The following is a 115,343-nucleotide window of genomic DNA, read 5'->3' as shown; positions in this document are numbered from 1 at the left end:
GGAGGCTTCGGGATGGTTCGAGGCGCCGCGCGCCACGGGCGGCGCGGGCCACGGCGACGGAAACGCGCCCGGCAGCGGCCGGGGCTGACTGGGGAGGGCACGAAGGGCCCGTGTCTCAGGAGGTCATGGCCGCGAGCCTGCCAACCCCGGTGTGATCCGCGCAACAGGTTTTCCGGGCCCGCCCCCGCGGTTCCCCGCCCGGACGGCCCCCGGCCCCGGAAGGTTCACCCGAACGGCGGGAACAAACACTCCATGAGTTCCGGTTGCCCCACTGGAACCCATGGTCGACCAGGAGGGCACCCCTTCCCGTGAGCAACATCCCCACCGTGACCCTGAACGACGGCACGCGGATCCCGCAGCTCGGCTTCGGCGTGTGGCAGGTCCCGGACGCGGAGGCCACCCCGGCCGTCCGCGCCGCCATCGAGGCGGGCTACCGCTCGATCGACACCGCGGCGATCTACGAGAACGAGACGGGCACCGGCCAGGCCGTCACCGAGGCGCTGGCCGGCGGCGTGGCCCGCGAGGACCTCTACATCACCACGAAGCTGTGGAACTCCGGCACCCGCGACTGGTCCGGCGCGCAGGGCCGGGACGCGGTCCTGCGCGAGTTCGACGCCTCGCTGGCCAAGCTCGGCCTGGAGTACGTCGACCTCTACCTGATCCACTGGCCGCGCCCGATGCACGGCACCTACCCGAACGTCTGGAAGGCGCTGGAGCAGCTCAAGGCCGACGGCCGGGCCCGCTCCATCGGCGTCTCGAACTTCGGCCCCGAGCAGCTGACCCGCCTGGTCGACGAGGCCTCGGTCGTCCCGGCGCTCAACCAGGTCGAGCTGCACCCGTACTTCCCGCAGACGGAGCTGCGCGCCTTCCACGCCGAGCACGGCATCGCCACGGAGGCGTGGAGCCCGCTGGGCCAGGGCAAGGACCTGCTCGCCGAGCCGGCGCTGGTGAAGATCGCCGAGAAGCACGGCCGCACGGTCGCCCAGGTCGTGCTCCGCTGGCACCTGCAGAGCGGCATCATCGCGATCCCGAAGTCGGTCACCCCCTCCCGCATCCGGGAGAACCTGGACGTGGCCGGCTTCGAGCTGGACGCGGAGGACCTCGCCGCGATCGCCGGCGTCGCCACCGGCGAGCGCATCGGCCCGGACCCGCAGGGCTTCGACTGGAACTGAGCCCCGCCCGGCCGCGAGGCCGGGACGCCGGGCACCCGTAGCCAGGCGTCCCTGACCGGGAACCCGTAGCCACCGGACCAGCGGTCATATCGAAAGACCGCCCACCCCGTTGAGGAGTGGGCGGTCTTCGACATGCCCGGAAGGGACTCGTGCCGCAAATATGTGAGCACACAAGCACACGATCACTACGACACGAGCCCGAAACCCTCCCCGACCCACCCCCGTCCGACCCGACCCCTGACCCGGGATCGTCCGTACGTTGGCGAATCGTTTTGGCTGGAGCTCAAAAGGGCGGAGGCTAGAGCCTGGCGGCCTTGCCGATCAGCGCGAGCGCCGGAGCGTGCTCGTGCTCGTCCAGCGGCGCCAGCAGCAGCTGCTGGACCTTGGCGACGCCGGCCGCCGAGCGGTGCAGCAGGTCCTGTCCCGCCGGCGAGAGCGAGAGCAGGTTGCGCCGCCCGTCCGAGGGGTCGCGGCGGCGCTGCACCAGACCGCGGCGGACGAGACGGCTCACCATCTCGGCCATCGTGGCCTTGTCCAGCGAGGCCAGCTCGCCGACCGTGCGCTGGTCCGCGCCCGGTTCCAGCTCCAGCGCGTCGAGCACCGCGTACTGCGGAGCGGTGAGCTCCGCACCGACGTGCTCCGACCAGAGCTTGGTGTGCACCTGCTGGCTCACCCTGATCAGGTAACCGATCGCCCGCTGGGCGTCCAGTATCGGCCGCGCGTCGCTATACACGACCGCCGCGGGCTCCAGCCTGGCTATCTTGGCCATCACCCGGACGATCTCGACCTGCTCGTCCGCGCCGAGCGGCTCGAACAGGGTGCGCTGCACGCGGACCACGCCTCCGGTGGCCTCGCGCACCGCCTGGGCCCCGCTCTGCGACAGAGCGAGGAGTTTGCGCCGGCCGTCGGCCGGGTCGCGCCTTCTCAGCACCAAGCCGCGGCGGACCAGCCGCGCGACCATCTCCGCCATCGTGGCCTTGTCGAGCGAGGCACGCTCGCCGACCGTCCTCTGGTCCGCGCCCGGTTCCAGCGCGAGGACCAGCAGGACGGCGAACTGCGGAGCCGTGAGATCGGCTCCGACGTGTTCGGACCACAGTCGCGTGTGGACCTGCTGTGCAACGCGGATGAGGTGTCCGGGCGACTGCTGCAGTCGCGCAGACACGCGGGTCGTCGGGATCTCCCCCAGCACCATGTATCCGTCCCGATGTCACACCCGGTGTGTGTGGGACACCCGGGTGGGGCAGTAACGGCGAGTGGGCGTCCCGCTATGAGGGAGGGCGCTCCAGCCGTGCAGCCGGTGGCTGCTGGCGGACACTATACAAACGGCTGGCCCTCGCTGGCAGGCAGGGGCGGATAGTAGACGCAGGTTCGGCAACATTGGCATATTTACGCGCCGCCACGCCTTCTCGGTAACCCGTTCTCAGCAGAAAGCCGACCGGTCGGTCCTTACCCACCGTCACCTGCGCGTCTCCGCTCTGGCCGCCCTTCCTACTCGCCGGTAGGGTGTGGCCAGCGTCACCCGGGGACGCCCTTCCCTGGGAAAATCCTGAGAGAGACGAGAGCGAGCATGACCGAGCAGAGCACCCCCCGGGTCGCCGTCGTCACCGGCGCCGGACGCGGCCTGGGCGCCGCCACCGCCCTCCGACTGGCCGCCGACGGCTACGCGGTCGCCGTCCTCGACCTGGACGAGGCGGCCGGCAAGGACACCGTCGACCGGATCACCGCCGCGGGCGGCCGGGCCCTCGCGGTCGGCGCCGACGTCTCGGACGCCGGGCAGGTCCAGGCCGCCGTGGACCGCGTGGTGGCCGAGCTCGGCGCCCCCGTCGTCCTGGTCAACAACGCCGGAGTGCTCCGCGACAACCTGCTCTTCAAGATGTCCGAGTCCGACTGGGACACGGTCATGAACGTCCACCTGCGCGGCGCCTTCCTGATGACCCGCGCGGTGCAGAAGCACATGGTGGACGCGGGTTTCGGCCGCATCGTCAACCTGTCCTCCTCGTCCGCCCAGGGCAACCGCGGCCAGGCCAACTACTCGGCCGCCAAAGCGGGCCTGCAGGGCTTCACCAAGACTTTGGCCATCGAGCTCGGCAAGTTCGGCGTCACCGCCAACGCCGTGGCCCCGGGCTTCATCGCCACGGACATGACCGCGGCCACCGCAGCCCGGGTCGGCATGGACTTCGAAGACTTCAAGCGGGCCGCAGCCTCTCAGATCCCGGTCCAGCGGGTCGGTCTGCCTGAGGATGTGGCCCACACCATCTCCTTCCTCGCGAGCGAGGGCGCCGGCTTCGTCTCCGGTCAGGTGATCTACGTCGCGGGCGGCCCCCTCGACTGACCCCTCTGCTGGGCACGGAACCTACACAGGGTGACCATGGGGCGGGCGGCCGGGCGGACCGGCCGGCCGCCCCGTTCTTTTTACCGAGCCTTTTGAAGGATGATTCGAACACCACACGGACTTTCGATCGGGGATTAGCCGAAATCACTCCCCGGACCATCCCCTGCCGACCGGATTGTCGATTTCCCGGGGAAATGACAATTACCCCCGAAATGGCACCGGACGGATGGGTAGGGTCACCCCCGTGCAAGCCCCGAGTGCCTCCCGGCAATTCCCGAAGCAGGGCCCGGAGAACACCTCCCGCCGCCCCGGCCGGCCGTCCCCGGGGCGGCCCGTGCGCCCGGCCCCGGACGGCCGCGCGCCGCTCGGCCCGGCCACCGCCGAGCCCGGCTGGCCCCCGATGAGCCGCCGCCGCGCGCTCCTGCTCCTCGCCACCTGCGCCTGCTACCTGCTGGTACTCGCCGGTGTACTCCTCAACACCGCCCTCGTCGACCTCGACTGGTCGGTCCGCCTGCTGCGCCCCTACGAGCGCTGGCCCGGCCTGGAGCCGCTGCTCGGCACCTGGGTGGTGGCCGGCCAGCGCGGCCCCTCCGCGATCGCCGCCTTCGCCTGGCTCGCCTGGCGCGCCCACCGGCTCGGCCGGCTGCGCCCGCTCCTGGTGATGGGCGTCGCCCTGCTGCTGCTCAACGTCACCGTCGGCGCCGTCAAGATCGTCACCGGCCGGCTCGGCCCGCACTACGCCCAGTACGTCGGCTCCCCCGAGCTCTTCTCCGGCGGCACGATCTTCCCGTCCGGCCACACCGCCAACGCCGTCGTCACCTGGGGTGTGCTGGCCTACCTCGCCGTCCGCTGGCGCCGCACCGGCGCGCTGATCGCCGCCGCCACCGCCTGCTCGATCGGCCTGACCACCGTCTACCTGGGCACCCACTGGGTCACCGACGTCCTGGCCGGCTGGGCCGCCGGACTGCTGGTGCTGCTCTCGCTGCCGCTGCTGGAGCCGCTCGTCACCACGGCCGAGGAGTGGATCACCAGCCACAGGCGCCGGAGCCGAAACCGAAGCGGGAGCCGGAGCCGCCGGGACGTCCGGAACCGATGAACGACGGCCGGGTCAACGGCCCGGTACGGCGCCTCACCCCTCCCAGCTACGCTCCACCACGCCGTCGCGCACCGCGAGGTTGAGCCGCCCCTCCCGGTACTCCATGGTGATCGTCGCGTCCGGCTCCAGCACCCGGACCGAGGCCCACCCGTGCCGCCGGGCCAGTTCCCGCGCCCGCTCGATCCGCAGTCCCGCGTAGCCCTCGGCGTCCCCCTCCGGCCCGTCCCAGGCGTGGCCCGCGCCCCCCTGATCGCCGCCGCCGGCCCCCGGTCGTTCCCCGCCCGATCCCGTCATCGCCCCTCCCCGGCCCGTCCCTCGGACGTACGCTGGAATCGTAGCCCGCACCCGTGCGGCCGGGAGGTGAACGGGCATGCGCACCACGACCCCGCGGCGCTGGCGCAGCGGCACCGAGCCCTCGACCGCCCGCAGCGACCTCAAGCTCCGCTACCTGCTGTCGCTCACCTTCACCCCGCTGTTCGCGATCGCGACGGTGGCCTTCGCGGTCTGGGCGGCCAACTCCCCGTCGTACGGGGCCCCGAGCAGCGGCACCCTCACCGGCTTCGCGGTCGTGATGGGCCTGCTCACCCTGTTCGCCGCCGTCGATCTCGTCGTGGTCATCCGGCGCCGCCGGACCGAGCTCTGACGCGGTGTCTCCCCCGGAGCGGGAAGTCGGCCGGGCCGACTTCCCGCTCCTTGCGGCAACGGCCGTCAGCGGTTGCCGACCGCCTGCTTCACCAGCGTCCGCCCGAAGTCCCACATCAGCCCGCTCCCCCGGTGTGCGTCGTCCATGACGTCGGTGAACGCCGTGACGAACCGGTCGACGTCCCGCTCGGTGATGATCAGCGGCGGGATCAGCTTGATCACCTCCAGGTGGTCCCCGGACACCTGGGTCAGGATCCGGTGGCGCTGGAGCAGCGGCACGACCACCATCTGGGCGAACAGCCCCTTGCGGGCCGCCTGGAGCGCGGTCCACCCGGTGCGCAGCTTGAGCGACCTGGGCCGGCCGAACTCGATGCCGATCATCAGCCCCTTGCCGCGCACCTCGGCCAGCAGCTCGTACCTGTCGACGAGCGCGGCGAGCCGCTCCCGGAAGTGGTCGCCGACCTGCCGGGCGTTCTCGACCACCTTCTCGTCGCGCATGACCTCCAGGGTCGCGAGCCCGGCGGCCATCGCCTGGGCGTTGGAGCCGAAGCTGGCCGAGTGGACGAGCACGCGGTCCATCGAGGAGTACACCTTCTCGAAGATCCAGCCCTTGCCGAGCGTCGCCCCGACCGGCACGTACCCGCCGGAGAGCGCCTTGGCCGCGCAGACCAGGTCGGGCAGCACGCCCTCCTCGTACTGGTAGGCGAAGAACTCCCCGGTGCGGCCGATCCCGGTCTGCACCTCGTCGCAGATCAGCAGCGCCTTGTGCTCGTGCAGCAGGTCCTGGGCCGCCCGCAGCCAGCCGGGCGGCGGCGCGAGGACGCCCTTGCCCTGGATCGGCTCGACGATCAGCGCCGCGACGTCGCCGCGCTTCAGCTCCTTGGCCAGCGCGCCGAGGTCGCCGAGCGGGATGGCGGTGTCGGGCAGCAGCGGGTCGAAGCCCTTGCGGAACCCGTTCTCCCCGTTGACGGAGAGCGAGCCGACGGTCAGCCCGTGGAAGGCGTGGTCGGCGTAGAGGATCCGCTTGCGGCCGGTGGCGTAGCGGGCGAACTTGAGCGCGGTCTCGACCGCCTCGGTGCCGCTGTTGCCGAAGAACACCCGGTCCAGCCCCGGCGCGTACGAGAGCAGCCGCTCGGCCAGCAGCCCGGGCAGCGGCGAGCAGTCGAAGCGCACGAGGTCGGGCAGGTCGAGGTCCATGACCTGCTGGACCGCCGAGCGCACCACGGGGTGGTGGCGCCCGAGCGCGAAGATGCCGAAGCCGGCCAGCATGTCGAGGTACTCGTTGCCCTCGGCGTCGTAGAAGTACGGGCCCTGTGCGCGCTCGTAGTACTTGTCGAAGCCGATGGTGTGGAGCATCCGCGGCAGCTGCGGGTTGAGGTAGCGGCCGTGCAGCTCGTACCGCTCGCCGCCGCGCTCGGCGATCAGGGCGGCGAGGTCGAAGGCGGTGCGGTCGGGGTCAGCCGGCATGGCGCGGGTTCGCTCCTCTGGTCGGTAGCAGGTTCTTGGCGAAGACGGCGGTCTGGGCCGCGACCCCGGTGCCGGTCAGCCCGGCCTCCTCCAGGACCTCGCCGCGGGCCGCGTGGCCGAGGAACTCCTGGGGCAGGCCGAGCACCCGCACCGGGACGTCGACGTCGGCGTCGCGCAGCGCCTGGGCGACGGCGGCGCCCACGCCCCCGGTGCGCCCGTTGTCCTCGACGGTGACCACGAGCCGGTGGGCGGCGGCGAGTGCGGGCAGCGCCGGGTCGACGGGCTTGACCCACCGCGGGTCGACGACGGTCGCGGCGAAGCCCTCGGCGATCAGCAGCCGGGCGGCGTCCAGGCAGGCCGGCGCGGTGGTGCCGACGGCGACCAGGAGGATCTCGGGCAGGTCGCCGGTGCGCAGCAGCACGTCCACGCCGCCGACGCGTTCGACGGCCGGGACGGCGGGCCCGATGGTCGCCTTGGGGAAGCGCACGACGGTGGGGGCGTCGGCCACGTCGACGGCCTCGCGCAGCTGGGCGCGCAGCTGGTCGGCGTCGCGCGGGGCGGCGAGCCGCAGGCCCGGCACGACCTGGAGGATCGACATGTCCCACATCCCGTTGTGCGAGGCGCCGTCGGGCCCGGTCACCCCGGAGCGGTCGAGGACGAAGGTGACGCCGAGCCGGTGCAGGGCGACGTCCATCAGGACCTGGTCGAAGGCGCGGTTGAGGAAGGTCGCGTAGACGGCGACGACGGGGTGCAGCCCGCCGGTGGCGAGCCCGGCGGCGCTGGTGACGGCGTGCTGCTCGGCGATGCCGACGTCGAAGGTGCGTTCGGGATGGGCCTTGGCGAACCGTTCCAGCCCGACCGGTTGGAGCATCGCCGCGGTGATCGCCACGACGTCGGGCCGCTCGGCGCCGAGCGCGACCATCTCCTCGCCGAACACCGAGGTCCACGAGACGCCGCCGCTGGGCGAGATCGGCAGGCAGGTGTAGGGGTCGATCGGGTTGACGGCGTGGAAGCGGTCGGCCTCGTCCTGTTCGGCGGGGCGGTAGCCGCGTCCCTTGACGGTCAGGCAGTGCACGATGACCGGGCCGCCGAAGCCCCGGGCCTGGCGCAGCGCCTGTTCGACGGCGCCGAGGTCGTGGCCGTCGATCGGGCCGAGGTACTTGAGCCCGAGGTCCTCGAACATGCCCTGTGGGGCGAACGCGTCCTTGAAGCCCTTCTTGGCGCCGTGCAGCGCGTCGAAGATCGGCTGGCCGACCAGCGGGGTTCGTTGCAGCGCGCCCTTGCCGAGGGCGAGGAAGCGCTCGTAGCCCTGGGTGGTGCGCAGGGTGGCGAGGTGGTGGGCGAGGCCGCCGATCGTCTTCGCGTAGGAGCGCTCGTTGTCGTTGACGACGATGACGAGCGGCCGGTCCTTCGCGTCGGCGATGTTGTTGAGCGCCTCCCAGGCGAGCCCGCCGGTGAGCGCGCCGTCGCCGATGACGGCGACGGTGTGCCGGTCGTGCTGGCCGAGCAGCTGGGCGGCCTTGGCGAGGCCGTCGGCGTAGGAGAGGGCGGTGGAGGCGTGCGAGTTCTCGACGAGGTCGTGCTCGGACTCGGCGCGCGACGGGTAGCCGGACAGGCCGCCCTTCATCCGCAGCCGGCTGAAGTCCTGGCGCCCGGTGAGGAGCTTGTGGACGTAGCTCTGGTGTCCGGTGTCGAAGACGATCCGGTCGTACGGGGAGTCGAAGACCCGGTGCAGGGCGATGGTCAGCTCCACCACGCCGAGGTTCGGGCCGAGGTGCCCGCCGGTCCGGGTGACGGCGTCGATCAGGAAGTCGCGGATCTCGTCGGCGAGCAGCGGCAGTTCGGCGGCGGGGAGCTTTCGCAGGTCGGCCGGGGACGTGACGCTGGAGAGCAGTGACATGGGTACACCTCACGACTCGAGTGGTGCGGTGGTGCCTTCGCCCCCGAGGGGCGGGCCGGCCCGGGCACGGCGCCCGGGCCGGTCTGGAGCGACCGGGTCCGCCGGAGCGGCTCCGGTCAGCGGCCGCGGTTGGCGCTGACGGTCTCGGTGATCGCGCGCAGCGATTCCTTGAGCGAGCCCATGGTGGCGAGCACCGCCGTCGGCTCGTAGCCGCAGTGGGCCATGCAGTTCTCGCAGCGGGGGTCCTTGCCGCGGCCGTACTTGCTCCAGTCGGTCTTCTCGACCAGCTCGCGGTAGGTGGGCACGTACCCGTCGGCCATCAGGTAGCAGGGCCGCTGCCAGCCGAAGAGCGAGTAGTTGGGGATGCCCCACGGCGTGCACTCGAAGTCCTTCTTGCCCTCCAGGAAGTCCAGGAAGAGCGGACTGTGGTTGAGGCGCCAGCGCTGCCGGTTGCCGCCGGCGAAGGCCTTGCGGAACAGCTCGCGGGTCTGGGTGACGCCGAGGAAGTGCTCCTGGTCGGGGGCCTTCTCGTAGGCGTAGGCCGGGGAGATCATCATCTCGTCGACCTTGAGCTCGTCGTTGAGGTAGTCCAGCACCTCGATGACGGTCTGCGGGGTGTCGGTGTTGAAGAAGGTGCTGTTGGTGGTGACCCGGAAGCCGCGCCGCTTGGCCTCCTTGATGGCCGCCACCGCCTCGTCGAAGGTGCCCTCCTTGGCCACCGACTCGTCGTGCCGCTCGCGCATGCCGTCGATGTGCACGGCGAAGGTGAAGTAGGGCGAGGGCCGGAACTTGTCGATCTTCTTGCGCAGCAGCAGCGCGTTGGTGCACAGGAACACGTACTTGCGGCGCTCCACCAGCTGCCGGACGATCTCGTCGATCTGCGGGTGCATCAGCGGTTCGCCGCCGGCGATCGAGACCATCGGCGCGCCGGACTCCAGCACCGCGCCGACCGCCTGGGCGACCGGCATCCGCTGCTTCAGCACGCCCGCCGGGTGCTGGATCTTGCCGCAGCCCTCGCACGCGAGGTTGCACGCGAACAGCGGTTCCAGCTCGACGATCAGGGGGAACTTGTCCCGCCGTTTGAGCAGCTTCTGCTGCATGAGGTAGGTGCCGACCCGCACGGTCTGGCGCAACGGCATGGCCATGGCTAGCTCGCCTCCTGGGGGAGCGTCGAGGATGTGGGGTGGTGCGGTTCCCTGCGGTCCGGGAGATCCTGCCGGTACCAGTCGACGAGGGCGGGAACGGTCGCGCGGAGGGTCCGCCAGGCGCGCACCCCCGCGGGGAGCGTCCCGGGCCGCAGCAGCTCCCGCTCGGGGGTGTCCACGACCACCCGCAGGACGGCCGCGGGCAGCGCGGGCCGCAGCTCGTGCAGCGCGGCGAGGACGGCGGCGGCCTCCATGTCGACGGCGAGCGCGCCCTGGAGGTACAGGGCCCGCCGTTCGAGGCCGCGGACGACGTGGTCGGCGGTGTGGTGCACCCCGGTGTGCACGGCCAGCCCGCGCTCCTTGAGCGCCCGGGCGAGGTCGGCGGCCGAGCGGACGGCGAACAGGTTGCCCTCCGCGTTGCGCACGCCGTCGGCGACGACGACGTCCCCCGGGGCGATCCCGGGGCCGACGGCCGCGCCGAAGCCGGCCACCACGACCGCGCCGTAGCCACCCGGGGCGGAGCCGAGCACCCGGCGCACCGCGTGGCCGGCCCGCCGCCGGCCCACCCCGGTGCGCAGCAGTACCGGCGGCCCGCCCGCCGAGCCGCGCCAGTCCCCGCCGCGCAGGGCCCAGACCTCGGGGCCGAGCGCGCAGAGCACCAGCAGGGGCGGGGTGGTCACCGGGACGCCCCGATCACCGGGCCGGCGCCCTCCCGCAGGACCGCCGGACCGCCGCCCAGGTAGCGGCCGAGGGCGGTGACGGGGAAGACCAGCCGGTACAGGTGGTAGTTGATGGAGAAGTCCCACGGGAAGCCGGTCCCGGTGAACTGCGGCTCGTCCCACGTGCCTTCGGGCAGCTGGGTTTGCACCAGCCAGTCGACCCCGCGCTCCACCGCCGGGTTGGCCCGGCGCTCGGGGCCCTCGCCGGCCGCGAGCAGCGCCATCAGCGCCCACGCGGTCTGCGAGGCGGTCGAGTCGCCGCGCCCGGCCCAGCGCGCCGGGTCGTCGTAGGAGCGCATGTCCTCGCCCCAGCCGCCGTCGGCGTTCTGGCGGTCCTCCAGCCAGCGGACGGCCTGGCGGATCGCCGGGTGCTCGTCCGGCACACCGGCCGCGACGAGGGCGGGCAGCACCGAGCCGGTGCCGTAGATGTAGTTGGTGCCCCAGCGGCCGAACCAGGAGCCGTCGGCCTCCTGGTTGCGCAGCAGCCACTCCACGCCGCGCCGGGTGCGCGGGTCCCGCGCCTGCCCGACCTCGGCGAGCATCTCGACGACGTGCGCGGTGACGTCGGCGGACGGCGGGTCGACGACCTCGCCGAAGTCGCAGAACGGCAGCTTGTTCGGCAGGGTGCTGGTGTTGTCGACGTCGAAGGCGCCCCAGGCCCCGTTCTTGGACTGCATGCCGAGGTTCCAGCGCACTCCCCGGTCCACCGCCCCGTCGACCTTCGCCGGATCGGGGTGGGCGACCCGGCGCAGCGCGAGCACCACCTCGGCGGTGTCGTCGATGTCGGGGTAGGTGTCGTTCTCGAACTCGAACGCCCAGCCGCCCGCCTCCAGCGAGGGCCGCCGCACGCTCCAGTCGCCGCGCTTGCGGATCTCCTCGCCGAGCATCCAGTCGACGGCGCTCACCAGCGCCGGGTGGTCGGCCGGCAGTCCGGCGTCGACCAGGGCGATGGTGGCCAGGCAGGTGTCCCAGACCGGGGACTGGCAGGCTTCCAGCCAGCGCATGCCGTCCTCGGTGTGCACGGTGAAGCGGTCGAAGGCGGTGAGCCCGGCCTGCATCACCGGGTGCTCCAGCTCGTAGCCCTCCAGGTGCAGGGCGATCAGCGAGTAGACGGCGGGCGGCTGGATGCCTCCCCAGCAGCCGTCGGCCTCCTGCCGCTCGACGATCCAGCGGCAGGCCTGGGCGATGGCGTGCTTGCGCAGCGGGCGCAACGCGCGGTGGTGGTAGGCGTGCAGGACCTTGTCGAGGCGCTCGAAGAGGCCGTCCCAGCTGGTGGCGGGGGCGAGCGGCCGGTCGGGGAAGGGGTCACCGGGGTCGGTGTGCAGCTCGGTGAGCGCGAAGGGCGCCGGGCGGACCGGGCGGTGGGCCGAGACGACGGTCAGCGGGACGATGGTCTGGCGGGCCCAGCAGCCGAAGGCGTAGATGTTCAGCGGCAGCCAGCGGGGCAGGAAGATGATCTCGGGCGGCATCTCGGGCAGCCGCTCCCAGGGCCACCAGCCGAAGAGCGCGAGCCAGATCCGGGTGAAGACCCGGGCGGCGGCGATGCCCCCGGCGGAGCGGACGTAGCGCGCGGCGGCAAGCATGTGCGGCGCGTCCGGGTCGTCGCCGGCGAGTTTGAGGGCGACGTACGCCTCGACGGTCGTGGACAGTTCGGGCGGCCCGCCGTGGAAGGTGGCCCAGGTGCCGTCCTCCCCCTGCTGGGAGCGGATCCAGTCGGCGGTGGCCGCGGTCTGTTCCTCGGTGCGGATCCCGAGGAACTGCCGGAGCAGTAAGTCCTCGGCGTCCATGGTGACGTTGGTCTCCAGATCGCCCTTCCACCAGCCGTCCGGACTCTGCAGCGAGAGCAGGTGGGCGGTGGCCCGGGCCAGCGCGTCCCGGGCGTCGGCCGGACCCGGGGCCGCTTCCCCGCCCGGTGGGGGCGGGGCGGGGTCCTCGGGCCGCCACAGTCCGGTGCCCAGCAGGGCCGGGGGGCGGTCGCCCACCGCGACCGGCTCGGGATCGTACTCAGGGTCGAGCCGGCCGTCCGCGGTTGCTGTCAACGTAACGTCACCTCTCTCGTACCACCACGAATTCGGCGAGTGCGACGAAGTGCTCGCGCACCGGGTCGGACATGGGCACCTCGTCGAGAGCGGCGAGGGCGGTCGTGTGCTGGCGGCGGGCCTCCTCCTGGGTCCAGGCGCGGCCGCCGGCCTGCTCGATCAGCGCGGCCCGGGCGGCGAGCTCGGGCTCACTCTCCTCCCCGCGGCCCGAGGGGTCGGCCAGCTGCTCGGCCAGGCGGCGCGACGCGGCGCCGCCCTCGGCGAGGGCGGCGGCGACCGGCAGGGACTTCTTGCGCTGGCGCAGGTCGCCCCAGTGCGGCTTGCCGGTGACCTCGGTGGCGCCCCAGATGCCGAGCAGGTCGTCCACCGCCTGGAAGGCCAGGCCCAGGTGGTGGCCGTAGCGCTGGAGCGAGCCGGAGACCTCGTCGTCGGCCCCGGCCAGCACGGCGCCGATCGCCGAGGCGGCAGCGAGCAGGGCGGCGGTCTTGCCGCCCTCCATCTCCAGGCACTCGGCGACGGTGACGCTGTCGCGCTGCTCGAAGGCGACGTCCATCGCCTGCCCGTCGATGAGCCGGCGGGTGGCGGTGGTGAGCAGCCGGACGGCGCGCGCGGCGTCGGCGGCGCTCGCCGGACCGGCCGCGCCGGCGTCGAGCAGCACCTCCGTCCCGAGCGTCGCCAGGGCGTCGCCGACCAGGATCGCCTGGGCCGGGCCGAAGACCGTCCAGGCGGTCGCCCGGTGGCGCCGGGTCTCGTCACCGTCCATCAGATCATCATGGAGCAGGGAGAAGTTGTGTACCAGTTCAACGGCGACCCCGCCGGGCACCCCCACCTCGGCGGACGCACCCGCCGCCTGGGCGGACAGCAGGGCCAGCGCCGGGCGCACGGCCTTGCCGCCGTCGCCCTTCACGGCCGTGCCGTCCCGGTCGATCCAGCCGAAGTGGTACGCCGCGACGGTGTCCATCGGTGCGGCCAAACGGGCGACGGCGGCGCGCAGCGGCGGGGTGCAGAGCGTGCGGCTGCGCGCCAGCAGCTCCGGCACCGAGACCGGTTCGGCGTGCGCCGTGCCTCCAGCGGCGGTGCCGGTGCGTGACTCCACGTGCGTTCCCTCTCCCTGGTGGTGCCGGACCGCGCGGGCCGGCCGGATGCTTGCGGTGTCGGCGCGCCCGGGGTGCCCGGCGCGTCCGGGGGGACGGGCGCCGGCTCTCGCGGGGTCGCCGGCGACGGGGCCGCTGGTCACCTCGGCCACCTCCCGTCGCCCCGGTCCACCGGGCGGCGGGCGCCCGAGGCGGCGAGCGCCGCGTCGGCCGCGGCGTGGCCGCTGCGCACGGCCCCCTCCATCGTCGCGGGCCAGCCCGTGGCCGTCCACGAACCGGCCAGCAGCAGGCCGGGCACGCGGGTGCCCGCCGAGGGGCGCAGCGCCGCGGTGCCGGGGGCCGGGTCGAACGTGGCGGTGCGCTCGCGGGTGACGAAGAAGTCCAGCACCTCGGCGCCCGCCGCGGCGGGCAGCAGCCGGGCGAGCTCCGGGAGGTACCGCTCGCGCAGCTCGGCGACGGGCAGGTCGATCTCGTCCCGCACGGCGGACTGGGAGAGCGCCAGGTACTGGGCGCCGGGGTGCTCGCGGCCGAGCGGCGCGGCGGCCAGTCCGGAGTGGTCGGTGCGGTCGAAGACCCACTGGACCGGGGAGTCGAGCGCCGCGAAGAAGGGGCGGCGCAGGACCTTGCGGTCGTAGACGACGTGGACGTTGAGGATCGGCGAGGTGCCGAAGCCGGCCAGGCGCTCCTGTGCGGGGATCGCGTCCGGCGGCAGCAGGGCGGCCGCGCTGTCCTGGGCGCCGGCCAGGACGACGGTCTCGGCGGTGAGCAGCTCGCCGCCCTCCAGGCGTACGGCGTGCTGCTGCGCGCCGGGCTTGAGCTCCGCCGCGCGGGCGCGCAGCAGCACCGTCACGCCCGCGCGCTCCAGCTCGGCGAGCGCCCGGTCGTGGTGGATGGTGCCGAGCGGGACGGCGGCGACGCCGATGTCGGAGGCGCCCGGGTCGGAGAGCAGGCCGGTCTTGAACACCATGGCCGCGAGGGCCAGCGACACGTCGTCCGCGTAGGCGTTCAGGGTGGCGACGCCGACCAGGTCCCACAGGGCGGCGAGGGTCCGCTCGTTCTGCCCGTGGCGGCGCAGCCACGCGCCGAAGGAGGTGCCGTCCAGCGCCGGGTCCGCCAGGTCGAGGCGCTGGAGGGCGAGCGCGCCGCGGACCACCCGGGCGCGGTCGGCCGGGCCGAGGTGCGGGTAGCGGGCGAGGCTGCCGGCCAGGTGCAGCGGGACCGGCAGGCCGGCCCGGCGCAGCCGGCCGAGGGTGCGCACGGGCGCCTCGGCCGGGCCGGTGACGGAGAGCACCGGGACGTCGAGCCGCTCCTGGAGGTGGGTGAGGCGGGTGGCGCCGAGCCGGTCGAGCAGGCCGCGGTAGGCGGTGCAGCAGCGCAGGTAGACGTGCTGGCCGTTGTCGACGGTCAGCTCGCCGCGCCGGAAGGAGAAGGCGAGGCCGCCGAGCCGGGGCCGCCCCTCCACCAGGGTGACCCGCTGCCCGGCCTCGGCCAGGCGCAGCGCGGCGGTGATCCCGGCCAGGCCGCCGCCGACCACGACGGCGGCCGGGCGCGCGGCATCGGCTCGCCCGGTCATCGGCCCTCCCCCTCGCGATCGCTGGACCGCCCGGCGGCGGCTGCCGTGGTCGGCTCGGTCGTGGACAACGCGGCTCTACCCATGCGTGATTCCCCGCTGACACAGCGTGACAGAACTGCGGCGAGAATCAAGAACGCCCCCCGGCGAGCCCGGAAAGCGCCACGTACGCCTTCTCCCAGCCCGGCAGCGAGACCCGGCCGCGCAGCACCGACTCGGGGTCGGCCGCGATCCGGCCGAGCAGCCGGTGGTAGATGCCGGCCATCGCGGCCGTGCAGGCCCGGCTGCGGCGGTCGAGCATCGGCAGCAGCCGCAGGCCCTCCTCGAACGCGGCCTGCGCCCGGGCGGCCTCGAAGGCGACCAGGCCGGTGAAGTCCGCGCCGGCCGGCGGCCTCGGCTGGGCGAAGCCCTCCTGGCAGCCGAACCGGACCAGGTCCTCGGTGGGCAGGTAGGTGCGGCCGTTCAGGGCGTCCTCGCGCAGGTCGCGCAGGATGTTGGTGAGCTGGAGCGCGAGCCCGAGGGTGTCGGCGTAGTGCGCCCCGCGCTCGGGGTCGTCGCAGCCGTACACGCCGAGCGACAGCCGGCCGATCGCGCCGGCCACGCAGCGGCAGTAGACCTTGAGCTCCTCGTACGTCTGGTACTCGGCGCCCTTGAGGTCCATCTCGACGCCGTCGATCAGTTCGTCGAAGCCGCCGATCGGGATCGGGAAGCGACGGGCCGCGTCCGCGAGGGCGACCTTGATCGGGTCGGTGTCGTCCTCGGCGACCTTGCCGGCGCGGACGTCGTCCAGCAGTTCGCGGGTGCGCAGCAGTGCCTCGGCCTTGCGGTCGGCCGGCAGGTCGCCGTCGCCGATGTCGTCCACCCGGCGGGCCAGGGCGTACAGGGCCGACATGGCCAGCCGCTTGGGCTCCGGCAGCAGCCGGATGCCGTAGCTGAAGTTGCGCGCCTGGAGTCCGGTGACTGCCTCGCAGTACCGGTAGGCCGCCATGACCTGGGCCGACGCCAGTGGTGATGCCGCCACTCGGGCGTTCACCTTCCCTTCGCGAAGATGGCCGCCGCCTTCGCTGCGAGGCGGCGCTTGTCCGGCTTCGCCTGCTGGGCGAGCACGTCGTACCCGGCGTCCTCGACGGCCGCCAGGGCCGCGTAACCACCTGCGGTGAATCCCGCCAGGAGCAGTCGAAGCCTCCCCCGAACCGTACCTACCAGCGGCGCGCCGCGGTCGAGCAGGGTGCGGGCCCGCTCGGCCTCGAAGGCGATCAGCTCGCGGACCGGGCCGTCGGCGCTCGGCGCGGCCAGGTCGGCCTCGGTGACGCCGAAGCGCTCCAGGTCCTCGGCGGGCAGGTAGATCCGGCCGCGGGCGAGGTCCTCGGCGACGTCCTGGAGGTGTTCGACCACTTGGAGGGCGGTGCAGATCGCGTCGGAGAGCCCGACCCGCTCGGGCGTGGAGACGCCGGCGATGGCGAGCACCAGTCGGCCCACCGGGTCGGCGGAGAGCGTGCAGTAGCCGACGAGGTCGTCCCAGGTGGCGTAGCGGGCGGTGGTCTGGTCGACCCGGTTGGCATCGATCAGGCGGCGGAAGGGCTCGGGGGTCAGTCCGTGCCGGTCGACGACCGGGACGAGGGCGCGCATCAGCGGGTGCCGGGGCCGGTCGGCGCCGCCCGGGCGCAGCGCCGTCTCGAACACCCGGTCGAGGTCGCGGTCCAGTCCGTCGAGCAGGGCGAGCCGGAAGGCGACCTCGTCGGGAGCGGGCGGGCCGCACTGGGCCGAAGGGGTGGTGGCGGACGCCGGGAAGGGGGTGTCGACGCCGAGGAGGCGGGCGGCGCCGGCCGGGTCGGCGAGGTCGCCGTCGCCCGCGTCGTCGACCAGCCGGGCGAAGCCGTAGACCGCCATCAGGTCACCGCGCCAGGCGGCGGGCAGGAAGAAGGGGGCGACCGGGAAGTTCTCCGCGCTCGCCTTCTCCAGGGTCGCCCCCGCGGTCTGGTCCACGGGCTCGTTGCTGGGCTGGGCCGAAGCCGACACTGCTGTCACTCCCCCGTTCTACACCGATGGGCATCACCGGCCCGACTCGGACACGCGTCCGAGCACGGGCGTCACGTCCGGCACACGCCCCCCGCGCATACAGCCTGACACCACGGGCCGCGCCGCAGAAGAGCGCCCCGCCCGGCGCACGGGGCGCTCACCCCGCCGGGGGCGGGCCACCCGGACTACCGGCGCCGGGCACACGGCGGGGGGCCGGTCCCGGGACTTCCCGGAACCGGCCCCCCGCGCGGCTCGGGTGCTACGGGCGCTCGCCGCGCTCGTAGCGGCCGACGACCTCGTCGGTCGGGCCGTCCATGACCAGCTCGCCGTGCTCGATCCAGATGGTCCGCTCGCAGACCTCGCGGATCGAGCTGTTGTCGTGGCTGACCAGGAAGACCGTACCGGCCGACTGGCGCAGCTCCTCGATCCGCTTCTTGCTGCGCTGCTGGAAGGCCTGGTCGCCGGTGGCCAGCGCCTCGTCGATCAGCAGCACGTCGTGGGTCTTCGCCGCGGCGATGGAGAACCGCAGGCGGGCGCCCATGCCGGAGGAGTACGTGCGCATCGGCAGGGAGATGAAGTCCCCCTTCTCGTTGATGCCCGAGAACTCGACGATGTCCTGGTAGCGGCGCCGGACCTCGGCCGGCGGCATGCCCATCGCGAGGCAGCCGAGGACGACGTTGCGCTCACCGGTGAGCTCGTTCATCAGGGCCGCGTTCACGCCCAGCAGCGAGGGCTGGCCGTTGGTGTAGATGCCGCCCTTCTCGGTCGGCAGCAGGCCCGCGATGGCGGCCAGCATGGTCGACTTGCCGGAGCCGTTCGAGCCGATCAGGCCGACCGCCTCGCCCTTGTAGGCGGTGAAGCTGATGCCGCGCACGGCGTGCACCTCGCGCACGCCGGCCGAGCGCTTGCGGCTGACGATGCGGCTGAGCGCCGAGGTGGCGCTGCCCTTGCCGGAGCCGGCGCCGTGCACGCGGTAGACGATGTGCACGTCGTCGACGACGACGGTGGGCTCGCGGGCGACGTCGGTGTCCCGGACGGTGTTCTTGTTCAGGTCTGCGTCAGCCACGGCCGTACTCCTCCTCGGCCTTCCAGAAGAAGACGTATCCGACGATGAACATCCCCACGCCCCAGGCGATGCCGTACGTCCACTGGTGCGGCGGGATCGTCTGGTGGGCGGGCTGGTGGTGGTTGTAGATGATCGGCGCGAAGGCGTGCCGCAGCAGGTCCATGTAGACCGAGGCCGGGTTGACGGCCATGATCGTCTGGATGTAGTGGGGCCAGGTGCTGACCTTGTCCTGGATGCTGAACATCACGCCGGACAGGAACATCCAGGCGCGCATCACGAACGGGATCAGCTGGGAGATGTCACTGGTCTTGGCGCCGATCCGGGCGAAGATCAGGGAGACGCCGGTGTTGAACATCGTCTGCAGGAGCAGCGCCGGGATGATCAGCAGCCAGGTGCGGCCCGGCGTGATGCCGGCCGCCAGGACGGTGGCGACCAGGACCACCATCGAGATCAGCAGCTGCTGCAGCTGGATCACCGTGAAGGCGATCGGCAGGCAGGCGCGCGGGAAGTGCAGCGCGCGGATCAGCCCGAGGCTGTCGGAGATCGCCCGGGTGCCGGACTGCACCGCGTTCTGGGTGAACTGGAAGACGAAGACGCCGATGCACAGCCACGCGATGTAGGTGTTCGGCGGGAAGTTGTCCTTGCTCTTCAGGATCACGCCGAAGACCAGGTAGAACACCGCGCAGTTCAGCAGCGGGGTCACGACCTGCCACAGCTGGCCGAGCTTGGCATCGGTGTACTGCGCCACCAGTCGGGCGGTGGCGAAGGCCCAGATGAAGTGGCGCCGGGCCCAGAGCTGCTTGGTGTAGGCGAAGAGGCCGGGCCGCCGGCCGCTCACGGCCAGGCCGTACTTGTCCGCAAGCTGCTTGGGGGTCAGGCCCGCGTCCGCCCCCCTGGGGGCTGAGAGGCTGACGGGTTCACTCACTGTCGACACATTCGTCCTTCACGCGGGATCGGTCGGGGCGGCCGGTCGGCGGGGGTCCGCCGGCCTTGCGCCGATGGGGATCCACTGGGATCACGGGGGAGTCCGGCCGGTGTGTGGCACCGGCCGCAGCGATCGATCATTCGATCAAATGAGATCAGATGACCGGTGGGCGGCCCAGCCTGGTCAATCGCCAAACGGTACGCCATCGCATCGGGCGACGCGGACCGCAAGGTTCGCGCCAGCCCGCCCGGAACCCGCCCCACCAGGCCTTCAGCGCCTCCGGGGAGGGGCGGCGGGCAAGGGTCAGCAGGAACCAGGTTCCCAGATAGAGAGGCACGAACAGGGCCGGAAGGTTCCGTCGCGCGAGCCAAACCCTGTTCCGCGCCACGTTGTGGAAATACGTGGCGTGCCGGGCCGGCGAGGTCGTCGGGTGGTGCAGGACCACGTCCGCCCGGTAGTCGATGGCCCAGCCGACGTCCAGCGCGCGCCACGCGAGGTCGGTCTCCTCGTGCGCGTAGAAGAACTCGGCGGGCAGCTGCCCGGCCTGCTCGAACACCGTGCAGCGCACGGCGCTCGCGCCGCCCAGGAACGTCGTCACCCGGGAGGAGCGCAGCGGGTCGCTCGCGCGCAGCCGGGGCACGTGCCGGCGCGCGGTGACACCGGTGTCGGGGTCGGCGATCCGGAACGAGACGATGCCCAGCTCCGGGTCGGCGGTGAAGGCCTCGCGCAGGAGGCGGGCGGAGTCGGTGCGCGGCAGGTGGCCGTCGTCGTCCAGGAACAGGACGGCGTCGACGTCCCGCCCGTCCCGGCCGAACAGCTCGATGCCGACGTTGCGCCCGCCGGGGATGCCGAGGTTCTCCGGCAGCTCGACGCTGCGCACGCCCTCCGGCAGCGGGGGCAGCGGCGCGCCGTTGGCCACCACGGCCAGCTCGACCGCTGGGCCCTCCTGGGCGCGGACGGACTCGATCAGGGAGTTCAGCTCGGCCGGGCGGTTGCCCATCGTGATGATCACGGCGCCGAGGCGGAAGCCGTCGGCGCCTGGACCGGCGGCGGCGTTCGCGTAGGTGTTCATAGAGGTGTTCGTGGAGGTGTTCGTGGAGGTGTTCGCGGAAGTGTTCATCGGAGCCTGCTCGAAAGGACGATGCTCAGCAGGTGCAGGACGGTCTGCAGCATGGCGATCGCGGCCAGCACGACCACGGCGAGCCGGGTGAAGAACAGACCGCCGTGGACGGCGTCGGCGACGCCGGCGGCCAGGATGAACAGCGAGGCCTCGACCGCGCCCACCAGGCGGTGGAACTTCAGGAGCGAGGCCGCGCGGCGGGCCTTGGCCACGGCCGCGGAGCGCGGCACCGAGGCGCTGTCCTCGACCGCCGTCAGGCCGCTGCGGGCGCGGGCCACGTCCACCAGGTCCGTCTCGGACTTGATCAGGATCGCGCCGAGCGCGGCCAGCGTGCCGAGGAAGGCCCACTCCCAGTGCGCCGCCGGGCCCTGCCGGTGGAAGAGGTCGCAGCCGCGCAGGCCGAGGCCGGTCAGCAGCGCGGCCTCGGACATGTAGTGGCCGACCCGGTCCAGGTAGACGCCGGTGAGCGAGGTCTGCCGGCGCCAGCGCGCCACCTCGCCGTCCACGCAGTCCAGCAGCAGGTACAGCTGGATCAGCAGGGCGCCCAGGACGGCGCCGGTCAGGCCCGGCACCACCAGCGCGGCACCGGCCAGGACGCCGGTGACCATCATCAGGTAGGTGAGGCCGTTGGGGGTGATCGCCGTGACGGTCGAGAGCACCCGCGTGACCCGCAGCGAGATGCTCCGCATGTACAGGCGCCCGGCCCAGTGCTCGGCGCTGCGGCGCTGGAGCATGCCCTCCGGGTGGATCACCGCGCGCAGCTCCTCGATCGAGGGCCGGCGGGTCAGGTCCACCGGGGGCCGCTCGGCGCCCGCGGTGGAGGGGTCAGCTGTTGACGGCTTGGACATAGTCGGCGTACGCGTCCCTGATTGCTGAGGGGGAGAGGTCGAGGTGCTCGAGGATGGTGAAGCGGCCCGGCCGGGTGTTCGGAGCGTAGTGCACCGCCTCGGTGAACTCCGCCTCGGTGAAGCCGATCTGAGCGGCGGTCACCGGCAGGCCGTGGCGCGCCAGGCGCTCCACGATCAGACCGGTCAGCTCGCGCTCGCCCCGCAGGAAGCTGGCGAACGCCGCGCCGAGGCCGACCTGTTCGCCGTGCTGGGCGGACCGCTTGGGATACAGCACGTCCAGGGCATGCGAGATCTCGTGGCAGGCGCCCGACGAGGGCCGGGTGCTGCCCGCGATGTTCATCGCGATGCCGGACAGTACCAGGGCTTCCGCGAGCGCCGTCAGGAGGTCCTGGTCCGCCAGGTTCCCGGGGTGGCGCAGCAGGTTCTCGCCCGCCGAACGGGCCATCGCCACGGCCAGCCCGTCCACCGGCTCGCCGGTGACCGCGTGCGACAGCTCCCAGTCCGCGCAGGCGGAGATGTTGGAGACGACGTCGCCGATGCCGGCCGCCACGAAGCGCGGCGGGGCCTGGCGGATCACGTCCAGGTCGACGACGATGCCGATCGGGCTGGGCACCCCGTAGGAGCCCCGGCCGGCGTCGTTGTCGAGCGTGGAGACCGGCGAGCAGATGCCGTCGTGCGCGAGGTTGGTGGCCACCGCGACCAGCGGCAGGCCGACCCGGGCCGCGGCGTACTTGGCGGCGTCGATGATCTTGCCGCCGCCCAGGCCCACGACCGCGTCGTAGTGGCCGCCGCGCATCGCCTCGGCGAAGCGCACCGCGCTGTCCAGGCTGCCGTCGTCCACGCTGAACCAGTCGGCACCGGGCAGGGCCGGCTCCAGCCGCTCGCGCATCGCGGCACCCGAGCCGTTGCTGATCGCCACCGCGATCCGGCCCGAGGCCGACAGCCGCTGGTCCGCGAGGATCCCGCCGAGCGCGTCCAGCGCGCCCGGGCGGACCTCGACGAACAGCGGCGAGGGGACCAGTCGGGTCAGTACCGGCACGCGATCTCCCGCGCCTTCGCCAGGTCGTCGTGGTTGTCGACCTCGACCCAGGAGACCTCGCCGATCGGCTGCACGTCGATCCGCAGGCCGCGGTCGACCATCTCCTGGTAGCCGTCCTCGTAGTACAGCTGCGGGTCGCGCTCGTAGGTGGCGCGCAGCGCGTCGGTGAGGTCCGCGGCGGCCGAGGGGTTGATCACGGTCACGCCGATGTACTCGCCGCTCGCCTCGACCGGGTCCATCAGCTTGGTGATGCGGCGCATGCCGGCGGCCGGGTCGACGACGACCTTCATCTCCTCGTCGGCGAGCTTCTTCACCGTGTCGAGGGCCAGCAGGATGCCGGGGGCCTCGCCGGCCTCGGTCAGGCGGCGGTTGCCCTCCAGCATGGTGCGCTGGACGGAGGCCGGGTGGACGGTGTCGCCGTTGGCGAGCAGCAGGCCCTCGGCGAAGAGGTCGCGGGCGCACCACAGGGAGTAGGCGTTGTTCCACTCCTCGGCCTTGTCGTTCTCGACCAGGTGGAGCTTGACGCCGTACTTGCTCTCCAGGGCGTCCTTGCGGTCGTACACCGCCTCCTTGCGGTAGCCGACGACGATCGCGGCCTCGCGCAGCCCGACCTCCGCGAAGTTGCCGAGGGTGAGGTCCAGGACGGTCCGCTCCCCGTCGACCGGCACCAGCGCCTTGGGCAGGGTGTCGGTGTACGGGCGCAACCGGCGGCCGGCGCCGGCTGCCAGAACGAGGCCGATCATGCGGGGGTCTCCTGATCCGTCGTGCTGTGCGCGGGTGCGCCGGGGCACCGGAACGAGTCGCCCGGGCCGCGCAATCGGCGCGCCGGTGCCGGCGCAGATGCGGGCACCTTGTCCTTAGTGATGGTAGGCGACCGGGGCGACCGGCCCGAACGCGGCCGGGGACCTGGGAGGTGCCTGAACGGTGGCTGGGAACGACGGCCGGAGCGGCGCACCGGAGCGGGCGCGAGCGGGGCCGGCGCGCCTCCTGGCGCGCCCGAACGGGCCTCGAACGACTCCGAACCCTTTTGCTAACTCCATGACCCTTCCGGGGCCCTCTGACGTCCTTCTCCGTCCGGAAAAGTCCCCCTGAGGGTCATGATCCGCCAGGTTGTGCGTGGGACCCGTGCCGACCGCCACCCATACGGCAGACTGGAGCCCGACGCCGGCGCCGGTGCCCCCGCTGCGTCCGATGCACCCGCTGCACCGGACGCAACCCGATGCTTCCGTTGCTCCCGCTCCCCGAAAGAGGCCACCCCATGCCCCAGAGTCCGCCGACCAGCCCGACGCACTTCACCTCCGAGATCGACACCGGTCTCGACGTGGAGACCGACGTGACGGCCGACCCCGGGGGCACCGCCGGGAGCACCGGCCCGGAGATCCTGCTGGAACTCGTCGACGACGAGGGCACCACCATCGGCACGGCCGAGAAGCACTGGGCCCACCAGCAGCCGGGGCGCCTGCACCGGGCCTTCTCGGTGTTCCTCTTCGACCGCCAGGGCCGGCTGCTGCTCCAGCGCCGCGCGCTCGGCAAGTACCACTCCCCCGGCGTCTGGTCGAACACCTGCTGCGGCCACCCCTACCCGGACGAGCCGCCGTTCGTCGCCGCCGCCCGCCGCACCTCGGAGGAGCTGGGCGTCGCGCCGGCACTGCTGTGCGAGGCCGGGACGGTGCGCTACGACCTGCCGGACGAGGCCTCCGGGCTGATCGAGCGCGAGTGGAACCACCTGTTCGTGGGCCTGGTCACGGCGCCGGTCGTCCCCGATCCGGACGAGGTGGACGACTACGCCTTCGTCACCGCGCAGGAGCTGCGCGAGCTGCGGACCGAGCGGCCGTTCTCGGTGTGGTTCGAGACCGTCTTCGAGGCGGCGCTGCCGGGGATCCGGGAGATCGCCGGACGGGACTGGTAGTCCGATGGTCCGGTAGTCCGGCTAGTCCGCGCGGGACTGGTGGCGGGGGCAGGACTGGTGGCGAGGACGGGACTGGCGGCGAGGACGGGACTGGCGGCGAGGACGGGACTGGCGGCGGGGGCGGTGACCGCCGGGATGGTCGGGATCGTCCGGATGGTCACGGACAGTCGTCGTGCCGCGGAGGGAGCGGAGGGATGGGCAGCGAGGCCCAGATGACCTTGCCGCCCTCCCCCGTCCGCTCCACGTCGCACACGCCCCCGGCCTGCAGGGTCACGCTCTTGACCAGCAGCAGGCCGCGCCCCCCGGTGCGGCCGGTGTCGCTCTCCAGCGCCTTCGGGCGGTACGGGTCGCCGTCCTCGACCGAGACCCGCACCCACCCGTCGCGCACCGCCAGCTCGGTGGTCACCTCGGGCGAGAGCTCGGCGGCGTGCGTCACGGCGTTGCTGACCAGCTCGGAGACGATCAGCAGCACGTCGTCCACCAGCTCCTGGTGGCGCACCCCGGTCATGCCCTGGGCCAGCAGGCGGTCGCGCACCGCGTGCCGGGTGCGCGGCACCGAGGACTCCGTGGCGGGCACCGGGAAGCGCCAGACGCCCTCGGCCGGCTCCGGCGCCGGGCGGGCGGGTCCCCGCAGGGCCCGGTCGCGTCTCGGCTCGGCCTTCGCCGCCCCGCTGATCTGCTCCACGTCCAGCCGCCCTTCGTCCGCGACCCGGGAATCAGGCGTTCCGCTGGCGCCCTCGGTCCACAGAGGCTAGGAGAGCCGCCACGGGGACCGCGGCACCGTCGAGAAGTTGCCCGTGTCGGATCGGTGTCGACCGGTCCCGATCGGCGGGACGGCGCAATCGGACCGTTTCCTTCGCCCTCGCCACCGCTTCGGCCGGCGATCGGGTGGCCCGGCGAGGCTTCGCCGTCCGGCGGTGGTCGGGCCGTCGTCGGGGTGTCCCCCGTCGGTCGTCGTCGAGCCGGGGTCCTCGCCGGGGAAACGCAGGTGAGAAGCACTCCAGAACCCTGGTAATGTTCTCTCTGTCGCCGAGGGGGCGAGAAAAACCCCGAAGCACACACCCCGTCCGGGTGGCGGAATGGCAGACGCGCTAGCTTGAGGTGCTAGTGCCCTTTATCGGGCGTGGGGGTTCAAGTCCCCCCTCGGACACCATCGAATTCCCCGTGGATCCACAAGGATTCCACGGGGAATTTTTTGTTTTTCGTCCGCCGCCGTGGCCGGGCCCGGGCCCGGCAGGCCCGCTGGGACCGGCCACAGCGGCGTTCCGAGGGAGTCGGAGCCCCGGAGACCGGACACGAGATGGCAACGATCGGACGGTTTGAGCTTCCCCTGAGGTAAACGCCCTTTTTCGCCCCATAGGCTGCTGGGCGTTTGTGTCCGGAATACCGACTCATGACCGTAAAAACCACGACACCACCCGTCGACCCCGAGCGAGAGGACCGATACGTTGAGTGAGCCCGAGCCGTCAGCGGCATCGCACCAGAACCACTACCGACGCTCGCTCGGCACCATCAGCCTCACCGCCGTCGGGCTGGGCTCGATCATCGGCTCCGGGTGGCTGTTCGGCGCCGAGCGGGCCGCCAAGCTCGCCGGCCCCGCCTCGATCCTCGCCTGGGTGATCGGCGCCGCCGTGGCCCTGACCATCGCCCTCACCTACAGCGAGCTCGGGTCGATGTTCCCCAAGGCCGGCGGCATGGTCCGCTACGGCCAGTACTCGCACGGCTCGCTGGCCGGCTACCTCGCCGCCTGGGCCAACTGGATCGCCATCGTCTCCGTCATCCCCGGCGAGGCCACGGCGTCCGTCCAGTACATGAGCTCCTGGCACTTCGGCTGGGCCAAGGGGCTGTACAACGGGCAGGAACTGACCATCAGCGGCGTCGCCCTCGCGAGCGTGCTGCTGCTCGTCTACTTCGCCCTCAACTGGTTCGCGATCACGCTGTTCGCCAAGACCAACACCGCGATCACCGTCTTCAAGGTCATCGTCCCGACCCTGACCGCCGGCGCGCTGCTCCTCGCGCACTTCGACACCGCGCACTTCACCGACCACGGCGGCTTCGCGCCGAACGGCTGGAGCGCGGTGTTCACCGCCGTCGCCGTCTCCGGCATCGTCTGGGCCTTCAACGGCTTCCAGTCGCCGCTCAACCTGGCCGGCGAGGCCCGCGACCCCGGCAAGTCGCTGCCCAAGGCCGTCATCGGGTCCATCCTGATCGCCCTGGTGATCTACGTCGCGCTGCAGATCGCCTTCCTCGGCGCCATCCCGGCCGCCGACCTGTCGCAGGGCTGGAGCGGCCTCGGCTACACCTCGCCGCTCGCCGACCTCGCCATCGCCTGGGGCATCAACTGGCTCGCGATCCTGCTGTACGCGGACGCGTTCATCTCGCCCTCCGGCACCGGCATGATCTACGCCGCCACCACCTCGCGCATGATCCACGGCGTCCAGGAGAACGGCCACCTGCCGAAGCTCTTCGGCAAGGTCGACCCCAAGACCGGCATCCCGCGCCCCGCGCTGCTGCTCAACCTCGGCGTCGCGTTCCTGTTCCTGGCCGTCTTCCGCGGCTGGGGTTCGCTCGCCGAGATCGTCTCGGTCGCGACCGTCATCTCGTACATCACCGGCCCGGTCGCCGTCATGGCGCTGCGCCGCCTCGCCCCGGACCTGCCGCGCCCGGTGCGGCTGCGCGCGATGCCGGTCATCGCGCCGGTCGCGATGGTCTTCGGCTCGCTGGTCCTGTACTGGGCCCGCTGGCCGCTGACCGGCAAGGTCATCCTGCTGATGGCCGCCGGCCTGCCGATCTGGGCCTGGTACGAGCTGCGCAAGCCGTGGGCCGTGCTGCGTCCGCACCTGATCGCGGGCGCCTGGATGGTCGCGTACCTGTTCGTGATGGCCGGCGTCTCGTGGGCGGGCAGCTCCGACTTCGGCGGGCACGGCTACCTGCCCGAGGGCTGGGACCTGCTGATCGTCGCCGCGATCGGTCTCGCGTTCTACCGCTGGGGCGTCGCGAGCGCCTGGGCGAACCCGTCCCTGGCGGAGGTCCGCCGTGAGCTGAGCGAGGCCGAGGGCGCGTCCGGCGCGCAGGACGCCGCGTCGGGCCCGGGGCCGGAGTCGGCGTCGGAGTCGGCGTCGCCGGAGCCGTCGCGGGCGTGACGGCCTGAGGCTGGGAGCCGAACACGGGAGTGCCGGTCGAGCTTGGCTCGGCCGGCACTCGCGCGTTCCGGGGGCGGGCGAGCGGGGGGAGGGCGGACGGCGGACGGATTTCAGCGAACAGATTTCAAAATCTGTTCGCTGAAATCTGTTATCTGTTATCTGTTACTTGTCAGCTGACAGCTGTCGGCCGCCGCCCGTCCTCAGCCCCGGCGGGCGCGGCGGATCGCCGAGGTGACCACCGGGGGGAGCAGGTCGCGGGCGGCGCGCTTGGCGACGTTGACCGGGCGGCGCTGCTCGGCGGCCCGGGCACGGCGGGCGGCGAGGTCGCGGGCGGCCTCCTCCTGCGACTCCAGGAGCGCCCGACGGGAGTCGTCGGCGGCCTGGTCGGCCTGGTGGCGGGCGTTCAGCGCGACGAGCCGCTTGTGGTGGCGGGACGGCCGGAACGGCTCGATGCCCTCCGAGGTACCGGTCATGCGCAGCATCTGCCGGCCGTTGAGGGTCTCGGCGCTCAGCTCACAGCCCTCGGCGAGGTCCACCCGGTCGAGCAGGTCCCGCTGGAAGGACTCCGGGTCCCCCCAGGTGCCGTAGAACTTGCACTCGGTGAGCAGGACCGGCTTGAGCCCGTGGTTGAACACGGCCTCCCAGGTGGCGGCGGCGACACCCGGGGTGTGCTGGGAGCGGTAGTCGTCGAGCACCACGACGCCCTGGTCCTGCAGCGCGACGCGGGCCACCTGGAGGTCGCCGACCACGTGCTCGTACAGGTGCGAGGCGTCGATGTGGATGAACCGGAACGCGCCCGCCGCTATCCGTCCGCCCGCCAGCGTCGAGGTCGGCGCCTGGATGATCTCCGGCAGCTCGCCGTGGAACGACAGGTAGTTCGACTCGAAGGCCGTTCGGCTCAGCGTCTTGCGGTAGGACATGTTCATTTCAGCGGCATTCTCGTCGTCCGGCGCGTCCGAGTCGAAGAGGTCACAGACGGTGAATGACTCGCCGGGCTGGAGGTGCTCCCCGATGACGATGGCGCTGCGCCCCAGGTATGCGCCCATTTCCAGCAGGTCGCCCGTGACGCCGGCCTTCTCCTGGCGCCCCAGGAACCACTCGAAGGAATGCCGGTCGTGGTCCCAGAACCACCCCGGCACGTCGTCCAGCGAGGCCGGCTCGGCGGGCCGGGGCTGCTCGGCGGTGAACGCGGCGTCGGTCACGGGGAAGCTCCTTTTGCGGTACGGATGACCTGCGGATTCGAGCCAGACCTCAGAGCGGTGGCGCCCTCCCGCCCACCGCGGGGGCGCACGACGTGCCGACGGTGTGCACACGTCTTGCACCCGCCGCCAACCGTAGCCCCCCACCCCTGAGTTCGCTGCAATCTACAGCGCCGTCCGCGCGATTGAGGAGCCTTTCGGACGCAGAATTTGTGGACCGTCGCATCGGGCCGGGAGTGGGCACGGCCGCACCGATCACGTACGTCCATTGTGCCCTCTCCGCTCCACAGAGTCACCATTCCTTGGAATGATCTTCGTTGCTTTTCGGCCGCCTACGGTGGGACACCGTCGGCCCCCACTGCGGTGGGCCGGGAATGGGGAACGGAGCGACATGACGAAGACCGAGCGAGATCTCACCGCGCTGGCCGGGGAATTGACGGCGATGATGACCGAGGACGCCGCCGCCGTGCGGCTCGCCAACAGCACCGACCTCGCCGAGCAGGCCGCCTGGCGGCGGCTCACCACCGGGCACGGGGACCGGCTGGCCGCGATCATGGCCGAGCACGGCTGGCCCACCGAGGCACTGGTCGGAGCCGACGCGGCGAAGGCCGCCTGGCTGGTCGCCCAGCACGCCGACCGCCAACTGGACGTCCAGCGCCGGGCCGTGGAGCTGATGGCCGTGGCCGTCGCGGACGGCGCCGCGAGCGCGCGCGACCTGGCGTTCCTTCAGGACCGGCTCGCCGTCAACGAGGGGCACGAGCAGCGGTACGGCACGCAGATCGGCGCGGTCACGGACGGCCGCCCGGTGCCGTGGCCCTGCGAGGACCCGGAGCGGCTGGACGAGCGGCGGGCCGACGTGGGGATCGAGCCGTTCGCCGAGTACACCTCGCGGTTCGCGCCGCGCTGACCGTCGGGTCCGCCGGAGCGGATTGGCTCTTGCGCGCGGCCGCCCCGGCCGCCTTGACTGGGCCTTTGGACCAGCGCTGGGTTGAGCGCGGTCAAACGCGGTGGAGCGCGGTCGGAAGGCCAGGCGGACGAGAGGACCATCGGTGCAGCACGACGCGGAGCAGGACGCGCGGAACGACGGGTCGGGCGGGGACGAGCAGGGCGGCCGGTGGTTCGGGGACCACGCGGACCAGTACGTCGACGGCGCCTGGCGCCCCTCCGGGGACACCGGGTCGATCGAGGTGCTGAACCCCGCGACCGAACGGGTGATCGCCACCGTGCCGGCCGGCGGCGCGGCCGACGTGGACGCCGCGGTGGGCGCGGCCCGCCGGGCGGCGCGGGCCTGGGGCACGACCACCCGTGAGGAGCGGCTCGCACTGCTCACCCGGCTCCGGGACGGCATCGCCGGGGCGCAGGACGAGATCACCGCGACGGTGGTCACCGAACTGGGCGCCCCGGTGGGCTTCGCGGCCGCCGTCCACGCCGGACTGCCGCTGACCGTCGCGTCCTCCTACCTGGCGCTGCTCGCCGAGCACCCCTTCGAGGAGCGGATCGGCAACTCGCTGGTGCTGGCCGAGCCGGCCGGCGTGGTCGCGGCGATCACACCGTGGAACTACCCGCTGCACCAGATCGTGGCCAAGGTCGTCCCGGCGCTGGCGGCCGGCTGCCCGGTGGTCCTCAAGCCGGCCGAGGACACGCCACTGGTGGCACGGCTGTTCGCCCGGCTGGTCCACGAAGCGGGCTTCCCCGCGGGCGTGTTCAACCTGGTGACCGGCACCGGTGCGGTGGCCGGTGCGGCGCTCGCCGCCCACCGGGACGTGGACGTCGTGTCGTTCACCGGGTCGACCGCCGTCGGCCGCGCGGTCGCCGAGACGGCCGGGCGCGGCCTGAAGCGGGTCGCCCTGGAACTGGGCGGCAAGTCCGCCAACGTGGTGCTGCCCGGCGCCGACCTGACCCGCGCGGTCAACGTCAACGTGGCCAACGTGTTCGCCAACTCGGGCCAGACCTGCAGCGCGTGGACGAGGCTGCTGGTGCACCGGGACCACTACGAGGAGGCCGTCTCCATAGCGGCGAAGGCCGCCGAGAAGTACGTCCCCGGCGATCCGGCCGATGCGCGGACCCGGATCGGTCCGGTGGTCAACGCCAAGCAGCAGGCGCGGGTGCGCAGTTACCTGGAGGGAGCGATCACCGAGGGCGCCCGGGTGGTCGCCGGGGGTCCCGAGCCGATCGCCGACCTTCCCGTCGGCTTCTACGTCCGTCCGACCGTACTCGCCGACGTCACACCGGACATGACGGTGGCTCAGGAGGAGGTCTTCGGCCCGGTGCTGGTGGTCCTCCCCTACCGCGACGAGGACCACGCCGCCGAGCTCGCCAACGGCACCGAGTACGGCCTGGCCGGCGGCGTCTGGGCGGCCGACACCGACACCGCCGCCGCCTTCGCCCGCCGCCTCGACGCCGGCCAGGTCGACCTCAACGGCGGCCGCTTCAACCCCCTGGCCCCGTTCGGCGGTTACAAGAGCTCGGGCCTCGGCCGCGAGCTCGGCCGCCACGGCCTGGAGGAGTTCCTGCAGTACAAGTCGCTGCAGTACTGACCACGGCGCGAGCCGTCGGACTTGGGGGTGGGACGCGTCAACGCGTCCCGCCCCCAAGGACTTCGGCGGTCAGACCAGGTCGACGCCCGGGTAGAGCGGGAAGGGCGCGAGCAGGTCGGCGGCGCGCTTGGCGATGCCGTCGCGGACGGCGGCGTCCAGGACGTACTGGGCCTTCGACGGGGCGCCGTTCGCGGTCGTGGTGGGGGTCGTGGCGCGCAGCACGGTGTCGATGAGGCCCGCGATCTCGTCCATCTCGGCGGCGCCGAGGCCGCGGGTGGTGAGCGCGGGGGTGCCGAGGCGGACGCCGGAGGTGTACCAGGCGCCGTTCGGGTCCTGCGGCACGGAGTTGCGGTTGGTGACGACGCCCGCGTCCAGGAGCGCCGCCTCGGCCTGGCGGCCGGTCAGGCCGTGGCCGGAGACGTCGGCGAGGACCAGGTGGTTGTCCGTGCCGCCGGTGACGAGCGTGCCGCCGCGGCGCAGCAGGCCCTCGGCGAGCGCCTGCGCGTTGTCGACGACGGCCTGGGCGTAGGCCCGGAACTCGGGGCGGCGGGCCTCGGCGAACGCGACCGCCTTGGCGGCCATGACGTGCGAGAGCGGGCCGCCGAGGACCAGCGGGCAGCCGCGGTCGACGTGTTCGGCGAGCTCGGCGGTGGACAGCACCATGCCGCCGCGCGGGCCGCGCAGCGACTTGTGGGTGGTCGTGGTGACGATGTGGGCGTGCGGCACCGGGTCGAAGTCGCCGGTGAACACCTTGCCCGCGACGAGGCCCGCGAAGTGCGCCATGTCGACCATGAGCGTCGCGCCGACCTCGTCCGCGATCTCGCGCATCCGGCGGAAGTCCACGCGCCGCGGGTAGGCGGAGTACCCGGCCACCAGGATGAGCGGGCGGAACTCGCGGGCCGTCTCGCGCAGCGCGTCGTAGTCGATCAGGCCGGTCGCCGGATCGGTGCCGTAGCTGCGCTGCTCGAACATCTTGCCCGAGATGTTGGGCCGGAAGCCGTGGGTGAGGTGGCCGCCGGTGTCCAGGGACATGCCGAGCATCCGCTGGTTGCCGAGCTCGTGGCGCAGCCGCGCCCAGTCCTGCTCGGTGAGGTCGTTGACGTTGCGCACCTCGGCGCGCTCCAGGGCCGGGCTCTCGACGCGCTGGGAGAGGACGGCCCAGAAGGCGGTCAGGTTGGCGTCGATGCCGGAGTGCGGCTGGACGTAGGCGTGGTCGGCGCCGAACAGGGCGCGGGCGTGCTCGGCGGCGACGGTCTCGACGGTGTCGACGTTGCGGCAGCCGGCGTAGAAGCGGCGCCCGGCGGTGCCCTCGGCGTACTTGTCGCTGAGCCAGTTGCCCATGGCGAGCAGGACGGCCGGGGAGGCGTAGTTCTCGCTGGCGATCAGCTTGAGGGAGGCGCGCTGGTCCTCGATCTCCCGGCCGATGGCGGCGGCGATGCGCGGTTCGACGCCCGCGACGACGTCGAGGGCGCTGCGGAAGGCGGTGTTCGCGGCGGCGTCGGCGGCGGTGTGGGGCTGCGGAAGGGGCTGGGGCTCGGGCTGGTGCCGGGACTCGGGCTGAAGCTCGGGCTGGGGCTGGGCGGCCATGGCGGTCTCCTGGTGGGGATGCGGACGGCCCAGGCGCTCGGCAACTGCACGTGACAGGGCACGGGGCCGCTTCCCGATGGTTGATTCCATCCCTACGCGCCAGTCGCGGCCCACCCGGATCGTACCAATACCCGCAGGGGTGTGGCGCAGATCTCAGAATGCGGGACGGGGAGGATGCTTTGGGGGCTTTTGCCCGTTCTCCTGCGACGAGCGTGTTGCGGCGCCGTGAAGCCGTCGCACCGGCCGAAACAATGCGCAACACATCGGCTCGAAGTGATTTGCCCGAGGTCCATCGCATCCGATCTGATGGCATTGCGCCGGCCGCCGGGAAACCCCCGGAGGCGGCTCGGAAATGCACGTCATCGCACCCTCACCCCAAAGGGCGGCGGAGAATTCGGGAGTACGCCTCGCATGGCCATCGTCGAAACAGTCCCGGCACCTGATTCCGCCGTCCGGCCGGCCCCGGACGGTGCGGTCCGCCGGATCCTGCGCGACCGGGTCGGCGCCACCGCCCTCGCCGTCGTCCTGCTGTTCCTGCTCCTCGCCCTCGCCGCCCCGCTGATCGCCGCCCTGTACGGGAAGAACCCGACCGAGCACTACGGCCAGAACGCTCCGGGCCTGCTCAGCGACGGCGGACTGCCCGTGCTGGCGAACGGCGGCATCTCCGGCGACTTCTGGTTCGGCCTGGAGCCGGGCCTCGGCCGGGACGTGTTCACCCAGCTGCTGTACGGCATCCGCACCTCGCTGCTGATCGCCTTCGCGTCCGCCGCCGTGACGACCGCGCTCGGCGTGCTGGCCGGTGTCGCGGTCGGCTACCTCGGCGGAATCGCGGACCGCCTGTTCGGTTTCCTCGCGAACGTGCTGCTCGCCTTTCCGACCCTGCTCCTGCTGCTCGCGCTCAGCCCGGTCATCCAGTCGAGACTGGTCGATCCGGGCGCCGCGGAACCGGAATGGATGCAGTTCCTGGTGCTGATCCTGGTATTCGCCGCGTTCGGCTGGATTCCGCTCGCGCTTTCCCTCCGGGCCACCGTGCGCTCGCTACGGGAACGGGATTTCGTGCAATCCGCCCGCGCCCAGGGGGCGAGCGGTTTCCACGTCGTCGTCCGGGAATTGCTGCCGAACGTCCGCTCGCAACTGCTGGTGCACGTGACGATGGCGGTGCCGGCGATCGTCGCCTCGGAGGCGGTGCTGTCGTTCCTCGGGGTCGGGATCACCGAGCCCGTCCCGGACTGGGGCCGGATGATCGCCCGCGGCGCCGAGGTGTTCCGGGCCGACCCGACGTACATGGTCTTCCCCGGCGTGGCACTGCTGCTCTTCGTCCTCGCCTTCAACCTGCTCGGCGACGCCGTCCGGGACTCCCTGGACCCGCGGTCGGGCCGGCGCTGATCCGGCGATTCGCCGCCCGGACCTCGCCCCGTTTTCCCCGTTCGTTCGTCTGATGACCCCGCATGTCGGGGCAAGGAGAGATTCGCCATGCGCTGGACCCGCAGGACCGGTCCGTCCCTCGCCGTCGTCGCCACCGCCCTCCTCGCGACCTCCTGCTCGGCCGGCGCGGGCGCGGGTTCCACCGCGAACCCGGCCGCCGCCAAGGAGACCTCCCCGCTGACCGCCGCGCTCGGCGGCGAGCAGGAGAGCGCCGGCCCCGCCCCGGCCGTGCCCGGCGCCCGCAAGGGCGGGACGGTCAACGTGTACAACAGCGTCGAGTTCCGCCACCTCGACCCGCAGAAGGTGTACGCGGGCGCCGCGTACAACGCCTCGCTGCTCTGGGGGCGTCAACTGACGCAGTATCAGGTCGTCGACGGAAAGGCCAAGCTGGTCGGCGACCTCGCCACCGACACCGGCACCTCCGCCGACGGCGGCCGCACCTGGACCTACCGCCTCAAGGACGGCGTCGCCTGGGAGGACGGCAAGCCGATCACCGCCCAGGACGTCAAGTACGGCATCGAGCGCACCTTCGGCAAGGGCTACGAGGTCGGCCCGCCGTACTGGCCCCAGTGGCTCACCGGCGAGGCGAGCTACGAGGACGCGCGCAAGAAGTACGCCGGCCCCCAGGACGGCGACCTCGCCGCCATCGAGACGCCCGACGAGCGCACCGTCGTCTTCCACTTCCCGCAGCCGCAGGCCGACGTGCCGTACATGGCCGCGCAGTCCTCGTCCGCGCCGGTGCGCCGCGACAAGGACACCGGCACCGACTACGACCGGCTGCCGTTCTCCACCGGCCCCTACCGGATCGCCGAACACGTCCAGAACACCCGCATGGTGCTGGAGCGCAACCCGTACTGGAAGGCCGAGACCGACCCCGTCCGCAGCCAGTACCCGGACCGGTTCGTCTTCACCTACGGCAAGGAGGCGCTCAACATCAACCAGGAGATCCTCTCCGGCCGCGACGGCGGCGCCGACGCCACCACCGCCTCCGACGAGCTCTCCCCCGAGCTGTACCGGACCGCCGACACCGACCCCGAGGCCAAGGACCTCGTCGTCTCCGGCCGTCAGGGCGCCTTCGTCACCCAGCTCGTGATCAACAACGAGCGCGTGCCGGACGTCGAGGTCCGCAAGGCCCTGCACCTCGCCTACCCGCGCCAGCAGGCCCGCCAGGTCCAGGGCGGCTCCCGCATCGGCGAACTCGCCACCACGCTCAGCTCGCCCGCCCTGATCGACTGGCAGAAGTACGACCTCTACCCGGCCCGGCCCGAGGGCGACCCGGACGCCGCCAAGGCCCAACTCGCCAAGGCCAAGCAGCCGCCCGCGAGCCTCACCTACGGCTACAAGAACACGCCGGACGGCCAGCGCGTCGCGCAGGTGCTCGTCGACGGCTTCGCCAGGGCCGGGATCACCGTCGTGCCCAAGCCGATCGACCCCAAGGCCTTCCTCGACGAGGTGCACCGCGCCGACTCCCCGTACGACCTGTACGAGGAGACCTCGTCCGTCGACTGGCCGACCCCGTCCACGCTCGTCCCCTTCGCCTTCGACGGCCGCGCCGGTAACGACCTCAACACCGCGCGCTACCGCAACCCGGCGGTCGACAAGGAGATCGACCGGATCAACGGGATCGGCGAGCCGCGCGCCAAGGCGAAGGAGCTGTACGCGCTGGAGCAGACCGTCATGAAGGACGTGCCGGTGCTGCCGTTCGCCTACCCGACCGCCAACCAGCTGCGCGGCGGCAACGTCGGCGGGGCGTTCATCCACCCGATCTACGGGACGGTCGGGCTCGCCTGGCTGTACCTGAAGTCCTGATCCGGCCAGGCCCGGTCCGGTCCGGTTCGGTTCGGCCTTGTTCAGTCCGGTCCGGTTTGGTTCGGTTCGGTTTGATTCGGACAGATCGGGCCGGGCCGGCAGTTCGAGGCTCACTTCGAGGTTTCAAGGTTCCGACGATGTTCTCCTTCGCCCTGCGGCGGGCCCTCCAGGCCCTCGCCGTGCTCGCCGCGGTCTCCGCCGCCGCCTTCGCCCTGTTCTACGCCGCACCCGCCGACCCGGCCCGCGCCGCCTGCGGACCGCGCTGCGACGGCGCCCAGGTGGCGGCGGTCCGCGCGAGCATGGGCCTGGACCGGCCGCTGCTCACCCAGTACACCGACTACCTGACCGGGATCGTCGCCGGGCGGGACGTCGGCGACGTCGACGGCTCGGTCATCCGCTGCTCCGCGCCCTGCCTCGGCTACTCCTACCGGCTGCACCAGCCCGTCACCGAGGCCCTCGCCGACCACCTGCCCGTCACCCTCTCGCTCACCGCCGGCGCGCTCGCCGTGCTCGTGGTGCTCGGGCTCGGCACCGGGTTCGTCTCCGCGCTGCGGCACGGGACGCGCACGGACCGGCTGCTCTCCGGGTTCACGCTCGTCGGCGCCAGCGTGCAGATCTACTTCCTCGGGTACGTGGCGCAGTGGGCGCTCGTCTACTCGACCGGCCTGCTCCCGCTGCCGTCGTACACCCCGCCGGCCACCGACCCCGCCGCCTGGGCGGGCGGGATGCTGCTGCCCTGGCTCGTCCTCGGCTTCGTCAACTCGGCCGTCTTCGCCCGGCTCTCGCGCTCGCAGCTGCTGGAGACGATGGGCGAGGAGTACGTCCGCACCGCGCGCGCCAAGGGCCTCGGCCGGCTGCGCGCCCACCTCAAGTACACGTCGCGCGGCGCGGCCGGACCGCTCGTGCAGTTGCTCGGGCTGGAGACCGGGGCGCTGCTTGGCGGGGCGGTCATCACCGAGACGGTGTTCGGGCTCAACGGCGTCGGGCGGTTCGCGGCGGAGGCGGTGGAGGGGCAGGACCTGCCCGCCGTCGTCGGGGCGGTCCTGCTCGCCGCGTGCTTCGTCGTCCTGTTCGTCGCGCTGGCCGACGTGGTGGTGGCCTGGCTCGATCCGCGCGTCCGGCTGGCTTGAGGCCCGCCCGCTGCCCACCGTCTGCCGTCCGCCGTCCGCCGTCCGCCGTCCGAAGGGAGTTGTTGTTCAATGTCGTCCGGAGTCAATGTGTCGTCCACGGAACCCGTGCTGAGCGTCCGCGACCTGTCCGTCACCTTCGCCGATCCGCGCGGCGGCCCGCCGGTCGCCGCAGTCCGGGGGCTCTCGTTCGACCTCGCCCGGGGTGAAGTCCTCGGCCTGGTCGGCGAGTCGGGCTCCGGCAAGTCCGCGACCGGGCTCGCCGTGCTCGGCCTGCACGATCCGCGGACCACCACCGTCACCGGCTCGATCCGGCTGGACGGCCGGGAGTTGGTGGGCGCCGACGAGTCGGTCCTGCGCGGGGTGCGCGGCGGCCGGATCGCGCTGGTCTTCCAGGACGCGCTCACCTCACTGAGCCCGTTCCACGGCGTCGGCGCCCAACTCGCCGAGATGTACCGGCTGCACCACCCCGGCACCGGTCGCGCCGAGGCCCGGCGACGGGCGGTCGCGATGCTCGACCGGGTCGGCATCCCGGCCGGCCGGGCCCGCGACCACCCGCACCGGTTCTCGGGCGGCATGCGCCAGCGGGTGATGATCGCCATGGCGCTGATGAACGACCCCGAGGTGCTCATCGCCGACGAGCCGACCACCGCCCTCGACGCCCGCGTCCAACAGCAAGTGCTCGACCTCCTGGGCGACTTGCAGCGCGAGCACGGCACGGCCGTGCTCCTGGTCAGCCACGACCTCGGCGTCGTCGCCGGGACGACGGACCGCACCCTCGTCCTGCGCGGGGGCCTCCCGGTCGAGTCCGCACCCACCGCCCGACTGCTGGCCGATCCACAAGAGCCCTACACCCGCGCACTGGTGGGAGCGGCGCTCACGCTGGACTCCGTACCAGGCTCACCACTTCCGACTGTTGACGATCCGTCACCTACCAGGACGTTCGGGGCGCGGGTGACGGACCGGCTGCGCGATCCGGCGCGCTGGCTCGTCGAAGTGGACGACCTCGCCGTCCACTTCCCCGGACGCCGCCGCTTCCCCGGTGGGCGCACCGAGACCGTCAAGGCCGTCGACGGCGTCGGGCTGCGCATCGCCCCCGGGGAGACCGTCGGCCTCGTCGGCGAGTCCGGCTCCGGCAAGTCCACCACCTCGCGCGTCCTCGCCGGGCTCCAGCGACCCACCGGCGGACGCGTCGCCTACGACGGCCGGGTGATCCACGACGACTCCGGCGCCGCCCGGCCCGACCACGCGCTGCGGCGCCGGCTCAGCCGCGAGGTCCAGCTCGTCTTCCAGGACCCGTACGCCTCGCTCAACCCGCGCCGCACCGTCGCCCGGACCCTCGACACCCCGCTGCGCCTGCACACCGCGCTCACGGCCGCCGGGCGGCGCGAACGCTCCGCCGAACTGCTCGAACAGGTCGGCCTGTCCGGCGACCACCTCGACCGCTACCCGCACGAGTTCTCCGGCGGGCAGCGCCAGCGGATCGGCATCGCGCGGGCGCTCGCCCCGCAGCCGCGGCTGATCATCGCGGACGAACCGGTCTCCGCGCTCGACGTGTCCGTCCAGGCACAGGTGCTCAACCTGCTGATGGAGCTGCGCGAACGGCTCGGCGTCGCCTTCCTGTTCGTCTCGCACGACCTCGCCGTCGTCCGGCACCTCTGCGACCGGGTCGCCGTGATGCACCGGGGACGGCTGGTCGAGTCCGCCGACCGCGACCGGCTGTTCGCCGCGCCGCACACGGACTACACGCGCGAGCTGCTGGCCGCCGTGCCCGGGACGAACGCGCGTGCGGCGTCCGGGGCGGATGCGCGCACGGCGTCCGTTGCGGGTACGCGTACGGCGTCCGGAGGGGCCGCCGTGGGCGGCTGAAGCTCCAGGTCGGCCGCGAGGAGGGCGTACAGCTCCATGTCGCGGCGCTCGCCGGCGATCGTCCGGTGGGCGCGGAGCAGGCCCTCGCGCCGGAAGCCGGCCCGCTCGGCCGCCCGCAGCGAGCCGGTGTTCCACGGCTCGATGTGCAGCTCCAGCCGGGCCAGCCCGGCCTCGCGCAGCGCCCAGTCCGCGACCGTGCGCAGGGCGTGGCCGGCCACGCCCAGGCCGCGGGCCGAGGCCGCCGTCCAGTAGCCGATCGTGGCCCGGCCGTCGCCCTGCGGGAACAGCCCGACGAAGCCGACGGCCCGCTCGTCGACGCGGCGCGCGACGGCGAACGGGTAGGCACCGCCGGCCGCCGCCTTGGCCCACTGCCGCTCGACGAAGGCCCGCGCGGCGTCCGCGTCGTAGCGGGCCGGGACGGTCGTCACCAGCGGGATGTACGGGTCCGCGGCGGCCTCGCGGAGTACGTCGGCGTCGCTGAGCCGCCACGGGCGCAGGTCGAACGGGCCGGCGGAGAGCGTTGGCACGGACAGGGGGCTGCGGTCCATGCTCGAAGCCTGTCACGAACGACCCGGGAGACCCACCCAATATGTCCGCCGCCGAGCCCCCGTCCCTGTCTTCGTCCCCGTCCTCGTTGTCCGCCGCGCACCGGGAGCTCGTCGACGCCGCCGAGGACGTCGCCCGCCGCTTCGCCCGCGCGGACAACCACACCGTCGCCGCGGCCGCCCGCAACGCCGACGGGCGGATCGTCACGGCCCTGAACGCTTACCACTTCACCGGCGGGCCCTGCGCCGAGCTGGCCCTCATCGGCTCGGCGGCCGGCCAGGGCGCGTACGACCTCACCGCGATCGTCGCGGTCGGCGACGAGGGGCGGGGCGTCATCCCGCCCTGCGGCCGGTGCCGCCAGGTGCTGCTCGACTACTTCCCCGGCATCGAGGTGCTCGTCGGCCGCGGGCCGGCCCTGCGGGCCGTCCGGGTTCGCGACCTCCTCCCCGACGCGTACGTCTCGGCCGGCCACCAGGACTGAGCGGGCGCCTTTCGGCGTCCTCGCGCCCCCGCCGTTCGGGCCGGATGCGGCTGCGAGGCCTCCGTCCGGGGGCTGACGCCCGTGGTCCGTCCGCCCTGGGAGAGTTCACCGACCCCGTTGGGCGCGGACCCGTGCGGGAGCAGGCTCTGGGCGGACGGGGGCATCGATGGGCGGACGACCCGCAGTGCGGTGGCCGCAGGTGGGGGTGTGCCTGGCCGCGATGGCGCTCGCGGGCGGGGCGGCGGGGAGCTGGCAGCTGTTCCAGCGGGACCTGCCCTGCCAGGGTGACGGGCCGCCCTGGCTGGTCCCGGCGCTCGGGGCGGTCGGGCTGGGGCTCCTCGGGGCCGTCGCGGCGGCGCTTTCGTGGGTGGCCGGCTGGTGGCGGTACTCCCGGCGGGCCCGGGCCGCGCTGTGGTCGCTCGCGGTGGTCGCGGTGCTGTGCGGGATCGGGATGGTGCTGCTGGGGCGCACGTGGCCGTCGTCGTGGTCGTGCGAGTGAGCCGGGGGCGTGCGGACGGGCTGTCGTGGTGCGTGTGAGCAGTCGTCGTGCGAATGCGCTGTCGTCGTGCGAATGAGCCGGGGAAGTGCGCGCGGGTCGGTGACGGCGCGCGGTCGGCGCTGTGGAGCGGTCGGGCCACCGTTCGACTGCGTCGCCGTGGCCGGAAGCGCTGGCGTGCTGGCGTCGTGCTCCGGCAAGATCTGCGGCACGCCCGGCAGACGTCATCAACCGGGTCCGTCAACCGGGGTCCATCAAGCGGACTCCACCGGCAGGGATCGCCAACCGAGGGGACACATGTCCGACGATCTGCTCATCGCGAAGATCAATCACGGGTTCCGGTACCTCGACGCCGACGGCGACGGGCTGATCACCGAGCGGGACCACGTCCTCATGGGCCACTCGGTCGCCCGTTCGCTCGGCCACCAGGAGGGTTCGGAGGCGGAGGCGGTCATCGTCCGCGCCTACCTGACGATCTGGCACGACCTCCACCTCGCCCATCTCCCGGCCGACACCGAGTCGATCACCAGGGAGCAGTTCGTCCGCTCGACGGGCGCCCTGGCCGACGACCCGGAGGCCGCCCGCACCAGCCTCGGGGCGCTCGCCGAGGCCTTCCTCGCCGTGGCCGACGCCGACCGCAGCGGCACGGTCGACGCGGGCGAGTTCTTCGTCTTCCAGCGCGGCCACTTCGTCGGCCTCTCGCGCGACGACGCCGACGAGGCCTTCCGGCGGCTCGACCGCGACGGCGACGGCACGCTCTCCGCCGAGGAGTTCACCACCGCCATCATCGAGTTCTGGACCAGCCGCGACCCCGAGGCCCCCGGCAACTGGTGGACGGGCACCCCGCCGCACGCGCTCTGACCCCGACTCCCCCGCCGGGACGTCGCGTTCGGCCCGTCAGGCCTCCGGAACGGTCCGCTCGACGAGGGTGTCGACCAGCGCCTCCTCAGGCCGTCGGAGCCCAACGCCTCGGGCAGCGCCGCGCCTTGTCGTCGACTCGGACCGGCGACGTCGTCCTCACTGACGAGCGGGCTTCCGACTGGCGCTCACCACCAGGCACACGCCCGCCACCACGATCGCCCCGCCCGCGAGGGTCGGGCCCGTCAGCGGCTCGGACAGGATCAGCCAGCCGAGGAGCACGGCGACGACCGGGTTCACGTAGGCGTACGTCGAGACCAGCGTCAGCGGCGCGTTCCGCAGCAGCCACGCGTACGCGGTGAAGGCGAGCAGCGAACCGAACAGCACCAGGTACGCGAGCGCGAACCAGGACCGGCCGGAGACCGCGGCGACGTCCAGCCCGTGCGCCTCGCCGCGCACGAGGCCGACCAGCAGGTCGCCGAGGCCGCCCGCCAGCATCTGGTAGGCGCTCGCGGCGAGCACGTTGCCCGGCATCGGCAGGCGCTTGCTGACGAACGAACCGCCCGCCCAGGTCAGCGTGGCGCAGATGATCACGATCACGCCGAGCGGCGCGATGTCCCCGCCGAACGCCGGGGCGGACAGCACTCCGAGACCGACGAGGCCGAGCAGCACGCCGGCCAGCTCGGCGGGCCGGGGCCGCTCGCCGCCGAACGCCGTCAGCAGCACCATCCAGAGCGGGACGGCCGCGACCAGCAGGGCGGCCAGACCGGACGGGACCGAGCGCTCGCCCAGCACGACGAGGCCGTTGCCGCCGGTCAGCAGGAGCACGCCCACCAGCGCCGAGGAGGCCAGCCGACGCGCACTCACCCGCAGGCCGGCCGGGCCGCTCCGGACCAGCAGGAACCCGGCGAGCAGCAGGCCCGCGGTCAGGAACCGGGCGGCGGCGGAGAGGAAGGACGGCATCGTCTCGACCGAGATCCGGATCGCCAGGTAGGTGGAGCCCCAGACGACGTAGACGACGCCGAGCGCCAGCCACACCGCACCACTGAGCCGGGCCGGGCGGGGAGGAGCAGCGGGATCCGGGGAGGCGGGGCCCGTGGAGGCCGAGTCCGGGGCGGCCGAGTCCGGGGCGGCCGAGTCCGGGGCGGCGACCGGCGCCGGTGAGGCCGGGCCTGGAGAGGCTTCGCCGTCGGTGTCCTCGGCGGAGGCTTCGGGCGATGGGGAGGAGGCGGGCGCTGTCACGGGTGTCCCCCTTGGACGGTGCTGGCAGAACATCCGATATGACACCGCATCGGCGGGCCCGCACGCCAGTGGGTATCACCAGTCGGGCACGAGGACGTACGGTGGGCGCCCCCGGACGAGAGGTCGAACCCGTGTCTGATCAGCGCCCGTCCGACGAGTCGCTTCCGTTCTTCGTCTACGGCACCCTGCGCAGCGACGGCCACAACCACGCCGTACACCTGGCGGGCCGCTGCGCCGACATCCGGCCGGCGGTCCTGGAGGGCGCCGCCCTCCACGACGGTCCCGGGTTCCCGTGGGCGGTGCCGGACCCGACGCCCGGGCGCCGGATCGTGGGTGAGCTCGTCACCGTCCGCCCTGGCGCGTACGCGGGCGCGCTCGCGGACCTGGACCGACTGGAGGAGTGCCGGGCCGACGGAGCGGGACTGTACGTACGGCAACGGCGGACGGTGCGGACGGCGTCGGGCGAGACGCGAGAGGCGTGGGTGTACTTGGCCGGGCCGACGGCGGCGGCGGAACTGCGGGCGCGGCCGGCGCTGATCGCCTCGGGGGACTGGGCGGAGCGGTGACGGGGCGAGGGGCGGCTGATTCGGGGCGGGGGGGCTCGGGCGCCGCGAACAACTTTCAGCGAACAGATGACAGATAACAGATTTCGAAATCTGTTATCTGTTCGCTGAAAGTCGTCCCCCGTCCGTCGTCACCCGTCGCCCGCCCTGATCCTCCGCCAAACCGCCAGGTAGGCTGCCCCGGCTACGTCCGTTTCCCCCTCCCGCCTCACGGCCCACCGAACGACGAGGAGCCACCCGGTGCCCGAGCTGCCACCCCCGATCACCGTCGTCGGGATCGGGGCCGACGGCTGGCCCGGCCTCGCCGCCACCTCCCGCGCCGCCCTCCACGCGGCCGAGGTCGTCATCGGCGGCCCCCGGCAGCTGGACCTCCTCCCCCACGACGAGGTGCCCGCCGACCGCGTCCCCTGGCCGTCCCCGCTGCGCCCCGCCGTCCCCGGGCTGCTCGCCGCCCACACCGGCCGCCGCATCGCCGTCCTCGCCAGCGGCGACCCGATGTTCTACGGCATCGGCCGCACCCTCGCCGAGACGGTCGGCGCCGAACGCCTCCGCGTCCTGCCCCACCCCTCCTCCGTCTCCCACGCGTGCGCCCGCCTCGGCTGGCCCCTGGAGGCCACCGAGGTGGTCAGCCTCGTCGGCCGCCCGCTGGACACCCTCGCCCTGGCCCTCCATCCCGGCCGCCGCCTGCTCGTGCTCAGCGCCGACGCCGCCACCCCGGCGGCCGTCGCCGCGCTGCTCACCGCCCGCGGTTACGGCGCCGCCCGCCTCCGGGTGCTCGAACAGCTCGGCTCCCCCGCCGAACGGCACCTCGACGGCCCGGCGGACGGCTGGCCGCACCCGCCCGGCGACCCGCTGAACGTCATCGCGGTCGACCTCGGCGCCGGCCCCCGCACCTCCCTCGTCCCCGGCCTGCCCGACGCCGCGTACGAGAGCGACGGCCAGCTCACCAAGCGCCACGTCCGCGCCGCGACCCTCGCCGCCCTCGCGCCCGCCCCCGGCGAGCTGCTCTGGGACGTCGGCGGCGGCTCCGGCTCGATCGCCATCGAGTGGCTGCGCGCCCACCGCGACTGCCGGGCCGTCACCGTCGAGCGCGACCCCGTCCGGGCCGGGCGCATCACCCGCAACGCCGCCGCGCTGGGCGTCCCCCGGCTGCGCGTCGTCACCGGCCGGGCTCCTGCCGCACTCGCGGAACTCCCCACCCCCGACGCCGTGTTCATCGGCGGCGGCCTCACCGCGCCCGGCCTGCTGGAGAGTTGCTGGGCCGCCCTGGCGCCCGGCGGCCGGCTGGTCGCCAACACGGTGACACTGGAATCCGAGGCGCTGCTCACCGACTGGTACCGGCGCCACGGCGGCGAGCTCGTCCAGCTCGCCGTCGCCCACGCCGTCCCGGTCGGCGGGTTCACCGGATGGCGGCAGGCCATGCCGGTCACCCAGTGGTCCGCCGTCAAGCCCAACACCCCCCAGGAGGACGCCTCGTGACCGTCTACTTCATCGGAGCCGGCCCGGGCGCCGCCGACCTGATCACCCTGCGCGGCCAGCGGATCCTCGCCCGCGCCGAGGTCTGCCTCTACGCCGGCAGCCTGGTGCCGCGCGAGCTCCTCGACGAGTGCCCGGCCGGTGCCCGGCTGATCGACACCGCCCGGCTCAACCTCGACCAGATCGTCACCGAGCTGGTCCGCGCCCACGAGGCCGGGCAGGACGTGGCCCGCCTGCACTCCGGCGACCCGTCCGTCTTCTCCGCGGTCGCCGAGCAGATGCGGCGCCTCGACGCGGCCGGCGTCCCGTACGAGGTGGTCCCGGGCGTGCCGGCCTTCGCGGCCGCGGCGGCCGCGCTGAAGCGGGAGCTGACCGTGCCGACGGTCGGCCAGACCGTCATCCTCACCCGGATCGCCAAGCGCGCCACGCCCATGCCGGAGGGCGAGGACCTGGCGACCCTCGGGCGCAGCGGCGCCCTGCTGGTGCTGCACCTGGCCGCCGGCTACATAGACGACGTCGTCGAGCAGCTGCTTCCGCACTACGGCGCCGAATGCCCCGCCGCCGTCGTCGCGATGGCCAGCCGCCCGGACGAACTGGTGCTGCGCGGCACGCTCGCCGACATCGCGGAGCAGGTGAAGGCGGCCGGCGTGGTCCGCACCGCGGTGATCATCGTCGGACGGACCCTCGCCGCCGAGCAGTTCCGCGACAGCCACCTCTACTCGGCGGACCGCGAGCGCCCGCACGAGCCCTGCGGGGCGTGACCCGGTGGTCCGCCACGTCCTGATCCTCGGCGGCACGACCGAGGGCCGGTCCCTCGCCGCCGTACTCGCCGGGGACCCGCACCTGCGCGTGACCAGTTCGCTGGCCGGCCGGGTGGCTCAACCCCGGCTCCCCGTGGGGGAGGTGAGGATCGGCGGCTTCGGCGGTCCGGACGGCCTGGCGGCCTGGCTGCGCGCCGAGCGCGTGGCCGCCGTGGTGGACGCCACCCACCCGTTCGCCGCCGGCATGTCCCGCAACGCCGCCCTCGCGGCCGCCGCCACCGGCGTGCCGCTACTGGCGCTGCGACGGCCCGGCTGGTCACCGGCCGACGGCGACCGCTGGCACCCCGTCCCCTCGCTCGCCGCGGCGGCCGAGGCCTTGCCCGCCCTCGGGCGGCGGGTGTTCCTCACCACCGGGCGGCAGGGCATCGGCGCCTTCGCGCACCTCGACGGACTGCACTTCGTGGCCCGCTCGGTCGACCCGCCCGAGCCGCCGTTGCCGCCCTCGCTCGAAGTCCTGCTGGACCGGGGCCCGTTCACGCTGGACGGCGAACGCGCGCTGCTGCGCGAGCACCGGATCGACGTCCTCGTCACCAAGGACAGCGGCGGCGCGGCCACCGCCCCCAAGCTCACCGCCGCGCGCGAACTCGGCCTGCCCGTGGTCGTCGTGGAGCGCCCGCCGCTGCCCGACGGCGTCCCGGTCGTGCCGGACGTCCCCGGCGCGGTCCGCTGGCTGGCCACGACGGCCGGATCCTTGGGCGAACTCGCCTAGTCTGCTGGCATGTCCGGTCGGCCTGCTCGGGAACTCGCGTGCGCCGCAGCATCGTTGGACACCCCGGGCCGCTGTGGCGGAGAGGTCCGCCCACTTCGCCGGATCCCCGTCCCCATTGATCGACGAGCGCCGCCCGCCGAACGGGAAGGACCACGGAACCACGCATGCGGACCCGCCAGAAGGAGCGCGACACCCCGGGCCCCTCGGCCCCCTGGAACGAGATCATGCCCGGGCTCTGGATGGGCGGGCACTACTGGACCCCACCCGGCGGTGATCTCGAACTCGCCATCGTGGGATACGAGTTCGACGTCGTCGTCAGCTTGTTCACGCTGCCGGGACACGGGCCCGCCCCGCACGTGGAGCACGTCGTCCGGGCGGTGCCGGACGACGTGCTCTCCGCCGCCCAGATCCGGGCCGTCCAGGACGCGGTCGCGCTCACCGCGCAGGCCGTCCGCCGGGGCCGCCGGACCCTCGTGCGCTGCCACTCCGGCTACAACCGCTCCGGCCTCGTGGTGGCGGGCGCCCTCGCGCTCCTCGGGCACGACACCGACCGGGCCATCGGACTGGTCCGGGAACGGCGTTCGCCCTGGGCACTGAACAACCCGGTGTTCGTGGAGTACCTGAACACCGGGTTGGACGTGGCCCTGCTGCTGTCCGGCCTCGACGGGGCGATCCCCTGACGGACGGTCAGGGGATCGACGCCGGCCGTCAGATGTCGCGGAAGGTCTCGATCTGCGCGCCGATCGAGTTGAGGCGCTCGGCGAGGTCCTCGTAACCGCGGTTGATGACGTAGACGTTGCGCAGCACGGAGGTGCCCTGCGCGGCGAGCATCGCGAGGAGGATGACCACCGCGGGCCGCAGCGCGGGCGGGCACATCATCTCGGCGGCGCGCCAGCGGGTCGGGCCCTGGACGAGGACGCGGTGCGGGTCGAGGAGCTTGACGTCCGCGCCGAGCCTGGTCAGCTCGGTGAGGTAGATCGCGCGGTTGTCGTAGACCCAGTCGTGGATCATCGTCGTGCCGTGCGCCGCCGCGGCGATCGCGGCGAAGAACGGCACGTTGTCGATGTTGATGCCCGGGAACGGCATCGGGTGGATGGTGTCGATCGGCGCGGTCAGCTTGGACGGGCGCACGGTGAGGTCGACCAGCCGGGTGTGACCGTTGTGGGCCCGGTACTCCGGGGTCCGGTCGTAGTCCAGGCCCATGCCCTCCAGCACGGCGAGCTCGATCTCCAGGAACTCGATCGGCACCCGGCGGATCGTCAGCTCGGAGGAGGTGACGACGGCGGCGGCGAGCAGGCTCATCGCCTCCACCGGGTCCTCGGCCGGGGTGTAGTCGACGTCGCAGGTGATCTCCGGGACGCCGTGCACGGTGAGGGTGGTGGTACCGATGCCCTCGATCTTCACGCCGAGCTTCTCCAGGAAGAAGCACAGGTCCTGGACCATGTAGTTGGGCGAGGCGTTGCGGATGACGCTCACGCCGTCGTGGCGGGCCGCGGCCAGCAGCGCGTTCTCGGTGACGGTGTCCCCGCGCTCGGTCAGCACGATCGGACGGTCCAGCGGGACGCCCGGCTCGACCGAGGCGTGGTAGGCGCCGCCGGTGGTGGCGACCTCCAGGCCGAAGCGGCGCAGCGCGGTCAGGTGCGGCTGGACGGTGCGGGTGCCGAGGTCGCAGCCGCCCGCGTACGGGATGGCGAAGTGCTCGGCGCGGTGCATCAGCGGGCCGAGGAACATCAGCACGCTGCGGGTGCGGCGGGCGGCCTCGACGTCCATCGCGGCGAGGTCGAGCTCGGCCGGCGGGGTGAGTTCGAGGTCGCGGCCCTCGTTGATCCAGCGGCTCTTGACGCCGATGCTGGTGAGGACCTCGAGGATGCGGTAGACCTCCTCGATCCGGGCGACGCTGCGGATCGTGGTGCGGCCGGTGGTGAGGAGCGAGGCGCAGAGGATCGCGACGCAGGCGTTCTTGCTGCTGCGGACGTCGATCGCGCCGGAGAGGCGGGTGCCGCCGGCGACGCGCAGGTGCATCGGGCCGGAGTAGCCGAGGGAGACGATCTCGCTGTCGAGGGCTTCGCCGATGCGGGCGATCATCTCAAGGCTGACGTTCTGCTTGCCCTGTTCGATGCGGTTGACCGCGCTCTGGCTGGTGCCGAGGGCCTCGCCGAGCTGCGCCTGGGACCAGCCGCGGTGCTGGCGCGCGGTACGGATGAGGGTGCCGATACGGGTGAGGTAGTCGCCTGTCACCCGGCAGACCATATCTCACGCTTGAGATGGCGACAGAATCAGGGGGCGAATCCTTGCTCCATTTGTCCGTTTCTCGCCCCGTATGGGCGTCAGATCTTCACATCACCATGAGATATTGCTGAGCTTTCCACGCATTCCCGGGAGTTCACCCGACTGAACCCGTGGGGCCCGGGAAGTACGGCCGCCGCGCCTCACGGCCCGAGCGGTTCCGCCCGTCCGACGATGGTGCCCGCGCGGTCGATGCAGATGACGTCCACCGCCACCGGGGAGCCGACGAGCACGCCGAGCGCCGTCGCCCGGGCCGCCTCGGCGACCAGGTCCCCCAGCGGCACGCCCGCCGCCCGGCACAACTGCACCGCCTCCAGGCCGGTGTTGGCGGCGGCCACCGCCGCGGCCAGGGCCTCGTCCGCGCCGCCGCGCCGGGCCAGGTCCGCGAGGTATCCCTTGTCCACCTGGGAGCGCGCCGAGTGCAGGTCGAGGTGACCGGCCGCGAGCTTGGACAGTTTGGCGAAGCCGCCCGCGATGGTCAGCCTCGGCACCGGGTGGCGCTTGAGGTACTTGAGGACGGCGCCGGCGAAGTCGCCCATGTCGAGCAGCGCGTCCTCGGGCAGTCCGTGCACGGCGACGGCGACCTTCTCCGACGTCGAGCCGGTGCACCCCGCCACGTGCGTGCGGCCCGCCGCGCGCGCCACGTCCACGCCGCGGCGGATCGAGTCGATCCAGGCCGAGCAGGAGTAGGGGACGACGATGCCGGTCGTGCCCAGGATGGACAAGCCGCCGAGGATCCCCAGGCGGGGGTTCCAGGTGGAGCGGGCGATCTCCTCGCCGTGGTCGACGGAGACCTCGACGACGACGTCCCCCGTCCCACCGTGCTCGGCGGCCACCTCGGCGACGGCGTCGCGGATCATCTGCCTCGGCACCGGGTTGATGGCGGGCTCGCCGACGGGCAGCGGCAGACCGGCCTTGGTGACCGTCCCGACCCCGGGACCGGCCCGGAACACCACCCCGGCGCCGGGCTCGCCGGCCCGCACCGTCGCACGGATGAGGGCGCCGTGCGTCACATCGGGGTCGTCGCCGGCGTCCTTGACCACGCCGGCCATGGCGCTCGGACCGTCCGGACCGTCCGGGGAGCCCGGGTGCCGGCCGGGGGCGGCCGAGCCGCTCGCCGGCCCGAGCTCCTCCGCGGCCAGGGCGAACGCGGGCTGCTGCCCCTTGGGGAGGGTGATGGTCACCGGGTCCGGGAACTCGCCGGTGAGCAGCGCCGTGTACGCGGCCTTGGCGGCGGCGGTGGCGCAGGCGCCCGTCGTCCAGCCGTGCCGCAGGCCGCTGCTCTTCAGCTGCCCGGCCCGGCCTCCCGGTTCGGCCACGTCCGCCTCGCTCCCTGTCTCGGTCGCCGTCGTGGCCGCTGCTCCCGTCGCCGCACCGATTGCTGCACGGACCGCCGTCCCCGGCCGCGCCACCGGTCATCACTCCGGCCGCCGCCCCGGGACGGCCGCAACGGCCTCCGGTGCCGATTTTCCCCCATGGACCCGGCCGGACGGTGACCGGGGCCCTCGGCCGACGTGGGTGAGGGTACGGGCGGACGTGCGGGCAGGGATGCGGGCAGGGATGCGGGCAGGGATGCGGGCGGGCATGCGGGCGGGGGCCGGTGGGAGCGGCGGGAATGGCCGCCTCTCGTTACCGAGAAGTTCTCTGCACGGGTCTCGAAACCGCCGCCTACCAGTGAGTAATCTGTCGCTCCGCCAGATGCGGGTTCATGACACGAGGCCCGGGACCGGTGCGACCGGCCGGGTCATCAGAATGCGGGGTTTTCGTGGCAGGGATGAGTCGGCGTACGTTCGTGACGGGTACGTCGGTGGCCGCCGCCTGGGCGGCCCTTTCGCTGGGCGGCGCGCAGTTCGCGTCGGCGGCGGCGCGCGACCGGGCGCTGGCGGCCACCGCCGCGAGAGCCGTCCGGGTGACCGGGACCACGCTCGACCAGGTGGCGACGCCGGTCGGCAACGGCTCTTACAAGCGGCTGACGGCCGGGCCGGGCTGGCCGCTGGTCGTCCGCGGGGACATCGCGGCCCCGGGCAGCGGGCGCGACGACCGCCGCACCGGGCTGGCCAGCTTCGTCCAGTTCTCCGACCTGCACCTGGTCGACACCGAGTCGCCGTTCCGCTTCGAGTACCTCGCCAAGTTCCTCGGCGCGGCGCACCGGCCGCACGAGACCCTGAACGCCCGCGGTGTCTCGGCCCTCGTCGAGCGCGTCAACTCGCTCGCCGGCGGCCCCTACACCGGGATGCCGTTCAGCCTGGTGATGGCCACCGGCGACAACACCGACAACCACGAGCACGCCGAACTCGACTGGTACCTCACGGTGATGGGCGGCGGACGCCTCGCCCAGAACACCGGTGACCCGAACCGCTACGAGGGCGTGCAGAACTCCGGCAGCTCCGCCTACTGGAACCCCGAACTGTCCTTCCAGGACGGCTACAAGGCGAAGGGCTTCCCGCAGATACCCGGCTTCCTGTCGGCCGCCGGCCGCCCCTTCGACGCCCCCGGCCTGCGCACGCCCTGGTACACGACGGTCGGCAACCACGATGACAGCCTTGAGGGTTCGCTCCCGGACCTCGGCCTGCTGAACGACCTCTACACCGGCCGGTACAAGCTGGAGGGCTGCGACGACGCCGAGGCCGGCCGCCTGACGGAGGCCCTGCGGCACGACCCGGCGAGCGCCGCGCTGCTGCTCGGCAAGCTGCTGGCGACCGGCGACGCGGTGCGCGAGATCACCCCCGACGAGCGCCGACGGCCGTTCACCCTCAAGGAGTTCGCGAAGGCCCACCTCGACCCGGCAGTCACCGGCGCGGGCCCGCACGGGCACGGCTTCACCTCGGACATGGTGAACAGCGGCAAGCTCTTCTACACCTTCCGCATCTCGGAGAAGGTCCTCGGCATCAGCCTGGACACCACCAACCAGGCCGGATTCGCGGACGGTTCGATCGGCACCGCCCAACTGCGCTGGCTGGAGCAGCAGCTGAAGGCGCACAGCGGGCACTGGTACGACGGCAACGGGCGCAAGGTGACGGGCGGCAGCGCCGACGACCTGATCCTGATCTTCAGCCACCACACCAGCGGCACCATGGGCAACCTGCTGCCCGACCCGCGCAACATCTTCGAGAAGCGGCACGACGGGAACGAGCTGGTGGCGCTGCTCCAGCGCTACCCCAACGTCGTCGCGTGGGTGAACGGGCACACCCACAGGAACCAGATCACGGCGCACGGGCACGCGGTGCCGGAGCGCGCGTTCTGGGAGATCAACACCGCCTCCCACATCGACTACCCGCAGCACGGCCGGATCATCGAGATCGCGGACAACGGGGACGGCACGCTCTCCCTGTTCACGACGCTGATCGAGTCCGACGCCCCGTACGGGACGGACTTCGGCAGCACGTCGGACGCGAACCTGGCCGCGCTCTACCGCGAGCTGTCCTACAACGACCCGTACGGGCGGCCGGCCGCGCTGCTCGGCGCGGGGCAGGACCACAACACGGAGCTGCTGATCACCAAGCCGACTCGGTGACTGGGGCGGCCGGCGGTCTGCGGTCTACGGTCAGCGGCTGACGGCTGACGGCTGACGGCTGACGAGTAACAGATAACAGCTGACAGATAACGAAAACTGTCAGCTGTTATCTGTCAGCTGTTCTCCGTTATTCCGGGTACCGCCGCGGCGTCCAGACGACCTCGACGCCGGCCCCGCGCTCGACGGCCCGCGTCTGCGAGGAGCCGATCAGCAGGATCGTCCGCATGTCGACGAGCGCCGGGTCCAGCTCGCCGAGCCGCACGATCCGGACCCGCTCGGTCGGGCCGCCGACATCGCGCGCCATCACGACGGGCGTCTCCGGCGCGCGGTACTCCAGGAGGAGGTCCCGGGCCAGGCCGACCTGCGTCGTCCGCGACTTGGACCCCGGGTTGTACAGCGCGAGCACCAGGTCCGCCTCCGCCGCCGCGCGCAGGCGGCGGGCCACCGCGTCCCACGGCTTGAGCCGGTCCGACAGCGAGACGACCGCGTAGTCGTGCCCCAGGGGGGCACCCGCCCGGGACGCGGCCGCGTGCGCCGCGGTCATGCCGGGCAGGACCCGCACCGGCACGTCCCGGTAGGCCTCCTCGCAGGCGACCTCCAGCACCGCCGTCGCCATCGCGAAGACGCCCGGGTCGCCCGAGGACACCACGCAGACCCGCCGTCCGCGCCGGGCCAGGTCGAGGGCGAACTCGGCGCGCTCGGACTCCACCTTGTTGTCCGAGCCGTGCCGCACCTGCCCCGGCCGCTCCGGCACCCGGGCCAGGTAGGTGGTGTAGCCGACCAGGTCGGTGGCCTCGGCCAGCGCGCCGCGCGCCTCCGGGGTGAGCCACAGCGGCCCGGCCGGCCCGGTGCCGACGACGGTCACGCTGCCGGCCCCCTCCGCCGTCCGCACGACCGGCTCCAGCGGGGCGACCTTGCTCGGCAGGACCGCCACCGAGAAGTACGGCACCGTCTCCCCGTCGATCTCGGCGAGGGGCGCGATCCGCTCCCCCTCCATGAACGCGCGCTCGACGTACTGCGCGTCCTCCAGCCGGCCCGCCCGCTCCAGCGCGCGACGGACGGCCGGGAAGGTGCGCCCGAGCTTCATGATCACGGCCGAGTCCGCGGACGCGATCCGCGCCGCCAGCTCCTCCTCGGGCAGCGTGCCCGGGATGACCGTCAGGGTCTCCTCGGCCTCCGTCAACGGCTGGCCGAGCCGGGCGGCCGCCGCGCTGACGGAGGTCACGCCCGGCACCACCTCGGTCGGGTAGCGGTGCGCGAGCCGCTTGTGCATGTGCTGGTAGGAGCCGTAGAACAGCGGGTCGCCCTCGGCGAGCACGACGACGTCGCGCCCGGCGTCCAGGTGGGCGGCCAGCCGGGCGGCGGCCTCCTCGTAGAAGTCGTCCAGCGCGCCCCGGTAGCCGCCCGGGTGGTCGGTGGTCTCGACCGTGATCGGGTAGACCAGCTTCTCCTCGATCTGACCACCCGTCAGGTACCGCTCGGCGATCGAGCGCGCGATGGACCGCCCATGCCGGGCGCTGTGGTATGCCACGACGTCGGCCTTGCCGATGAGTTCGGCGGCGCGGACGGTCACCAGCGACGGGTCGCCCGGCCCGAGCCCGACTCCGTAGAGCCGTCCGGTCGAGGCAACGTTCTGACGGTTCTGACGGTCCGTCACTCTTCTTCGCTCGCAATCGCGTTGATGGCGGCGGCGGCCATCGCGCTGCCACCGCGGCGGCCACGCACCACCAGGTGCTCCAGGCCGGACGGGTGCTCGGCCAGGGCCTGCTTGGACTCGGCGGCGCCGATGAAGCCGACCGGCACGCCGATCACCGCGGCCGGGCGCGGTGCGCCCGCCTCGATCATCTCCAGGAGCCGGAAGAGCGAGGTCGGCGCGTTGCCGACGGCCACCACGGCTCCTTCCAGGCGGGGCAGCCACAGCTCCATGGCGGCGGCGCTGCGGGTGTTGCCCATCGTGCGCGCCAGTTCGGGGACCGACGGGTCGGTGAGGGTGCAGACGACCTCGTTGTCGGCCGGCAGGCGCTTGCGGGTCACGCCGCTCGCGACCATGTTGACGTCGCACAGGATCGGCGCACCGGCGTGCAGCGCGGCGCGCGCGGAGGCGACCACGCCGGGCGAGTACACCAGGTCCTCGACCAGGTCGACCATCCCGCAGGCGTGGATCATCCGCACCGCGACCTGGGAGACGTCCGCCGGCAGGGCGGCCAGGTCGGCCTCCGCGCGGATGGTGGCAAAGGACTGGCGGTAGATGGACGCGCCGTCCTTCTCGTACTCGATCACTTCGTGGTCCTCCTGGCCTCGGCGACCGCCTCGGCCATCTCCTCGTTCGTCACATCCACGGCGGAAACCTCCATCGCGGAAACGTCCACGGCGGGAACCTCCACGGCGGAAGCCTCCATCGCAGAACCCTCCCTCGCGGAAACATCCACGACGGAAACATCCAAAGCGGAAGCCCGCGCGTCCGCGCCGACCGCCGGGCCGTTCACCGTCACCCGGTAGCCCTGCCCGGTGGCGAGCACGTCCACCCACCGCCCGGCCGGGTGGCCGCAGCGCCGTTCACAGCCCGACCAGTGCACGGGCAGCCCGCCGGCGGCCGCCGCGTCCAGGGCCCGCGCCGCGTCCGCCCGCACGTCGGCGAGCGACTTGGCGCACCCGGGCAGCCCGGTGCAGGCGGAGGCCCGCTCCCAGGGCGAGCCGGGCAGCGTCCGGAACCCGGCCTCGGCGAGGCCGGCCAGCCGCTGGGCCGGGGCCCCCGGCAGGACGGCTCCGCGCCAGGGCGTCAGGCGCAGTTCACCGGCGGAGGCCGCGACCAGCGCGCGCCACTGCGCCGCGCTCGCCCGTCCGAAGCGCAGGCCCACCGACAGTCCGCCGGGCAGCGGGCCGACGTCGGGGGCGGTCCCGGCGAGCGCGGGCAGCGGCACGGTGCCGGCCGGCAGCAGGTCCGGGACTTCGCGCAGGTGCCAGGCCTTGCGTCCGCCCGCGCGCAGCGCGTCCAGGAAGGACCGGGCCGCGTCCAGCACGGCCGTCACTTCCCGCCCGGCCTCGACCGGGTGTCCGGAGGCGTCGCGCCCGAGGCGCAGCAGGCGGCGGCCGTCCGGGCCTGCGATCAATGTCACATCGGCGTCGAGCGCGGCGACGTCGCCGCGGCCGTCGTCCAGCGCGAACAGGAACTTGCCGGAGAGTCCGGCCGCCCAGTCGCTCGCGCACAGCCGCGCGTCCAGTTCCCGCACCCAGGCCTGCACGTCGGCGGCCGGTCGGGCGTCGAGGCCGGCGAGCGGCGAGGCGACGATGTTGCGCACCCGCTCGTGGGTGTCGGAGGGCAGCAGCCCGACGGCGCGCAGCCGTTCGGCGAGGTCCGCCGCGCAGTGCGGAGCCAGGCCCCGGAGTTGGACGTTGCCGCGGGAGGTGGTCTCCAGTGCGCCGTCGCCGAGGGCCTCGGCCGCGTCGGCCAGCGCGAGTGCCTGACGATTCGTCAGGAGGCCGCCGGGCAGGCGGACCCGGGCCAGGGCGCCGTCGTCGGCCGCATGCAGACGAAGCGCCCCTGGACAGGCGTCCGCGCGCCCCCGGTCGGGCACCGCGGCGCCCGGCGGGGTGGCGTCGGGTGTCGGTGGCATGGCGGCGAGCATACAGATGATCCGATCGGTTGCCTCCGTCCGCTGCATCACACTCGGGATCACACTCGGGATCACACTCCGGCTCCCGGTGCGCGCCTCACGCTCGCCCTGCCACCGCACACCCCGGCACGCGCCGCCCACGCCCGACCGCACGCCCCCGCCGCACCCCCGCTACCCCCGCAACCCCCTCGCCGCACCCCCACGGCCACCCCGTCCCCACGCCGCCCCCGCACCTCCCCCGCGCCCGCACCGACACCGGGCAGGTCGAAACTCGCTCTCCCCCAGGTCAGCCACACCCCGTACGATGCTGGCGGGCGGTCCCCGCGGACCGCCCGACGCCAGCGACGGCGCAGGGGAGGAAACCGGTGCAAGCCCGGTGCGGTCCCGCCACTGTGACCGCGGCTCACCGGGACACCCGGTGGCCGCGGGAGCCAGGAACTCCCGCCGTCCTCCACCGGCCCGGGGCGCGGACCCCGAGGAAGGCAGAAATGCACCACCGCTGTCGCATGCCCGCGCCCGCGTCCCCGGCCACCACCGAGGCCGTCCGGGCCGCCGCCGTTTCGGCCGCCCCGGCCACCACCGAGGCCGGGAGGGCCTACGCATGATCCTGCTGCTGTCGACGTCCGACACCGACCTGCTCAGCGCCCGCGCCTCGGCCGGCCCCGTCCCGTACCGGCTCGGCAACCCCGCCCGGCTGTCCCCCGAGGACCTGCCGGAGCTGCTGGACGGCACCGAGCTCGTGGTGGTCCGCCTGCTCGGCGGGCGCCGCGCCTGGCAGGAGGGCCTCGACGCGCTGCTGGCGGGCCCGCGCCCGGTGATCGTCCTGACCGGCGAACAGGCCCCCGACGCCCAGCTGATGGAGCTGTCCACCGTCCCGGCCGGCATCGCCGCCGAGGCGCACGCCTACCTCGCCCACGGCGGCGCGGCCAACCTGGCCGAGCTGGGCGCGTTCCTCTCCGACACCGTGCTGCTCACCGGCCACGGCTTCGCCCCGCCCGCCTCCGCCCCGGCCTGGGGTCCGCTGGAGCGCGAGGCCGCGACCGCGACCACCGCCGGCGAGGGCGGCGGCAACGGCGACGGCGCCCGCCCGACGGTCGCCGTGCTCTACTACCGCGCCCACCACATGAGCGGGAACACCGCCTTCGTCGAGACCCTGTGCCGGGCGATCGAGGACAAGGGCGCCCGTGCGGAGGCCTACTACTGCGCCTCGCTGCGCGGCGCCGAGCCCGAGCTGCTGGCCGCCCTCGGCGAGGCCGACGCGATCGTCACCACCGTGCTCGCCGCCGGCGGCACCCGCCCCGCCGACGCCCAGGCCGGCGGCGACGAGGAGGCCTGGGACGCGGGCGCGCTCGCCGCGCTGGACCGCCCGATCCTCCAGGCGCTGTGCCTCACCTGGTCGCGCGCCCAGTGGGAGGCCAGCGACGACGGCCTGTCCCCGCTGGACACCGCGACGCAGATCGCCGTACCGGAGTTCGACGGCCGTCTGATCAGCGTCCCGTTCTCCTTCAAGGAGCTCGACGAGGACGGCCTCACCGTCTACGCCGCCGACCCGGAGCGCGCCGCCCGCGTCGCCGGCACCGCCGTCAAGCACGCCCGCCTGCGGCACGTCCCGGCCGCCGAGCGCCGCCTCGCGCTCGTGCTGTCCGCGTACCCGACCAAGCACGCCCGCGTCGGCAACGCCGTCGGCCTGGACACCCCGGCCAGCGCCGTCCGGCTGCTGCACCGGCTGCGCGAGGAGGGCATGGACCTCGGGAACGACCTGCCCGGCCTGGACGACCGCGCCGAGGACGGCCACGAGGGCGACGCGATCATCCACGCCCTGATCGCCGCCGGCGGCTACGACCAGGACTGGCTCACCGAGGACCAGCTGGCCCGCAACCCGGTCCGCATCCCCGCCGCCGACTACCGCCGCTGGTACGCCACCCTCCCGCAGGGCCTGCGCGAGCGGGTCGAGGAGCACTGGGGCCCGGCCCCCGGCGAGCTGTACGTCGACCGCTCGCAGAACCCCGACGGCGACATCGTGCTCGCCGCGATCCGCTCCGGGAACCTGCTCGTCCTCATCCAGCCGCCGCGCGGCTTCGGCGAGAACCCGGTCGCGATCTACCACGACCCCGACCTGCCGCCGAGCCACCACTACCTCGCCGCCTACCGCTGGATCCAGGCCGCCCAGGAGGACGGCGGCTTCGGCGCCCACGCCGTCATCCACCTCGGCAAGCACGGCAACCTGGAGTGGCTGCCCGGCAAGACCGCCGCGCTGTCCGCCGAGTGCGGCCCCGACGCCGTCCTCGGCGACCTCCCGCTCGTCTACCCGTTCCTGGTCAACGACCCGGGCGAGGGCACCCAGGCCAAGCGCCGCGCCCACGCCACCCTGGTCGACCACCTCGTCCCGCCGATGGCCCGCGCCGACTCCTACGGCGACATCGCCCGCCTGGAACAGCTCCTCGACGAGCACTCCAACATCGCCGCGATGGACCCGGCCAAGCTGCCCGCGATCCGCGCCCAGATCTGGACCCTCATCCAGGCCGCCAAGCTCGACCACGACCTCGGCCTCGACGAGCGCCCCGAGGACGACGGCTTCGACGACTTCCTGCTGCACGTCGACGGCTGGCTGTGCGAGGTCAAGGACGCCCAGATCCGCGACGGCCTGCACGTCCTCGGCCAGGCCCCGGCCGGCACCGACCGCGTCAACATCGTGCTCGCCATCCTGCGCGCCCGCCAGATCTGGGGCGGCGTCAGCGCCCTGCCCGGTCTGCGCGAGGCGCTCGGCCTGGACGAGGCCGCGCTCACGCTGGGCGCAACCGACGCGGCCGAGGCCCGGGCCCGTGCCCTGGTCGAGGCCATGGAGGCCGAGGACTGGGCGCCCGAGGCGGTGGAGAAGGTCGCCGCCGGGCACCCGGAGGCCGTCCGCGAGGTGCTCGCGTTCGCCGCCACCCAGGTGGTGCCGCGCCTGGCCGCCACGACCGACGAGCTGGACGCCGTCCTGCACGCGCTCCAGGGCGGCTTCGTCCCGGCCGGGCCCTCCGGCTCCCCGCTGCGCGGCCTGGTCAACGTGCTGCCCACCGGCCGCAACTTCTACTCCGTCGACCCCAAGGCCGTGCCCAGCAAGCTCGCCTGGGAGACCGGCCAGGCCCTCGCCGCCTCGCTGGTCGAGCGCTACCGGGCCGACAACGACGGCGCCTGCCCGCCCTCCGTCGGGCTCTCGCTGTGGGGCACCAGCGCGATGCGCACCGCCGGCGACGACATCGCCGAGGCCTTCGCCCTGCTCGGAGTCCGCCCGGTCTGGGACGACGCCTCGCGCCGCGTGACCGGCCTGGAGCCGATCCCGCTGGAGGAGCTCGGCCGCCCGCGCATCGACGTCACGCTGCGCATCTCGGGCTTCTTCCGCGACGCGTTCCCGCACGTCGTCGCCCTGCTGGACGACGCGGTGCGCCTGGCCGCCGCCCAGGAGGAACCGGCGGAGGACAACTTCGTCCGCGCCCACGTGCAGGCCGACCTCGCCGTCCACGGGGACGAGCGCAAGGCCACCGTCCGCGTCTTCGGCTCCCGCCCCGGCACCTACGGCGCGGGCCTGCTCCAGCTGATCGACAGCCGCGACTGGCGCACCGACGCCGACCTCGCCGAGGTCTACACGGTATGGGGCGGCTACGCGTACGGGCGCGGTCTCGACGGACGCCCGGCGCGCGAGGAGATGGAGACTGCCTACAAGCGGATCACCGTCGCCGCGAAGAACACCGACACCCGCGAGCACGACATCGCCGACTCGGACGACTACTTCCAGTACCACGGCGGCATGGTCGCCACCGTCCGCGCGCTCACCGGCAAGGCACCGACCGCCTACATCGGCGACTCGACCCGCCCGGAGACCGTCCGCACCAGGACGCTCACCGAGGAGGCCGCCCGCGTCTTCCGCGCCCGGGTGGTCAACCCGCGCTGGATCGAGGCGATGCGCCGCCACGGCTACAAGGGCGCGTTCGAGATGGCCGCCACCGTCGACTACCTGTTCGGCTACGACGCCACGACGGGCGTGGTCGCGGACTGGATGTACGAGAAGCTGACCCAGGAGTACGTGCTGGACCCGGTCAACCGGGAGTTCCTCGCCGGCGCCAACCCGTGGGCGCTGCACGGGATCAGCGAGCGCCTCCTGGAGGCGGCGAGCCGCGGCCTGTGGGAGAAGCCGGACCCGGAGCTGATCGAGCAGCTGCAGGCCGCGTTCCTGGAGACCGAGGGGGACCTGGAGGGCGAGGGGGACCTGGAGGGTTAAGGGGCACCTGGCACCCGGAGGGTCAAGGGGCCCGGAGGGCGGCGAGGGCCGAGGCACCCCGGTGTGGGCCGGGGCACCGGCGCCAGCCGGTCGTTCGGGTGTTCCAAACGTGGTGTTCACGTCATCCATCCGGGTGACGTGAACACTGGTGACATCATGCGCCCGAGCGGACAATACGGGGCATGTCGCGACGCCTCGCCCTCAGCCGTCCCGTCTCCCCCACGCCCTTCGCCCGCCACCGGGGCGACCCGGCCGGTGCCGGCCCGCCGCGGCCCGCCCACCGGTACCGGGCGCGCCTCGGGGCGCTGGCGGCCGGGGCGCTGCCGGTGCTCGCGTTCCCGCCCCTGGGGCTCGCGTGGCTGGCGTGGGTCGCACTGGTGCCCGGACTGCTGCTGATGCAGCGGGCGCCGTCGGGGCGGGAGGCGGCGGTGCGCGGGTGGTGGTTCGGCGCGGGTTTCATCCTGACGGCGATGTACTGGCTGGTCCCCTCGATCGGACCGGGGCTGCCGGTGCTCGCCGTCCTGTTCGGGGCGCTGCAGGCCGTCGTCGGCCTCGGCGTGCACCGGCTGCTGCGCCCGCCGCTGACGGCCCGCCGGGCGCTGCTCGCCGTGGCCGTCGTCCCCGCGCTGTGGTTGACCACCGAGTACGCGCGCTCCTGGCACGCGCTGGGCGGGCCGTGGGCGCTGCTCGGTGCCACCCAGTGGCAGCACCCGGCGGTCCTCGCGCTGGCGTCGGCGGGCGGGATCTGGCTGGTCAGCGCGGCGGTGGTGGCGGTCAACACGGGGGTGCTGGTCGTGCTCACGGCCGCCCCCTGGCGGCCGCGGGCCGTCGCGGCGCTGACCGCCGTCCTGGTGCTGGTGGCCGGGCCGCTCCTGTTCGCGCTGCGCGACGCGCCCGTGCGGGCGGGGGCGGTGACGGTGGCGCTCGTCCAGCCGGGGATCGTCGACGACCCGCAGGCCCGGTTCGACGCGAGCGCCCGGGCCACGGCGGAGCTCGGCGGGCGGCCGGTGGACCTGGTCGTCTGGGGCGAGAGCAGCACCACGTCCGACCTGGACCGCGACCGGGTCGCGCTGGACCGGCTGCGCGAACTGTCCGCCGCCACCGGCGCGCAGGTCATCGCCGGGGAGGACGCGCGCAAGGCCGACGGGCGGATCTCGAAGGACGCCGTCCTGGTCTCCCCGGCGGGCGTCGTGGACCGCTACCGCAAGATCCGGCTGGTGCCGTTCGGCGAGTACATCCCGCTGCGGCCGGTGCTCGGGTGGATCGCGGGCGTCAGCCGGGCGGCGGGCGAGAACCGGGCGCCCGGCACCTCGTTCCACGTGCTGCCGGCCACCGACCGGGCGGGCGGCACGCTGCCGGTCGGGGCGCTGGTCTGCTTCGAGTCGGCGTTCCCCGACATGGCGCGGACGGCGGCGCGCGACGGGGCCCGGGTGCTGGTCTACCAGTCGTCCACGTCGACGTTCCAGCACACGTGGGCGCCCGCGCAGCACGTCTCGCTCGCGGCGATCCGGGCCGCCGAGACCGGCCGTCCGGCCGTGCAGGCCTCGCTGACGGGGGTCTCGGCGGCCTTCGACGCGCAGGGGCGCGAGCTCGCGCGGCTCGGCACCGACGGCACCGGGGCGCTGACCGTGCGGCTGCCGCTCACCGCGCCCGACACGCTGACCTGGTACGACCGCGTCGGTGACGTGGTGCCGCTGGCGGCCGTGCTCGTGACGGCGGGGGCCGCGGCCGTGGTGTGGCGGGGACGGCGCGCGGCGCGGGCACTGGTGTCCGGCGGGGAGTCCGGGGACGGTCAGCCCTCGTCGCCGGCACGGTAGACGCCGAACACCGCTCCCTGGGCGTCGCGCAGGATGCCGATGCGCGGGCCGTCCGGGACGTCCGTCGCGGGCATCAGCACGTCGGCGCCGAGGCCGTTCGCCCGGGTGACGGTGTTGTCGACGTCCGCGACCGCGAAGTACGGCAGCCAGTGCGCCGGGACCTGCGGCGGGAAGCGCTCGTCCATCACCATCATGCCGCCGAAGTCCGCGCCGGCCAGGCCCCATTGGGTGTACTGCGGGGACGCGGTGACCGACCAGCCGAACACCGCGGGGTAGAAGGCGGTCGCGCTCTCCGCGTCCCGGGTGGCCAGCTCCACCCAGCCGAGCGCGCCGGGCTCGTTGAACACGCCCGCGCCCTGGAACGCGCGGGCCTGCCAGAGGGTGAAGACCGCACCGGAGGTGTCGGTGACGACGGCGAACCGGCCGAGGTCGAACACGTCGGCGGGCTCCATCAGCGCCCTGCCGCCGCGCGCCTTGATCGTCACGACGGTCTCGTCGGCGTCGGCGACCGCGAAGGACACCGTCCAGGCCGTCGGCTGCTGCGGCGCGTAGAGCGGGGTGACGGCGGCGGCCGGCGCATCGCCGAGGAACATCTGCGTGTAGCCGCCGGCATCGGGCCGCACGTCGGTCTCAGCGCGCCAGCCGAACAGCTCGCCGTAGAAGGACTGGGCGGCGGCGGGGTCGGAGGTGCCCAGCTCGACCCAGCAGGGGGCGCCGATCGTGGCGGAGTTCTGCTTCATGTGCTTCTCTCTGGCTGTTCCTGCATTGGCGATCTCGATGATGGTTCGTCAATTCTGCTTGCTGTCAGGAGACTTCGAGGACGAGCTTGCCTTTCGCGTGCCCGGACTCGACGAGGGCGAGCGCCTCGGCGGCGTGGGCCAGCGGGTAGCGGGCGGTGATGTGCACGGCCAGCTCGCCGGCCGCGACGAGGGCGGCCAGGGCGGCGAGGCTTTCGGAGGTGGTGGACCGCGTGACGTAGCGGCCGCCGAGCTCGGCGGCGGTCGCCGGATCGGCGGTGCTGACCAGCTTCGAACGGTCGGCGAGGGCCCCGGCGGCGTCGCGCGGCGCGGCGCCGCCGACGAGGTCGAGGATGCCGTCCACGCCGTCCGGGGCCGCCTGCGCGATCCGCTCGGCGACCCCCTCGCCGTACCGGACGTGCACGGCGCCGAGCGCCTCGACGTGGCCGCGGCCGGCATCGCTCGCGGTGCCGATCACGCGCAGGCCCCGGCTGCGGGCGATCTGCGTCGCCGCGCTGCCGACGCCCCCGGCGGCACCGAGGATCAGGAGCGTGCGGCCGGAGCCCAGGCCCACGTCGCGGACGGCGTCGTCGGCGGTCGCCGTGGCGACGGCGAGGGTCGCGGCCTGGTCGAAGCCGACGGCCGCGGGCTTGAGGGCGCTCATCCCGGCGCGCAGCAGGGTCTGTTCGGCGAAGGCGCCGGCAGCGGCGACCCCGAAGACCTCGTCGCCCGGGGTGAAGGCGGTCACGTCCGGGCCGACCCGCAGGACGACGCCCGCGGCCTCCTGGCCCATGACGGACGGCAGGTCGCGGCCCTGACGGCCGAGGAGGCCGCTGCGGATCTTCCAGTCCACCGGGTTCACCCCGGCGGCGCGGACCGCGACGGCCAGTTGGCCCGGGCCCGGCAGGAGCTCCGGGCGGTCCAGGAACTCCTGGGTCTCCGGCCCGCCGTAGTCGACGAACCCGAACGCTCTGGGCATCGGTGATCCCACTCCTCGGGTAGCCCCCGCTGACAGCCCCACCCCGCCCCGCCCAGCATGCGGGGGCGCCCGGGGACGGGCCGCCGGTGCTGCGCCGAACGGGGGCGGGCGAACAGAAAACAGATGACAGATAACAGATTTCGAAATCTGTTATCTGTCATCTGTTTTCTGTCGCCTGTCGCCTGTCGTCCGTCAGCCGTCAGCCGTCAGCCGTCAGCCGCCGATCGTCAGCTCCGCACGGCCCGCGCCACCGGGATCCAGAGCTCCGCCTCGGCGTCGCCCGCCCCCGGGACGAAGTGGGTGCGCAGGATCTCCGGACCCTGCCGGGCCTCGTACGGGTTGGACGGGAACCACTGGCCGTACACGTCCGCCCACATCTGCTGCAGCGCCTGCGGGAACGACCCCGCGTTGGTGAACACCGCCCACGTCCCGGCCGGGACGGGCAGGACGTCCAGGTCGTCCGGGACAACGGCGTCCTCGCGCGCCACCACCGCGTGCCAGTAGTCGAGTTCGGACCCCTCCTCCCGACTGGGCGAGAAGTCGTCGCTCACCGAGACGATGCCGGCCGGGTCCCCGCCCGTCAGTGTCGTGATCCGCTCGACGGTCTCCTTGCCGAGCCCCTTGATGAACTCGGCGATGTGCGGGTTGACGCCCTCGTAGATCAGGGGCACCCGCGCCTTCTTGCCGACGATCCGGAAGTCCGGCTTCTGCACGATCCGGTAATCCATACTGCTTGCTCCTTCCACGACGAGTCGGAAGGACATCCGGGCCTGGGACTTGAGCACCGCGCCGTCGCGCCGGGCCTCACCGGGCCCGACCCCGTGCATCGCCCGGAACGCCCGGGCGAACGCCTCGCCCGAGGTGTAGCCGTACCGGACCGCGATGTCGAGCAACGTCCGCTCGCCGTCGAGCACTTCGGCCCCGGCGACGGTCAGTCGCCGGCGCCGGACGTACTCCGACAGCGGCATCCCGGCGAGCATCGAGAACAGCCGCCGGAAGTGGTACTCCGACGTCACCGCGATCCGCGCCAGTTCGGCCACGTCGATCTCACGGTCCAGGTTGCGGTCGATGTCCTCCATCGCCCGGTTGAGGTGCTCCAGCACTCCGGCCCCGTCCTTCCTCGTTGATCTCCACCGTAGGAAGGACCCACCTTGCCGCACCCGACAATCGGTGCCCGCCGCGGTCGGGTGGCGGTCCCTGCGCAACCGCCGCCCCGCGACGCGCAGCGGGCACCGGATCAAGGCCCGATCAGACCAGGCCCTGCGCCAGCATCGCGTCCGCGACGAGCTCGAAGCCCGCGATGTTCGCGCCCACCACGTAGTTGCCCGGCTGCCCGTAGCGCTCGGCGGTGACGGCGCAGGACTCGTGGATGTGCCGCATGATGCCGGCCAGCCGCTCCTCGGTGCGGCCGAAGGTCCACGAGTCGCGCGAGGCGTTCTGCTGCATCTCCAGCGCGCTGGTCGCGACGCCGCCCGCGTTCGCGGCCTTGCCCGGGCCGAAGGCCACGCCCGCCTCCTGGAACACCCGCACCGCCTCCGGCGTGGTGGGCATGTTGGCGCCCTCGGCGACCGCCTTCACGCCGCCGCGCACCAGCGCGATCGCGTCCGCCTCGGTCAGCTCGTTCTGCGTGGCGCAGGGCAGCGCGACGTCGCACGGCACGCTCCACACGCTCGCGCCCTCGGCCCCCGCCTCGACGAACCGGACGTGGGCGCCGCGCAGTTCGGCGTACTCGGCGATCCGGCCGCGCCGGACCTCCTTGACCTCCTTGAGCAGGTCGAGGTCGATGCCCTTCTCGTCGACCACGTACCCGGAGGAGTCGGAGCAGGTGAGGACGGTCGCGCCGAGCTGCTGCGCCTTCTCGATCGCGTAGACGGCGACGTTGCCCGAGCCGGAGACCGCGACCCGGCACCCGTCCAGGCTCTCGCCGCGGGCGCGCAGCATCTCCTCGGTGAACAGCACGCAGCCGTACCCGGTGGCCTCGGTGCGCACCTGCGCGCCGCCCCAGCCGAGGCCCTTGCCGGTGAGGACGCCGCTCTCGTGGCGGTTGGTGATCCGCTTGTACTGGCCGAAGAGGTAGCCGATCTCCCGGCCGCCGACGCCGATGTCCCCGGCCGGGACGTCGGTGTGCTCGCCGATGTGGCGGTACAGCTCGGTCATGAAGGACTGGCAGAAGCGCATGATCTCGGCGTCCGAGCGGCCCTTGGGGTCGAAGTCGGAGCCGCCCTTGCCGCCGCCGATGGACAGCCCGGTGAGCGCGTTCTTGAAGATCTGCTCGAAGCCGAGGAACTTGACGATGCCGAGGTCGACGGAGGGGTGGAAGCGCAGCCCGCCCTTGTACGGGCCGAGGGCGCTGCTGAACTCCACGCGGAAGCCGCGGTTGACGTGGACCGCGCCGGCGTCGTCCGTCCACGGCACGCGGAACATCAGCTGGCGCTCGGGCTCGCAGACGCGCTCGACGATCCGGGCGTCGACGAGCTCGGGGCGGCGGGCGAGGACCGGGCCGAGGGTCTCCAGGACCTCGTGGACGGCCTGGTGGAACTCGTTCTCGCCGCGGTTGCGGCGGACGACGTCCGCGTAGAGCGCCTCGATGGCGCGGTTCTCGGCCTCGGTGGCCTGCGGGGAGGGGGCGGTGCGAGGGTTGGCGGGCATCCGGTTCGGACCTTCCGTGGTCGGCAGTGGTCGTGCGCGAGGCGTTCCCGTGCCCAGGAAACGCGGGCAAGTCTCGCAGTGTCCCCGGGACGGCTCCCGGCCCATCCACATACTGAAACCCCCCTCGCCCCGCGGCCGTTACGATCCCTCAGCCCCCTCGCGTCCGCACTGAGCCCGGCTGAACCGGCTCCCCGCCCCGCCCGGGAATCACGGAACGTAGTCCCCGTGGACGGGAACAGCCGGGGCGGACGTGGCGTTGTGCGCCTGCGACATCGTCTGCGTAGTCGGCCCGGGCACGGACAGTACCCAGTTGTTCAAATTGGAACGACCGAGTACGGTCGGAGCCCGGTCCACCCCGACGGGGACCCCACCCCCTCGGCAATCCGCCACTCGCCATCGGAGGCCCGCCCATGCCGCAGCCCGGCTCCGCCACGGTGCGCTCACGCGTGCGCATCCCGCTGACCTTCCCGGACGGCTACCGCGCCGACACCGAGGTCTTCACCTTCCACGGCCTGGCCGACGGCGCCGAGCACCTGGCGCTCGCGTTCGGGCGGGTGCCGGAGGGCGGGACGCCGCTGGTGCGGCTGCACTCGGAGTGCCTGACCGGCGACGTGTTCGGCTCGGACCGCTGCGACTGCGGCCCGCAGCTGCGCGAGTCGGTCGAGCGGATCAGCGAGGCCGGCGGCTACCTGCTCTACCTCCGCCAGGAGGGCCGCGGCATCGGGCTCTACAACAAGCTCGACGCCTACGCCCTGCAGGACTCCGGCCTCGACACCTACGACGCCAACACCGCCCTCGGCCTGCCCGAGGACGGCCGGGACTACACCGCCGCGGCCCAGATGCTGACCGCCCTCGGCGCCACCGGCATCGAGCTGCTGAGCAACAACCCGGACAAGGCCGCCCAGCTGGCCGCCCTCGGGATCACCGTCGAGCAGCGGGTCCCGACCGGCGTCCACCTCTCGGAGAGCAACGTCCGCTACCTGCGCGCCAAGGTCGAGCGGACGGGCCACTCGATCGAGCTGTCCCGCCTGGTCGGCTGACGACGGGACCGGCGGACAGGCCTCAGCGGCCCCCGGCGGTGCGGACGGCGGCACGGGCGGCCGTCCGGCCGACGGTCCGCTGGACGCCCAGGCAGACGAGCGGGAGCGCGATCAGGACGGCGGCCCAGAACGCGCCGTGGCCCCAGAGTCCGGCGATGCCGCGGTAGAACGGCTCCGCCACCGGGATGCGCAGCGCCTCCATCGGGCCCAGTGCCGTGGGCCAGGCGCCGAGCAGCAGGGTGCCGAGGATCCACAGGACGAACAGCCGGCGGGCGGTGCGCGGGCCGGCCAGGGCGGCGGCGGCCGAGACGGCGGCGAGCAGCAGCGTGAAGCCGGCCTGGTAGACGGCCCCGGTCTGGCCGGTGCCCCAGGACGCCGGGGTCCGGTGGTGCCCGACGGCGGCGAGCCGGACCTCGACGGTCGCCCACAGCAGGACGACCAGGACCACGGTGGAGCCGAGCGCGAACACGGCGCGGTCGCGGGCGCCGGGGGCACCCGCCCGCCAGGCCGCCGCCGCGGGCCGCGGCCAGGACACGGCGGCCACCGCCACGGCCGTCGTCCGGGAGGTGGCCGCCCCACGGCCGTCGGCGATGCCGCGCCACTGGGCCACCGTCCGGCGCCGCGCCGCGTGGACCGGCCCGAGCAGCCTGGTGGCGCGCTCGACCAGGACGAGGGCGAGGACGACCCCGGCGGTCGCCGCCACCCCGGCCCAGCTGCCCATGCCGCCCTCGAAGGTCACCACCCGGTCGGCCAGCGCGGGCGGCGGCTTGAGCACCGTCATCGGCGGCCCCAGCCGCAGGTAGCCGATCGCGCCGGCGCCTGCGGCGGCCAGGACGAGCGTCCCCCGGCCGACGCGCGCGGGGAAGGCCACCAGGGTGAGGGCGGCGGCCAGCGCCGCGCCGAGCTGGGGCGTCGTCATCCGGGCCGCGTGTTCGCCGGCCGTCCGCAGCGGACCGCCGAACAGGCTGTTCGGCAGGAGCTTCAGCTGGTTGCCCGCGTCGACGCTGATCCGGGCGAGCGCACCCGCCCAGAGCACCAGCGCGAGCGCGACGAGCACCAGCAGGGCCGCCGCGACCTGCCGGGGAACCGCGGTGCCGGAGTTGGTCCACCAGGCCGCGGCCCACGCCCGCCAGGGCCTCGGCCGCCCGGTGCGCCCGGCCGCCGCCCACCGGTTCGTCCCCGGCGTCCCGCTGCGCCCGGCCCGCTCGGCCTGCCCGTTCGCGGCCGACCGGCCGCCGGCCGTCCGCCGGCCCCGGAGCGCCTCGGCCGCGATCAGCGCCGCACAGCCGTGCACCGTCGCGGGGTCGGCGCCCACCGCGCGCCGGCGCAGCGCGGACCAGCGGCGCCGCACGTCGTCCGCCGGGCGGCGGCGCACCGCGCCCCAGGCCTTCGCCACGGCGTCCACCAGGACGGCCGCGACCACGGCCGTCATCGCCGCCACCCGCCCGGACAGCGGGAGCCGGTACAGCGCGGCGGGCAGCGGGGAGAGCCGGGCGAGCAGCCGGGCGTGCTCCTCGGGCTGGACGGTCAGCCAGATCGCCAGGCGGTAGGCGTGGGCCCGCTCGTCGACGGTCAGGCCGTCGCCGGTGCGTCCGCCGCCGCCGAGTTCGCGGGCGGCGCGGTCGGTCTCGGCGACGACCTGCGGGACGCGGACGAGGGCGAGCAGCCGTCCGCAGTGCTCGCCGGAGCACTCGGGGTGGTCGCAGTCGTAGCGGGCGGCTACGGCCGGCACCGAGGCGGCGAGCAGGTCGTCGAGGACGGCGACGACGTCGGGCTCGGTGCCGATCCGGGTCAGTCCGGCGGCGTCGACCGGGCGCTCGCGGTAGTGCGGGACGGCGGAGGGCGCGAACGCCGCGCCGAAGGCGAGCACGGCGAGCGCGGCCGCGCGGGCCCGCCCGGTGCCCCGGGCGCGGTCGACCTCGCGCAGGTGGTGCAGGTCGAACAGGGTGTCGCGGACGTCGTCCTGCAGCCAGGAGAGCAGCCTCCGGGCGCCGCCGTCGACCAGCCACTCGGCGGCCTCGCCGGAGCGGTTCAGCATGGTCCAGGCGAGGACGGACGGGGCGTGGTAGGGATCGCCGAGGAAGGTGACCGGCCGGTGGGCGTGGCCGGTGCCGGCGGCTCCGGCGGGCGCCTGGGTGCGCACGACCGCCGGGCTGGCGCCGTCCAGCCAGGCCCTGACCTGGTGGGCCTGCCAGCGGTGGGCCGGGTTCCTGGTGAACAGGCCCTGGAGCAGGAGCCGGCGGCGCGGGTCGGTGACGGCGGAGAGGTCGACCTCCTCGTTGAAGACCAGGTCGTACTGGAGGACCTCGTCGCTCAGCAGGAGGCCGTCCTGGTCCAGGTAGCGGGGGCGGCCGGTGAACAGCTCGTACAGGACGTTGCCCAGGCCCCACCAGGGGCCGGCCGGGTGGTTGGAGCCGGCCAGTTGCTCGGGCGCCATGTAGGCGACGGTGACCTGCATCTCGGGCGAGAAGCTGCGGCTGGCGGTGAGCTTGGCGACGCCGCCGAAGTCCGCGATCACGAACTGGCCGGGGCCGGCTCCGGGGCGCACCAGGATGTTGGCGGGCTTGAAGTCGACCGGGTTGCGGGCCACGCGCCGCTGCCAGAAGTCCAGCATCGCGACGAGTTCGCGGACGATGGGGTCGGTCGCGCGCGGGTCGGTGTGCCGGCCGGCGCGGCTCAGCTCGGCGATGCGGTCGGCGAGGGTGACCGGGAGGTACTCCATCGCCACCCAGTCGCAGCCGGTCCCGGCGTGCTCGACCTGGCCGTAGTCGACGATCCGCGGGACGTGGCGCAGGTAGGCCTCGTCGCGCAGGTGGTCCAGGAGTTCGGTGTCCATGGCCTGGCCCGTGCGGGTGACCTTCACCGCGGCGTCCCCGCCGCCGTCCAGGCGCCGGACCTGCCAGACGGTGCCCTCGGTGCCCGAGCCGGCGACCTGGTTCGGCTCGTAGCGGTTCAGCAGGGCCGCCGGGAAGGCGCCCCCGAAGTGGCCGCCGCGCGAGGGGGCCGCGCGGCGGGTCTGGGTGGGCGGGGTGGCGGCCCGCGGTTTGACCCTGGTCGGCGCCTCGGGGTCGACGCGCACCCGGGTCGGCGCCTCGGGGTCGACCCGGACCCGCGTCGGCGCCTCGGGGTCAGCGCGCAGCCGCCGGAGCCGCGAGGGCGGGAGTTCCTGGCCGTGGGCCTGACCGCGGGCCCGGTCGCGGCGGGTTCGGGGCCACTGGTCCGTCCGCGTCGGCGGGACCGCGTCCGGGACCGCATCCGTCGGCGTGCCGTCGCCCATCCTGCCGTTCTCCCTCCACCGCCCGCGTGACGCATCATCATGTCGCGCGGACGGCGACCGCGATCCCGGTTTCGACGGCTTTGGGGAACGCCTGTGGCCAAGCCGTTACGCAGCGGCGGGTGCGGAGGGGTCCTACTGCTGCCAGACCCGGACGTAGTCGATCAGCAGGGTGGCCGGGACCGACGTGGGGCCGCCGATCGTCGGCTGGACGGCGTTGTCGATCATCAGCCACATGGGGTCGGAGGTGACGCCCTGGCTGAGAGTGGCCGTGTAGACGCCGTCCCGGTAGTAGTCCACGCGCCCGTTCTGCCACTCGGCGCCGAAGACGTGCCAGCCGGTCAGGTCGCCGGCGGCGCAGCTGCCGGTGGAGGCCGTGGCGGAGTTGAAGTACGCGCAGATCTTGCCGTGCAGCCCCTCCATGACGTCGTTCTCCCCGCCGCTGGGCCAGTTGGACCCGACAGCCCAGAAGGCGGGCCAGTTGGCGACCGACCCGTCGGCGGCGGCGGGGACGTAGACCCGGGCCTCCAGGGCGCCGAAGGCGAATGAGAACTTGTCCTTGGTGTTGACCATGCCGGAGAGGTAGGGGAGCGTCTTGCCGCCGCACTCCTGCTGCTTCTGCACGGCGGTGATGTGCAGCATGCCGTCGCGCACCGCGACCTGGCCCGCGTCGTAGCAGTCGAGCTCCTGGCCGCCCACCGGCGGGGTGATCCGCTGCGGCTCGACGTACGGGTTGCCGACGTTCCACTTGGAGCCGTCGAGGGCGGTGCCGTCGAAGTCGTCCTGGAAGACCAGGTGCCAGTCGCCGGGGATGCCGGTGGGCAGGACGGTGCGCGGCGATCCCGGGGAGCCCGCGGACGGACCTGCGGACGGACCGGTGGACGAACCGGCGGACGGGGGCGCGGACGACGCCGACGTCGCCGTGGCCGGGCCGCCACCGGTGCCCGAGCAGCCGGCGAGGGCGGTGAGCAGGAGGGCGAGCGCCGCGGCCGGGACGGCGTACCGCGGTCCGCGGCGGCGGTGTTCCATGGCGCACCCACCTCCTTGCCCGATCAGCGTTCCACCGCGGCCCGGCGCGCGCATCCGGTGCGCGGCGGCGCCCGCCGCCCGCCCGGGCCCGGCCCGGTCAGGTCAGGTCAGGGCTGGGTCCGCCAGATGTCCCCGATGGGCGCGGTGTCCGCCGCCGCGCCGGTCGGCGGCAGGCCGTAGGCGTCCTCCAGGGTGCGCAGCAGCCGGTAGTGGTCGATCCGCTCGCCGTAGGTCCCGGGCTGGACCTGCCGGCCGACGACGACGGTGGGGACCTGGTTGCCCTGGTCATTGTCGTCCTCGTCCCAGGTGACCACCAGCAGGCTGTTGTGGCCGCGGGCCCAGTCCGCGTAGCCGGCCAGGTTGGCCTTCAGCCAGTCGTCACCCTGCCGGACGGTGCCGTCGTGCATGTCGTGGGTCAGGTTCGGCACGACGAAGGAGAGCGCCGGGAGGGCGGCGTAGTCGCCGGGGAAGGCGGAGAAGGGCTGGTTGACGCCGGGCGGCAGGGCCCCGAAGTCCACCCACGGGTTGTGCTTGCGGGCGTACCCGCCGGCGGCGCAGCCGGTGTAGCCGGCGGCGGGGAGGTCCTCGGAGTAGCCGGTGAAGGTCAGGCCCGCGGCGAGCAGGGCGGAGCCGAGGTCGGGCGTGCCGAAGGACTTGGGGCACGAGTCGTCGGTGACGCCCTGGACGGAACCGGAGAACAGCGCCAGGTAGTTGGGCTGGCTGGGGTGGGCGACGGCGTACGACCGGCTGAAGGACGCGCCCTGCGCGGCCAGGGCGTTGATGAACGGCGCGTCGGAGGTGTTGCCGATCACGTCGGAATAGGACTTGTTCTCCTCGACGACCACCACGACGTGGTCGGGCCGGGGCACGCGGACCGGGGAGCCCGGGGAGCCGGTGCCGCCCGTCGGCCCCGGGGAGCCGTTCGCGGACGGGCCGCCGCCCGAGCCCGCGCACCCGGCCAGCAGCACCGCGCAGAGCGCGGCCGCGCCGGCGACCGCGCGCACCCGGCGGCGCCGACCGGCACCCCGGACGTCCGTGGAAATCACAGTGTCCAGCCTGGGCGTCCGGGAAGGCGGCGGCAATTCGGGCCGGACGGACGACGGGGACAGGCGGTCGCGCGGCTCCGACACTGTGTCAACTCCCCGGCGCCTCGACTACTCCACGTCACGAGCAGTGCGCATTTATTGCCCATATATAGGGAGAAAAGGTCCACTGACCGTCGCTGTATTGACTGAAGGTGACCGGCGGGCTAAGGATGGGAGACAGTACCGCTGACACTTCGGTGACGCACGCCGGTGACGCGCGCCGGAGACGAGGATCCCAGCCACTCCGGGAGCCCGACGATGAGTGACGCGCAGGCCCCGGCGGCACTCTCCACGGCGGAACGTTCCAGCCGCCCGTCCTCACCGCGCTCCGGCTCCGACGAGCCGTCCCGCACCGCCGATCTGTACCTGGACGTCACCGAGCTGACGGCCCGGCTGGTCACCGCCGTCGAAGAGTCCCGCCGCACCACCCCCCACCCGGACACGTCCCGCCTGCTCGACGCCTTCCTGCTGAGCGCGGGGATCTGCCAGATCGTCGAGGACCGGCTCCAGGGCGCCTCCTGGGGCGCGCGGCGCCTGGTGGACCACCTCGCCCCGGAGGCGCGCGGGCCCGCCGCGCGCTCGGCGCTCCGGGCCGCGCGCCTCGGCGTCGCGCTGTCCGCCGGGGCGTTCCGGTCGGTCGCCCCCGGCCGCGGCCTGCGGCGCTGGGGCGACGGGATGGCCACGCTGCGCGACCGGCTCGCCGGATCGGTGGTCGACGGCCTCCTCGGTGACAGCCACGTCCACGGCGAGACCCCGGAGCCCGGCCCCCTCGGCGACGACCACGGGGCCGGCCACGGCGACACCCCGGACGCGGACCTCGTCCGGGCCGTCCACGAGGCCGCCGCTCGGCTCGCCGCGCTGCCCGGCGCCGGGGCGCTGCTCGGCGCGGAGTACCTGCGCCCGCCGTCCTGCTTCCGCAGCTTCGACCAGCACCCGGCGGACGCCGTCGAACTGGCCCGCCGCTTCACCGGGCCGCACGGCACCCGGCACCGGCCGCTCCTGGTCCTGGGGGTGCGCACGTCGGGCAGCTACCTGGCGCCCCTGGCCGGCGCGGCGCTGCGCCGGCTCGGCCACCGGTCGGTGACGGTCGGCACCACCCGGCCCGGACTGGCGCTGCTGCCCGGCCGGGCGGCGGTCGTCCGCGCCGTCCGCGAGGGCGCGGGCGCCGTCCTCCTCCTCGACGATCCGCCGGCCACCGGCGGATCGCTCGCCGCCGTCGCGGCCGCCGCCGAACGCGCGGGCTTCCCCGCCGATGCCGTCGTCCCCCTGTTCGCGACCTTCGAGGACGCCGGACCGGTGCCCGACGTCCTGCGGCGGTACCCGTGCGTCGTGCTGCCCGGCGGGGATTGGGAGGTCCGCCGCCGACTGGGCGCGGCCGCGCTCGCCGGCCTGCTGCCCAACGTGCTGCGCAACGTGCTGCCCGACCTGCCGCCGGGCGCGGGATGGACGGCCGCCCGCGCGCCCGAGGTCGGCACGGCGGGCCCGCTCTCCCGCTGGTCACACCTCTCCGTCCCCCTGACCGCGCACGTCCAAGGCGTCGACGGCCGCGAGCGCGCCCTGCCCCTCGTCGCCCAGTGGGCGGGGGTCGGCTACCTCGGCCGGCAGGCCGTGACCGTCGCCCGGGCGCTCGACGGCCTGGTGCCCGAGGTCCACGGCTTCGCGGACGGCGTCCTGCTGCGCGCCCGCCTGCCCGGCGAACCCGGGCCGGGGCCGGGCTCGGGTCCGGCGCCGGGCACCGCCGCCGACCGCACCGGCCGCCCCCGCCCGGCCGAGGTCGCCCGGTACGTCGCGGCCCGCCAGCGCCTCCTCGCGGTGCCCGCCGACCGGAGCCTCGGGCTCGCCGGACGCCAGCCGGCCTGGGAGGTCGCGGCCCGCATCCTGGCCCCCGTCGGCGGCCGCCTCGACCCCGTCCTGCGCCCCGCCCTGCTGTACCCGCTGGCCCGGTCCCTGCTGGCCGCACCCCGGCCCTGCGTCGTCGACGGCCGCACCGGGGACGGGCACTGGCCCCCCGACGGCACCGGCGGGCGGACGAAGACCGGCTTCGCCGACGGCGCGTTCAGCAACCTCGACCTGGCGACCTACGACGCGGCCTTCGACCTCGCGGGCGCGGCCACCGAAGCGCCCGGCGGCCCCGCGCACTCCCACGTCGCCGAGACCGAACTCCTCGACGCCTACGAGCAGTTGACCGGCCGCCGGATCGACCCGGCGCGCTGGTGCCTGCTCCGGCTGGTCCAGAACTGGGACGCCGCGCGGCAGGCCCGGACGGCGGACCCGGCCCGCGCGCCCCTCGTCCGCGCCCACGAGCGGCGGGCGCAGGCGGCGGCCGTCCAGCGCTTCCTCGCCGGCGCGTACCTGGCCGATCTGGACACCGATCCCCAAGGCCCCTGGTGCGTCCTGGACGTCGACGGGGTGCTGGAGTCGGACGTCCTCGGGTTCCCCGCGTCCTCGCCGCAGGGCATGCTCGCCCTGCGGGCCCTGCGCGCGCACGGCTACCGGGTGCTGCTCGCCACCGGCCGTTCCCTGCCCGAGGTGCGGGACCGCTGCGCGGCCTACCGGCTGGCCGGCGGCGTCGCCGAGTACGGCGCGGTGGCCTTCGACGCGGGGACGGGCGCCGTCCACCCCGTCAGCGGGACGGACACCACCGGCCTGCGGCGCCGACTCGCGGCGCTGCCGGGCGTCTTCGTCGACCCGTACGCCCGGTGGTCCCTCCGCGCGAGCGCCGGGGACGGCCCGCGGCGCACCGCGCTGCCCGCCCGGACGGTCGCCGGGCTGCTGGGCCGGCCACCGTACGGGACCCGGTTCACCGTCGTGACCGGCGACGCCCAGTCGGACTTCGTCCCGCGCGGCGTCGACAAGGCCGGCGGCGTGCGCACCCTGCTGGCGGCGCTCGGCGACGGGACCGCCGTCCCCGCGCTGGCCGTCGGGGACACCGCCGCCGACCTCCCGCTGCTCACCTGGGCCCGGCGCGCCGCCGCCCCGGCGAACGCGGCTCCCGCCGTGGTCGCCGCGGGCGTCCCGACGGCCCGGCGCCCGTACCAAGCCGGGCTCGCCGGGATCGTCGGCCGGCTGATCGGCCACCGGCCGGGCGGCTGCCCGGACTGCCGGGCGCCCGGACACCCGCCCGAAGTCCGCGCGCTGCTGGCCCTGTTGGCCGTGCCCGAGGCCGGACGGGCCGGCGCGGCACCCCGGCTCGCCGCACTCGCCCGGGCCACCGCGCGCGTCCGCGCCGCCGCGCCCCCGAGCGCCGCCGCTCCTCCGGGCGGCACCGGGCCGGCCGACGGGGAGCGCCCCGGATGAAGACCCCCGCAGCCCGGCCCGGCGCCCCCACGGCCGCCACCCGACGCCCGTCCACGACCGGCGGACGGACGGACGCGACCGACGCGACCGACGCGACCGACGCGACCGACGCGACCGACGCGACCGACGCGACCGACGCGACCGACGGACGAACGAACGCAGCCAGCGGACGGACGGCCACGGCCCGCGGACGGACGGCCGCGCGCCGGTCCGACCCGCTGCTGCGCAACGGACACCTGCTCACGGCCAGTTCGCTGGTGACCGCCGGGGTCGGCGCCGGCTACTGGGCGCTGGCCGCCCGCCTGTTCACGCCCGCCGCGGTCGGCGCCGGCTTCGCCGCCGTCTCCGCGATGATGTTCCTCGGCGGGGTCGGGCAGCTCAACCTGGTCAACACCATGATCCGCTTCGTCCCGCCGGCCGGGCGCCGGACCGGACGGCTGGTGGGCCGGGCCTACCTCGCGGCGGCGGGCTGCGGACTGCTGCTCGGCGCCGGGTTCGTCCTGCTGGTCCCGCGGCTCTCCCCCGGGCTGGGCTTCCTGCGCTCCCCGCCCGTCGCGGCCGGGTTCGCCGCCGCCACCGCGGCGTACGCGCTGTTCGTCGTCCAGGACGGGGTGCTGACCGGACTGCGCCGCGCGGACTGGGTGGTCCTGGAGAACACCCTGTTCGCCACGGTGAAGCTGCTGCTGCTCGTGCTGTTCGCGGCCGCCGGCGCGCGGGCCGCGATCCTCGGCTCCTGGGGCGCGGGGCTGGCCTTCTCCGTGCTGTTCACCAACACCTTCATCGCCTGCCGCGCCATCCCCCGGCACGTCCGCCGGGCCGCCGAGGGCACGGGCCCGCCCGCCGGGGCACCGCGGCAGGCCCCCTCCCCCGCCTACCTGGCCGCCGACTGGACCGGCTCCTTGTGCTGGCTGGCCGCCACCACGCTGCCGCCGCTCATCGTGCTGGGCCGGCTCGGGGCCGCCGCGGGCGCCTACTTCTCGATCGCGTGGCTGGTGGCGTACGCGCTCTACCAGTTCGCGATCAACATGAGCGCCTCCCTGATCGTCGAGGCGACCAGCCCGGCGGACTCCCCCGACGCCGCCGAACAGCTGCTGCGCCACTGCCGGCGGGTGCTCCGCCACAGCGGGGCCGTGCTCGCGGCCGCGGCGCTGGCGGCGACGGTGGCCGCGCCCTGGGTGCTGTCCGTGTTCGGCCCCGACTACGCCCGCGCCGGAACGACGACGCTGCGGCTGCTCGCGCTCTCGGCCCTGCCCAACCTGGTGGTCGCCGTCGCCGTCGCGGCCTGCCGGGTGCGACGGCGGCTGCGGGTCGTCCTGGCCGTCCTGGCCGCGCAGGCCGTCCTGGCCCTCGGGCTGACGGTGCTGCTGCTGGCGCCCATGGGGGTCGCGGGCGCCGGGCTGGCCTGGCTGGTGGCGCAGTGCGCGGTGGCCGGGGCCCTGCTCTGGCGCCGCTCCTGGTGGCTGCCCACCCGCACCCGTGAGACGGCCCCGGCCGAGACCCCCACGCCCGCCGGCCCGGCCGCCGCCGCCTGGCTCGCGGTGGCCGGTCTGCTGCCGATCCGCCGCCCGGCCCTGCTCTACCGGCCCGTCGACGGCCTGACCGCCCGGCGGCTCGCCCGCCGGATCGGGCCCGCCCGCGGCGCCACCGCCCACCACAGCTCCCAGGGCCGCTCGGACGTGCTCGTGTTCCGCCTGGACGGCGCCGCCACGCCGCCGCTGGCCGTCAAGCACCCCCGGAGCGCCCCGGCCGTCGCCACCCTGGCCGGCGAGTGGGAGGTGCTGCGCCGGCTCGACGCCGACCCCCGGCTGGGCGAGTGGCGCCGGCTCCTGCCCCGCCCGGTGTCCCGCCGCCTCGACGGGCCGCTGCCACTGGTCACCCAGGACTGGCTGCCGGGCGTCACCGCCGACGGACACCTCGCCCGTTTCCCCGAGCACGCCCCCCGGGTGGCGGCCGCCGCGCTGGGCGCCCTGGCCGAGCTGCACCGGGCGACCGGGCGCACCGAGCCCCTCACGGACCGGCTCGACGACTGGGTGGAGCCGCGCCGCGCCCTGCTGTCCGCACGGATCGGCTGGTGCCGCGCGGGCCCCGGGGCCGAACACCTGGACGCCCTCGTCGAGCTGCTGCACCGGGAACTGACCGGCCGGCCGACCGCCGTCGCGTGGTTCCACGGGGACTTCGCCCCCGGCAACGTCCTGCTCGGCGAGGACGGCACCCGGGTCACCGGAGTGCTCGACTGGGGCGGCGCCCGGCCGAACGGCCCGGCCGAGGTCGACGCGTGCACCTTCGTCATCGCGCTGCGCGCCCAGCTGTCCGGCCGCCCCTGGGGCGCCCTGGTCACCGACGCCGTCCGCACGGGCTCCCTCCCGCCCGCCGACCTCCGGCTGCTGCGCACCGCCGGGTTCGACGATCCCCCCGGCGGCGTCGGACTCCCGCTCCTGGCCTGGCTCTGCCACGTGGCCTCGAACCTGGAGAAGTCGACCCGGTACGGGCGCAGCCACTGGTGGGTCGGCGCCAACGTCGTCCCCGTGCTGAAGGAAGCCGGCGCGGCCCTGGAGGAAACCGGCGCGACGGCCGCACCGGCCCGGTGGCCGGGATGACCAGGCCCGCGGCGCCCGCGCCCCGCGGCGTCCGCACCGACCGCCCGCCGTCGGCGGGGGCCGGGGCCGGGCCGCGACGGCCGTCCGTGCGCACGCTCGTCACGCGCGGCGCCCTCCCGGTGGCCATGGCGCTCTGGCTGGTGTCGCTGCGCCACGTGCACCTGGAACGGATGGACGACCTCGGGCTGATCGAGGTGCTGCCGGTGCTGTTCTGGGTCGCGCTCGGCCTGCTGACCCTGGGCTTCGCCGTCCAGCTGCGCCGCCCCCGGCTCAGCCACGCGTGGTCGGCGGCGTACGTGGTCGGGCTCATCGCGATCGTGCACGCCACCCCGAGCCTGCTCTACCCCGGTGTCCGGTACTCGTGGGCGTGGAAGCACGTCGAGGTGGTCGACGCCTTCCTGCGGCACGGCGGCCCGGTGCCGCGGCCGGGCTGGCTGGACATCTACAACCAGTGGCCGGGCTTCTTCGTCGTCAACGGCCTGCTCCTGCGCGCCACCGGACTGCCGTCGGCGATGGGCTACGCCCACTGGGCCACGCCGGTGGCCGACGTGCTGCTGATCGGCCCGCTGATCCTGCTCTACCGCACGATCACCCGGGACTGGCGGCTGGTCTGGGGGGCCGTGTGGATCTTCTTCTCGTGCATGTGGATCGGGCAGGACTACTTCGCGCCGCAGACCTTCGGGTTCCTGCTCTTCGTCACCGTGCTCGCGATGGTCCTCAAGCAGCTGACACCGGTCCGGCCGCCCGGCGCGCCGGCCGACCCGCCGCCCGCCGGGGCGGCGGGCGCCGCGGCGGTGCGCGAAGGCTGGCGGCCCGCCCGGTTCCTGATGGTGCTGCTGCTGGTGGCGGTCCTGGTCACCTCGCACCAGCTCACCCCGCTGATGCTGATCGTCTTCCTGGCCGCGCTGTCGCTCCCCCGCCGCAACCGCCGCGTCGTGCTGCCCGTCCTCGCGTGCGCCGTCGTCCTGCAGGCGGTCTGGCTGGCCACCGCGGCCCGCCCGTACATCGCGGCGAACCTGCGCAGCTTCGTCGCGGCGATCGCCTCGCCGGACGCCAACGCCCCCACGTGGCTGACCGGGCTCGGCTCCCCCGCCCCCGGCCAGGTGCTCCTGGCCTGGGTGGACCGCGGGCTGTCGGCCGCCGTGGTGCTGCTGGCCGCGGTCGCGCTGCTGCGCCGGCCCTGGACCCGCCGGACGGCCCTGCCGTACCTGCTGATCGCCCCGATGCCGATGCCGGCGCTCAACAGCTACGGCGGCGAGATGATCTTCCGCTCCTACCTGTTCGCCCTGCCCGCCGCCGCGATGCTGGTCGCCGCGCTGGTGCTGCGCGCCGGGGCGCCCGCGCGGTGGCGGGTGCGGCTGCGGGCCGCCGCCTCGTTCGCGCTCCTGCTGGCCTTCCTCGGCGGCCTGGTGTTCGGCTACTACGGCAAGGAGATGATGGAGTCCTTCACCTCCCGCGAGGTCGCGGCGACCGAGTTCCTGTACCGGACGGCGCCGGCCGGCTCGCTCGTCGTGACGGTCACCAACAACGTCCCGGACATCGACAAGGACTACGACCAGCACGACCGGGTGGTGATCGCCTGGAACCAGCTCGAGAACCGCAGGCTCCTGGTGAAGGACCCGCTCGCGGGCCTGGAGCAGGCCGTGTCGCTGGCCGCCCCGCCCGGCCCGGTGTACCTCGTCCTCAACCGCGCCCAGACCGCCGAGTGCTACATCACGGGCGTGCTGCCCGCGGACACCGTGCCCCGGCTGGAGGCGGCGGTGGACGGCTCGCACCTGTTCTCCCCGGTGTTCCGCAACTCCGACGCCGTCGTGTACGAGCTGGTCGACCACAACGCGCCCGAGATCCAGCCCCATCCGCAGCAGCCGCAGCAGCCCCGGCCGCAACAGCACGGAGGCCGGCCGTGACCCGCCTCCCGGTCCGCGCCCTCACCCGCCTCCCGGCGGGCCTGCCGCCCGCCGAGGCCGTCCTCGCGGTGTCCGGCTGGGTGGCCCTCGCCGCCACGACCCTGCCCGCGGCCCTGCTGCCGCTGCGCGCCGTCGTCGCGGCCTCCTTCCTGCTGCTCTGCCCCGGTGCGGCGGCGCTGCGCCTGACCCACCCGGTGCGCGCCGGGCGCCGCCGGGAGCCGCTCGAAGCCGTCGTCCTCACCGTCGCGTTCAGCGTCGCGATCGACACGGTCGTCGCCGAGGTCTTCTTCTTCACGCGGTCCATCAGCACCGCGCGGGCCGTCGGCGCGGTCGCCCTGATCACCTCGCTGACGGTCCTGGTGCCGGCCGCCGTCCGGCACCGCAGGCGGGCGGCGGCGCCCACCGCGGACCGGCCGTCCGAAGGGAGGCCACCGGTATGAGGCTCCGTACCGCGTCCCGCCACTGCGCCCTGCGGCACCGCCGCGCCCTGCGGGCCGGCCGGGCGGCCGGCGCCGGACTGCTCGTCCTGCTGGCCGCCACCGCCGGCTGCTCCGCCGGCCAGGCCCCCCGGCCGGACGCCCCCGGGTCCTGGCACCTCGTCTTCAAGGAGGAGTTCGGCGGGTCCACGCTCGACTCGTCGCGCTGGGTGACCTGTTACGACTGGAACGACAACGGGTGCACCAACGCGGGCAACCGCGAGTCCGAGTGGTACCAGCCCGGCCAGGTGTCCGTCGGCGGCGGCGCACTCACCCTGCGGGCCGAGCGCGCCACGACCCCCGGGTCCGACGGCCGGACGTACCCGTGGACCTCGGGCATGGTCTCCACCGGACGCGACAGCTGGAACGGCACCCCGCGCTTCACCTTCACCCGGGGCTACGTCGCCGCCGCCGTCCGCATCCCCGCCGAGCAGGGCGTCTACCCCGCGTTCTGGCTGTCACCGGTCACCCGCGTCACCCCGCCCGAGATCGACGTGGCGGAGTTCCTGGGAACGTCACGGAACGTCCAGATGTCCGTGCACTGGGCGGGCCCGAAGGGCGCGGACCTGTCCTCGGCCGGCCACTACGGGCCGCTGGACTTCCCGGCCGGGTACCACGTCTTCGCGCTCGACTGGGAGGCCGACTCCCTCACCTGGCTGGTCGACGGCCAGGCCAGGTACTGGATGACCGACAAGGCGGACATCCCGGACGTGGCCATGGAGGTGCTGCTCAGCCTCGCCGTCGGCGTCCCCGACCAGCCGCCGGCCTCGGTCGACTCGGCGCAGATGCAGGTGGAGTGGGTGCGGGTCTGGCAGCACTGAGCCCGTCGGCCCTCCCGGCCGGCTCCCCTCAGGCCCCGGCCGGACCTCCGACCGGGCGCCCGAGCCCCGCTCGCAGCCGGCGGTAGCCGCGCCAGGCCCTGGTGCGGACGGGCTCGGGGTACGGCGCCACCCGCGCGCCCTGCCCGAGGGTCCACCGGTGGAACACCTCGGGCGCCGTGTCGGCCCGGACGGTCAGCCGGGCGATGCGCAGCGGATCGTCCGCCGCCGAGCTGAACGCGTCGCGCACCGCGCACCCGGAGGACCACCCGTACTCGCGCAGCCGGCGGCGCACCACGGCGCTGGAGTAGCCGTGCGGGTAGGCGAAGGAGTCCACCCCGTGGCCGAGCACCTCCTCCAACTGCCGCTTGCAGTACCCGATCTCGGCGTCCAGCGCACCCCACGACAGGGTGTCCAGCTGGGCGTGGGTGCGGCTGTGCCCGCCGATCTCGACCCCGCCCAGGACGTCCAGGTTGGTGATCTGACGCCACGTCAGCATCGGCGCCGGCGGCAGCAGGCTGCCCTCCGGCGCGCCGCCGGGCGGGTGGACGGCCCCGGTGGTGACGAACAGGGTGGCCGGCAGGCCGCGGTCGGCGAGCTGCGGGGCCACCGTCCAGAAGAAGTCCTCGAAACCGTCGTCGAAGGTCAGCACGGCCGCGTGCGGGGGCAGCCGGGGACCGCCGTGCAGGGCCGCGACCAGCCGGTGCAGCGGGACGACGGTCAGACCGCTGTCGGCGATCCGGTCGAGCTGCTCGGCGAAGGCCCGCGGGGAGACGGTGAACGGCGCGATCCAGGACGGCGGGTCGTCGGCGACCGAGTGGTACAGGAACACGGGGACGGCGCTCACGGCGGGCTCCCGCCCGGCGCGGCGCCGCGGACGGGCCGGTCGCCGTGCGGGCGCACGCGCCGGCGCAGCGAGCCGACCGCGTACCCGAGCGACGCGGCCGAGACGCCCCCGAGCAGGGCGCCGAGCGTGCGCAGCCCGCGGCCGCCGCCCGCCCGCACCTCCCGGAGGGCGGCCCGGGGCAGGGTGGAGCGCAGGTAGCGGCGTTCGCTGGACAGGGCCGGACCCGCGCCCGCCCGGCCGGCCACGGCGGCCTTGGACAGGCCCTCGCAGTAGCAGCGCGACCGGAAGTAGCGCCAGGTCGTCCTGGTGTCCGGCACGTGGTGGCGCACGGCCGCCGACGGCTCGTACAGCAGCAGGCCGTGCGGGCGGCGGGCGGCCAGGCGCAGGCACAGCTCGGTCTCCTCGCAGCCCAGCGGGCGCTTGCCGACGCGGCCGAGGCCGGTCCGGAAGCCACCGGCCGCGAGCACCTCGGAGCGCCGGAAGGACATGTTGGCGCCGATGAAGTTCCGTACCGGGGAGGGGCGTTCGGGCAGGCCGCGGTAGGAGCAGCCGACCACCCAGTCGAACTCCGGCGGGAACCAGGCCGGCCGCCCGGCCTCCCACCAGGGCCGCACCAGGCCGCCGACGCCGAGCACCCGCGGATCGCGGTAGCCGGCCAGCAGGCGGTCGGCCCAGTCGGGTTCGGCGGCGGCGTCGTCGTCCAGGAACGCCACGATCTCGCCGTGCGCCGCGCGCACCCCGCTGTTGCGCGCGCCGGACAGGCCCCGGCACTCGCCGTTGGTGACGACCCGGACCGACGGGAAGCCCTCGGCGGCGCGGGCGGCGAGCTCGGGGCAGTGGTCCACGACCAGGACGACCTCGTCGGCGGGCCGGTGCTGGCGGGCGACCGAGGCGAGGCAGGCGCAGAGGTCGTCCCAGCGCTCGGTGGTGTAGGCGCAGACCACCACGGACAGGCTCGGCGAGGCGGCCGCGACCGCGTGCGCGTGCGCTTGCGCGTCCGTGCTCGCGGCGGTCCGGCGGGAGGTGTCGGCCATGGTGCCCGTCAGCCCCTCCGGTTGTCGCGGTATGCCCGGTGCACGGCGGCCAGGTAGCCGAGCGGCCCGTACAGCAGGCCCTGGAGCTCCAGCCGGGAGAGCCGCCACGACCAGGCCTCGTCCGCGGCCGGCCGGGCGCGGGCCCGGCCGAGGGCGAGGGCGACGCCGCGCGGCAGGCGGCGCAGCAGGGCGGGCAGGAGCCGCGGCTCGTGGAGGGCGGCGGCGGTCAGGTAGGCGCCGAGGCCGCTGCCGTACCCGAAGGCCTGGACGGCGAGCGCCTCCTCCGTGCGGCGGTGGCGGTGCCAGACCACGGCGTCGGGCTGGTAGACGAGTTCGCGCCCGGCGGCCAGCACCCGGAAGAAGGCGAGCAGGTCCTCGCCGCCCCTGGCCGGGGTGCCGGGGCCGGTGGCCAGGTCGAAGCCGCCGAGGGCGCGCAGCAGGTCGGCCCGGATGGCCATGTTGCCGCCGGAGCCGAAGCGCCCCGCGGTGAACGGGAAGAGGGGGTCCGGCGGCGGGTCGGCGAGGGACCACCGCCGGCGGGCGAAGCCCTTGTCGAAGTCCGCGTGGCGGACGACGGCGGCCTGGGCGTCGGTGACCAGTTCGACGGGCAGGATCAGCCCGGTCACGCAGCCGGTCCGCCGGGAGCCGGCGAAGGCCTCGGCGATCGCGGCCAGCCAGGCCCGGTCGACGACGATGTCGTCGTCGACGTAGGCGATCAACTGCCCCGCGGCGACGGCCAGTCCGCGGTTGCGCGCCCGGGCCAGGCCGGCGATCGGCTCGCGCAGGTAGCGGACCCGGCCCTGGTAGCGCTCGCGGACCAGGCGGGCGGCGGCCTCGCTGTGCGGCGCGTTGTCCACCACGACGACCTCGAACCGCGGGTAGTCCACGCGCAGGACGGAGTCCAGGCAGTCCCGCAGCATCCCGGCGCGGTCGTGCGTGCACACGACCACGCTGATCAGCGGTGCGTCGAGGAGGGTGTCCGCCCGGGCCGCGAGGCATGGATGGAGGACGCGGGCGGACGTTCGGGGGGCGCGGGGGCCGTGGCCGTTCGCGGGCCGCGTCCGGTCGGCCGCGAGGTGGCGGCCGATCGGGACGGCGAGTTCCCGGCGGGCGGCCTCGGTGAGGGCCGGGAGCAGTGCGCCGGGGGCGTCGGCGGTCGCGCCGACCAGGCCGAGCGGGTGCCCGTGCAGCCTGACCAGGGCCAGGGCCCGGCCGGAGGCCCCGGTGGCGTCCTTGCCGTCGGGCGTCCGGAGGCGGGCCGGGCCGGGGTCCGCCGCGGGGCCGGCGTCGGCTTCGGCGTCGGCTTCGAGGCCCGGTACACGGTCGGGTCCGCGGTCGGGTCCGCGGTCGGGTTCGACGTCGGGTTCGGCGTCGGGTTCGGCGTCGGGTTCAGCGTCGGGTTCGAGGCCGAGTTCGAGGTCGAGCACGTGGCCGGGCCGGCACAGCACCACGCCGGTCCTCGCCCCGGGGGCGGTCCCGGAGCGGTCGCCTTCGCGTGCCGTGGTGCCACAGGTCGTGGCATCTGCCGTGGTGGCGCCCGTCGTCGTGGCGCCGGGCCACCTGGTGCCGCGCATCGTTCCTCCTCGCGGTGCCGCCGGGGCTGGGCAGGTTCGGGAAAGGTCCGCGTCAGCGCGGACCGGCCCGGTGGGCGGGCGGGCACCCGGGGCGCGGCGACCCCGACCGGGCCGCGCTCCGGGCGTCCGCCCGCAGTGGCGCCGCCGGACCCCCGGCGCCTCGGATCGGCCTGCGGCCGGTGTGGTCCTTGTCGTTGGTGTCGACGTCGTTCGTGTCGACGTCGTCCGTGTCGACGTCGTCCGTGTCGACGTCGTCCGTGTCGGCGTCGTCCGTGTCGGCGCCGTCCGTGTCGACCGGGTCGTCCGTCCGCGGGCCCGCAGGCACCCGGGCGCGTCCGGCCCGACCGGGACGCGCCGCGGGTGTCGCGGTGGACGGAGCGGGAACGCGCGGTTCCCGGAGGGAGGCGTCGACCAGCGCCCGGTGCGGCGCGGCGGGGCCGCCCGCCGTACCGGTGGCCGTGGCCAGGCCGGGCCGGTGTCCGTGCAGCCGCACCAACGCCGACACGCGGCCGGCCGGGTCGGCGGCGCCGCGACCGCCGGGTGCGCGCGACGCCCCCGGCTCGTCCGGTTCCGGCTCGACGACGCGGACGGGGGTGTGGAGCGAGTCGCGGGCGACAGGGCGCGGGCAGGCGGCCTCGGTGCGCCGGCCGGTGCCCTCCATCAGCGCTCCCCCAGGGGGGCGGCCACAGGGGACCGGGCGCCGGGACGCTCGGCGATCAGGGTCCTCAGGACCCGGCGGCCGTCGGAGACGGCGTGCAGGTGCGAGTGACCGCTGCGGCGGGGGAGTTCCAGGCTCGGCACCTCGGCGATCCGCAGCCCGGAACGCAGCGCGTGCGCGATCATCTCGGCCTCGATCTCGAAGCCGGTGGAGCACAGGTCGAGGGCGTCCAGGAAGGAGCGGCGGAAGGCGCAGTAGCCGTAGCACAGGTCGGTGAGGCTCGCCTCGTAGAGGCGGTTGACGACGGCGAGGAGGAAGCGGTTGCCGAGCGAGCGGACCCGGGTGAAGTCCAGCGAGCCGCCGCCGGCGATGCAGCGCGAGCCCTTGACGAAGTCGTAGCCGTGGTCGAGGAAGTGCAGGTAGTGCGGGATCTCGCCGGGCCACATGGAGCCGTCGGCGTCCATCATGACGATGTACTCGCCGGTGGCGGCGGCGAACCCGGTGCGCAGCGCGTTGCCCTTGCCCGGCGCGCTCTGCTGGACGCTGCGGACGGCCGGCAGGCACTGCCTGGCCATCGGCACGGTGGCGTCGCTGGAGGCGCCGTCGACCAGGATGACCTCGTCGACGCAGCGCGGGATCTGCTCGAAGACCCAGGCGATGTTGCGGGCCTCGTTCTGGGCGGGGATGACGAGGCTGACCGTGTGGGTGGTGGCGACGCGGTCGCCGGCCCGGCGCATCGGACGGTGGTCGAGGACCCGGTCGCTGGCGCGCCGGTGCGGGTGCCGGTCCGGCGGGGCGCCGGAGGGCCGTCCTGCGTACGGGTACGGGACGGCGGTGGGGGGCAGGGTGGTGCTCATGGAGGGCCTCTCGAACGAACGGAGGCGGGGGCGGCCGGCGACGCCGGGGAGCGGCGCGGCACTGCCCTTGGAGATGTGGCGAACAGGCCCGGGGCGCGGACGGATACGCGCACGCGCAGCCTGGGGAGGTGGCCCCGCGGGGACCGCCTGAACTGTCGAGAGCGCCTGGGGCGGCCGAAGGTGGGGTGCGCACCGCTCCGGGCTCTCGCACGGCGCCGAGGGCGCCGTCGGAAGAACCGGCCTGCCGCGTCCCGCAGGACGCCGACTGAGCCAATGACTCATCGTCCGTCCGCACGCACGGTGACGTCAAGGGCTTTTGTCCGATTTTTGACGTAACTTCCCATGACCCGTGGTGACGCCGAGTCACCGCTCCCGATCGTCACCCGCCTCTGCCGTCAGCTCCCCGGACCTCAGCGCTCCGGACGTCAGCTCCCTGGACCTCAGCACTCCGGACGTCAGCGCTCCCCGATCGGACGGCCCTGCGGCTCCTCCGCGATCCGGCGGGCGATCTCGGCCGGCCGCACCGGGCGCCCGAAGTGCCAGCCCTGCGCCCAGTCGCAGCCGATGGTGCGCAGCCGCTCGGCGTCCCTGCGGGTCTCCACGCCCTCGGCGGTGACGTTCAGCCCCAGCGCGTGCGCCATCGACACCAGCCCGCTGACGATGCGCCACCCGGTCGACTCGTCCTTGCCGGGGTCGTGCAGGTCCCCCACGAAGGACCCGGCGATCTTCAGGCCGGAGACCGGCAGGTCGCGCAGGTAGGCGAGGTTGGACCAGCCGGTGCCGAAGTCGTCCACCGCCAGCGACACCCCGAGGTCCACCAGGCCGTGCAGGGTGCGCAGCGCCTCGTCCTCGGGCCCGACCACGGTGGACTCGGTGATCTCCAGCTGGAGCCGGGCCGGGTCCAGGCCGGTGCCGTCCAGGATCCGGCCGAGGTCGGTGACCAGCGCCGCGCTGCGCGCCTGACGCACCGCCAGGTTGACGTTGAGCTGGGGCGCGGCGTCGCCGAACCGCTTGATCCACTCGGCGGCCTGGCCGCAGGCCTGCTCCAGCACCCAGCGGCCGAGCGGCATGATCAGCCCGGTCTCCTCGGCGGTGGTGACGAACTCGTCCGGGCCGAGCACGCCCAGCTGCGGGTGGCGCCAGCGCACCAGCGCCTCCACGGCGGCGAGCCGGCCGTCGCCGAGCGCGTAGAGCGGCTGGTAGTCGATGAAGAACTCGCCGCGGTCGAGGGCGGCCGGCATCCGCACGGACACCGCGTACCGGCTGACCGCGCGGGCGTTCTCCTTCGGGTCGAACAGCGTCCAGCGCCCCCGGCCGGCCTCCTTGGCCCGGTAGAGCGTCAGGTCGGCGGCCCGGACGGCGGCGCCCGGGGTGGTCGTGGACACGCGCCGCTCCAGCACGCCGACGCTCGCGCCCACGGCGAGCTTGTGATCGCCGATCAGCACGGGCCCGGCCAGCGCCTTGAGGACGGTCTTCGCCGCGGCGATCGCCTCCTGCTCGCCCCGGCACTTCTCCAGCAGGACGACGAACTCGTCGCCGCCGAGCCGGGCGACCAGGTGGCCGAGGGGGGAGAGCGCGGCCTTCAGGCGGGCGGCGACGGCGGAGAGCAGCTGGTCGCCGGTGTCGTGGCCGAGGCTGTCGTTGACGATCTTGAAGCCGTCGAGGTCGACGTAGCACAGGCCGAAGCGGGCGCCCGGCTCCGGCTCCTCGAACAGCTTCTCCAGCCGCTCGAAGAAGGCCGCCCGGTTGGGCAGTCCGGTGAGCGGGTCGTGGGTGGCCTGGTGGCGCAGCCGCTCCTGGAGGCGGTAGCGGTCGGTGACGTCCTCCAGCATCGCGACCTGGTACTGCGGCCGGCCGTCGTCGTCGCGGATCAGCGAGACGGTGAGGTGGGTCCAGATGACCTCGCTGTCCTGCCGGTAGTACGGCTTGTCGAACTGGAAGTAGTCCCGCTTGCCGCTGATCAGGTCCTCGTACGCCTCCCACACGCCGGGGGTGTCCTCGGGGTGGACGAGGTCGCCGACCCGGCGGCCGATCATGTCCTCGGGCCCGGCGCCGAACAGGTCCTGCAGGGCCTTGTTCACGGCCAGGATGTTGCCGTCCGTGTCGCCGATGCCGATGCCGATCGCGGCGCTCTCGAACAGGGCGCGGAAGCGGGCCTCGGAGGCGCGCAGCGCCCGCTCGGCCTCCTTGCGGGCGAGGTCGGCGGCGGCCCGGATCGCCTCCTGCTCGCGCAGGGTGCGCTCGCGCAGGGCGGCCGCCCAGCCCGCGGCGAAGGCGCCGGTCAGGGCGGGGCCGCGGTCGTCGCCGACCGGCTGGGCGTGCAGCAGCTCCACCGCGCGGGCGAGCACGACCGGGTCGGTGAAGTGCGCGTCGACCAGCTCCGCGCCGGCCTGGGCGGCCAGGTGCGGCTCGAACGGCTCGTCCTGCTGGGCGCGGTGCAGCAGCGCGGCGGTGCGGGCCACCAGGCGGCCGAGCAGGCCGGGGTGGACGACGGCGCCGTGGTCGCCGGAGAGCAGCCGGGCCCACTCCTCGTGGAACCGCTCCGCGCTGCCGGGGGCCGGGGTCCTGCTCATGCGACCGCCGCCCCGGCGGTCGCGGTTCCGCCTCCGCCGACCGGTCGCCCGCCGCGTCCGGTGCGGCCGCCGGGCCAGATGCGTCCACTGCATCCGATGCGGCCGCTGTGTCTGGTGCGGCCGCTGAGCCCACCGGGCCCGCTGCGTCTGGTGCGGCCGCTGAGCCCACCGGGCCAGCTGCGTCCGCTTCGTCCGCTCAAGGACGGAACCCCACGCCCGCCACCCCGCTCATCCGCTCGGGGTGTTCGCCGACCGACTCCGGCTGGTCCGGCCGCCACTGCGGCAGGTACACCACGCCCGGCTCCACGAGCTCGAAGCCCTCGAACATCGCGGTGACCTGCGCGCGGGTGCGCATGGTCAGCGGGGTCGGCGTCATCCGGTACAGGTTCTGGTGGTCCTCCGCCTGGTCGGGGCGGCCCTCCGAGGAGGCGTGCGAGAGGACCAGCGCGCTGCCGGGCGCAAGCGCGTCGCGGATCGTCGCGATCAGCTTCCACGGGTCCTCGTCGTCGCTGACGAAGTGCGCGACGGCCACCAGCAGGACGCCCACCGGCTCGCCGGCCTCCAGCAGCCCGGCCACCTCGGGGTGGGCCAGCAGGTCCGCGTCACGCAGGTCGGCCTGCACGACGGCGCACCCCGGGTCGTCCGCCAGCAGCAGCCGGCTGTGCGCGACGGCCACCGGGTCACGGTCGACGTACACCACCTGCGCCTCGGGGCGGATCGCGCGGGCGATCTCGTGCACGGCGCCGAAGGTCGGGATGCCGGAGCCGATGTCCAGGAAGCGGGAGATGCCGCGCTCGGCGAGCAGCGTCACGGCGCGGCGCAGGAAGGCCCGGTTGGAGCGCATGATCTGGGGCAGCTCCGGCCACAGGGCGAGCGCCTTGCGGGCCATCTCCCGGTCCACCTCGAAGTTGTGCGATCCCCCGAGGTAGTAGTCGTAGACCCGTGCGGCGTTCGGTTTGTCCAGGTCCGTGCCTTCCGGTACCCAGCTCGGTCGCCGCATGCCTGTGACTCCTTCACTCCGGTTCTGGGGCAGCAGCGACCACAGGCCACTGCTGTGACAGATGAGACTACAAGCACAGAAGATCCTCCCCCGCACCCCGAACGGGTGCAAGCGGAGTGTCCGCTTCCCGCCCTGTCCCCCGCTCCGTCTCCCGCTCCGTCCGGCGGGCGCTGCCGACGGAGCTGCCGGGCGGGAGCGGGCGGCGGGGGCGCCGGGCGGGCACGGAGCCGAGAATGGAGGTGATGGCCGGACGCATCGAGGACTACGCCCTCATCGGCGACCTGCAGACCGCCGCCCTGGTCGGCCGGGACGGTTCGGTCGACTGGCTGTGCCTGCCCCGCTTCGACTCCCCCAGCTGCTTCGCCGGACTGCTCGGCGACCCCTGCCACGGCGCCTGGCGGCTCGCCCCCGCGGGCGCCGGCACCTGCCGCACCCGCCGCTACCGGGGCGACAGCCTCGTCCTGGAGAACGAGTGGCACACCGCCGCCGGGCAGGTCCGGGTCACCGACTTCATGCCGCAGCGCGGCCCGGACGGGCGGCGCGCCCCGCAGCTGATCCGCGTCGTCGACGGCCTCACGGGCAGCGTTCCGATGCGCGGCGCGCTGCGGCTGCGCTTCAACTACGGGCGCGTCGACCCCTGGGTGCGGCGCACCGGACACCACCGGGTCGCCGTCGCCGGGCCCGACTCCGCCTGGCTGCGGGTGCCCGACGGCGTGCACACCTACGGCCTCGACGGGGTCACCACATCCGATTTCACCGTCGCCGCCGGGCAACGCGTCCCGTTCGTCCTCACCTGGCAGCCCTCCCACCTGGCCACCACCCCGCGCACCGACCCCGACCGGGCGCTGCTCGACACCGTCTCCCGCTGGCAGCACTGGGCGGCCGGGTGCCGCTACCAGGGCGAGTGGCGGGCCGCCGTCCTGCGCTCGCTGATCACCCTCAAGGCGCTGGCGTACGCGCCCACCGGCGGGATCGTCGCCGCGCCCACGGCGTCGCTGCCCGAACGGATCGGCGGGGCGCGCAACTGGGACTACCGATTCTGCTGGCTGCGCGACTCCTCCATGACGCTCTCCGCCCTCCTGCGCAGCGGGTTCCGCGAGGAGGCCGTCGCCTGGCGCCGCTGGCTGCTACGCGCCATCGCCGGGGACCCTGGCGACCTCCAGGCCGTCTACGGGGTCGCCGGCGAGCGCGTGCTCGGCGAGACCACCGCCGACTGGCTGCCCGGCTACGAGGACTCGCGGCCGGTGCGGTTCGGCAACGCCGCCGTCGGCCAGCTCCAACTCGACGTCTACGGCGAGGTGGTGGACACCCTGCACCTCGCGCTGCTGGCCGGTCTGCCGATGGAGCGGCACGTCTGGATGCTGCTCCGGGCGCTCATGGCCTACCTGGAACAGCACTGGCGCGAACCCGACGAAGGACTGTGGGAAGTGCGCGACGGGCGGCGGCACTTCGTGCACTCCAAGGTGATGTGCTGGGTCGCCGCCGACCGCGCCGTCCGGCTCGCCGAGGCCACCGGGCTGCCTGCGCCGACGGAGCGGTGGCGGGCGATGCGCGACGCCGTCCACGCCGACGTGTGCGCCCACGGCTACGACCGGCGGCGCGGCGTCTTCGTCCAGCACTACGGGGGGCGGGGGCTGGACGCGGCCACCCTGTTCGTCGTCAAGAGCGGGTTCCTGCCACCGGACGACCCCCGGGTCGTGCGCACCGTCGACGCCGTCCGCGACGGGCTCGACCACGGCGGACTGGTCCGGCGGTACCGGGCCGGACGCTCCGGCGGCGGGCCTGGCCGGGACGGGTGGGCGGTGGGTGGGCTCTCCGAGGGCGGGCCCTCCGGGGACGGGCCGGCCGAGGACGAAGGCGCCTTCCTCGCCTGCTCGTTCTGGCTCGCCGACGCGCTCGCCGCCACCGGACGGGCGGACGAGGCGCGCGAACTGTTCGGGCGCCTGGTCGGGCTCGCCAACGACCTGGGCCTGCTCTCGGAGCAGTGGGACCCGCACGCCGGACGCCAACTCGGCAACACTCCACAGGCGTTCAGCCACGTCGCCCTGGTCAACACCGCGTTCACGCTGACCCGACCGGACTAGGCTGGGGCCGTGGACCCCAACCACTACCGCTTCCGGGGCACGTGGCAATTCGCCGCGCCCGCACGGGAGGTGTTCGCGGCGCTGGAGGACGTGCGGAGCTACCCGCTGTGGTGGCCGGAGATCCGGGAGGTGCGGCAGACGGGCGAGGAGGAGGGTGAGGTGGTGGTGCGCGCACTGCTGCCGTACACGCTGGTGATCGGGCTGGAGGCGCGCCGACGCGACCCGGTGGCGGGGGTGCTGGAGGTCGCCATGCGGGGCGACCTCGCCGGGTGGTCCCGGTTCACCGTCACGCCGGAGGGCGCGGACCGCTGCCGCGTGCTCTTCGAGGAGGACACCCGCCCCGGCAAACCCCTGCTGCGCCGCCTCGCCCTGCCGCTGCACCCGCTGTTCCGGGCGAACCACGCGGTGATGATGCGACGGGGACGGCGCGGCCTGGCCCGGTACCTGGCGGCGGCGGGCGGGTGACGGCCGACGGGGTTCGGCGGACGGATTTCAGATAACAGATTTCAAAATCTGTCCGCTGAAATCTGTTATCTGTTTTCTGTCATCTGTCAGCGGTCACTCGTCAGCGGTCACCCGTCTCACCGATCACTTGTCCGCCGGGAACAGCCACCTCCGCAGCCACCGCGTCACCAGCGGCAGCGCCGCGTACGTCATCAGCCCGCTGATGAGCGGCGCGGTGACCAGTGGGCGGACCGGCACCGGCAGGCCCGCGAGGTAGGGGCCGATCAGCACCGTGGACGCCACGACGAGCGGGGCGATCGCGAGCGTCGAGGCGACTGCCATCCGCCAGCGCACCGGCGGGCGGCGCTGCGCCGCGCCGGGCGTCGTGGCGAACCAGCCCTCCATGCCCAGGATCTCGTGCCGGTGCACCTCGTAGTGGTGGCCGTCCGCCTTCTCGAAGCAGGCCGCCCGGGCCGGGGAGGCCTGCCAGGCGCGGAAGGCCCCGGCGTCACGGAAGTGCAGCAGCAGGTGCCAGGGTTCGCCCGGCCCGGCCGGGCGCAGCAGCCCGGTGCCGAGGTTGCCCTCGTGGGCGGACGCGGCGGCGAGGATGTTCTTCGCCCACGCCTCGAACGCCTCCTCGTAGCCCGGCTCGACCCGCCGGGCCACGAACAGCGTGACCTCGTCGCCCTGTTCGGTGGCCGTCTCCTGCGCCGTCATCGCCATCCGCACCGCCCGCCTCTCCCCCGTGCGCCTGCCGTTCGCAGGCCGCCCGGAGCATACGGCCCACCCCCCGCGCCCCGCCCGCCGCGCCCGAAGCGTGGGACGGGCCGGCTCCGCCGGGGTTAGCGTGGCGGCGCACGCCCGACGCCCCGGAGGCCCGCCGTGAGCCGCAGCCCGAGCACCCCGCCCCGCACACCCTCCCCCGCCCGCACCGCCGCCACGCCCGACTTCGGCTTCGGGCGGCCCTTCGACCGGTCCGGGACCGGGAGCAGCAAGTGGGCGCGTGCGGCGGCGCCGGGGGTGATCGCCATGAGCCTCGCCGACATGGACCTGCCCGGCCCGCCGGCCGTCGCCGAAGCGCTCACCCGCCGGGCCCGGCACCGGGCGTACGGGTACACGGTGTGCGACCCGGCCGGGCGGGAGCTGGTGGCGCACTGGTACCGGACGCGGCACGGCGTCGCGGTCGACCCGGACTGGGTGCTGCTCCTGCCGTTCGGCCCGCGCACCGCGATCCGGCTGCTGCTGGAGGCCGTACGCCCGGAGGCGCCCGTCGCCTTCCCCACCCCGGAGTGGGGCGGCTTCGCCCAGGTCTGCCGCGCGGCCGGCCTGCCGTACCGCGAACTGCCGCTCATGCTCCGCCCGGAGGACGGCTACCGCCTTCCGTCCGGTCTGCTTCCCCGCCCCACCTCCGTGGTGCTGCTCAGCAGCCCGCACAACCCGTCCGGCCGCGTCTGGCCCGCCGGGGACGTCCGCGCCCTCGCCGAGGAGGCGGCCGAGGCGGGCGCGCTGCTGGTCTCCGACGAGGTGCACGGCGACCTCACCCACCCCGGCCACACCCACCCCGTCGCCGTCACCACCGTCGACGAGCCGCTCCGCGCCCGCACGGTCACGCTCAACTCCGTCGGCAAGACCTTCAACGCCTCCGGCCTCCCGAGCAGCTTCGCGCTCGTGCCCGACCCGGCCCTACGCACCCGGCTGCTCGACACCATGGCGGGCTTCGGTTTCTGGGAGGGCGGCCTCGTCGAACAGACCGTCCAGCACGCGGCGCTGAGCGAGGGCGGCCCCTGGCTGGACGCCCTGCTCGCCCACCTCGCCGCCGCCCGCGAGCGCCTGACCGACCTCCTCGGCCCCGCCGTCCGCTCCGCGCCGCAGGCGTCCTACCTGCTCTGGCTCGACGCCGCCGCGCTGGGGCTCCCCCCGGCCGCCGCCCGCCGGGCGCTGCTCGACCGCTGCGCACTGGAAGCCTCCGACGGCACCGAGTTCGGCGCCGAGTCCGACACAGAGTCCGGCCCCGGGTCCGTCCCCGGTGGCCACGGCGCGCTGCGCCTGAACTACGCGCTGCCACAACCGGTGCTGGAGACCGTCCTCGAACGCCTCGCGCGGATCCGAGCACGGGCGTGAAGACCCCCGGGGCAACCCGTGAAAGCGCCGTCGGACTCCGCACGGAATACCGCCGAACGACGTTCACGGACAGTGCCGTTCACCCGATTGCACCGCCCCTGACCTGCAAAGACGAACATTCACGCGAATTTTGCGGGGCGCCCCCGCATGCTCCGTAGCAGACTGGGCAAAGTAGACCGGGCCGCAATCGTGATCCCGAGGATGGTAAGTCCGGTGATACCCGTATCCCCAGCCACTCCGCCCGACCGGCAGAGCCCCCCGACGCCTCCGACCAAGGTCACCCCCTTGACGGAGTCGGGAGCGCGCAGCCACGTATCGGGGGTGTGTTTCAAGATCGGTCCGCCCCGGCTGGTCGGTGTCGAGGTCGAGTGGTTCGTCCACGACGACCGATGTCCCAGCCGGCCCGTCCCCCCTGAACGGACCCACGCCGCCCTCCGTTCGCTGCCGCTCGGCGGCGAGGACGGCACATCGCTCCCCTCCGGTTCGCGCCTCACGCTCGAACCCGGCGGACAGGTCGAGCTCAGCTCCCCGCCCGCCACCGGCCTCCTGGCCTGCGTCGACGACACCCGGCGCGATCTGACCGCCCTGCGGGCCGCGTTCGCGGCGCAGGGCCTGCGTCTCACCGGCACCGGTACCGACCCCCTCGCCCGCCCCCGCCGGATGGTCCTCGACCATCCCCGGTACCTCGCGATGGAGCGGCACTTCGACTCCGCCGGCCCCTGGGGCCGCATCATGATGACGGGCACCGCGTCCCTCCAGGTGTGCCTGGACGCCGGCGACGCGGACGGCCCGCACGCGGTGGACCGGCGCTGGCTGCTGGCGCACCGGCTCGGCCCGGTGCTGGTCGCGGCCTTCGCCAACTCACCGCTGCTGGACGGGAAGCCGACCGGCCACCGGTCCACCCGGCAGACCGTGTGGTCCCGGATGGACCCGACCCGCACGCTCGCCCCGGCCCCCGACCACGGCGACCCGCGCGAGGCGTGGGCGCAGTACGTGCTGGACGCCGAAGTGCTGTGCGTGCGCCGCCCGGACGGCCTGCCGTGGACGGCTCCGCGCGGCCTCACCTTCCGCGACTGGCTGCGCGGCGCCGGCGAACGCCCGCCCACCCTGGCCGACTTGGACTACCACCGCACCACCCTCTTCCCGCCGGTGCGCCCGCGCGGCCACCTGGAGCTGCGGATGATCGACGCCCAGCCCGGCGACGGCTGGGTGGTGCCCGCGGCCCTGGTCACCGCGCTGCTGGACGACCCGGTGGCCGCCGACGCCGCACTCGCCGCGCTGGAGCCCCTGGAGCCGCTGGAGCCGTTGAAGGCGCCGGGGCCGCCGCGGGGCGCGGACGGGCCGCGCCCGCCGCGCACCGACGTCTGGCGCCGGGCCGCCACCCTGGCCGTCGCCGACCCCGAACTGCGCCGCGCCGCGCTCGCCTGCTTCGCCGCCGCCGACGCCGCGCTGGGCCGCCTGCCCGGCGCCGCCCGGCTGCGCGCCACCGTCGCCGAATTCGCCGAGCGCTACCCCGCACGCGGCCGCTGCCCGGCCGACGACCAGCTGGACGCCCTGCGCGCCGGCACCCGACGCACTCCCCCGGAGGAGGCCGCCCCATGACCGACGTCCGACCCCCCGCCGAGGCTCCGGCGGGCACCGAGTCGCTGCGCGACGCCATCGCCGCCGAGCTGCTCGCCGCCCGTGCCCGCACCGCCGCCCTCACCGACTGCGTCGAGGACCACGACCTCACCGCCCAGCACTCGCCGCTGATGTCGCCGCTGGTCTGGGACCTGGCCCACATCGGCAACCAGGAGGAGCTCTGGCTGCTGCGCAACGTCGGCGGCCACGACCCGATGCACCCGGAGATCGACCCGCTCTACGACGCGTTCCAGCACCCGCGCGCCGAACGTCCCAGCCTGCCGCTGCTGCCGCCCGGCGAGGCCCGCGCGTACGCGCACGAGGTGCGCGGCCGGGTGCTCGACCTGCTCGCGGCGAGCCCGCTGGAGGGCGCGCCGCTGCTGGACGCCGGCTTCGCGTTCGGCATGATCGCGCAGCACGAACAGCAGCACGACGAGACGATGCTGATCACCCATCAGCTCCGCAAGGGCGAACCCGCCCTGGCCGCACCCCCGCCACCGCCCGCGCCCGCGGACGCCGCCACGCTGCCTGCCGAAGTCCTCGTCCCCGCGGGGCCGTTCACGATGGGCACGGACATCGAACCGTGGGCGCTGGACAACGAGCGCCCGGCCCACGTCGTCGACCTCCCGGCGTTCCGGCTCGACACCACCCCCGTCACCAACGGCGCCTACCTGCGCTTCATCGCCGACGGCGGCTACGACGAGCCGCACTGGTGGACCCCCGAGGGCTGGGCGCACCGGCGGCAGGCCGGCCTGACCGCCCCGCTCTTCTGGCGGCACGAGGACGGCCAGTGGCTGCGCCGCCGCTTCGGCACGCTGGAGCCCGTCCCGCTGGACGAGCCGGTGCTGCACGTCAGCTGGTACGAGGCGGACGCGTACGCCCGTTGGGCCGGGCGGCGGCTGCCGACCGAGGCGGAGTGGGAGAAGGCCGCCCGGCACGACCCGGCGACCGGCCGTTCGCGCCGCTACCCCTGGGGCGACGGGAGCCCGACGCCCGACCACGCCAACCTCGGCCAGCGCCACCTGCGCCCGGCCCCGGCCGGCAGCTACCCGGCGGGCCAGTCCCCGTACGGCGTCCGGCAGTTGATCGGCGACGTGTGGGAGTGGACGGCGAGCGACTTCCGCCCGTACCCGGGCTTCCGGGCCTGGCCGTACGAGGAGTACTCGGAGGTGTTCTTCGGGCCCGAGTACAAGGTGCTGCGCGGCGGCGCCTTCGCGGTCGCGCCGGTGGCCTGCCGGGGCACCTTCCGCAACTGGGACTACCCGGTCCGCCGGCAGATCTTCTCCGGCTTCCGCACGGCCGCCGACGTCCCCGACCAGGGCGATGCCTGATGTGCCGACACATCGCCTACCTGGGCCGGCCGGTGGCACCGGGAGAGCTGCTGGTCGTGCCGCCGTACGCGCTGCACCGCCAGTCCTGGGCGCCGCGCACGCAGCAGCACGGCACGATGAACGTCGACGGGTTCGGCCTCGGCTGGTACGCGGACGGCGACGAGATCCCCGCCCGCTACCGCCGGGCCGGGCCGATCTGGGCGGACGCCGCCTTCGCCGACCTCGCCCGGGTGATCCGCACCCGGGCGCTGCTGGCGGCCGTCCGCTCCGCCACCGAGGGGTGCGCGGCCGGCGAGCACGCCGCCGCACCGTTCTCCGCCGGGCGCTGGCTCTTCAGCCACAACGGCGCGGTGGCCGGCTGGCCGGACAAGCTCGACGCGCTCGCCGGGCTGCTGCCCGCCGCCGAGCTGCTGGACCTGGAGGCGCGCACCGACTCCGCCCTCGTGTGGGCGCTCACCCTGCACCGGCTGCGCACCGGGGCCGGGCTGGGCGAGGCGCTCGCGGCCACCGTCGCGGACGTCACCGAGCACACCACCGGGCGGCTCAACCTGCTGCTGACCGACGGCCGCTCGGTCGCGGCGACCGCCTGGGGCGACACACTGCACCACCGCACCCTGCTGGGGGGCGGTCTCGTGGTGGCCTCCGAGCCGTACGACGACGAGCCCGGCTGGACGGCCGTCCCCGAGGGCTCGCTCCTCGTCGCCGGCGCCGAAGCCCTGGCCGGTGCCGAAGCCCTCGCCGGTGCGGAAACCCTGGCCGGCGCGGAAGCCGTGGCCGGCGCCGGAGCCCCGAACGGCCTCGACGCCACCGCCGCAGCCCTCACCGAAGCCGGACCGGACGGACCTCCTCCGGCGCCGGCCGTCATCGTCCGCCCCCTCCCCCGCCGCGGCTGAGCCCGCGCCCTACCTTCACCTTCTGAACAGAGGACCGCCCTGTCATGAACAGCTTTGACCTCACCAGGCTGCTCCCCGCCGACCACTTCAGCACCGCCTTGCGCCACGACGTGCAGCACGGCCTGACGTCCGAACCCAAGTGGCTGCCCCCGAAGTGGTTCTACGACGCGCGCGGCAGCGACCTGTTCGAGGAGATCACCAGGCTGCCCGAGTACTACCCGACCCGCGCCGAACGGGCCATCCTCACCGCCCGGGCCGGCGAGATCGCCGCCGCGACCAAGGCCCGCACGCTCGTCGAGCTCGGCTCCGGCTCCTCCGAGAAGACCAGGCTCCTGCTGGACGCCCTGAACGACCTCGGCACGCTGCGCACCTACGTCCCGGTGGACGTCAGCGAGAGCGCGCTCACCTCGGCCGGCGAGGCGCTCGCCGCCGACTACCCCGGGGTCGCGGTGCACGGCGTGCTGGCCGACTTCACCGCGCGGCTCGGCCTGCCGCCGGACGGCGCCCCGCGCCTGGTCGCCTTCCTCGGCGGCACCCTCGGCAACCTGCTGCCCGACGAGCGCACCGGCTTCCTCGGCGGCCTGCGCGCCACCCTCGACCAGGGCGACCACCTGCTGCTCGGCACCGACCTGGTCAAGGACCCGGCCGTGCTGGTCGCCGCCTACGACGACGCGTCCGGGGTGACCGCCCAGTTCAACCGCAACGTGCTGAACGTGCTCAACCGCGAGCTGGGCGCCGACTTCGACCCGGACGCCTTCGAGCACGTCGCGCGCTGGGACGCGGAGCGGGAGTGGATCGAGATGCGGCTGCGCTCGCTGCGCTCCCAGACCGTGAAGATCCCGGTCCTGGACCTGCCGGTGCACTTCGACCGCGGCGAGGAACTGCGCACCGAGGTGTCGGCCAAGTTCCGCCGCGAGCGGGTGGCCGAGGAGCTGGCGGCGGCCGGGATGCGGCTGACCCACTGGTGGACGGACGAGGAAGGCCGCTTCGGGCTGTCGCTGTCCGCCCCGATGTGAGGCGCCCGGCGGGCGGCGCGGCGCAGCGGCGCGGCGGCGGAGCAGCCGTCGCGCCGCCCGCCGCGGGACCTCGTCGGCCCCAATTTGCTTGTTCACCTTACGAATTCTAGGAGCAAAACTTGAGGAGCCCGGTGTACAAGAGTTAAACGAACAGGGGTTACGATCTCGGCTACCGAGCTCAGCGTTGAGTACCAGGAGTCAAGATCGTGAGCGTCACCCAGAAGCCCTCCGGGGCGGTCGAGGCCACCGCGCCCGGCCGCCTCGGCTTCGTCGTCTTCATCACCGCCGCCGCAGCCCTCGGCGGGTTCCTGTTCGGCTACGACAGCTCCGTGATCAACGGCGCCGTCTCGGGCATCCAGGAGAAGTTCGGCGTCGGCGACGGCGTGACCGGTCTGATCGTCTCCTCGGCCCTGCTCGGGTCGGCGATCGGCGCCGCGGTGGCCGGCCGGTTCGCCGACCGCTACGGCCGCATCAAGGTCATGAAGGCGGGCGCGCTGATGTTCGCCGTCAGCGCCGTCGGCTCGATGCTCCCGTTCTCCGCGTGGGACCTCGCCTTCTGGCGCGTGCTGGGCGGCGCCGCCATCGGCATCGCCTCGGTGATCGCGCCGACCTACATCGCCGAGGTCGCGCCGACCAGGTACCGCGGCCGCCTGGCCTCCTTCCAGCAGGCCGCGATCGTGCTCGGCATCGCGATATCCCAGCTGGTCAACTGGGTGCTGGCGGACGCCGCCGGCGGCGACACCCGTGGCAGGCTGCTCAGCCTGGAGGCCTGGCAGTGGATGCTCGGCATCTGCGTGATCCCGGCAGCCGTCTACTTCGTGCTCTCCTCGGTCATCCCCGAGTCCCCGCGCTACCTGATCCAGGCCGGCCGCCTCGACGACGCCCGCACCGTGCTCGCCGAGGTCGAGGGCGAGGGCGTCGACACCGACGCCCGGATCGCCGAGGTCCAGGCCCTGATCGCCTCCGACCACCGCCCGCGCTTCCGCGACCTGCTCGGCGGCCGCTTCGGCCTGCTGCCGATCGTCTGGGTCGGCATCGGCCTGTCGGTCTTCCAGCAGCTCGTCGGCATCAACGTGATCTTCTACTACTCGTCGATCCTGTGGCAGTCGGTCGGCATCGACCAGAGCAACTCGCTGCTGATCAGCTTCATCGGCTCGGTCATCAACATCCTCGGCACCGTGATCGCGATCCTGCTGGTGGACCGGATCGGCCGCAAGCCGCTCGCCCTGATCGGCTCGGCCGGCATGGCCGTCGCCCTCGGCGCCGCCGGCTGGGCGTTCTCCTCGGCCACCGGCAGCGGCGACAACGTCACCCTGCCCGACCTCCAGGGCACCGTCGCGCTGGTCGCCGCCAACGCCTTCGTGCTGTTCTTCGCGATGTCGTGGGGCGTGGTCGTCTGGGTGATGCTCGGCGAGATGTTCCCGAACCGCGTCCGCGCCGCCGCCCTGTCCGTCGCCGCCTCCGCGCAGTGGATCGCCAACTGGGCGATCACCGTCTCGTTCCCGTCGATGTCCCGCTGGAACCTGTCCGCGACCTACCTGATCTACGCCGCCTTCGCCGCGCTGTCGATCGTCTTCGTGGCCAAGTACATGAAGGAGACGAAGGGCGTCCGCCTGGAGGACATGGGCTGACGGGAGGACACGGGCCGCTCCGCCGGCCCCGGACCTCCGGCCCCCGCACCCTAGCGCGATCAGCGCGGGTGCGGGGGCCGAATCGTTCACTCTCTGCGGCGGGCCGGCCGGCTCCGGTACTCCTGTTCGGCAGGAGGGATGTCTTGATCTTCAACCGGCTTCGCACCCGCAGATCCGCCGCCGCGCCCGCCGGCGGCTGCCCGTACGCCCACACCCACCCCGGGTCCCACCCCGCCGGGCCACACGCCGCCGGACCCCACGACCCCGGGTCCCACGCTTCCGGGCCCCACGGTTCCGGGCCCCACCCCGCGGAGCCCCGCACCGCCGGCGCGGGCGACGCGCTGCTCCCGGCGGACCCGCCATTCACCGACCCCGCCCAGGCCACCTCGTTCGTCCGGCAGTTCCACCACGAGCAGCCCGCGGCCGGTGGCGACCCGGACGAGCGGATACGCGCCGTGCTCGACGAGATCGACCGCACCGGCACCTACGAGCACACCCCCGCCGAGCTCGCCTACGGCGCCAAACTGGCCTGGCGCAACGCCGCCCGCTGCATCGGCCGGCTGTACTGGCGCAGCCTCGTGGTGCGCGACCTGCGCCACCTCACCTCGGCCGACGACATCGCCGCCGAGTGCTTCGAACACCTGCGGCTGGCCGGCAACGGCGGCCGGATCCGCCCGGTCGTCTCGGTGTTCGCCCCCGACCGGCCCGGCCGGCCCGCCGCGCGCATCCTCAACCAGCAACTCGTCCGCTACGCCGGCCACCGGACGACGGCCGCCGACCCGGACGACGGCCCGTCCGACGGCCCGGACGGCATCCCCGACGGCATCACCCACGATGTCACCGGCGGCGTGACCGGCGGCGTGACCGGCGACCCGGCCGGCGTCCAACTCGCCGCCCTCGCCCGGGACCTGGGCTGGAAGTGCGCCGAGGACCGCTTCGAGGTGCTGCCCCTGCTGATCCGGGAACGGCCCGGCGAGCGCCCCGAGTGGTACCAGCTCCCGGACGACACCACGCTCGAAGTCCCGCTCTCCCACCCCGAGTTCGCCTGGTTCGCCGAACTCGGCCTGCGCTGGTACGCGGTACCGGCGATCAGCGACATGACACTGGAGATCGGCGGCGTGCGCTACCCCGCCGCACCCTTCAACGGCTGGTACATGGGCACCGAGATCGGCGCCCGCAACCTCGCCGACGCCGACCGCTACGACATGCTCGCCACCGTCGCCGGACGGCTCGGCCTGGACACCTCCAACGACCGCACCCTCTGGCGGGACCGCGCGCTGGTCGAGCTCAACGTCGCCGTGCTGCACTCCTTCCAGGAGGCGGGGGTGACGATGGCCGACCACCACACCGAGTCGGAGCGCTTCCTCAAGCACGTCGCGCAGGAGAAGCGCCTCGGCCGGCCCACCCCGGCGGACTGGAGCTGGATCGTGCCCCCGGTCTCCGGCGGGCTCACCCCCGTCTACCACCGCTACTACGACCCGGTGGACCCGTCGCTGCGCCCGGCCTTCCTGGCACGCGAGCCCTGGTGACGCGCGGGCGCTGGTGACGCGCGGGCCCTTGTGACGTGCGGGCGCCGGTGACGAGGCGGGGCCGGCCGCCGGCGCGGGCTACGCGCCCGCCCCGGTGAGGCGCTCGAAGCGCAGCGCCAGCCCGTCGAGGAGCGCCTCCAGACCGGTCTCGAACGCGGCCTCGTCGACGGTGCCCCGGTGGCCGGCCAGCCGGTGCGCCTCGCCGAGGTGCGGGTAGTCGGCGACGTCGTACAGCTCCGCGTCCGCCGGGAACCCGGCCGCGAAGGAGGCCAGCGCCGAGCCGGTGACGAAGTAGCGCATCAGCGCGCCGATCCGGGTGGCCTGGCCGCGCGGCCACCCCGCGTCCACCAGGTGCCCGAACACGGCGTCGGCCAGGCGCAGCGCGTGCGGCCGGCGGCCGGGGCCCTGGGCGAGCACCGGGACGATGTTGGGGTGGGCGGCCAGCGCGGCGCGGTAGGAGCGGGCCCAGTCGCGCAGCGCCTCCGGCCACGGGGTCGGCGCCGCCGCACCCGCCGTGCCTGCCGTGCCCGGCGCACCCGCCGTGCCCGGCGATCCGCCGAACATCGACAGGTCGACTTCCCCGATGACGGTGTCGACGACCGCGTCCAGGAGCTCGTCCTTGGTCGCGAAGTGGTTGTAGAGCGACGGCCCGCTGACCGACAGCTCGGTGGCGAGTCGGCGGGTGGAGAGGGCGTCCAGGCCCTCGGCGTCGATCAGCCGCAGCGCGGCGGAGACGATGCGCTCGCGGCTGAGCAGCGGGGTGCGCGGGCGGGCCATCGAGCGGCTTCCTCCGGTTCCTCGGGCGGTCCGTCCGGCCGGAGTCCTCCGGTCGGGTGGGTCGGGGACCGATTCTGACAGGCGCCTCTTCCCAGCACGGCCCGGTCGGAGCTACAGTCCCCCCGTAAAACTTGCAGCGCTAGTTTAATGGGCACGGAAGGTCGGTGGGCGCGACAGCCCCTCGCCGGGCCCGGAACCGGGAGCCGCCGTGAATCTGGAGCTGTCCGAGGAGCAGACCGCCGTCCGGGAACTCGCCGCCGAGTTCACCGACCGCGAGATCGCCCCGTACGCCGCCGCGTGGGACCGCGCCGAGTCCGTGGACCGCGCGATCGTCGGCAAACTCGCCAAGCTGGGCTTCCTCGGCCTCACCCTGCCCGAGGAGTACGGCGGCAGCGGCGGCGACCACCTCGCCTACTGCCTCGTCCTGGAGGAGCTCGGACGCGGCGACTCGGCGGTGCGCGGCATCGTCTCCGTCTCCCTCGGGCTCGTCGCCAAGTCGATCAACAGCCACGGCACCGAGGAGCAGAAGCGCCACTGGCTCCCCCGGCTCACCTCCGGCGAGGCCCTCGCGTGCTTCGCCCTCACCGAACCCGGCACCGGCTCGGACGCGGCCAACCTCACCACCCGGGCCGTCCGGGACGGCGACGACTGGCTGATCAGCGGTGCCAAGACCTTCATCACCAACGGCACCTGGGCCGACGTCGCCCTCGTCTTCGCCCGCACCGGCGGCGACGACCCGCAGCAGCGCGGCCACAAGGGCATCACCGCCTTCCTCGTCCCCACCGACCTGCCCGGCTTCACCCGCACCGAGATCCACGGCAAGCTCGGCCTGCGCGGCCAGGCCACCGCCGAACTCTCCTTCGACGCGGTCCGGGTGCCCGACGGCGCCCGGCTCGGCGCCGTCGGCAAGGGCTTCGGCGTGGCGATGGGCGCCCTCGCCAAGGGCCGGATGTCGGTCGCCGCCGGCTGCGTCGGCATCGCCCGCGCCTGCCTGGAGGCCGCCGTGCGCTACGCCGGGGAGCGCGAGCAGTTCGGCAAACCGATCGCCTCGCACCAACTCGTCCAGGAACTGCTGGCCGGCATCGCCGTCGACGTCGAGGCCGCCCGGCTGCTCACCTGGAAGGTCGCCGACCACATCGAACGCGGCCTGCCGTTCGCCACCGAGTCCTCCGTCGCCAAGCTCTACGCGAGCGAGGCCGCCGTCCGGGCCGCCAACAACGCGCTCCAGGTGTTCGGCGGCTACGGGTTCATCGACGAGTACCCGGTCGGCAAGTACCTGCGCGACGCGCGGGTCATGACCCTCTACGAGGGCACCAGCCAGATCCACCAGCTGCTCATCGGCCGCGCGCTCACCGGCGTCAACGCCTTCTGAGCCCTCCGAGCCCTCTTAGCCACCTGAGCCTCCTGAACCATCCGACCAGGACACCCCCACCCCTCCACTGGACAAGGAGCCCGACGACGTGCGTCCCGTCTACTTCGCCGCCGCCCGCCGCACACCCATCGGCCGGCTGCGCGGAGCACTCGCCACGGTCCGGCCGGACGACCTCTCGGCCACCGTGCTGCGCGCCCTGCTCGCCGACGTGCCCGCCCTCGACCCCGCCCGCATCGACGACGTCTACTGGGGCGCCGCCAACCAGGCCGGCGAGGACAACCGCAACGCCGCCCGGATGGCCGTCCTGCTCGCCGGCCTGCCCGACACCGTCCCCGGCGCCACCGTCAACCGGCTCTGCGCCTCCGGCCTGGAGGCCGTCACGCTCGCAGCGCGGGCGATCGGCTCCGGCGAGGCCGACGTCGTGCTCGCCGGCGGCTGCGAGTCGATGACCCGCGCCCCCTTCGTCCTCCCCCGCCCCGACGAGGCGCTCCCGCACCGGATCGAGACCTACGACACCCGGCTCGGCTGGCGGCTCACCAACCCCCGGATGGCCGAACTGCACGGCGTGCTCAGCATGGGCGAGACCGCGGAGGAGGTGGCCGGCCGGTACGGCATCGGCCGCGAACGCCAGGACGCCTTCGCGCTGCGCAGCCACCAGCGGGCCGCCGCCGCGCGCAAGGACGGGCACTTCGACGCCGAGCTGATCCCGGTCGAGCGGCCGGACGGCGTGACGGTGACCCTGGACGAGGGCATCCGCGAGGACACCAGCCCGGAGAAGCTCGCCCGGCTCAAGCCCGCGTTCCGCCCGGACGGCACCGTCACCGCCGGGAACGCCTCGCCCATGAACGACGGCGCCGCCGGGCTCGTCCTGGTCAGCGAGGAGGCGCTGCGCGACCTGGGCCTGGAGCCGCTCGGCCGGTACGTCGCCGGGGCCTCCGCCGGGGTGCACCCGGACGTCATGGGCATCGGACCGGTGCCCGCGACGCAGAAGGCGCTCGGGCGCAGCGGCTGGTCGATCGGCGACGTCGACACGGCCGAGCTGAACGAGGCGTTCGCGGCCCAGGCGCTGGCCTCCATGGACGGGCTGGGCATCGACCCCGAGCGCGTCAACCCGAGCGGCGGCGCGATCGCCCTCGGCCACCCGCTCGGCGGCTCCGGCGCCCGCATCCTGACGACGCTGCTTCACCGGATGCACCGCACCGGCGCGCGGCGCGGGCTCGCCACGATGTGCGTGGGCGTCGGGCAGGGCACGGCCGTGCTGGTCGAGAACGCCTGACGTTCCGGCTCATTCCTGCGTTCCGCTGGTTCGTTCCACTCGTTCCAATCGTTCTGCTCGTTCCGACGTTCCGGCTCGTCCTGACGTCGTTTTGTCCGGACCTGGTTTTATCCGGACATCCCTTTGTCTACATATCCACCCTCAGGACCCACCCCCCAGGGAGTACGAAGTGTCGCGTTTCGCAGGAAAGGTCGCCGTGGTCACCGGTGCGGCGCAGGGCATCGGCGCGGCGACGGCCCGCCGGCTGGCCGAGGAGGGCGCGGCGGTCGCCGTCGTCGACCTCACGGCCGAGCGCGCGGCCGGGACGGTCGCCGAGATCACCGCCAAGGGCGGCACGGCACGGGCGTACGGCTGCGACGTGGCCGACTACGACGCCGTCGAGGCGGTGTTCGCCCGGGTCGCCGCCGACCTCGGCGGCGTGCACATCCTGGTCAACAACGCCGGGATCACCCGGGACAACCTGTTCTTCAAGATGCCGAAGGCCGACTGGGACGCGGTGCTGACGGTCAACCTGACCAGCGCCTACAACTGCAGCCACGTCGCGCAGAAGTACATGGTGGCACAGAAGTTCGGCAAGATCGTCTCGCTCAGCTCGCGCTCGGCGCTCGGCAACCGCGGCCAGGCCAACTACGCCGCAGCCAAGGCCGGCATCCAGGGGCTGACCGCGACCCTGGCCATCGAGCTGGGCCCGTTCAACATCAACGTCAACGCCGTCGCGCCCGGCTACGTCGCCACCGCGATGACCGCCGCAACCGCGGAGCGGGTCGGCAGCTCGGCCGAGGAGCACCAGGCCGAGGTGTCCGCCAGGACCCCGCTGCGGCGGGTCGGGCAGCCGGAGGAGATCGCCTCGGTGGTCGTGTTCCTCGCGAGCGAGGACGCCTCGTACGTCAGCGGGCAGACCCTGTACGTCAACGGCGGGGCACGCTGACCCGACGAAGGCTTACCCCGCGCCGATGAACTTGGTAAAGTTGGCCAACACGGTGAAAACTGTGAAATCGGCGAGGCTTCCCGACGTGTAGTCAACGGGCCGTCCCAGCAGCGGAGTTACTTTCCCCTGGGACGGCCTTTACCTTTTCGCGTGGCCGAACATGACCATGCCGTTCGTAACACCACCCCACAAAATGACTATGGCATGATCATGTGGCAATCGATGGGATGGCCGGACCGACCCGACCGGACCAAGGTCGGGCCCTGCGTCCCCCAAGGAGTCCCATGGGCAGCCCCGCTACCCTCCGTCGCGCCCTGGCTCTGCTCGCCGTAGGAGCGACCGCCGTCACGGCCGGCACCGTCTCCGTCCCGGCGGTCGGCGCTGCCGTCGCAGCGCCCTCGCACAACCTGGCCGGCGTCCACGTCCAGCCCGCCTCGGCCGGACACCACCTCGCCACGACCCGCCCGGCCCCGCTGACCACCACCCAGTGCGTCAGCCAGATCGGCATCCACTGCTACTCGCCGCTCCAGTACCAGAAGGCCTACAACCTGGGCCCGCTGTACCAGGAGGGCATCACCGGCAAGGGCCGCACGATCGTCATCGTCGACTCCTTCGGCTCGCCGACCATCCAGCACGACCTGGAGGTCTTCGACAAGCAGTGGGGCATCAAGGACACCAACGTCGAGGTCGTCAAGTGGGGCAACGTCCCCGTCTTCGACCCGAAGAACCCCGACCACACCGGCTGGGCCGGCGAGACCACCCTGGACGTCGAGTACGCCCACGCGATGGCCCCCGACGCCCACATCGTCCTGGTCGAGACCGGTGTCGCCGAGACCGAGGGCACCACCGGCCTGCCCGAGATGATGGACGCCGAGAAGGACCTCATCAAGAAGGGCGTCGGCGACGTCATCTCGCAGAGCTTCGGCGCCACCGAGAACACGTTCCCGGGTTACGACAAGGGCGACTTCAAGTCCCTGACCGACCTGCGCTACGCGTTCAAGTCCGCCGCGGCCCACAACGTCACCGTGCTCGCCGCCTCCGGCGACAACGGCGCCACCGACGCGCAGACCAACGGCACCGACCTGTACCCGTACAAGGTCAACTCGTGGCCGTCCTCGGACCCGCTGGTCACCTCGGTCGGCGGCACCCAGCTGACCCTGGACGACAACGGCAACCGCACCGCGGCCGACAAGGTGTGGCACGACAAGTCCGGCGCCGGCGGCGGTGGCGTCTCCGGCATCTTCGAGCGCCCGTGGTACCAGGCCGGCGTCGCCAACGTCACCGGCAACCACCGCGGCACCCCGGACATCAGCATGAGCGCGGCCGTCGACGGCGCCGCCTGGACGTACGAGTCGTACGACCCGACCGCGGTCGGCTGGCACCTCACCGGCGGCACCAGCGAGGCCACCCCGCTGTTCTCGGGCATCGTCGCCCTGGCCGACCAGGCCGCCGGCTACCGCCTCGGCCAGATCAACTGGCGCATGTACGGCCTGAGCCTGCTCCCGAGCGACTGGAGCGGCATCACGGACGTCAAGGACGGCGACAACGGCTGGAACGGTGTCACCGGCTACAACGCGACCGAGGGCTACGACCTCGCCAGCGGCCTCGGCACCATCGACGGCACGAAGTTCGTCCACGCCCTCGCGGGCCGGTGACGGACCTTCATCGGTCACAGCAGGGACGCAGCACGGCAGCTGCACGCGGTAGGGACCTCCGGTAGGGACTTCCGGTAGGCACCTGCGCGACAGCGACAGCACATGCACTGGGCGGGAAGTCGGCGGCGGCCGACTTCCCGCCCAGTGGCGTTCGGAGGGGTGCGCGCGCGAGGCGCGAACGGATGACAGCGAACAGGTAACAGATAACAGATTTCGAAATCTGTTATCTGTTTGCTGTTACCTGTCACCCGTCGGCTGTCGCCCGTCAGTTGCCCGGTGCCGCCAGCTGGGCGAGGTAGCGCTCGGCGGCGCGGAGCTTGCGGCCCTCGGGGCCCGGGAGGTAGGCGCGCAGTTCGATGATCTCCGGCGCGATGCGGATGGCCTCCGTGCGGTCCTTGATCGCCCGCCAGCAGGCCTCGGCGTTCGTGGCCGCCTGCTGGGTCTCCGGGTGGTCCGCGCCCTGCGAGCGGAGCAGGGTCAGCGCCACCTCGCGGTAGATGTCCGCGGCCTCGGCCGGCTTGCCCGCGAGCCGGCACACGTGCGCCCGGACCTGCCGGACCTGGAGGACCGGCTCGGAGACCGCGCCGTGCTCGGCGATCGCCTCCAGTTCGAGGGCGAACGCGAGGTCCGTGGCGGCGGCGTGGTCACCCGCGTCCGCGCTGCGGACGATCCGGCCGAGCGTCTCGCGGTAGTCGGCGCGCGGCTCGGGGCCGGCGGACGCGGGGTCCTCCGCTGCGGCCGGATCCGCGGGCTCGTCCGACGTCCCGGGCTCGGGCTCGGGCTGCGCCTCGGGCCCGGCCTGGGCCTCGGGCCCGGGTGCCTCTTCGAGCGGAGCAGGTTCGTCGAGCAGAGGGGGCTCCTCCACCGGAACGTCCTCCTCGAACCGGGGCTCCTCCAGCGGGACTTCGGCCTCGGACTGGAGCTCCTCCTCCAAGTCCGGAGCCGGCACCACCACATCCTCCGGCTCCGGCTCGACGACGGCGTCCTGCGGCTCGTCCACGGCCGGAGCGGCGTACGGAACGGGCGACGCGGCCTTCGCGAGCCTCACGCCCGATGTCGGGGTCGGAGTCGGGGTCGGGGTCCGCGTCGGGGTGACGTCCTCGACAGCGACGTCCTCGGTGTCAACGTCGGCCACTGCCACGGCCTCGGCGTCGGCCTCGACGTCAACGTCGGTCAGCATGAGCGCGCGGAGCGTCATGGTCCTCGGGACGTCGGGCAGTTGCTTCTGCAGGGTGACCGGGCGCGCGGGCGGTCGCGGGGTGGGCGGCACGCCGGCCTTGCGGAGGCTCACCAGGCCGTCGACCGAGGCCTCGGGAGCGGGCTCCTCTTCGACGACCTCCTCGACGACCGCTGTGGCGACAGCATCGGACACGAAAGCCTCGGGCTCACCGGCCTCGGGCTCGATGAGCTCGGGCTCGACGGCCTCGGCTTCGGCGGCCTCGGCTTCGGGGGCCGCAGCAGGGACCGGAACCACCGGCTGGGCCGGCACGGCCTCAACCGGCGCAGCGCCCACCGGCACCACGTCCACAGGCACCGCGTCCACCGGCATGGCCTCAACCGGCGCAGCGCCCACAGGCACCACGTCCGCCACCGGACCGTCGGTGCGGCGGGCTGTGTTGCGGAAGACCGGGCGGTCCGGAGCGTGCGTCGCGACGATGACCACGTCCGGGCGCAGCACCGAGTACACCTGCTGGCGCAGCTGTTCGGGCGCGAGGACCTCGCCCGCGCCCGGGCGGCCGCCGTGCAGGGCCTCGATGAGGGCGCGGGTGAAGGTGCCGATCTGCTCCGGGTCCGGGCTGACGACGGCCCACAGCGGGACGCCGTCACTCAGCGGGGCGGCGGCACCGGGGCCGCCGGTCTGGAGGAGGGGCCAGGCGTTCTGGTCGGCGCTGAGGTCGGCGATGACCAGGGTCTGCCAGTCGGCCGGGCGGTGGCTCAGCTCGGCGGCGATCGCCTGCCAGGGCAGGCCGTCCTGGCGGATGCTCGCGGCCTTGGAGTCGCGCAGGGTGAGGTGGAGCTGCCCGCCGCGCTTGTCGGCGACCAGGTGGCCGCCCAGGTGGACGAGGAGCGGCCCGGGGTGGCGGGCTGCGGCCCGCAGGTGGGCGAGGACGGTGTGCGGGTCGCTGGCACCGGGCAGGTGGACGGCGTCGACGGCGTCCGCGGCGAGCAGTACCTGGGGCGAGACGGCGGCGAGCATCGCGGACAGCACCGTCGCCTGGGCGGGGACGCCGCGGCCCCAGGTGCGGCGGCCGGCACTGCCGTAGCCGCCCTCGACCACCAGGATCCGCCCGCGCGGCGCCGCCCCCAGTCCGCCGCCGACGCCGGGCACCGAGAACGGCAGCGGCGTCGCGAAGGAGGGTGCCGGGGCCGGGGCCTGCACGGGCGCGGGGCCAGGGGCGCCCACGGCGGGCATGCCGGTGAGAGTCCATCCGGTCGGCGCGGCCGGCGGCATCACCGGTACCGGCGCAGGCGTCGGCACGGGCGCCGGCCCCGGCGTGGGCGCGGGCACGGACGCGGGGACGTCCAGCGGCTCGTACAGGGCGGCCGGGCCGGGCGGGTGCTCGTCGCCCGGGATGCGCGGGGGCGGCGGCACGGCGTCCAGGGGCCCCGCGTCCGCTGCCGGTTCGGGGCCTCCTGGGACAGCTGTCGTCTCCGCCATCTTCTGGTCACCGCCCCACCCCGCCGCTCGTGCGGCGTCTGATGCCCTTACTGCGTGGTGCGCGGCACCACTCCCGTTTCGGCCACCCTACGAGATCCCGGCGCACCCGATCCAGGCCGGGTCGCCGATCGGCGCGCCGGTCGGCCCGGAACCCGGCCCTCGCCCGTCAACTTCCGTTCCGATCAAGCACATTGGCCGATGGATGCAGGGGACCGCCACGGCACTCCCCCGTCGTGTGCGGATTCCGGCGGCGCGGTGATCGAACTGTGCCCGCGCGGGCACCGCGTGACACCCCCTCCGGCGGCGGGCGGGCCCACCGCCGGAGGACGGTGGTCAGGAGCCGGCCAGGAGGTCGCGGAGGAGGGCGACCGTGTCGGCGTCCAGGTCGCGGCCGGTGCGGCGGCTCAGGGCGTCGAGGCGGTTGACGGCGCGCAGGAGCTGGTCCCGGGCGCCGGCCGAGGCGTACGCGTAGAAGAGGTCGCGGTGCAGCAGCTCGACGTCCGGGGCGACGGCGAGGCCGCGGAAGACGGCGGCCTCGGCGCTGCGGTGGTCGCCGTACTGGAGGCGGCGGGCGGCGAGTTCGTGGGCGGTGTCGACGATGGCGGCGATCATGTCCTGGCGCTCGGCCTCGGCCCACCCGTACGACGCGGGCGGGGCCTCGGCGAACGGGGCGCCCCGGACCAGGGCCAGGGCGTGCGCGAGCGCGGCGTCCGCCGTGGCGCTGGTGCTGCGCATGCCGCGCCGGTAGAGGCTGCGGAACTCGTCCCAGTCGCACGTGACGGCCGGGGCGTAGGAGTAGCCGTCGGCGGTGTCGGTGGGCAGGAACGCACGCCCCTCGGGGGTGACGCCGAGCCACGCGGCGAGGCCCGCGATCTTGCCGGACAGCGGGCTCACGGCGTCGGCGGTGGTGGGGTGCGGGTCGAGGTGGGCCGCGCCCGGGTGGAGGTCGTGGTCGAGGGCCGCGTGGTCGGCGCCCGGGCGCAGCGCGAGGTAGGCGGCGAGTTCGGTGAGCCGGGGCAGGTGGCCGGGTTCGACGGTGCCGACGGCGCCTGCCACGTCGACCGGGCCGAGCAGCCGGATCCGGGGCGCGTTGCGGGCGCTGTGGGCCTCCGGGGAGCGGAGGATCGCGAGGAGGTCGTCGCTGTCGGTGCGACCGGCGGCCGTGGTGGCGGTGGCCGTGGTGCCGACGGCCGTGACCACGACCGGGGCGGTGGCGGCGGGACCGGTCCCCGGCTCCGGACGGGCCGGGATCCGCGGGGCCGCGCCGGTGGACGCCGGTGCCGGGTCGTGCGTCGGCGCGGGCTCGGCAGCCGGCTCGACGGCGGGCGCCGGGGCCACGGGTGCCGGGACTACGGGCACCGGGGCCACGGACTCCGGCGCGACCGGCGCGACCGGCTGGACCGGCAGCACGACGGCGGCCGGCCCCGGTACCCGCAGGTCCCGGGTGGTGTCCTCGCTGCCCTCGCCGGCACCGTCCTCGACAGGCTGCTCGACCGGCACGGCCTGAGCCGCAGGCCCGGTGGGCACGGCGGGCACGACCGGCCCGAGCGGAGTGACCGGCCCGAGCGGCAGGACCGGCGGCAGGACCGGCGACACCTGCCCCGTCACCGCCTTGCGCCCGAGCCCGTTGACGGCGTGCCGCCCGGTCCCGGTCGTCGGCGCCGCCGGGTCGGTGCTCGCGAACGGGCTCGCGCCCGTGCCGATGACCCGGGTGAGCGCCCGCGCCCCGGCCCCCGCGCCGGAGCCACCGACGCCGTTGGCCTCACCAGCCCCGCCGACCCCACCAGCCCCGCCGGCCCCAGCGGCGCCGTTCGCGCCCTCCTCGGCCGGGCCGCCGACCGTAGCCAGCACCGGTACGGCGGCGGGCAGTTCGGCCGTGTCCGAGTCGTCGCCGAAGCCGTCGTCGGCGTCGTCGTTCCCGGGGCCGTCCAGGGTCCAGGCGGGCGCCGGGTGCTGGGTGGCGTCGTCGGCGGCCCGGAGCAGTTCGGCGACCTGGTCGTACTGGGCGCCGGTGAGCCGCTGGAGCTCGACGGTCAGGTGCAGGCCGGGGATGGCGGCCTGGCCGGTGGTCGGGAGGGTCCAGCGGGCGACCGGCCCGGTGCCGCGCTCGGGGGCGCGGGTGACCACGGCGACGCAGGTGCGCGGCCGGGCGTCGAGCAGGCGGCCGAGTTCGGCGGGGACGCCGCCGCCGGGCTGCTGGGCGCAGAGGACGATCTCCGGGGTCCAGGACTCGTCGGCCTGCCCGCGGCTGCGGGCCTCGCGCGGGCTGGTGGCCTCGGCGGCGACGAGGGTGGCGCGGGCCTTGGCGGTGCGCGGGCCGAGGGCGGCGAGCGCGGCTTCGAGGGTCGGGTGGCGGTGGACGCGTTCGGCGGCCGGGCCGCTGATCGGCACCTCCTCGGCGAGGTCGACGAGGTGGAGGTGGAGCCGGTCGGCAAGCGGGCTGTGGGCGAGCTCGATGGCGAGGGTGCGCAGGACGTCGCGGGCGTCGTCGGGGTGCCCGGAGAGGTGGAGGAGGCGGACGGTCTCCAGGTCGGCGAGGACGACCGATCCGTCCGGCGCGGTGCCGAGGGTGACCAGGGCCGGGTAGGGGGCGGCGGTCTTGCGGGCCTGGGTGGCGTTGAGGAGGTCGCCGGCGTCGGGGCTGCACCACCACACGTTGGGGGCGTGCGCGGCGCGGAAGGGCGCGATGGGCGCGGCCGGGCCGGAGAGGTGGAGCTCGACGGTGTGGCCGGGGGTGATCCGGGCCGCGATGATCGCGGGCAGGCGCTTACCGCCGCGGACGGTGTTGCGGGCCATGGTGCGCAGGGCGCGGTCGAGCAGGTCGAGGCCGGCGTCGTCCTGACGGGCCCTGAGCTCGTTCTCGAAGGAGGCGGCCTCGGCCTCGGGCATGGTGATGCGGTGCCGGGGGCGGCGGGCCCGCAGCTGGCCGCCGCGCTTGTGGGCGACGGTGCCGATCATGATGGCGGCGAGCAGGACGCCGACGGTGGAGGCGGCGAGGGCGACGGTGTAGTCGTCGCTGGGCGCCGGGTCGGCGTGGGCGGCGGGCGCGGGTGCGGGGGTGTGGCCCGGGGCGTGCGAGGGAGCAGGCGTCGGCGCGGCCTGGGTGGGTGCGGGCGCGGGAGCCTGCGTCGCGGGAGCCTGCGTCGCGGGCGGCTGGCCGGCCGGGGCGGACGGCGCGGGCGTCTGCTGCGCGGGGGCCGGCGCCGGGTCGGGCGTCGGGGCGGGAGCTGGGGCCGGCGCAGGAGCAGGAGCAGGCGCGGGAGCGGTGGCCGCGCCGGGGACGGTGAGCACCATGCCCGGCACCAGCTGGTCCGGGTCGGTCAAGCGTTCGCCGTCCGGGGCCTGGGCGCCCTTGTTGGCGTCGAAGATCCTCGGCCAGGCGTCGCCGTCCCCCAACTCGCGCTGGGCGATGGCGGAGAGGCTGTCCCCTTCCTTGACGGTCACCGTCCCGTGTCCGCCGGCGGCCTGGGCACCCGCCGCGCCCGTGGCCTCGGTGCCGGTGGCCTCCGTGCCCGCTTGGGGTGTCTGCGGGGCCTGCGAAGCCGGCTGCGTCGGCGCGGGGGCGGAAGCAGGCGACTGGGCGGGCGACTTGGCCTCGTCCGGCTTCGCGTCGGCGGGCATGAGGAGTTCCCAGCCGGGCTGGATCGGCCGGTCGGCGTCGAAGCGGACGCCCGAACCGTCCATCGTCCGGCCGTCGTTGAGTCTGGCGATCTCCACCCAGCGCTCGCCCGAGCCCAGTTGCCGCTCGGCGATGGACCACAGGCTGTCGGCGGGCCGGCTGTCGCGCACGGTGTAGCTGGGGTGCTGCTCGGCGGCGGCCGCGAGGGCGGGCGCGGCCTGCGCCGCCGGCAGGGCGGCGCGCTGCACGCCGGCCGTCAACTGGGCCGTGGCCGTGGCGGCCTGGGGCCGCTCGGAGACGGCGGCGAAGGACGAACCGGCCACCGGCAGCAGCGCGAGCACCGCGCCGACCAGCCCGGCGGCCATCCGCTGGCTCCAGCCGAACGCCGGGATCCGGCGGGCGATCCGCCCGCGCAGCTGGGCCGGGACCTCCAGCAGGACGGAGAGCGCGAAGCAGGCCCAGGCCAGCCAGCCGA

General features: G+C 74.3%; 86 protein-coding genes, 1 tRNA gene, 1 pseudogene and 2 riboswitches (1 of these 90 only partly in view). Of the genes and pseudogenes, 43 read left to right on the top strand and 45 right to left on the bottom strand.

Annotated elements, in window-relative coordinates:
* The first annotated feature begins 308 nt into the window (after nucleotides 1-308).
* Nucleotides 309-1,172, top strand: a complete 864-nt coding sequence (locus ACFVSN_RS11485) for an aldo/keto reductase (protein ID WP_380442194.1) — start codon at nucleotides 309-311, stop codon at nucleotides 1,170-1,172.
* Between the two features lie 298 nt (nucleotides 1,173-1,470).
* Here ACFVSN_RS11485 and ACFVSN_RS11480 read toward each other — a convergent pair whose 3' ends face one another.
* A complete protein-coding gene (locus ACFVSN_RS11480) occupies nucleotides 1,471-2,334 on the bottom strand; it encodes a MarR family winged helix-turn-helix transcriptional regulator (RefSeq protein ID WP_380442196.1) in 864 nt (287 codons plus the stop codon).
* 405 nt (nucleotides 2,335-2,739) lie between these two features.
* On the opposite strand from ACFVSN_RS11480, the gene fabG (ACFVSN_RS11475) reads away from it, so the two are divergent.
* Nucleotides 2,740-3,504: a 3-oxoacyl-ACP reductase FabG gene (gene fabG, locus ACFVSN_RS11475; protein ID WP_380489214.1), complete on the top strand. Its 765-nt coding sequence runs from the start codon at nucleotides 2,740-2,742 to the stop codon at nucleotides 3,502-3,504.
* Between the two features lie 244 nt (nucleotides 3,505-3,748).
* The gene (locus ACFVSN_RS11470; RefSeq protein ID WP_387954634.1) at nucleotides 3,749-4,600 is read left to right on the top strand and encodes a phosphatase PAP2 family protein; all 852 of its coding nucleotides are present in this window, start codon (nucleotides 3,749-3,751) and stop codon (nucleotides 4,598-4,600) included.
* A gap of 33 nt (nucleotides 4,601-4,633) precedes the next feature.
* Here ACFVSN_RS11470 and ACFVSN_RS11465 read toward each other — a convergent pair whose 3' ends face one another.
* Nucleotides 4,634-4,894, bottom strand: a complete 261-nt coding sequence (locus ACFVSN_RS11465) for an I78 family peptidase inhibitor (protein WP_387954632.1) — start codon at nucleotides 4,892-4,894, stop codon at nucleotides 4,634-4,636.
* Between the two features lie 76 nt (nucleotides 4,895-4,970).
* On the opposite strand from ACFVSN_RS11465, the gene ACFVSN_RS11460 reads away from it, so the two are divergent.
* Nucleotides 4,971-5,243, top strand: coding sequence for a DUF6343 family protein (locus ACFVSN_RS11460; RefSeq protein WP_380442204.1), 273 nt, complete (start codon nucleotides 4,971-4,973; stop codon nucleotides 5,241-5,243).
* Nucleotides 5,244-5,308: 65 nt separating this feature from the next.
* On the opposite strand, the gene ACFVSN_RS11455 is transcribed toward ACFVSN_RS11460, so the two are convergent.
* The 15 genes from ACFVSN_RS11455 to ACFVSN_RS11385 all read right to left on the bottom strand — a co-directional run bounded on the left by ACFVSN_RS11455 (nucleotide 5,309) and on the right by ACFVSN_RS11385 (nucleotide 22,936).
* Nucleotides 5,309-6,709, bottom strand: coding sequence for an aspartate aminotransferase family protein (locus tag ACFVSN_RS11455; RefSeq protein WP_380489223.1), 1,401 nt, complete (start codon nucleotides 6,707-6,709; stop codon nucleotides 5,309-5,311).
* The gene (gene dxs, locus ACFVSN_RS11450; protein WP_380503028.1) at nucleotides 6,699-8,609 is read right to left on the bottom strand and encodes a 1-deoxy-D-xylulose-5-phosphate synthase; all 1,911 of its coding nucleotides are present in this window, start codon (nucleotides 8,607-8,609) and stop codon (nucleotides 6,699-6,701) included. Before dxs ends, ACFVSN_RS11455 begins: the two co-directional genes overlap by 11 nt.
* Before the next feature lie 116 nt (nucleotides 8,610-8,725).
* Nucleotides 8,726-9,754 (bottom strand): adenosyl-hopene transferase HpnH, encoded by a 1,029-nt coding sequence (gene hpnH, locus ACFVSN_RS11445; protein ID WP_359958036.1) that lies wholly within the window; start codon nucleotides 9,752-9,754, stop codon nucleotides 8,726-8,728.
* A 2-nt stretch (nucleotides 9,755-9,756) separates the two neighbouring features.
* Complete coding sequence (locus ACFVSN_RS11440) at nucleotides 9,757-10,434, bottom strand: 1-hydroxy-2-methyl-2-butenyl 4-diphosphate reductase (RefSeq protein WP_380442211.1); 678 nt, start codon at nucleotides 10,432-10,434, stop codon at nucleotides 9,757-9,759.
* Nucleotides 10,431-12,512 (bottom strand): squalene--hopene cyclase, encoded by a 2,082-nt coding sequence (gene shc, locus ACFVSN_RS11435; protein WP_387954630.1) that lies wholly within the window; start codon nucleotides 12,510-12,512, stop codon nucleotides 10,431-10,433. The genes ACFVSN_RS11440 and shc overlap by 4 nt, the downstream gene beginning before the upstream one ends.
* A gap of 7 nt (nucleotides 12,513-12,519) precedes the next feature.
* Nucleotides 12,520-13,608 (bottom strand): polyprenyl synthetase family protein, encoded by a 1,089-nt coding sequence (locus tag ACFVSN_RS11430; RefSeq protein ID WP_380442215.1) that lies wholly within the window; start codon nucleotides 13,606-13,608, stop codon nucleotides 12,520-12,522.
* A 137-nt stretch (nucleotides 13,609-13,745) separates the two neighbouring features.
* Nucleotides 13,746-15,179, bottom strand: coding sequence for a hydroxysqualene dehydroxylase HpnE (gene hpnE, locus ACFVSN_RS11425; protein ID WP_380442218.1), 1,434 nt, complete (start codon nucleotides 15,177-15,179; stop codon nucleotides 13,746-13,748).
* Between the two features lie 127 nt (nucleotides 15,180-15,306).
* Nucleotides 15,307-16,164: a presqualene diphosphate synthase HpnD gene (hpnD, locus tag ACFVSN_RS11420; protein WP_380442235.1), complete on the bottom strand. Its 858-nt coding sequence runs from the start codon at nucleotides 16,162-16,164 to the stop codon at nucleotides 15,307-15,309.
* Nucleotides 16,165-16,205: 41 nt separating this feature from the next.
* Nucleotides 16,206-17,162: a squalene synthase HpnC gene (gene hpnC, locus ACFVSN_RS11415; protein ID WP_387954628.1), complete on the bottom strand. Its 957-nt coding sequence runs from the start codon at nucleotides 17,160-17,162 to the stop codon at nucleotides 16,206-16,208.
* Nucleotides 17,163-17,454: 292 nt separating this feature from the next.
* Nucleotides 17,455-18,261: an ABC transporter ATP-binding protein gene (locus ACFVSN_RS11410; protein ID WP_380442220.1), complete on the bottom strand. Its 807-nt coding sequence runs from the start codon at nucleotides 18,259-18,261 to the stop codon at nucleotides 17,455-17,457.
* Nucleotides 18,254-19,195 carry an ABC transporter permease gene (locus tag ACFVSN_RS11405; protein WP_380442222.1) on the bottom strand — a complete coding sequence of 314 codons (942 nt, stop codon included), beginning with the start codon at nucleotides 19,193-19,195 and terminating at the stop codon, nucleotides 18,254-18,256. The genes ACFVSN_RS11410 and ACFVSN_RS11405 overlap by 8 nt, the downstream gene beginning before the upstream one ends.
* Before the next feature lie 145 nt (nucleotides 19,196-19,340).
* The gene (locus ACFVSN_RS11400) at nucleotides 19,341-20,258 is read right to left on the bottom strand and encodes a glycosyltransferase family 2 protein (RefSeq protein WP_387954704.1); all 918 of its coding nucleotides are present in this window, start codon (nucleotides 20,256-20,258) and stop codon (nucleotides 19,341-19,343) included.
* A 44-nt stretch (nucleotides 20,259-20,302) separates the two neighbouring features.
* Nucleotides 20,303-21,040 (bottom strand): CDP-alcohol phosphatidyltransferase family protein, encoded by a 738-nt coding sequence (locus ACFVSN_RS11395; RefSeq protein ID WP_359958111.1) that lies wholly within the window; start codon nucleotides 21,038-21,040, stop codon nucleotides 20,303-20,305.
* Nucleotides 21,041-21,131: 91 nt separating this feature from the next.
* Nucleotides 21,132-22,193, bottom strand: coding sequence for an iron-containing alcohol dehydrogenase family protein (locus ACFVSN_RS11390; protein ID WP_359958020.1), 1,062 nt, complete (start codon nucleotides 22,191-22,193; stop codon nucleotides 21,132-21,134).
* Complete coding sequence (locus tag ACFVSN_RS11385; protein ID WP_380442225.1) at nucleotides 22,181-22,936, bottom strand: sugar phosphate nucleotidyltransferase; 756 nt, start codon at nucleotides 22,934-22,936, stop codon at nucleotides 22,181-22,183. Before ACFVSN_RS11385 ends, ACFVSN_RS11390 begins: the two co-directional genes overlap by 13 nt.
* Nucleotides 22,937-23,451: 515 nt before the next feature.
* Here ACFVSN_RS11385 and idi point away from each other — a divergent pair.
* Entirely contained in the window at nucleotides 23,452-24,102 is a 651-nt protein-coding gene (idi, locus tag ACFVSN_RS11380) for an isopentenyl-diphosphate Delta-isomerase (protein ID WP_380442227.1), read from the top strand.
* 157 nt (nucleotides 24,103-24,259) lie between these two features.
* Here the strand turns inward: idi and ACFVSN_RS11375 are convergent, their stop codons facing one another.
* Complete coding sequence (locus tag ACFVSN_RS11375) at nucleotides 24,260-24,778, bottom strand: ATP-binding protein (RefSeq protein ID WP_380442243.1); 519 nt, start codon at nucleotides 24,776-24,778, stop codon at nucleotides 24,260-24,262.
* 389 nt (nucleotides 24,779-25,167) lie between these two features.
* Between ACFVSN_RS11375 and ACFVSN_RS11370 the strand changes: the two genes are divergently transcribed.
* Together ACFVSN_RS11370 and ACFVSN_RS11365 are read left to right on the top strand one after the other, a co-directional pair.
* A tRNA-Leu gene (locus ACFVSN_RS11370) sits at nucleotides 25,168-25,255 on the top strand.
* Nucleotides 25,256-25,550: 295 nt separating this feature from the next.
* Nucleotides 25,551-27,245, top strand: a complete 1,695-nt coding sequence (locus tag ACFVSN_RS11365) for an APC family permease (protein WP_380447647.1) — start codon at nucleotides 25,551-25,553, stop codon at nucleotides 27,243-27,245.
* Between the two features lie 200 nt (nucleotides 27,246-27,445).
* On the opposite strand, the gene ACFVSN_RS11360 is transcribed toward ACFVSN_RS11365, so the two are convergent.
* Nucleotides 27,446-28,447 carry a class I SAM-dependent methyltransferase gene (locus ACFVSN_RS11360; RefSeq protein ID WP_387954626.1) on the bottom strand — a complete coding sequence of 334 codons (1,002 nt, stop codon included), beginning with the start codon at nucleotides 28,445-28,447 and terminating at the stop codon, nucleotides 27,446-27,448.
* 388 nt (nucleotides 28,448-28,835) lie between these two features.
* Here ACFVSN_RS11360 and ACFVSN_RS11355 point away from each other — a divergent pair, with 388 nt between their 5' ends.
* Nucleotides 28,836-29,351 carry a DUF6624 domain-containing protein gene (locus ACFVSN_RS11355; RefSeq protein WP_380447651.1) on the top strand — a complete coding sequence of 172 codons (516 nt, stop codon included), beginning with the start codon at nucleotides 28,836-28,838 and terminating at the stop codon, nucleotides 29,349-29,351.
* Nucleotides 29,352-29,493: 142 nt separating this feature from the next.
* Complete coding sequence (locus ACFVSN_RS11350; protein ID WP_387954624.1) at nucleotides 29,494-30,981, top strand: aldehyde dehydrogenase family protein; 1,488 nt, start codon at nucleotides 29,494-29,496, stop codon at nucleotides 30,979-30,981.
* A gap of 69 nt (nucleotides 30,982-31,050) precedes the next feature.
* On the opposite strand, the gene ACFVSN_RS11345 is transcribed toward ACFVSN_RS11350, so the two are convergent.
* The gene (locus tag ACFVSN_RS11345; RefSeq protein ID WP_387954622.1) at nucleotides 31,051-32,568 is read right to left on the bottom strand and encodes a glycine hydroxymethyltransferase; all 1,518 of its coding nucleotides are present in this window, start codon (nucleotides 32,566-32,568) and stop codon (nucleotides 31,051-31,053) included.
* 20 nt (nucleotides 32,569-32,588) lie between these two features.
* A riboswitch (ZMP/ZTP riboswitch) is annotated at nucleotides 32,589-32,685 on the bottom strand.
* Nucleotides 32,686-32,979: 294 nt separating this feature from the next.
* Here ACFVSN_RS11345 and ACFVSN_RS11340 point away from each other — a divergent pair.
* The 4 genes from ACFVSN_RS11340 to ACFVSN_RS11325 all read left to right on the top strand — a co-directional run bounded on the left by ACFVSN_RS11340 (nucleotide 32,980) and on the right by ACFVSN_RS11325 (nucleotide 38,798).
* Nucleotides 32,980-33,954 (top strand): ABC transporter permease, encoded by a 975-nt coding sequence (locus ACFVSN_RS11340; RefSeq protein WP_380447656.1) that lies wholly within the window; start codon nucleotides 32,980-32,982, stop codon nucleotides 33,952-33,954.
* Between the two features lie 87 nt (nucleotides 33,955-34,041).
* Nucleotides 34,042-35,802 (top strand): ABC transporter substrate-binding protein, encoded by a 1,761-nt coding sequence (locus tag ACFVSN_RS11335; RefSeq protein WP_387954620.1) that lies wholly within the window; start codon nucleotides 34,042-34,044, stop codon nucleotides 35,800-35,802.
* A gap of 137 nt (nucleotides 35,803-35,939) precedes the next feature.
* Nucleotides 35,940-36,932 carry an ABC transporter permease gene (locus ACFVSN_RS11330; protein WP_380489259.1) on the top strand — a complete coding sequence of 331 codons (993 nt, stop codon included), beginning with the start codon at nucleotides 35,940-35,942 and terminating at the stop codon, nucleotides 36,930-36,932.
* 69 nt (nucleotides 36,933-37,001) lie between these two features.
* Nucleotides 37,002-38,798 carry a dipeptide ABC transporter ATP-binding protein gene (locus ACFVSN_RS11325; RefSeq protein ID WP_387590716.1) on the top strand — a complete coding sequence of 599 codons (1,797 nt, stop codon included), beginning with the start codon at nucleotides 37,002-37,004 and terminating at the stop codon, nucleotides 38,796-38,798.
* A gap of 101 nt (nucleotides 38,799-38,899) precedes the next feature.
* Here the strand turns inward: ACFVSN_RS11325 and ACFVSN_RS11320 are convergent.
* Nucleotides 38,900-39,346: pseudogene (locus ACFVSN_RS11320) on the bottom strand (GNAT family N-acetyltransferase); the annotation flags it as partial.
* 41 nt (nucleotides 39,347-39,387) lie between these two features.
* On the opposite strand from ACFVSN_RS11320, the gene ACFVSN_RS11315 reads away from it, so the two are divergent.
* The 3 genes from ACFVSN_RS11315 to ACFVSN_RS11305 all read left to right on the top strand — a co-directional run bounded on the left by ACFVSN_RS11315 (nucleotide 39,388) and on the right by ACFVSN_RS11305 (nucleotide 41,182).
* Nucleotides 39,388-39,825 (top strand): cytidine deaminase family protein, encoded by a 438-nt coding sequence (locus ACFVSN_RS11315; protein WP_380447664.1) that lies wholly within the window; start codon nucleotides 39,388-39,390, stop codon nucleotides 39,823-39,825.
* Nucleotides 39,826-39,991: 166 nt separating this feature from the next.
* Complete coding sequence (locus ACFVSN_RS11310; RefSeq protein ID WP_380447666.1) at nucleotides 39,992-40,324, top strand: hypothetical protein; 333 nt, start codon at nucleotides 39,992-39,994, stop codon at nucleotides 40,322-40,324.
* Nucleotides 40,325-40,618: 294 nt separating this feature from the next.
* Entirely contained in the window at nucleotides 40,619-41,182 is a 564-nt protein-coding gene (locus tag ACFVSN_RS11305) for an EF-hand domain-containing protein (RefSeq protein WP_380447668.1), read from the top strand.
* Between the two features lie 156 nt (nucleotides 41,183-41,338).
* Here ACFVSN_RS11305 and ACFVSN_RS11300 read toward each other — a convergent pair whose 3' ends face one another.
* Complete coding sequence (locus ACFVSN_RS11300; protein ID WP_387954618.1) at nucleotides 41,339-42,421, bottom strand: EamA family transporter; 1,083 nt, start codon at nucleotides 42,419-42,421, stop codon at nucleotides 41,339-41,341.
* Between the two features lie 131 nt (nucleotides 42,422-42,552).
* Between ACFVSN_RS11300 and ACFVSN_RS11295 the strand changes: the two genes are divergently transcribed.
* From ACFVSN_RS11295 to ACFVSN_RS11275, 5 genes are all read left to right on the top strand, one after another.
* On the top strand, nucleotides 42,553-42,987 hold the full coding sequence (locus ACFVSN_RS11295; protein ID WP_380447672.1) for a gamma-glutamylcyclotransferase family protein: 435 nt from the start codon (nucleotides 42,553-42,555) through the stop codon (nucleotides 42,985-42,987).
* Nucleotides 42,988-43,224: 237 nt separating this feature from the next.
* The gene (gene cbiE, locus ACFVSN_RS11290) at nucleotides 43,225-44,463 is read left to right on the top strand and encodes a precorrin-6y C5,15-methyltransferase (decarboxylating) subunit CbiE (protein WP_380503060.1); all 1,239 of its coding nucleotides are present in this window, start codon (nucleotides 43,225-43,227) and stop codon (nucleotides 44,461-44,463) included.
* Entirely contained in the window at nucleotides 44,460-45,221 is a 762-nt protein-coding gene (gene cobM / locus ACFVSN_RS11285) for a precorrin-4 C(11)-methyltransferase (RefSeq protein WP_387954616.1), read from the top strand. Before cbiE ends, cobM begins: the two co-directional genes overlap by 4 nt.
* A gap of 4 nt (nucleotides 45,222-45,225) precedes the next feature.
* Nucleotides 45,226-45,990 carry a cobalt-precorrin-6A reductase gene (locus tag ACFVSN_RS11280; RefSeq protein WP_387590727.1) on the top strand — a complete coding sequence of 255 codons (765 nt, stop codon included), beginning with the start codon at nucleotides 45,226-45,228 and terminating at the stop codon, nucleotides 45,988-45,990.
* Nucleotides 45,991-46,154: 164 nt separating this feature from the next.
* Nucleotides 46,155-46,670: a protein phosphatase gene (locus ACFVSN_RS11275; RefSeq protein WP_387590730.1), complete on the top strand. Its 516-nt coding sequence runs from the start codon at nucleotides 46,155-46,157 to the stop codon at nucleotides 46,668-46,670.
* A gap of 28 nt (nucleotides 46,671-46,698) precedes the next feature.
* Here the strand turns inward: ACFVSN_RS11275 and ACFVSN_RS11270 are convergent, their stop codons facing one another.
* Nucleotides 46,699-48,228 carry a UDP-N-acetylglucosamine 1-carboxyvinyltransferase gene (locus ACFVSN_RS11270; RefSeq protein ID WP_359957966.1) on the bottom strand — a complete coding sequence of 510 codons (1,530 nt, stop codon included), beginning with the start codon at nucleotides 48,226-48,228 and terminating at the stop codon, nucleotides 46,699-46,701.
* A gap of 191 nt (nucleotides 48,229-48,419) precedes the next feature.
* On the bottom strand, nucleotides 48,420-49,595 hold the full coding sequence (locus ACFVSN_RS11265) for a cobalt-precorrin-5B (C(1))-methyltransferase (protein ID WP_387590733.1): 1,176 nt from the start codon (nucleotides 49,593-49,595) through the stop codon (nucleotides 48,420-48,422).
* Nucleotides 49,596-50,050: 455 nt separating this feature from the next.
* Here ACFVSN_RS11265 and ACFVSN_RS11260 point away from each other — a divergent pair, with 455 nt between their 5' ends.
* Nucleotides 50,051-51,790: a TIGR03767 family metallophosphoesterase gene (locus tag ACFVSN_RS11260; RefSeq protein WP_380447843.1), complete on the top strand. Its 1,740-nt coding sequence runs from the start codon at nucleotides 50,051-50,053 to the stop codon at nucleotides 51,788-51,790.
* Between the two features lie 127 nt (nucleotides 51,791-51,917).
* Here ACFVSN_RS11260 and ACFVSN_RS11255 read toward each other — a convergent pair whose 3' ends face one another.
* The 3 genes from ACFVSN_RS11255 to ACFVSN_RS11245 are packed head-to-tail and all read right to left on the bottom strand — an operon-like array spanning nucleotide 51,918 to nucleotide 55,416.
* Complete coding sequence (locus ACFVSN_RS11255; protein WP_380489290.1) at nucleotides 51,918-53,447, bottom strand: precorrin-2 C(20)-methyltransferase; 1,530 nt, start codon at nucleotides 53,445-53,447, stop codon at nucleotides 51,918-51,920.
* A complete protein-coding gene (locus ACFVSN_RS11250) occupies nucleotides 53,444-54,070 on the bottom strand; it encodes a precorrin-8X methylmutase (RefSeq protein WP_380447847.1) in 627 nt (208 codons plus the stop codon). The genes ACFVSN_RS11255 and ACFVSN_RS11250 overlap by 4 nt, the downstream gene beginning before the upstream one ends.
* Nucleotides 54,067-55,416: a cobalamin biosynthesis protein CobG gene (locus ACFVSN_RS11245; protein ID WP_387590737.1), complete on the bottom strand. Its 1,350-nt coding sequence runs from the start codon at nucleotides 55,414-55,416 to the stop codon at nucleotides 54,067-54,069. Before ACFVSN_RS11245 ends, ACFVSN_RS11250 begins: the two co-directional genes overlap by 4 nt.
* Before the next feature lie 343 nt (nucleotides 55,417-55,759).
* A riboswitch (cobalamin riboswitch) is annotated at nucleotides 55,760-55,845 on the top strand.
* 160 nt (nucleotides 55,846-56,005) lie between these two features.
* Here ACFVSN_RS11245 and cobN point away from each other — a divergent pair.
* Both cobN and lnt read left to right on the top strand, forming a co-directional pair.
* Nucleotides 56,006-59,665, top strand: coding sequence for a cobaltochelatase subunit CobN (gene cobN / locus ACFVSN_RS11240; RefSeq protein ID WP_387590740.1), 3,660 nt, complete (start codon nucleotides 56,006-56,008; stop codon nucleotides 59,663-59,665).
* 182 nt (nucleotides 59,666-59,847) lie between these two features.
* Nucleotides 59,848-61,482, top strand: coding sequence for an apolipoprotein N-acyltransferase (gene lnt / locus ACFVSN_RS11235; RefSeq protein ID WP_387954614.1), 1,635 nt, complete (start codon nucleotides 59,848-59,850; stop codon nucleotides 61,480-61,482).
* Here lnt and ACFVSN_RS11230 read toward each other — a convergent pair.
* The 4 genes from ACFVSN_RS11230 to gdhA all read right to left on the bottom strand — a co-directional run bounded on the left by ACFVSN_RS11230 (nucleotide 61,458) and on the right by gdhA (nucleotide 65,847).
* Nucleotides 61,458-62,222, bottom strand: coding sequence for a VOC family protein (locus ACFVSN_RS11230; protein ID WP_387954613.1), 765 nt, complete (start codon nucleotides 62,220-62,222; stop codon nucleotides 61,458-61,460). The two genes, lnt and ACFVSN_RS11230, sit on opposite strands and share 25 nt — an antisense overlap.
* A gap of 64 nt (nucleotides 62,223-62,286) precedes the next feature.
* A complete protein-coding gene (locus ACFVSN_RS11225) occupies nucleotides 62,287-63,198 on the bottom strand; it encodes a zinc-binding dehydrogenase (RefSeq protein WP_387954611.1) in 912 nt (303 codons plus the stop codon).
* 227 nt (nucleotides 63,199-63,425) lie between these two features.
* Nucleotides 63,426-64,301, bottom strand: coding sequence for a GyrI-like domain-containing protein (locus tag ACFVSN_RS11220; RefSeq protein ID WP_387954609.1), 876 nt, complete (start codon nucleotides 64,299-64,301; stop codon nucleotides 63,426-63,428).
* 145 nt (nucleotides 64,302-64,446) lie between these two features.
* Complete coding sequence (gdhA, locus tag ACFVSN_RS11215) at nucleotides 64,447-65,847, bottom strand: NADP-specific glutamate dehydrogenase (RefSeq protein WP_387954607.1); 1,401 nt, start codon at nucleotides 65,845-65,847, stop codon at nucleotides 64,447-64,449.
* A gap of 410 nt (nucleotides 65,848-66,257) precedes the next feature.
* On the opposite strand from gdhA, the gene ribA reads away from it, so the two are divergent.
* The gene (gene ribA, locus ACFVSN_RS11210; protein WP_387954605.1) at nucleotides 66,258-66,887 is read left to right on the top strand and encodes a GTP cyclohydrolase II; all 630 of its coding nucleotides are present in this window, start codon (nucleotides 66,258-66,260) and stop codon (nucleotides 66,885-66,887) included.
* A gap of 22 nt (nucleotides 66,888-66,909) precedes the next feature.
* Here ribA and ACFVSN_RS11205 read toward each other — a convergent pair whose 3' ends face one another.
* From ACFVSN_RS11205 to ACFVSN_RS11195, 3 genes are all read right to left on the bottom strand, one after another.
* A complete protein-coding gene (locus ACFVSN_RS11205) occupies nucleotides 66,910-70,164 on the bottom strand; it encodes a hypothetical protein (RefSeq protein WP_387954604.1) in 3,255 nt (1,084 codons plus the stop codon).
* A gap of 132 nt (nucleotides 70,165-70,296) precedes the next feature.
* Nucleotides 70,297-71,190, bottom strand: coding sequence for a hypothetical protein (locus tag ACFVSN_RS11200; RefSeq protein ID WP_387954602.1), 894 nt, complete (start codon nucleotides 71,188-71,190; stop codon nucleotides 70,297-70,299).
* A gap of 107 nt (nucleotides 71,191-71,297) precedes the next feature.
* Nucleotides 71,298-72,236, bottom strand: coding sequence for an alkaline phosphatase family protein (locus ACFVSN_RS11195; RefSeq protein ID WP_387954600.1), 939 nt, complete (start codon nucleotides 72,234-72,236; stop codon nucleotides 71,298-71,300).
* A 297-nt stretch (nucleotides 72,237-72,533) separates the two neighbouring features.
* Here ACFVSN_RS11195 and ACFVSN_RS11190 point away from each other — a divergent pair, with 297 nt between their 5' ends.
* Genes ACFVSN_RS11190 through ACFVSN_RS11170 form a run of 5 tightly spaced genes read left to right on the top strand, consistent with a single transcriptional unit; the run spans nucleotide 72,534 to nucleotide 81,373 of the window.
* Entirely contained in the window at nucleotides 72,534-75,572 is a 3,039-nt protein-coding gene (locus tag ACFVSN_RS11190; RefSeq protein ID WP_387954598.1) for an HAD family hydrolase, read from the top strand.
* Nucleotides 75,569-78,169 carry a phosphotransferase gene (locus ACFVSN_RS11185; RefSeq protein ID WP_387954596.1) on the top strand — a complete coding sequence of 867 codons (2,601 nt, stop codon included), beginning with the start codon at nucleotides 75,569-75,571 and terminating at the stop codon, nucleotides 78,167-78,169. The genes ACFVSN_RS11190 and ACFVSN_RS11185 overlap by 4 nt, the downstream gene beginning before the upstream one ends.
* A complete protein-coding gene (locus ACFVSN_RS11180; protein WP_387590765.1) occupies nucleotides 78,166-80,076 on the top strand; it encodes a glycosyltransferase in 1,911 nt (636 codons plus the stop codon). Before ACFVSN_RS11185 ends, ACFVSN_RS11180 begins: the two co-directional genes overlap by 4 nt.
* On the top strand, nucleotides 80,073-80,516 hold the full coding sequence (locus ACFVSN_RS11175) for a hypothetical protein (protein ID WP_387590768.1): 444 nt from the start codon (nucleotides 80,073-80,075) through the stop codon (nucleotides 80,514-80,516). The genes ACFVSN_RS11180 and ACFVSN_RS11175 overlap by 4 nt, the downstream gene beginning before the upstream one ends.
* Nucleotides 80,513-81,373, top strand: a complete 861-nt coding sequence (locus tag ACFVSN_RS11170; protein ID WP_387954595.1) for a family 16 glycosylhydrolase — start codon at nucleotides 80,513-80,515, stop codon at nucleotides 81,371-81,373. Before ACFVSN_RS11175 ends, ACFVSN_RS11170 begins: the two co-directional genes overlap by 4 nt.
* Nucleotides 81,374-81,401: 28 nt before the next feature.
* Here the strand turns inward: ACFVSN_RS11170 and ACFVSN_RS11165 are convergent, their stop codons facing one another.
* From ACFVSN_RS11165 to ACFVSN_RS11135, 7 genes are all read right to left on the bottom strand, one after another.
* Nucleotides 81,402-82,217 carry a polysaccharide deacetylase family protein gene (locus ACFVSN_RS11165; RefSeq protein WP_387590773.1) on the bottom strand — a complete coding sequence of 272 codons (816 nt, stop codon included), beginning with the start codon at nucleotides 82,215-82,217 and terminating at the stop codon, nucleotides 81,402-81,404.
* The gene (locus tag ACFVSN_RS11160; RefSeq protein WP_387590776.1) at nucleotides 82,214-83,251 is read right to left on the bottom strand and encodes a glycosyltransferase family 2 protein; all 1,038 of its coding nucleotides are present in this window, start codon (nucleotides 83,249-83,251) and stop codon (nucleotides 82,214-82,216) included. The genes ACFVSN_RS11165 and ACFVSN_RS11160 overlap by 4 nt, the downstream gene beginning before the upstream one ends.
* A gap of 8 nt (nucleotides 83,252-83,259) precedes the next feature.
* Complete coding sequence (locus tag ACFVSN_RS11155) at nucleotides 83,260-84,825, bottom strand: glycosyltransferase family 2 protein (protein ID WP_387590779.1); 1,566 nt, start codon at nucleotides 84,823-84,825, stop codon at nucleotides 83,260-83,262.
* 52 nt (nucleotides 84,826-84,877) lie between these two features.
* Complete coding sequence (locus ACFVSN_RS11150) at nucleotides 84,878-85,486, bottom strand: hypothetical protein (protein WP_387954593.1); 609 nt, start codon at nucleotides 85,484-85,486, stop codon at nucleotides 84,878-84,880.
* Nucleotides 85,486-86,340, bottom strand: coding sequence for a glycosyltransferase family 2 protein (locus ACFVSN_RS11145; RefSeq protein ID WP_380508427.1), 855 nt, complete (start codon nucleotides 86,338-86,340; stop codon nucleotides 85,486-85,488). The genes ACFVSN_RS11150 and ACFVSN_RS11145 overlap by 1 nt, the downstream gene beginning before the upstream one ends.
* A 455-nt stretch (nucleotides 86,341-86,795) precedes the next feature.
* Nucleotides 86,796-88,913, bottom strand: a complete 2,118-nt coding sequence (locus ACFVSN_RS11140) for a putative bifunctional diguanylate cyclase/phosphodiesterase (RefSeq protein WP_380446060.1) — start codon at nucleotides 88,911-88,913, stop codon at nucleotides 86,796-86,798.
* A gap of 196 nt (nucleotides 88,914-89,109) precedes the next feature.
* Nucleotides 89,110-89,913 carry an SAM-dependent methyltransferase gene (locus tag ACFVSN_RS11135; protein WP_387590786.1) on the bottom strand — a complete coding sequence of 268 codons (804 nt, stop codon included), beginning with the start codon at nucleotides 89,911-89,913 and terminating at the stop codon, nucleotides 89,110-89,112.
* 242 nt (nucleotides 89,914-90,155) lie between these two features.
* Here ACFVSN_RS11135 and ACFVSN_RS11130 point away from each other — a divergent pair, with 242 nt between their 5' ends.
* Both ACFVSN_RS11130 and ACFVSN_RS11125 read left to right on the top strand, forming a co-directional pair.
* Entirely contained in the window at nucleotides 90,156-91,997 is a 1,842-nt protein-coding gene (locus tag ACFVSN_RS11130; protein WP_387590789.1) for a glycoside hydrolase family 15 protein, read from the top strand.
* 9 nt (nucleotides 91,998-92,006) lie between these two features.
* Nucleotides 92,007-92,462 carry an SRPBCC family protein gene (locus tag ACFVSN_RS11125; protein WP_380489352.1) on the top strand — a complete coding sequence of 152 codons (456 nt, stop codon included), beginning with the start codon at nucleotides 92,007-92,009 and terminating at the stop codon, nucleotides 92,460-92,462.
* A gap of 123 nt (nucleotides 92,463-92,585) precedes the next feature.
* On the opposite strand, the gene ACFVSN_RS11120 is transcribed toward ACFVSN_RS11125, so the two are convergent.
* Nucleotides 92,586-93,164 (bottom strand): antibiotic biosynthesis monooxygenase, encoded by a 579-nt coding sequence (locus ACFVSN_RS11120; RefSeq protein ID WP_380437943.1) that lies wholly within the window; start codon nucleotides 93,162-93,164, stop codon nucleotides 92,586-92,588.
* Between the two features lie 159 nt (nucleotides 93,165-93,323).
* On the opposite strand from ACFVSN_RS11120, the gene ACFVSN_RS11115 reads away from it, so the two are divergent.
* From ACFVSN_RS11115 to ACFVSN_RS11085, 7 genes are all read left to right on the top strand, one after another.
* Complete coding sequence (locus ACFVSN_RS11115; protein ID WP_387590793.1) at nucleotides 93,324-94,562, top strand: aminotransferase class I/II-fold pyridoxal phosphate-dependent enzyme; 1,239 nt, start codon at nucleotides 93,324-93,326, stop codon at nucleotides 94,560-94,562.
* 321 nt (nucleotides 94,563-94,883) lie between these two features.
* Nucleotides 94,884-96,164, top strand: a complete 1,281-nt coding sequence (egtA, locus tag ACFVSN_RS11110) for an ergothioneine biosynthesis glutamate--cysteine ligase EgtA (protein ID WP_387590796.1) — start codon at nucleotides 94,884-94,886, stop codon at nucleotides 96,162-96,164.
* Nucleotides 96,161-97,513 carry an ergothioneine biosynthesis protein EgtB gene (gene egtB / locus ACFVSN_RS11105; RefSeq protein WP_380437937.1) on the top strand — a complete coding sequence of 451 codons (1,353 nt, stop codon included), beginning with the start codon at nucleotides 96,161-96,163 and terminating at the stop codon, nucleotides 97,511-97,513. Before egtA ends, egtB begins: the two co-directional genes overlap by 4 nt.
* Nucleotides 97,513-98,406 (top strand): ergothioneine biosynthesis protein EgtC, encoded by an 894-nt coding sequence (gene egtC, locus ACFVSN_RS11100; RefSeq protein WP_387590799.1) that lies wholly within the window; start codon nucleotides 97,513-97,515, stop codon nucleotides 98,404-98,406. The genes egtB and egtC overlap by 1 nt, the downstream gene beginning before the upstream one ends.
* A 44-nt stretch (nucleotides 98,407-98,450) precedes the next feature.
* Nucleotides 98,451-99,422 (top strand): L-histidine N(alpha)-methyltransferase, encoded by a 972-nt coding sequence (egtD, locus tag ACFVSN_RS11095; RefSeq protein WP_387590802.1) that lies wholly within the window; start codon nucleotides 98,451-98,453, stop codon nucleotides 99,420-99,422.
* Nucleotides 99,423-99,625: 203 nt separating this feature from the next.
* The gene (locus tag ACFVSN_RS11090) at nucleotides 99,626-101,053 is read left to right on the top strand and encodes a sugar porter family MFS transporter (protein ID WP_387590820.1); all 1,428 of its coding nucleotides are present in this window, start codon (nucleotides 99,626-99,628) and stop codon (nucleotides 101,051-101,053) included.
* A gap of 341 nt (nucleotides 101,054-101,394) precedes the next feature.
* A complete protein-coding gene (locus ACFVSN_RS11085) occupies nucleotides 101,395-102,582 on the top strand; it encodes a nitric oxide synthase oxygenase (RefSeq protein ID WP_387590822.1) in 1,188 nt (395 codons plus the stop codon).
* 78 nt (nucleotides 102,583-102,660) lie between these two features.
* Here ACFVSN_RS11085 and ACFVSN_RS11080 read toward each other — a convergent pair whose 3' ends face one another.
* Nucleotides 102,661-103,359, bottom strand: coding sequence for a TetR/AcrR family transcriptional regulator (locus ACFVSN_RS11080; RefSeq protein WP_380489370.1), 699 nt, complete (start codon nucleotides 103,357-103,359; stop codon nucleotides 102,661-102,663).
* 208 nt (nucleotides 103,360-103,567) lie between these two features.
* Between ACFVSN_RS11080 and ACFVSN_RS11075 the strand changes: the two genes are divergently transcribed.
* The 4 genes from ACFVSN_RS11075 (at nucleotide 103,568) to ACFVSN_RS11060 (ending at nucleotide 108,590) form a co-directional block, all read left to right on the top strand.
* A complete protein-coding gene (locus ACFVSN_RS11075) occupies nucleotides 103,568-104,731 on the top strand; it encodes an acyl-CoA dehydrogenase family protein (RefSeq protein ID WP_380489373.1) in 1,164 nt (387 codons plus the stop codon).
* Between the two features lie 88 nt (nucleotides 104,732-104,819).
* On the top strand, nucleotides 104,820-106,007 hold the full coding sequence (locus tag ACFVSN_RS11070) for a thiolase family protein (RefSeq protein ID WP_387590807.1): 1,188 nt from the start codon (nucleotides 104,820-104,822) through the stop codon (nucleotides 106,005-106,007).
* 169 nt (nucleotides 106,008-106,176) lie between these two features.
* Nucleotides 106,177-106,935, top strand: a complete 759-nt coding sequence (fabG, locus tag ACFVSN_RS11065) for a 3-oxoacyl-ACP reductase FabG (protein ID WP_380437925.1) — start codon at nucleotides 106,177-106,179, stop codon at nucleotides 106,933-106,935.
* A gap of 284 nt (nucleotides 106,936-107,219) precedes the next feature.
* Nucleotides 107,220-108,590, top strand: coding sequence for a S8 family serine peptidase (locus ACFVSN_RS11060; protein ID WP_380437923.1), 1,371 nt, complete (start codon nucleotides 107,220-107,222; stop codon nucleotides 108,588-108,590).
* Nucleotides 108,591-108,855: 265 nt separating this feature from the next.
* Here ACFVSN_RS11060 and ACFVSN_RS11055 read toward each other — a convergent pair whose 3' ends face one another.
* Both ACFVSN_RS11055 and ACFVSN_RS11050 read right to left on the bottom strand, forming a co-directional pair.
* A complete protein-coding gene (locus tag ACFVSN_RS11055; protein ID WP_387954590.1) occupies nucleotides 108,856-111,183 on the bottom strand; it encodes a hypothetical protein in 2,328 nt (775 codons plus the stop codon).
* Between the two features lie 399 nt (nucleotides 111,184-111,582).
* On the bottom strand, nucleotides 111,583-115,343 hold the 3' portion of the coding sequence (locus ACFVSN_RS11050) for a LysM peptidoglycan-binding domain-containing protein (protein ID WP_387590240.1). The gene runs 307 nt beyond the window's last position; the window shows 3,761 of its 4,068 coding nt (coding positions 308-4,068); its start codon lies beyond the right edge, outside the window; the stop codon is at nucleotides 111,583-111,585.

The sequence above is a fragment of the Kitasatospora sp. NPDC057904 genome, assembly GCF_042887925.1.
GTDB lineage: Bacteria > Actinomycetota > Actinomycetes > Streptomycetales > Streptomycetaceae > Kitasatospora.
The sequence above is the reverse complement of the archived record's forward strand: the minus strand, read 5'-3'. Positions and strand labels throughout refer to the sequence as shown.

Coding starts and splice junctions, on each gene's coding strand:
- ACFVSN_RS11355 (WP_380447651.1), top strand. CDS start 28,836: ATGACGAAGACCGAGCGAGATCTCACCGCGCTGGCCGGGGAATTGACG.
- ACFVSN_RS11205 (WP_387954604.1), bottom strand. CDS start 70,164: ATGGGCGACGGCACGCCGACGGATGCGGTCCCGGACGCGGTCCCGCCG.
- ACFVSN_RS11150 (WP_387954593.1), bottom strand. CDS start 85,486: ATGGAGGGCACCGGCCGGCGCACCGAGGCCGCCTGCCCGCGCCCTGTC.
- ACFVSN_RS11080 (WP_380489370.1), bottom strand. CDS start 103,359: ATGGCCCGCCCGCGCACCCCGCTGCTCAGCCGCGAGCGCATCGTCTCC.
- hpnD (WP_380442235.1), bottom strand. CDS start 16,164: ATGGCGGCCTACCGGTACTGCGAGGCAGTCACCGGACTCCAGGCGCGC.
- egtB (WP_380437937.1), top strand. CDS start 96,161: ATGACCGACGTCCGACCCCCCGCCGAGGCTCCGGCGGGCACCGAGTCG.
- ACFVSN_RS11325 (WP_387590716.1), top strand. CDS start 37,002: ATGTCGTCCGGAGTCAATGTGTCGTCCACGGAACCCGTGCTGAGCGTC.
- egtC (WP_387590799.1), top strand. CDS start 97,513: ATGTGCCGACACATCGCCTACCTGGGCCGGCCGGTGGCACCGGGAGAG.
- hpnH (WP_359958036.1), bottom strand. CDS start 9,754: ATGGCCATGCCGTTGCGCCAGACCGTGCGGGTCGGCACCTACCTCATG.
- ACFVSN_RS11170 (WP_387954595.1), top strand. CDS start 80,513: ATGAGGCTCCGTACCGCGTCCCGCCACTGCGCCCTGCGGCACCGCCGC.
- ACFVSN_RS11345 (WP_387954622.1), bottom strand. CDS start 32,568: ATGGCCGCCCAGCCCCAGCCCGAGCTTCAGCCCGAGTCCCGGCACCAG.
- ACFVSN_RS11455 (WP_380489223.1), bottom strand. CDS start 6,709: ATGCCGGCTGACCCCGACCGCACCGCCTTCGACCTCGCCGCCCTGATC.
- ACFVSN_RS11395 (WP_359958111.1), bottom strand. CDS start 21,040: ATGCTCCAGCGCCGCAGCGCCGAGCACTGGGCCGGGCGCCTGTACATG.
- ACFVSN_RS11140 (WP_380446060.1), bottom strand. CDS start 88,913: ATGAGCAGGACCCCGGCCCCCGGCAGCGCGGAGCGGTTCCACGAGGAG.
- gdhA (WP_387954607.1), bottom strand. CDS start 65,847: ATGCCCGCCAACCCTCGCACCGCCCCCTCCCCGCAGGCCACCGAGGCC.
- ACFVSN_RS11385 (WP_380442225.1), bottom strand. CDS start 22,936: ATGATCGGCCTCGTTCTGGCAGCCGGCGCCGGCCGCCGGTTGCGCCCG.
- ACFVSN_RS11190 (WP_387954598.1), top strand. CDS start 72,534: ATGAGTGACGCGCAGGCCCCGGCGGCACTCTCCACGGCGGAACGTTCC.
- ACFVSN_RS11230 (WP_387954613.1), bottom strand. CDS start 62,222: ATGAAGCAGAACTCCGCCACGATCGGCGCCCCCTGCTGGGTCGAGCTG.
- dxs (WP_380503028.1), bottom strand. CDS start 8,609: ATGTCACTGCTCTCCAGCGTCACGTCCCCGGCCGACCTGCGAAAGCTC.
- ACFVSN_RS11060 (WP_380437923.1), top strand. CDS start 107,220: ATGGGCAGCCCCGCTACCCTCCGTCGCGCCCTGGCTCTGCTCGCCGTA.
- ACFVSN_RS11245 (WP_387590737.1), bottom strand. CDS start 55,416: ATGCTCGCCGCCATGCCACCGACACCCGACGCCACCCCGCCGGGCGCC.
- lnt (WP_387954614.1), top strand. CDS start 59,848: ATGTCGCGACGCCTCGCCCTCAGCCGTCCCGTCTCCCCCACGCCCTTC.
- ACFVSN_RS11340 (WP_380447656.1), top strand. CDS start 32,980: ATGGCCATCGTCGAAACAGTCCCGGCACCTGATTCCGCCGTCCGGCCG.
- ACFVSN_RS11335 (WP_387954620.1), top strand. CDS start 34,042: ATGCGCTGGACCCGCAGGACCGGTCCGTCCCTCGCCGTCGTCGCCACC.
- ACFVSN_RS11130 (WP_387590789.1), top strand. CDS start 90,156: ATGGCCGGACGCATCGAGGACTACGCCCTCATCGGCGACCTGCAGACC.
- hpnE (WP_380442218.1), bottom strand. CDS start 15,179: ATGACCGGGCGAGCCGATGCCGCGCGCCCGGCCGCCGTCGTGGTCGGC.
- ACFVSN_RS11135 (WP_387590786.1), bottom strand. CDS start 89,913: ATGCGGCGACCGAGCTGGGTACCGGAAGGCACGGACCTGGACAAACCG.
- ACFVSN_RS11310 (WP_380447666.1), top strand. CDS start 39,992: ATGGGCGGACGACCCGCAGTGCGGTGGCCGCAGGTGGGGGTGTGCCTG.
- ACFVSN_RS11260 (WP_380447843.1), top strand. CDS start 50,051: ATGAGTCGGCGTACGTTCGTGACGGGTACGTCGGTGGCCGCCGCCTGG.
- ACFVSN_RS11200 (WP_387954602.1), bottom strand. CDS start 71,190: ATGGAACACCGCCGCCGCGGACCGCGGTACGCCGTCCCGGCCGCGGCG.
- ribA (WP_387954605.1), top strand. CDS start 66,258: ATGCCGCAGCCCGGCTCCGCCACGGTGCGCTCACGCGTGCGCATCCCG.
- ACFVSN_RS11460 (WP_380442204.1), top strand. CDS start 4,971: ATGCGCACCACGACCCCGCGGCGCTGGCGCAGCGGCACCGAGCCCTCG.
- cobN (WP_387590740.1), top strand. CDS start 56,006: ATGATCCTGCTGCTGTCGACGTCCGACACCGACCTGCTCAGCGCCCGC.
- ACFVSN_RS11185 (WP_387954596.1), top strand. CDS start 75,569: ATGAAGACCCCCGCAGCCCGGCCCGGCGCCCCCACGGCCGCCACCCGA.
- ACFVSN_RS11305 (WP_380447668.1), top strand. CDS start 40,619: ATGTCCGACGATCTGCTCATCGCGAAGATCAATCACGGGTTCCGGTAC.
- egtD (WP_387590802.1), top strand. CDS start 98,451: ATGAACAGCTTTGACCTCACCAGGCTGCTCCCCGCCGACCACTTCAGC.
- ACFVSN_RS11180 (WP_387590765.1), top strand. CDS start 78,166: ATGACCAGGCCCGCGGCGCCCGCGCCCCGCGGCGTCCGCACCGACCGC.
- ACFVSN_RS11315 (WP_380447664.1), top strand. CDS start 39,388: ATGTCCGCCGCCGAGCCCCCGTCCCTGTCTTCGTCCCCGTCCTCGTTG.
- idi (WP_380442227.1), top strand. CDS start 23,452: ATGCCCCAGAGTCCGCCGACCAGCCCGACGCACTTCACCTCCGAGATC.
- ACFVSN_RS11160 (WP_387590776.1), bottom strand. CDS start 83,251: ATGGCCGACACCTCCCGCCGGACCGCCGCGAGCACGGACGCGCAAGCG.
- ACFVSN_RS11145 (WP_380508427.1), bottom strand. CDS start 86,340: ATGAGCACCACCCTGCCCCCCACCGCCGTCCCGTACCCGTACGCAGGA.
- ACFVSN_RS11225 (WP_387954611.1), bottom strand. CDS start 63,198: ATGCCCAGAGCGTTCGGGTTCGTCGACTACGGCGGGCCGGAGACCCAG.
- ACFVSN_RS11330 (WP_380489259.1), top strand. CDS start 35,940: ATGTTCTCCTTCGCCCTGCGGCGGGCCCTCCAGGCCCTCGCCGTGCTC.
- ACFVSN_RS11400 (WP_387954704.1), bottom strand. CDS start 20,258: ATGAACACCTACGCGAACGCCGCCGCCGGTCCAGGCGCCGACGGCTTC.
- ACFVSN_RS11120 (WP_380437943.1), bottom strand. CDS start 93,164: ATGGCGATGACGGCGCAGGAGACGGCCACCGAACAGGGCGACGAGGTC.
- ACFVSN_RS11275 (WP_387590730.1), top strand. CDS start 46,155: ATGCGGACCCGCCAGAAGGAGCGCGACACCCCGGGCCCCTCGGCCCCC.
- ACFVSN_RS11155 (WP_387590779.1), bottom strand. CDS start 84,825: ATGCGCGGCACCAGGTGGCCCGGCGCCACGACGACGGGCGCCACCACG.
- ACFVSN_RS11465 (WP_387954632.1), bottom strand. CDS start 4,894: ATGACGGGATCGGGCGGGGAACGACCGGGGGCCGGCGGCGGCGATCAG.
- fabG (WP_380489214.1), top strand. CDS start 2,740: ATGACCGAGCAGAGCACCCCCCGGGTCGCCGTCGTCACCGGCGCCGGA.